Below are 113,961 nucleotides of genomic sequence, written 5' to 3'. Positions count from 1 at the left end.
GGCCTCGGTTTTCTCGAGATGGCGTGCGAGCTGCCGCAGCAGGGTGTCGAGGCGGCCGGCCGTTTCGCCCGCAGCCACCAGGCTGCAGTAAAGCGGACCGAATTGCCGAGGATGCCGTGCAAAAGCCGACGAGAGCGAGGCGCCGCCTTCGAGGTCGCTGCGCAGGGTATCGAGCAGCCGTGACAGGGCGGTGCCGGGATGGCTGCCCGCGATGATCGCGATGCTCTGGAGCAGCGGAATGCCGGCCTGCAGCATCGCGGCAAGCTGCCGGGTGAAGACTGCGATGGCCTGGGGCCGGATACGGCGGTGCCAGCGCCGGTCCTCGCGGCCGATGCGGATTCCGGTGATGCCCTGGCGCAGCAGCCGGGCCTCGACCTGTTCGGGCAGATCCGCACGCATCTGTCCGCACACCGGCCGGCCCGCGCGATCCTGGCCCTGCCAGTCATAGAGCCGCGCGACCGGCTTGCGGCCGTTCGGATCGTTGCGAAGAGAGGAGGTTGCCGTCATGTCGTGTCGGGAAGAGAGTGGGGCGGGGCGCGTTTCGGACCGTTTGGCCTCAGGCCCGTGTCAGCGCCAGGACTTCCTCGAGCGAGGTCAGCCCCTGGCGGACCTTGCGCAGTCCGGCGGCACGCAGCGTGGGGATGCCTTCGCGCGCGGCCTGCTCGGCGATGTCGAGCGCACTGCCGCCGCACAGCACGATGCGCTGCGTGGCTTCGCTCAGCGGCATCACCTGATGAAAGCCGATGCGGCCCTTGTAGCCCAGCGTGCAGGCCGCGCAGCCCAGGGGCCGGTACACCTGCCAGTCTTCTTCAAGCTCGGCGGCCGAAAAACCGGCGTCGAGCAGGGCCTGGTGTGGCACGTCGGCGGGTTGGCGGCAGTCCGGGCACAGCCGCCGGGCCAGCCGTTGAGCCGACACCAGCACGATGCTGGCGGCGATGTTGTGGGCCGCGATGCCCATGTTGAGCAGCCGCGTGACGGCGGCCGGCGCATCGTGCGTGTGCAGCGTGCTCAGCACGAGGTGGCCGGTCTGGGCTGCCTTGATCGCGATGTCCGCGGTCTCGGGGTCGCGGATCTCGCCGAGCATGATGACGTCGGGATCCTGGCGCAGGAAGGCCTTGAGCACGGTGGCGAAGTCCAGTCCCGCCTTGTCGTTCACCGAAACCTGGTTGATGCCCGGCACGCCGATTTCCGATGGATTCTCGACCGTGCAGATGTTGACGCCCGGTCGGTTGAGCAGCTCCAGGCAGGCGTAAAGCGAGACCGTCTTGCCCGAGCCGGTCGGGCCGGTCACCAGGATCATGCCGTGGGGATGGGCGATCGCGTCGAGCAGGCGGGCCTGGTCGGCCGGTTCGTAGCCCAGCGCGGCGATGCCGCGTCGGGTGCTGGCACCGTCGAGGATCCGGATGACGATTTTTTCGCCATGCAGCGTGGGCAGGGTGCTCACGCGCAGCTCCACCGTCTGCAGGGCATCGATGCGCAGCTTGAGCCGGCCGTCCTGCGGCAGCCGTTTTTCGGCGATGTCGAGCCGGGACATGACCTTGATGCGCGAAGCCAGCTTGTCCTTGATGAGCACGGGAGGGCTCAGCGCGTGACGCAGTTCGCCATCGATGCGCAGCCGCACCCGATAGTGGTGTTCGTAGGGCTCGAAATGCAGGTCGGAGGCGCCCAGCCGAACGGCCTCGAGCAGCACATGGTGCAGGAAGCGGGCGATCGGTGCGTCGCCGGCCCTGGCTTCGAGCAGCGGTACCTCGGGCGGCAGCTCGTGCAGGTTCTCGGCCTGCAAGGCGGCTTCACCGAAGGCGAACTGCAGGTCGAGCGAGGCGGGGTCGGCCGGCAGCCCGGGTTGGGGGGAAGAGGAAGGGGCTTCGGGCATGGCTGGCTTGCGGGCAAGCACGGCATGCTAGCGGCGGCTGTTTGCCACTTCCGGTAATTCTGGTGCGGACGCAAAAAAGCCCTGGCAAGGGCCAGGGCTCGAGCAGGGCGGGCCGGCGGCGGCCGGTGCCGCTTACAGGCCGGCAGCAGCGCGCAGCAATGCGGCCTTGTCGGTGCGTTCCCAGGTGAATTCGGGCTCTTCGCGGCCGAAGTGGCCGTAGGCCGCGGTCTTTTCGTAGATCGGGCGGCGCAGGTCCAGCATCTGGATGATGCCCTTGGGACGCAGGTCGAAGTGTTCGTTGACCAGCGCTGCAATGCGCTCGTCGGAGATCACGCCCGTGCCTTCGGTGTAGACCGTGATGTTGATGGGGCGTGCCACGCCGATGGCGTACGAGACCTGGATCTGGGCCTGGCGGGCCAGCCCGGCGGCCACGATGTTTTTGGCCACGTAGCGTGCCGCGTAGGCTGCGGAACGGTCGACCTTGGTCGGATCCTTGCCGCTGAATGCGCCGCCGCCATGGGGGCAGGCGCCGCCGTAGGTGTCGACGATGATCTTGCGGCCCGTCAGGCCGGCGTCGCCTTGCGGTCCGCCGATGACGAAGCGGCCCGTGGGGTTGATCAGGAAACGGGTTTCCTGCAGCCATTCGGCAGGCAGCACCGGCTTGATGATCTCCTCGATCACCGATTCGATGAAGCTGGCCTTCATCTTGGTCGGCGTTTCGGACTGGTCGGGGTGATGCTGGGTCGACAGCACCACGGTGTCGATGCTGTGCGGCTTGCCGTCGACGTAGCGCATCGTCACCTGGCTCTTGGCGTCGGGACGCAGGAAGGGCAGGCGGCCGTCCTTGCGCAGTTGGGCCTGGCGTTCGACGATGCGGTGTGCGTAGTAGATGGGCGCGGGCATCAGCTCGGGCGTCTCGTCGCAGGCATAACCGAACATCAGGCCCTGGTCGCCGGCGCCGGTGTTGAGTTCGTCGTCGCTGGCCGCGTCCACGCCCTGCTTGATATCCTGGCTCTGCTTGTCGTAGGCCACCAGCACCGCGCAGCCCTTGTAGTCGATGCCGTAGTCGGTGTTGTCGTAGCCGATGCGCTTGATGGTGTCTCGCGCCACCTGGATATAGTCCACGTTGGCGCCGGTCGTGATCTCGCCGGCGAGGACCACCAGGCCGGTATTGCACAGCGTTTCGGCTGCGACACGGCTGTTGGGATCCTGCTGGTAAATCGCGTCGAGAATAGCGTCGGAGATCTGATCTGCGACTTTGTCGGGATGTCCCTCGGAAACGGACTCCGAAGTGAAGAGGAAATCGCTCGCCATTTGAATAAACTCCTAGTCTTGCTGGCCTGGGCGTTGGCCGGCAGCACAAAGAGCTGACTGAGGCGAACGCTTTAGCGGTGTAGGTTTAACGTCGCCCCGCAAGTTGCTCAGGTTAACTCGGCGACACGGATATTCTAGCGCTGATCGTCAGCCGCGTTTTTTTGCCCATTTATGAATACCCTGTTTGAAGTGTTGTCGCGTTTGCCCCTGTGGGCCGTTCACGGCATGGGCTGGCTCTGTGGCTGGATCACCCTGGCCGCCTCGCCCAAATACCGTTACCAGTTCCTGAACAACGCCCGTCTGGCGGGTTATGGCTTCTGGCAGGTGGTCGCTGCCGTGGGGCAGTCCGGCAAGATGCTGCTGGAACTGCCCCGCCTGTGGCGTGGCCGGCCCGTGCGGGTGCGCTGGACGGGCGTGGAGCTCATCGAGCAGGCGCATCGCGACGGCGCGGGCATCCTGTTCCTCACGCCCCACCTGGGCTGTTTCGAGATCACGGCGCAGAATTTCGGCCGGGTCTACGCGGCCGAGCACGGCCCCATCACGGTGCTCTATCGCCCGTCGCGCAAGCAGTGGCTGCGCGATCTGGTGGACAACGCGCGTCAGCGGCCCGGCGAACTCGAGGCCGTGCCCACCACGCTGGCCGGCGTCAAGCAACTCATCAAGGCGCTGCGCAAGGGCGAAGCCGTGGGCCTGCTGCCGGATCAGGTTCCTCCCGAGGGCATGGGCGTGTGGCAGCCGTTTTTCGGCAAGCCGGCCTACACGATGACGCTGTCGGCCCGCCTGGCTCAGGTGCCCGGCACGCGTGTGCTGCTGGCCTGGGGCGAGCGTCTGTCGTGGGGCCGCGGCTTCTGCGTGCATGTGCATGCTTTCGAGCAGATGCTGGGCGGCGAACGGCTGGACGACGACATCGCCGTGGCCGCCGGCCAGATCAACCGCGCCATGGAAGCGCTGATCCGCCAGCGTCCGCAGCAGTACATGTGGGGCTACGAACGCTACAAGAAGCCGCGCCGGCTGTAGATCCATGAAAGGCGCCCAGGCACCGCGCCTGGGGGACAATAGCGTCGGTTTTTTCGAACGACACCTCCGTTTTTCGCTCCTATTTATTCTGTTTGCTGCATGGCCACACGTCTGCTGATCGTTTTTCTCCGTGCGCTGGGCTGTCTGCCCCTGTCGTGGATTCGTGGCTTCGGCTGGCTGGTGGGGCGGGTGCTGTTCCTGTTCCTGGCCAAGCGGCGGCACATCGTGCGCACCAATCTGCGCCTGTGTTTTCCCGAGAAAGGCGAAGCCGAGCGCGAAGCCCTGGCCAAAGACGTGTTCGTCAAGTTCTGCCAGTCGTCGCTGGATCGGGGCTGGCTGTGGCATGCCTCGCCGCGCACGCTCGAAAAGCGCCTCAAGTTCTCGGGTGACGTCGCAGCCCTCAAGCCCACCACGCCGCAGCAGCCGACCATCGCCTTCTGTCCGCACTTCTTCGGCCTGGATGCAGGCGCCGTGGCGTTGTCGCTTTGGATTCCGCGCGACTACATCACCATCTACGCACGCCAGCTCGATTCGGTCGCCGACGAGTGGATCAAGGCCGGGCGGCTGCGTTTCGGCAGCGTCAAGATGCTGGCGCGGGACGAGGGCGTCAAACCGGTGGTGAGCCTGTTGCGCAAGGGCGGTTTTCTGTATCTGCTGCCCGACATGGACTTTGGTCGCAGCGAGTCGCTGTTCGTGCCGTTCTTCGGCGTGCCGACGGCCACCGTGCCGTCCCTGCCGCGTTTTGCACGCCTGGGCAGGGCGCAGGTGGTGTCGCTCATCGCGCGGCTCACGCCCACCGGTTACGACATCCACATCTCGCCGGTCTGGAGCGACTATCCCACCGACGATGCCGAGGCGGACACGCGGCTGATGAACGAGCGGCTCGAGGCCGAGATCCGCAAGACACCGTCGCAGTACTACTGGGTGCACAAACGCTTCAAGACCCGCCCGGAGGGCGACGCCGGTTTCTATTGACCGGTGGACGGCCGTCCGGCCGACGGGCCGGCCGTCCGATCGCCGCGAAGCGCCCCGCCCGGGGGGCAGGCGCAGCGCGATGCGCGTGCGTTTCAGCTCGGGTCGGTGCGTTGCTCGGTGGTGTTGTCCGGTGCGGCGCTGTCGTCGGTGGCCGCGACATCCTGCCCGTCATCCGCATCCGCATCCGCATCCGCATCCGCAGCTTCGGCATCTTCCGGCTCCTGCCCGGCGGCATCGGCCGCGGCTTGGGCGGCCTCCTGGCTTTCCTGGGTCCACTCGTGGGTCCATTGCCACAGCAGCAGCGCGGCATCGTCGACGCCTTGCTTTTTCATGGCCGAGAACAGCTTGGCTTCGCCGCCACCGGCCTGCAGGCGGGCGATGGACAGGGCCTTGGTGGCCTCGGCGCGCGTGAGTTTGTCGGACTTGGTCAGCAGGATGAGGAACTTCAGGCCTTCCTCGACGCGAGGGCGTATCGCTTCGAGCAGCAGTTCGTCGAGCTCGGTCAGGCCCAGGCGCGGATCGCACATCAGCACCACGCCGCGCAGGTTCTCGCGCGTCATCAGGTAGTTGGCCATGACACGCTGCCAGCGGATCTTGGCTTCCTTGGGCACGGCTGCGTAGCCATAGCCGGGAAGATCGGCCAGCACGGCGTCGGTGATGCCCTGCTTGCCCAGCGAGAACAGGTTGATGTGCTGTGTGCGCCCGGGTTTCTTGGACGCGAAGGCCAGGCGATTCTGCTGGGTGAGCGTGTTGATCGCGGTCGATTTGCCGGCATTCGAGCGTCCGACGAAAGCGATCTCGGGGTACTCGTGCGGCGGCAGGAATTCGAGTTGCGGCGCCGTCGTCAGGAAACGGGCCGTGTGCATCCAGCCCATGGCCGCCACCTTCTCGGGATTGTGGGTGGACTTGGCGTAGAGATGCTGCTTGCCGTGGGCGGTGGAGGGAGTCTTGGTCATGAATGCCTTGTTTGGACCCTGTATTTTAGAAGAGGGGGCCCAGCCGTTGGTTTTTTGCGCCCGCCACATGCCTTCCGGTCCACGACGTGGCAGACTCGACGGCCTGGCATTCATCTTGCATCGATCGGTTTGCCCTGGGGCAGGCCGCCGTGCGACGCACCGGCCATACGGCTTGTGCCGGTCCCCGATCGCCGTTCCATTTTTTCTTTCATGTCCGTTCTTTCCCAGGGCCTGCAGCCGCGCCGGGGACCGCCCGCCTGGCGCGTGGCGGTCGAGCTGTGCTCGTCCATGCGTTTTGCCATTGCGCTGCTGACGCTCATCTGCATCGCCGCCGTGATCGGGACGGTGCTGCCCCAGGGGCAGTCCCCGGTCAGCTACATCGATCGCTTCGGTCCGTTCTGGGCCCCGCTTTTCGACGCTGCAGGGTTGTATGCGGTCTACAGCGCCTGGTGGTTTTTGGCGGTGCTGGCCTTGCTGGTCGCCAGCACCAGCCTGTGCATCTATCGCACTGCGCCGCGCCTGCTGGCGGACTGGCGTTCCTTCAAGCACGACATTCGCATCCAGAGTCTCCGGTCCTTTGGCCAGCAGACCACCGCAGAGTCCGGACAGCACCCGGGCGCTCAGGCGCAGGCGCTGGCCCAGGCCCTGAGCGCCCGGGGCTGGCGGGTCCGTACCCGGGAGCGAGACTTGCCGTCCGTGCAAACCGGTGCACCGGTGTCCGCCGGATCGGGTTCCGGCTGGCTGGTCGCTGCACAGAAGGGCGGCGCCCGCAAACTGGGTTATGTGGCCACGCACGGTGCCATCGTGCTGATTTGCGTGGGAGGTCTGTTCGACGGCGATCTGGCCGTGCGGGCCGCGATGGCGTTCAAGGGCGTTTCGGCCTATGGGGGCGGCGGTCTGGTCGCGGAGGTGCCTGCCACCCATCGCCTGTCCGAATCGACGCCCAGCTTCCGCGGCACGATCGCCGTGGCCGAGGGCACGCAGTCCAGCACGGCCCTGCTCAACCGGCCCGATGGCGTCGTGCTGCAGCCTTTGCCGTTTGCGATCGAACTGCGCCGATTCATCGTGGACTACTACCCCACCGGTATGCCGAAGCTGTTCGCCAGCGAGGTGGTTTTCCACGACCGCGCCACCGGTGAACAACGGGCCGAACGCATCGAGGTCAACCATCCGGCCGCCTGGCGCGGGGTGCAGGTCTTCCAGTCGAGTTTCGAGGACGGCGGATCGGCCCTGGCGTTGCGGGCCCAGCCGCTCGATCGCGCCCGTGACGGCTTCGATATCGCCGCGACCGTCGGCATCCAGCAGCCGTTTCCGCATGCGAAGCCGGATTCGAATACGGAGGCGGCCGGCGGCAACGGGGTTCCCGCTGCCCCGCCGCCGTGGACGCTCGAAGTCACCGGCTTGCGGGTCATGAACGTGGAGCCCGTCGTTCCCCAGCCGCAACCGCCCTCGGGCGGCAGAAACGACCCGGCCGGCCGGGCCGACGGCGATGGCCCGGTCGACGTGCGGGCCGTCGACACCTCGCGGCTGGGCGGCCTCGGCCTGCCGCTGGGTGCGGCCGCCCGGCCGGATGCGGCACAGCGCATGCGCAACATCGGTCCGAGCGTGGCCTACCGGCTGCGCGATGCGGAAGGCCAGGCCCGCGACTACATCAGCTACATGCAGCCGGTCGACCTGGGCGACGGCCAGCAGGTCTACCTGCAGGGCGTGCGTCCTCCCGACGGCAGCGACTTCGTCTACCTGCGCCTGCCGGCCGATGTGCTGCCGCCGGTGCCCCCGGGGGCCGTCGATGGACTGCGCGACCCCGGGCCCCGGCCTGAATGGCCCGATGGCCAGCAGGATTTCTGGCGGCTCTGGCAGGCCCTGGGCGATCCGGCATTGCGCCGGGCTGCCGTGTCGCGTTACGCACAGCAGGCCGCAGCGGAACGCGGCGGCGCGGCCGTGCATGAACTCGAGGCTTCGGCTGCCCGTGTCCTGGCGGTGTTCGCCGGCGAGCAGGGCAGGCCCGAGCCGTTCGCGCCGGCCTCCGGCATCGGGTCCGGTGGCGGCCTGCAGGCGGTCTCCGCGCTGATCGAGCGGCAGGTGCCCATGGCCCAGAGGGCCCAGGCCACCCCGTTGCTGGTGCGCATGCTGCAAGGCGTGCTCTACCAGTTGCTGCAGGTCGCCCGGCAGGCCGATGGCGCTGCGGCAGCCCCGCCGGGCGAAGGCGGCGCGGCGGGGCCGCAGGCCGTCGACACCTATCTGCGGCTCGCCGTGCTGGCCCTCAACGACGCCATGCTGTATCCCGCGCCCGCCGTGCTGACGCTGCAATCGTTCGAGCCGGTGCAGGCGAGCATCTTCCAGGTGACGCGCACGCCCGGCCGCGGCCTGGTCTACCTCGGTTGCCTGTTGCTGGTCGCCGGTATTTTTGCCATGCTGTACGTGCGAGATCGCAGGCTGTGGGCGTGGGTGGTGCCCGGAGCCGAAGGCGGCAGCCGGGTCACCCTGGCCTACGCGGCCAACCGGCGTTCGTTCGAATCCGACCGGGAGTTTGAGGCGCTGGTGCCCGAGCTTCTCGGACCGCCGCGCGGAGCCGTCCACCCTGCGACATGAAGGGCAGGCCCGCAGCCAGCCCCTTTTTCGACTTGATCCCCGACCCATGAGCACTCCTCGCACTTCGCCTCTGTCTTCTCTGCCTGCGGCCCGGCCGGGCCGGCGGGCGTGGCTGTCGCACCGCAATCCGGTCGACTGGCTGTACGCCGCCGGGCTGGCCGTGGGGGCGCTGGTGGCCCTGTGGCGTCAGGGGGCAGCCATGGACGGTTATGAAACCGCCATCCTGCTGGGCACCGTGCCTGCGCTGGTGGCGCTCGCCAGGCACTGGCGCCCGCTGCAGGCGTTGACGGCCGTGGCCGGCCTGCTGGCGCTGAGTGCCATCGCCTTGTATCAGGGCGATCTGGCACGCGGCGAGCAGGTGGCCTGGCTGCGGCTGGCGCTGTCCAGCCAGTCGGCCATTCTGTGGATGGCGCTGCTGTTCGGCCTGAGCACGGTCTGCTATTGGCTGGCCCTGTTCATGCGCGGCGGCGCGGCGCAGTCCACGGCGGTCTCGCTGGCCTGGGGCGGGGTGCTCATGGCGCTGACGGGCACCCTGGTGCGTTGGTATGAAAGCCATCTGCTCGGCCCCGACATCGGTCACATTCCGGTGAGCAATCTGTATGAAGTGTTTGTGCTGTTCGCGTGGGTGACCACGCTGATGCAGCTCTACTACGGGGCACGACACCATGCCGTGCGTGCGCTGGGCGCTTTTGTGATGCTGATCGTGTGCGCGGCCGTGGCTTTTCTGCTCTGGTATGCGGTGGCGCGCCAGGCCTACGAGATCCAGCCCCTGGTGCCGGCGCTCGACAGCTGGTGGATGAAGCTGCATGTGCCCGCGAACTTCGTGGGTTACGGCACCTTTGCGCTGGCGGCCATGGTGGCGCTGGCCTACCTGCTCAGCCAGCGCTGGCCCGCCAGTGCGCTGGCGCGTGCCTTGCCGCCATCGTCGGTGCTCGACGAGGTGATGTACAAGGCGATTTCGCTCGGCTTTGCGTTTTTCACCGTGGCCACCATCCTGGGTGCGCTGTGGGCCGCCGAAGCCTGGGGCGGCTACTGGAGCTGGGACCCCAAGGAGACCTGGGCCCTCATCGTCTGGCTCAACTACGCCGCCTGGCTGCACATGCGCCTGGTCAAGGGCCTGCGCGGCACGTTCGCCGCCTGGTGGGCGCTGGTGGGCCTGGCCGTCACCACCTTTGCTTTCATCGGCGTGAACCTGTTCCTGAGCGGGCTGCACAGCTACGGCGAACTCTAGGGCGAGAGAATGCCTGACACCCGGGCAGGCATCTTTTGGCTGGACAACGGAATTCCGGCGCGCAGAATGCATCTGAATGCCATCGGGATCCGTAACTGAAACCATGCCCGCGCGGTCGCAGCGCTGCCTTGCGGTCTTTCGGTGATCCGATCCTCATCCGATTCCAGGAGTCCCCCGCCATGATCATCCGTCCCGGTTCCTCGCCTCTGGTGCCCGTGCGTGAAAAAGAAGCCGATGTCACGCCGCAGGCCGTCTACGAAAGCCGGCGCCAGTGGCTGGCCTGGATGGCCACCGGGGCTGCCGGCGTGGCCATGGCCAGCTGGGCCGGCCGCGAGGCGATGGCCGCCGAGACCGCCGGGCTGGCGCCGCTCAAGGGGGCGCGGTCGGCGGTACCCGGTGCGCTGGCCATGGACAAGCCCACGGCCTACAAGGACGCCACCACCTACAACAACTTCTACGAATTCGGCACCGACAAGAGCGATCCGGCGGTCAATGCGCATACCCTGGTGACCAGTCCCTGGAAGGTCAAGGTCGAAGGGCTGGTCAACAAGCCCGGCGAATACGCGCTCGAAGACCTGCTCAAGCTCAGCCCGATGGAAGAGCGCATCTACCGCCTGCGTTGCGTCGAAGGCTGGTCCATGGTCATTCCCTGGGTGGGCTACTCCTTGTCCGCGCTCATCCGCAAGGTCGAACCGCAGGGCAGCGCCAAGTACATCGAGTTCCTGACCCTGGCCGATCCCAAGACCATGCCTTACATCCGCTCGCGGGTGTTGCAGTGGCCCTATGCCGAAGGCCTGCGCATGGATGAAGCCATGCATCCCCTGACTCTGCTGACGTTCGGTATGTACGGCGAAGTCCTGCCCAATCAGAACGGGGCGCCCGTGCGCCTGGTCGTGCCGTGGAAATACGGCTTCAAGAGCGCCAAGAGCATCGTGACCCTGCGCTTCACCGAGCAGCAGCCCGGCACCGCCTGGAACAAGGCCGCGGCCAACGAATACGGTTTCTATTCCAACGTGAATCCCGAAGTGCCTCATCCGCGCTGGAGCCAGGCCACCGAACGCCGGATCGGCGAGGACGGGCTGTTCGCGCGGCGCCGTCCCACTCTGCTGTTCAACGGCTATGCAGACCAGGTGAGCCAGCTCTACGCCGGCATGGATCTGCGCAAGAACTACTGAGCGCCGGACGCAGGCGGCCTGCGGCGTGCGGCGTGCGCTTGCGGGCCGGGCTGCATTGCCAGCGGACCGGCTGCCCCGCCCGGTGCTCCCTTCGCGTATCAGCAGGAGACGATACATGCCTTCTTCCACACCCGCCTCGCCGCCCTCGGACCGGCCGGGCGGCGTTCGCAGTCCCGTTGCCGGTCATGACGACCGAGGCGCAGCGGCCGGTTCCCGTGCGCCCGCGCGAGGCGGCTGGCGATCCCGGCTCAAGCATCCCGCTGCCAAGCCGCTGCTGTTCGCGTTGTGCCTGATTCCGTTCGCTCAACTGCTGCTCGGCGCCCTGACCCAGAACCTCGGGGCCAATCCGGCGGAAGCCCTGATCCGCGGCACGGGCGACTGGACCTTGCGTTTCATCTGCATCGGCCTGGCCATCACCCCGTTGCGGGTGACCGGCAAGACCCCCGAACTGGCGAGGTTCCGCCGCATGGTGGGCCTCTTCACTTTTTTCTATGCGGTGCTTCACCTGTCGGCCTATGCCTGGCTCGACGGCGGGCTCGATCTCGGTTTCATCGTCTCCGACATCGTGCAGCGCCCCTTCATCCTGGTGGGGTTCGCGGCCGTGGTGGGGCTGAGCCTGCTCGCCGCCACCTCGTTCAACCGCGCCATACGCTGGCTGGGCGGCCGCCGCTGGCAGGGGTTGCATCGGCTCGTCTATGCCATCGCCTTGTTGGGCCTGCTGCATTTTTTCTGGATGCGCGCCGGCAAGAACGACTTCAACGAGGTCGCCCTCTATGGCGCCATCATCGCGCTGCTGCTGGGTTGGCGTGCCGTTCGGGCATTGCGCGGCCGTGCTTGAGTGAATTGTCCCCGTCCTGGCTGGACAAGGTTGTGGACAACTTGGGGCAAGCCCCGTATGGCCGACGCATGTCTTTGATTTCAAAAGGAAATCGTTTCCGTGCCTGAAAAAGTGGCAGACATCTGCCGTCTGCCGGCGTGAGGCCGCCTCCTGCCGGGTTGGGCAAGGTCGGCCCGACGTGCGCCATGCCTCATGGATGCCGAGGGTCCGCCGCGATGGGGGATGTTGGTTTTTTGCATCGGAAAACCGGCGGCTCCACGTGTTTTGTAAATTTTTATGAATCTCCGTTTTGGTAGTCATTATCATTAACGAAAGAGATTGAGGTTCGTCCTCATTCTCGAAAAGCCAGCCAGATTCATCACAACTACAAGCTGTCATCCCGACGTTCGCCTCCGGTTTCCCTCGAGGACCGGTGTACGCGTGCGCCTTGCCGTGCCTGTTGTGTCCGCTTCCAGCCAGCGACGACACCCGTTTTCATCAACAGGCTCCTGGAGCATCGCATGGCGTACATCAAAAATCGCAAACATCCCATTGCGCGCAGCAACCCCGTCGCACAGACCTTGGCCACGGCCAAGGCAGCCACCGTCCTCACGGGATTGGCCCTGACGCTGCCGCTGCACGCACAGACCAGCACCTCGGGCGCTGCGCCCACGCTGCCCCAGGTCAATGTGCGGGGTGAAGCCTCGAGCGACTACAAGGCCGACAGCGCCGGTTCGCCCAAGTTCACCCAGCCCCTGGTCGACACCACCCAGTCGATTTCGGTCATCAAGGAACAGATCATGCGCGAGCAGGGCGCCACCACCCTGACCGAAGCGCTGCGCAACGTGCCCGGCGTCAGCACGTTCTTCGTCGGTGAAAACGGCAACTCGAACACCGGCGATGCCGTCTACATGCGCGGTTTCGACAGTTCCAGCAGCATCTTCGTGGACGGTGTGCGCGATCTCGGTTCGATCTCCCGCGATGTCTTCAATACCGAACAGATCGATGTGATCAAGGGCCCGTCGGGCAGCGATTTCGGCCGCAGCGCGCCCACCGGTTCGATCAACATGGTGACCAAACAACCCCGGCTGGACGACAGCTTCGATGCCAGCCTGGGCCTGGGCAGCGGCAGCTACAAACGTTCGACCGTGGACTGGAACAAGAAGCTCGAAGGCTTCGACGGCGCCGCTTTCCGCCTGAACGCCATGGTGCAGGACGCCGGCGTGCCCGGACGCGACCATGTCAAGAACGACCGCTGGGGCATCGCCCCCTCGCTGGCTTTGGGACTGGGCACCGACAACCGTGCCTTCATCGACCTGCTGCATGTGAAGCAGAAGAACACGCCCGACGGCGGTGTCTTCACCCTCGGCCTGCCCGGCTACACCTCACCCGATCCGGCCCGCCCCTACCTGGGCACGGCGCCTGCGGTCAACAGCAAGAACTACTACGGCACGGCCTCGGATCGCGACGATGTGACGGCGGACATGGCCACGCTGCGCCTGGAGCACGATTTCTCGGCCGACACCACGGTGCGCAACACCACCCGCTGGGGCCGCAGCAAGCAGGACTATCTGCTGACGGCACCTTTTGCCAGCAGCGCCTTCTTCATCGCGCCGGCCGGCAGCGATCCGTCGACCTGGCGCATCCGCCGCCTGCTCAACACGAAGGACGTGCGCAACGAGATCCTGACCAACCAGACCAACTTCACGACACGGCTCGAAACCGCAGGCCTGCGCCATGACCTGAGCACGGGCGTCGAGCTCACCCGTGAAAAGCAGACCAACTGGTTGTTCGCCACCCTGAACGCGCCCGAAGCCAACGTCTACAACCCCGACAGCAGCGTCACCATCGCGCCCTACGATCGTTCCGGCGCCTACAACGAAGGGCAGACCACCACCTATGCCATCTATGCCTTCGACACGCTGCACCTGAACTCGCAATGGCAGCTCAATGCCGGCTTGCGCTACGAGCACTACCGTACCGAGTACGACAGCTTCCCGGCCACCGGCGCGACCACGGCGCCCACGTTCCTCAAGAAGTCCGACAACCTGCTGAACTACAAGGTCGGCGTGCTTTACAAGCCCCTGCCCAACGGCAGCGTGTACGTCAACTACGCCCTGTCGCAACAGCCCCCGGGCGGCAACAACTTCCAGCTGGCCGCTGCCGGCTCGGGCACCAGCGCCAACCGCACCGATTTCAATCCGCAGAAGGCCAAGAGCACCGAACTGGGCACGAAGTGGGAGCTGATGGACAAGAAGCTGCTGCTGAGCGCCGCGCTGTTCCGCACCGAGATCGAAAACGAAGTGGTCAACGACACCGCCAACGGCGGCGGTATCAGTCAGGACGGCAAGAAGCGCGTACAGGGCCTGGAGCTCGGCGCCGTCGGCCAGATCACGCCGGCCTGGTCCGTCAGCGCAGGCTTCACGGTGCAGAATGCCAAGGTCGAAAAAGGCGCGAGCCTGGCGGCCGACGGTGGCAGCGAGCTGACCTACACCCCCAAGACGGCTGCCACGTTGTGGTCGACCTACCAGTTGCCTTACAACCTGACGCTGGGCGGCGGTGCCCGTTACTCGGGCGGCCTCAAGCGCGGCACCGACGGCGCCATCGGCACCCCGAGCTACACCGAGTCCTACTGGGTCTTCGATGCCATGGCGGGTTACAAGGTCAGCAAGAACGTCAACCTGCAGTTCAACGTGTACAACCTGTTCGACAAGGACTACGTGGCCGCGATCAACAAGAGCGGTTACCGTTACCTGCCGGGCGTCGAGCGTTCGTACCGCCTGGTGGCCAATGTCAGCTTCTAAGGCCTGAGGCCTGAGGCTTCACGCGAGGCGATGTCCCGGAGCCAGTTGGCATCCGGCACCTTCGGGTGCCGGGCCGGCTGGTTTTTTTCGCAGGTGAAAGGATGACCCCATCATGATGCTGCATCTCGAACAGGTCCTGCCGCCCGAGCAGGTCGCCGCGATGCGGGCGCAGCTCGATGCCGCCGACTGGACGGACGGCCGCGCGACGGTCGGCCCGCAGGGCGCGCGCGTCAAACGCAACGAGCAACTGCCCGAACACTCGCCGCTGGCGCGGCAACTGGGGGAGGGGGTGCTGGCGGCACTGTCGCGCCATCCACGGTACTTTTCCGCGGCACTGCCGCGTCGCACCGTGCCGCCGCTCTTCAACTGCTATCGCGGCGGCGGCGAATACGGCTTTCATGTCGACGGCGCCGTGCGCCAGATGCCCGGTGCCGCCGACTACCTGCGCACCGACCTGTCGGCCACGCTGTTCCTGTGCGAGCCCGAGGAATACGAGGGCGGTGAACTCATCGTCAGCGACACCTACGGCGAGCACGAGGTCAAGCTGCCGGCCGGCGACATGATCCTGTATCCGTCGAGCAGCCTGCATCGCGTCACGCCGGTGACCCGGGGTGCGCGGATCTGCTCCTTCTTCTGGATCCAGAGCCTGGTGCGCGACGACGCACGCCGCGCCACGCTGTACGAACTCGACCAGGTCATCATGCGCCTGCGTGCCCGCGGCGAAGACGCCGAGACGCTGGCCCTGGCCAATCACTATCACAACCTGCTGCGCATGTGGGCAGACGCCTGACCCAAGCCGGGCATGCCCGGTGCGCGGCCGGACTCAGGCGCGCAGGTGCAGGTCGCCTTCGCTGTAGGTCACGCCCAGCGGCTCGATCACGACCTGCTTGGGGCCGCTCTCGACCGTGCCCGCCACCCAGGCCTCGACACCGGCCTGCCGGGCGATGGCCGCCACTTGCTCGGCCTGCTCGGCCGCCACGAACAGCGCAAAGCCGGCGCCCATGTTGAGGCTGCCGTAGGCTTCGACATCGTCGATGGCGGCGTGCTGCTGAACGAACGCCAGCACCGGCGGCACCGGCGGCACCGTGTGGAAACGGTAGGTGAGGGCGGCCGGATGGCGCATGATCTTGCGCCAGCCGTGGCCGGTGATGTTGGCACAGTAGTGCGGCACGATGCCGGCGGCAAACAGGGCCTCGGTCACGGGCACGTACAGGATGGTCGGGTCGAGCAGGGCTTCGCCGTAGAGGCGGCCGTCGCCGATCGGTGTGGCATAGCCCTGGGGCAGGCGCTCCACCAGCTTGCGCGCCAGGCTCACGCCGTTGGCGTGGATGCCGCTCGAGGCCAGCAGCACGATGGCGTCGCCTGCCTGCAGCTTGTCGCCCAGCGTCAGCCGGTCGCGCGAGGGGATCACGCCCACGGACGAAGCGGCCAGGTCGATGCGGCCGGCTTCCACCACGCCTGCCAGCGCCGGCGTCTCGCCGCCGCCCCAGCTCACCTTGCACGTGTCGCAGGCCCGTTGCCAGCCTTGCACCAGATCGTGCATGCGGTCGGCATCGTCGAACCATTCGCTGCCGCCGGCAGACCAGTAGGCGTGCACGGACAGCGGCGTGGCGCCGACCGTGATCAGGTCGTTGACCGCCATGGCGATGGTGTCCTGGGCGATGCTGTCGTAGTGGGTCTTGCCGGTCAGGGGACGCACCGCATCGGCCAGCAGGGCCTTGGTTCCCAGGCATTCGGTGATCGATGCGATCAGCGTGCCGCCGATGTCCATCACATAGGCCGATTCGCCGCGGGTGGCTGCGATCTCGGAGACCTGGTGGTGCGCCAGATTGCCCGAAGTGTCGCGGGCCGCCTTCTGGGCCAGCAGTTTGAGCGGGTCGATCTTGCTGTAGTCCACGCCGGCGGCGGTGTAGTCAAGGGGAGTCGTTGTCATCAAAAGGCTCTGGGAGATCGCTAAACAGGAAAAACGGACGGCGCGCGCCCGATAGAATGCCCGGATTCTAGTGGAGTGGTCCTGGAGGACCGATCGCCCCGGCTTGTTCCTGGCCTGTTGTTTTCCTGCCCTGATGTTTTCCAACCGTGTTCCGACCATCAACGCACGTGTGTCCGCAGAGGCCGGGGCCTGCGCGGGCGCCTGGGCCGGCCGTGGCCGGCTGAGCGCATGACGAACTCGCCGTTCCCCCCCTCGTTGCCCGGCATGCGGCAACTGGCGCTCGACATCGGCCTGCATCCGGTGCCGACCCTCGACAACTTCTTTGCCGGCCCCAACACCGAGGCCCTGGACCACTTGCGCCGCGCCACCGGCAACATGCTGCGCTTGCCCGTTCCCACCTACCTGTGGGGCGAGGAGGCCAGCGGCAAGACCCATCTGCTCAAGGCCGTGCGCGTGGCCATCCAGGAACAGATGGGCAGCCCGGTGGGCGTGGGCTGGCTCGATGCCGACACCGTCGACATCCCCATCTACGACGAACGCTGGCGCGTGGTGCTGCTCGACGACACCCATCTCTACACCCCCGAGCAGCAGCAGACCGCTTTCAACTGGTTCATCAACGCCCAGACCTACCATTGCTGGGTACTGGCCTCGGGCCGCCTGCCGCCTGCCGATCTCAAGTCCAAGGTGCGCGAAGACCTGCGCACCCGGCTGGGCTGGGGGCACATCTTCCAGCTCCACGTGCTCAGCGAAGCCGAACGGCGCACCGTGCTGCGCCAGGAGGCGGGCGCCCGCGGCATCGTGCTGACCGAAGACGTGGTCGACTTCATGCTCACCCGCTTTTCGCGCGACCTGGGCTCGCTGTCCCAGTTTCTCGACCATCTCGACGGCTATTCGCTGGTCGAGAAACGCGCCATCACCATTCCGCTCATCAAGTCGATGCTGTCCTCGACTTGAGTCCTACCCTGCCTGAACCCGCCATGCGCCTCGCCCTTTTCGATCTCGACCACACGCTGATTCCGCTCGATTCCGACCATGCGTGGGGGCAATACACGGTTCGGATCGGCTGGCGCGATGCGGAAGTGTTTGCTGCACGCAACAACGATTTTTATCAGCAGTACAAGGACGGCACGCTCGACATCCATGCCTACGTGCGTTTTGCCACCGAGGCCGTCCGCGAGCGTGGCCGGCAAGCCGCCGAAGCCGCCCGCGAAGGCTTCATGCGCGACGTCATCGAGCCGGCACTGCTGCCGCAGGCCCGCGAACTGCTCCGGCACCACCAGGATGCGGGCGACCGCGTCGTCATCGTCACCGCCACCAACGAGTTCGTGACACGCCCCATCGCCACCGCCCTGGGCGTGGACGAACTCATCGGCATCCGCCTGGCCCGGGGCCCGGGTGCGGACGACTGGATCAGCGGCGAGATCGAGGGTGTGCCCTCGTTCCGCGAGGGCAAGATCGCCCGCGTGCAGGAGTGGCTGGCCCAGCAGAACCTGAGCTGGGAATCGGTCGAGCACAGCGTGTTCTATTCGGATTCCCTCAACGACCTGGCACTGCTCGAACGTGTGCACGAACCGGTCGCCACCAACCCCGATGACCGCCTGCGTGCACTGGCTTTGGCCAGAGGGTGGACAATACGGGACTTGTTTGCCTGAACCAGTGCTTTTGGTGCGCAGCGAAAAAAAGCTCGAATGACTCACTTTTTTGTATAGATGGGTCCCGGTTTTTTCTCACTGCGCACGAAAAATGGTCTGAAGTCCTACGTCTCGAACATCCCTGCGCACGCTCGCTCCGTGCCGCCGGGATGCGGGCCGATGGCTGTGTGACGGACCCGCTGGCCAGGCTTTTTTTAGCCTTTCCTGGATCAGCATGATCAAAAAATTCCTCAATCGCATCCTGGGCAAGGATGCCCAAGCCGGGCGTCCCGCCGTCGATACGCGTTTCGGCAAGCGCCGTGAAGTCGGCCCGGCCGAGCACGGCATCGATGCCAGCCTGGTCGACGAGCGAGCCGTGCGCGTGGTGCGCGACCTCAAGGCCGCCGGCTACGAGGCCTACATCGTGGGCGGTGCCGTGCGCGACTTGCTGCTGGGCCTGCGGCCCAAGGATTTCGACGTCGCCACCAACGCCACGCCCGAGCAGGTCAAGGCCTGTTCGCGCCGGGCCTTCATCATCGGCCGGCGTTTCCGCATCGTGCACGTCGTCTTCGGACGCGGCCGGCAAGACCGCGGCCTGAGCGAAGTCATCGAAGTCACGACCTTCCGAGCCTTCCTGGACAACACGGCGGCCGAGCAGGTCAGCGGCAACGAGAAGACCTCCAAGGCCGCGCTGGCCAACATGCAGCATGCGGTCGATGCCAGCGGGCGCGTGCTGCGCGACAACGTCTGGGGCAGCCAGCAGGAAGACGCGGCACGTCGCGACTTCACCATCAATGCCATGTACTACGACCCCGAGACGCAAGTCGTGGTCGACTACCACGGCGGCATCGAGGACGCGCGCAAGCGCCTGATCCGCATGATCGGCGATCCGGCCACCCGCTACCGCGAAGATCCGGTGCGCATCATCCGCGCCATCCGCTTTGCCGCCAAGCTGGCCAAGCTGGGTTTCACCTTCGAGCGCAAGACGCTCGAGCCCCTGCCGGCCATGAAGGCGCTGCTGGCCGACGTGCCGCAGTCCCGCCTGTTCGATGAAATGCTCAAGCTGTTGCAGACCGGCCACGCGCTGGCCAGCGTCGAGCAGTTGCAGAACCTGGGCATGGCCCGTGGCATCTACCCCCTGCTCGACGTGGTGGTGGAGCGTGCTGCCCAGCCCTTCGTGCAGGCCGCGCTGGCCGACACCGACCGTCGCGTCGGCGAGGGCAAGCCCGTGGCACCCAGTTTCCTGCTGGCCTGTGTGCTGTGGGCCGACGTGCGCGACGGCTGGGCGCGCCGGCAGGCTCAGCGGCAACCGTCGTTTCCCGCCTTGCAGGATGCCATCGACGATGCATTCGATTCACGCATCGGCGATGTCTCGGGCCGTGGCAAGCTGGGCACCGACATGCGCGAAATCTGGCTCATGCAGCCGCGCTTCGATCGCCGCACCGGGAACGCCCCGTTTTCGCTGGTGCAGCAACCGCGGTTCCGCGCGGGCTTCGACTTCCTGCGCCTGCGGGGTCACACCGGAGAGATCCCGGCCGAACTGGCCAACTGGTGGGAAGAATTCAGCCTGGCCTCCGACGATCGCCGCGAGGACATGATCCAGGGCGTGCGCCAGTCGCAGCAACAACCGGCCAAGAACGCCGCCAAGCCGCGTCGCGCCAAGGGCCCCAGCAAGACCTACACCGTGGCGCCGGGCGCGACCTCGGCCACCCAGGGCGCGCTGGTGCCTGCCGAGCAGGACCTCGATGCCGAGGCCGGTGCCTGGGATGACGACGGCGTCGACGACGGCCCGCTGATCGGCAAGGATGCGGCTTTCGGGATCACCGAAGGCGATGCGGCCGCGCCCAAGAAACGCCGCCGCCGCCGCAAGCCCGCCGCCAAACGGGTGTCCGAGGGCGGCGAGCCGTCCCAATCCCCGGCTCCCGCACCGGCTGCCCCCAGTCACGAAGGCGTCTGAGGAGACTTCGGGACATGGCCTCGCGTCAGCCCGTGCGGGCTTACATCGCCCTGGGCGCCAACCTGGGCGATGCCGCCGACACCCTGAGCGAGGCGCTCCACGCGCTGGCCGCCTGTGCCGGCGTCGACCGCGTGCGCGCATCGTCTTTCTATCGCACGGCACCGGTCGACTGCGTCGGACCCGATTACGTCAACGCCGTCGCCCACATCGACACCACGCTCGATGCCATGGCCTTGCTGGCGCTTCTGCAGGCCCTGGAACAGGCTGCGGGCCGGCAGCGGCCCTACCGCAACGCGCCGCGCACACTGGACCTCGACGTGCTGCTCTATGGCAGCGCGTGCATCGTTTCGCCCCACCTGACCGTGCCGCATCCGCGCATGGCGCAGCGCGCCTTCGTGCTGGTGCCGCTGGCCGAGCTGTCGCCCGGTCTGGTGCGCCCCGAGCAGCTCCTGGCCGTGGCCGATCAGCCCATCGAACGTCTGCCGCTGCCGCACCGATCCGACGGTTTGCCGCCGCCCTGAGGCTCGCGCGGCGACGGGCTTGCCTGGCCGCCGAATGGCCGTGCCGGCTCAGCCAAGCACAACTGCAGGCTCCTTGGCAACTGGCTTGTGCACTCCGGGTTCACCCGGAGTCCTTTTTGCGGCTTCAAACGCGTCAGGCTTACACTCGCGCCTGTCATCAAAAAGTCATAGAGCGGATGTAGGGGCTGGTGTGTCCGTCCAGCCCCGCATACGCCGCCATAGGAGCCCCCTCATGTTGTTTGGCAAACTGTTGCCGCGCGAAGGCAATTTCTTCGAACTGTTCAACCAGCACGCGAACCATCTGGTCGCCGCCGCCGAGGCGTTTGAACAACTGGTCGCCGGATACGGCGACGAAAACGACCGCGAACGTGCGGCCAAGGCCATCGACGATGCCGAGCATGCCGCCGACCGCGTCACGCACGAGGTCAACCGCCTGCTGCACCAGACCTTCATCACCCCGATCGACCGCGAGCAGATCCATGCGCTCATCAACACCATGGACGACGTCGCCGACCTGATCCAGGACGCCGCCGAAACGCTCTCGCTCTACGACGTGCGCAGCATGACGGACGACATCAAGCGCCTGAGCGATCTCAACCTCAAGTGCTGCGGCCGCGTGCGCCACGTGGTGTCCCTGCTGGGCAAGATCAGCGATTCCGCAACGTCGCAGGCCGCGCTCAAGACCTGCGAGGAAATCGACATCATCGAATCCGATGCCGACCGCATCATGCGCAACGCCATGAGCCGCCTGTTCCGCGAGGAAAAGGACGTGCGCGAGCTCATCAAGCTCAAGGCCATCTACGAACTGCTCGAATCCGTCTCGGACAGCTGCGAGGACGTGGCCAACGTCATCGAAGGCATCGTGCTGGAAAACGCGTAAGCGCCACTCAAGGACTCACGCGCCATGTCTGCTGTAGAAATCAGCCTCTGGGTGGTCGTCATGCTGGTGGCCATCGCCATCATCTTCGACTTCATGAACGGGTTTCATGATGCCGCCAACTCCATCGCCACCGTGGTCTCCACGGGGGTGCTCAAGCCGCAGCACGCCGTGCTGTTCGCGGCTTTCTTCAACTTCATCGCCATCTTCGTCTTCCACCTCAGTGTGGCGGCGATGATCGGCAAGGGGATCGTCGATCCCGGGGTGATCGATCACCACATCGTGTTCGGCGCACTCGTCGGCGCCGTGGTGTGGAACTTCATCACGTGGTACTACGGCATCCCCAGCAGCAGCTCGCATGCGCTGATCGGCGGCATCGTGGGGGCCACCATCGCCAAGGCCGGCGTCAGCGCGCTGATCGCGGGCGGCATCCTCAAGACCGTGTTGTTCATCTTCGTCTCGCCCCTGCTGGGTTACCTGCTGGGCTCGCTGATGATGGTGATCGTGGCCTGGATCTTCCGGCGCACCACGCCCGGATCGGTCGACAAGTGGTTCCGCCGGCTGCAACTGGTCTCGGCCGGTGCCTACAGCCTGGGCCACGGCGGCAACGATGCACAGAAGACCATCGGCATCATCTGGATGCTGCTGATCGCCTCGGGCCACGTCGCGGCCACCGCGGCCGAGCCGCCGCTCTGGGTCATCGTGATCTGCTACTCCGCCATCGCCGCCGGCACCATGTTCGGAGGCTGGCGCATCGTCAAGACCATGGGGCAGAAGATCACCAAGCTCAAGCCCGTCGGCGGTTTCTGCGCCGAAAGCGGCGGAGCGATGACCTTGTTCTTCGCCACCGCGCTGGGCATTCCGGTCTCGACGACCCACACCATCACCGGGGCCATCGTGGGTGTCGGATCCACGCAACGTGCTTCGGCCGTGCGTTGGGGCGTCGCCGGCAACATCGTCTGGGCCTGGATCCTGACCATTCCGGCTGCGGCCTTCGTGGCCGCCATCTCCTACTGGGTCAGCCTGCAACTGTTCGCCTGAGCACCTCGCGCGGCGGGCCGCGCGAGCGGCCACGCCGCCTGGAAACGCCCCGCGCCTGTCTTTCTTCGAAGACCGGTGCGGGGCGTTTCCGTTTTCGGCCTGCGTTCAGTCCGGGCGCGTGGTGCCGCCGGCGCCCAGCACCCGGTCCATCAGCACGGTGTCGAGCCAGCGCTCGAATTTCCAGCCCGAATGGCGGATCAGGCCGCAGTCCTGGAAGCCCAGCGCACGGTGCAGGTGGATGGAGGCCAGGTTGTCGGTGCCGCCGATGACGGCCACCATCTTGCGGATGCCGCGTTGCTCGCACTGGGTGATGAGTTCGGTCAGCAGCAGCCGTCCGATGCCGCGCCGTACCGTGTCCTGCGCCAGGTAGATCGAGTGTTCGGCCATGTAGCGGTAGGCCGGACGGGGCTTGAACCAGTTCGCATAGGCATAACCGAGGATCCGGTCGCCCTCGGTGCACACCAGGTAGGGCAGCCCCTTGCCGAGCACGTCTGCACGGCGTTGCGCCATGTCGGCGACGCCGGGCGGGTCGAGTTCGAAAGTGGCCGTGCCATGCAGCACGTGGTGTTCGTAGATCGAGGTGATGGCCGCGAGATCTTCGTCGCGGCTGGGGCGGATGAGGGGCATGGAAGAGGGCGCTCGAGAAAAAACTGGTCTTGGCCAGGGGTCACGCTATAATGTAGGGCTTTTCAGCGTGTCGCTGGCCGGGTGGCCATGTTGCGTGTCTCAACGCTGGAAGACATCCACCCCACCCGAAGGATTTTCACCATGGTCGTTATCCGACTTTCCCGTGGCGGCGCCAAGGCTCGCCCGTTCTACACCATCGTCGTTGCCGACAAGCGCGTGCGTCGCGATGGCGCGTTCATCGAACGCCTGGGCTTCTACAACCCGTCCGCCCGTGGCGCCGAAGAGTCCCTGCGCCTGGCGCAAGACCGCCTGGCCTACTGGCGCGGCGTGGGCGCCCAAGTGTCGCCCACCGTCGAACGCCTGGCCAAGCAAAACGCCAAGGCCGTCGTGGCCGCCTAAGCCCTCCGGCTTTTGACTTCGACCGTTCGCGTCACGATGTTGCCATGCCTCGAATCCACCGAATTGCCGGTGGATGCCATCGAGGTCGGGCGCATCGCCGACGCCTGGGGCATCAAGGGCTGGTTCAAGGTCCTGCCCCACAGCGCCGATCCCGAGGCGCTTTTTTCTGCCAGACGCTGGTTTCTCCAGCCGGCCACCCAGGGAGCGCGTACCTTCGAGGGTACGGGCCTGCTGCGCCTGCGCGAAATCAAGGAGCATGCCGACACGCTGGTCGCCTGCGCCCATGACGTCCCCGACCGCAATGCCGCCGAAGCGCTCAAGGGCGCCCGCATCTTTGTGCCCCGCACCAGTTTTCCGACTGCGGCCGAAGGTGAGTATTACTGGGTCGATCTCATGGGCATGTCGGTTGTCAACCGCGAAGGCCATGGTTTCGGCATCGTGCGCGAACTGCTGTCCACCGGTCCGCAGACCGTGCTGGTCATCGAGTCCGAACCGGCTGGCGCCGAAGCCAAGCCCGTCGAGACCCTGATTCCGTTTGTCTCCGCTTTCATCGACGATGTCGATTTGCCCAGCCGCCGCATCACGGTCGACTGGCAGCCCGATTACTGACCGCGCGCACGGCCCGCGCTGAGCCATCGCCATGCGCTTCGACATCATCACGCTGTTTCCCGACATGTTTGCTCCGCTGCTGCAGCAGGGCATCACACGCCGCGCCTACGAGTCCGGCCTGGTCGAAGTGGCGCTGTGGAACCCGCGCGACTATGCCGAAGGCAACTACCGCCGCGTCGACGACCGGCCTTTCGGGGGCGGTCCCGGCATGGTCATGATGGCGCAGCCGCTCGAGGACAGCCTGCAGGCCATCCTCGAGGCCCGCGCGCTGGCCGCCTGTCCCGCCGGCGCCCCGGTGGTGCTGTTCTCGCCCACCGGCGAGGTGCTCACCCACACGGCCGTTGCGCAGTGGTCGTCCAGCAGCGGTGCCGTGCTGGTCTGCGGCCGCTACGAGGGCATCGACCAGCGCTTCATCGACCGCTACGTGACCCACCAGATCAGCCTGGGCGACTTCGTGCTCTCCGGGGGCGAGATCGCCGCCATGGCCTTGGTCGATGCCGTGGCGCGGCTGCAGCCCGGCGTGCTCAACGATGCCGGCAGTCACCAGTTCGACAGCTTCAACCCGGCCATCGACGGTCTGCTCGATTGCCCGCACTACACGCGCCCCGAGGTCTGGCAAGGGCAGGGTGTACCGCCCGTCCTGCTCTCGGGCCACCATGGCCAGATCGAGCGCTGGCGGCGGGAGCGGCAACTGGCGCTGTCGGCGCGTCTGCGCCCCGAACTGGTCGACGCGGCCCGTTCGGCCGGCCGTCTGGCCCGTGCCGACGAGAAATTCCTGAGCCAACTGGGCGACGATCCGGTCCGCTGAGCGACCGACCCCTGCAGCGGCCGCCGCACGCCGGCGCTGCCGCGTTCAGCGGCAATGCTGCGGGGTGGCGAGCTGGCCCAGGCGTTCCGCATCGACGATGCGCACATGGCGGTGCTTGACCTCGATCAGGCCGTCTTCCACGAACTTCGAGAAGGTGCGGCTGACGGTCTCGAGCTTCAGGCCCAGGTAGCTGCCGATTTCCTCGCGTGTCATGCGCAGGATGACTTCGGTGCTCGAGAAACCCCGCGCATGCAGCCGCTGGGTCAGGTTGAGCATGAACGCAGCCAGCCGCTCTTCGGCCCGCATGCTGCCCAGCAGCAGCATCACGCCGTGCTCGCGCACGATCTCGCGGCTCAGCACCTTGTGCACGTGGCGCTGCAGGGCCGGCACTTCCATCGACAGGGCCTCGATGTGCTCGAAGGGCATGATGCAGACCTCGGCATCCTCGAGCGCGACCGCATTGCAGGTGTGGTGGTCGCCCACGATGCCGTCCAGCCCCATGATTTCGCCCGCCATCTGGAACCCGGTGACCTGTTCGTGGCCGTTCTCGGTCGACACCGTGGTCTTGAACGTGCCCGTGCGGATGGCGAAGAGCGACTGGAAGGGAGCCCCCAGGCCGAACAGCACGTCGCCCTTGGCCAGGCGTCTGCGACCCGCCACCAGCGTGTCGAGCTTGATCATTTCGTCACGGTCCATGCCCACGGGCATGCACAGCTCGCGCAGGTTGCAGTTCGAGCAGGCGACTTTGAAGGCTTCCGGTTTCATGGCAGTGTCGGTTCTTTGTTGAGTTTTCCGCCTGCGGGGGCACGACGTTCTGCGTTCATTGTAGGAGCGGTCCGTATGCCGTACCCGGCGACGTCGCCTGGGGGGGGCGGCACGCGGGGCAGGCCGACGCCGACCTGTGGCGTCCGGGATGCACGGAACTGGCCCGCGGGCCGCGGTCGTCCGGCTTGTTGACGCACATCAACGCAGCCGTTGCTCAGCGCCTGCACAGTAGGGCCGTGCGGCAGGTGCGCCATGCACCGGGCGTCTGCCCGCGATGCAGGCGCCTCGGGACACTGCGGCCCGCCATCCAGGAAAACCTCATGATGATGCTCAACCAGACTTCTCCCCGCTGCCCCGCCGCAGAGCCCGTTCGCGCCGCCCTGCTGCCGGCGGCGGTCATCGCCCGTCACGACACCAGCGGCCCCCGCTACACCTCCTACCCCACGGCCGACCGGTTTGTCGAAGCCTTTGGCTGGGCCGACTACACGCAGGCCCTGCGCGAACGCCGGCACGACGGCGCGGCCGCCGGTGCCGTCCTCGCCCGGCCCCTGTCGCTCTATGTGCACATCCCCTTTTGCGATTCGTTGTGCTACTACTGCGCCTGCAACAAGATCATCACCCGCCACCACGAGCGGGGCGACGAATACCTGGCGCTTCTGGCGCGTGAGATGGCGCTCGTCGCCGCCGAGATGGGGGCCGGGCAGACCGTCGGCCAACTGCACCTCGGCGGCGGCAGCCCCACGTTCCTCGACGACGACCAGTTGTCGACCTTGATGGCGACGGTGCGGCGCCATTTCAGCCTCGCGCCGGGCGCCGAGTGCGCCATCGAGGTCGATCCGCGCACCGTCGATGCCGGTCGCCTGGGCCATCTGCGTGCCCTCGGCTTCAACCGTCTGAGCCTGGGCGTTCAGGACTTCGACCCCGACGTGCAGCAGGCCGTGCACCGGCTCCAGTCCACCGAGCAGATCTTCGATCTGGTCGCCCATTCGCGCGAACTCGGCTTCGAGTCGCTCAATGTCGACCTGATCTACGGCCTGCCGCGCCAGACTGCGGCAAGCTTCGAACGAACCCTGGCCAGCCTGGGCCGGTTGGCGCCCGATCGCATCGCGCTGTACGCCTATGCCCACTTGCCCGAACGGTTCAAGCCGCAGCGCCGCATCGCGGCCGCCGAACTGCCCGACGCCCATGCCAAGCTGGCCATGCTGGCCCGTGCCCAGGCGGTGTTGGCCGAACAGGGTTATGTCGATATCGGCATGGACCACTTTGCCCTGCCGGCCGACAGCCTGGCCGTGGCCAAGCGTCAGGGGCGCCTGCACCGCAACTTCCAGGGCTACAGCACCCAGCCCGATTCCGACCTGATCGGTCTGGGGGTGTCGGCCATCGGCAAGGTGGGCGCGACCTACAGCCAGAATGCCAAGACGCTGGAAGCCTACGCCGACCTGCTCGGCCAGGGACGCCTGCCCGTGGTGCGCGGGCTGGCCCTGACGCGCGACGACCTGTTGCGGCGCGCCGTCATCATGGCCGTGATGTGTCAGGGCCGCGTGGATTTCGAAGCCATCGACAGCGCGTATCTGGTGGACTCGCGGCGTCTGCTGGCCGCCGAACTGGACGCCTTGGCCCCCTTCGTCGAGGAGGGCTCGCTGGTCCTCGGTGCCCAGGGGCTGGAAGTGACGCCGCAGGGCTGGGCGGTGGTGCGCGCGGTGGCCATGGTGTTCGACCGCTATCTCCAGGCCGATCGCAGCCGCGCACGGTTCTCCCGGATTCTCTAGCGGGAACACGTCACGGACCGGCCGGGGGAGCGGGGTCGCCGAAGCGGGGCCGGCGAGGCTCCCGCAAGACGAAAAGCCGAGGGCTTGCCGGTGCGCCGGGGCTCGATTTATAATGGCGGGCTTTCCGATCCTCTACCCGGCCGCTTTTGGGAGCGCCAGGCTTTTCAGCCTGCAATCACCGAGAGCCTTTTGTGCAGCGCGGGCATGATCGTTTTAGGAAAACCATGAGCAACCTGATCCAGATTCTCGAGCAAGAAGAAATTGCTCGCCTGAACAAGGAAATCCCCGCTTTTGCCCCTGGCGACACGGTCATCGTGAGCGTCAACGTGGTTGAAGGCACCCGCAAGCGCCTGCAGGCTTACGAAGGCGTGGTCATCGCGATCCGCAACCGTGGCCTGAACAGCAACTTCATCGTGCGCAAGATCTCGAGCGGCGAAGGCGTGGAACGTACGTTCCAAACCTACAGCCCCCTGATCGCCAAGATCGAAGTCAAGCGCCGTGGTGACGTCCGTCGTGCCAAGCTGTACTACCTGCGCGAGCGCAGCGGCAAGTCGGCTCGCATCAAGGAAAAGCTGCCCAACCGCGCCAAGGCTGCAGCAGCCACCGCCGCGTAAATCACGTGGACAGAGCAGTTCGCCTTCGGGATGGACTGCCGGTGACTGGAAAAAACCGTCGATCTTCGGGTCGGCGGTTTTTTTTTGCCCGATCGCCGTGGAGCGGGCAGGGCTCCCTGGCACCGCCTCCGGCGGCTTCTGCCCGCGCCGGTCTCTGAAGAATGGCAACAATTGGTGTACGCTGCAAAGCGCTGACATGACCACTCCCAACCACCCGGCTTCCGTTCTCTCTTTTGCAAACGGTGCCGCCAGCCGACCGGCTGCGGCGCCCGCGCTGTCGTCCTTCGATCCCCGCACCGTACCGGTCGTCGCGGCCGACGAGGGGCTGGGTGCCGTGATGCCCGGTCGTCTCACGCCCGAGGCCCTGCGCCATCGTTTTCGCCATCCGCCCGTCTGGCAACCCGACCGCCTGCGCGAGCCGCCCCTGCTGGCGCGCGGGCCCATCGCCGCCGCCGTGCTGATTCCGCTGATGCGGCGCGATCCGCTCACCGTGCTGCTGACCGAGCGTTCGGCCCAGCTCACCCACCATTCGGGCCAGATCGCCTTTCCGGGCGGGCGCGTCGACCCGGAAGATGCCGATGCCATTGCCGCCGCGCTGCGTGAAGCCCACGAGGAGGTGGGTCTGGCCCGTGCCCGAGTCGAGATCCTGGGGACCCTGCCTGCCTACGTGACAGGCACGTCCTATGTCGTCACGCCGGTCGTCGGTCTCGTCGATAGCGATGCGGTGCTGCAAGCCAATCCGGACGAGGTGGCCGATGTCTTCGAAGTACCGCTGGCCTACCTGATGGACCCTGCCCGCCACCGCCATCACCGCCTCGAGCCGGCCGTCCAGACGGACCTTTCCCAGGCCGCGCCGGGGCGGCGCGAATGGCTGTCCATGCCGTATCACGATCCGGCAACCGGTACCGAGCGCTTCATCTGGGGGGCGACCGCCGGCATGCTGCGCAATCTCTACCGCTTCCTGGCCGCCTGAACCGGCTGCATGGCGGCGCGATGGCGCTATCATCCGGACATGAGTTTCATCGCCATCCTGTTTGCCTTGTTGCTCGAGCAGGCACGCCCGCTCGCGCGCGGCAATCTGGTCCACGCCGGCTTGCGCCACTGGGCGTGGTGGTCCTGCCGCAACTTCGATGCCGGCCGCCCGGCCCATGCCTGGGCCGCCTGGCTCATTGCCGTGGGCGTGCCCTCGCTGGTCGCGCTGGGCGGGCATTGGCTGCTGTGGCATACGCTGGGTGCTTGGGCCGCGGTGTTCTGGCATATCGCCGTGCTCTACGTCACGCTGGGTTTCCGCCAGTTCAGCCACTATTTCACGGCCATCCGCGACGCCCTCGAGTCCGGCGACGAAGACACGGCGCGTGAACTCCTGGCCAAATGGCGCCAGGTCGATGCCCACGAACTGCCGCGCAGCGAAGTCGTGCGGCATGTCATCGAATTCTCGGTGCTGGCCGCGCATCGGCATGTCTTCGGCGTGCTGGCCTGGTACACCGTGCTCTCCGTCCTGGGGTTGGGACCGGCGGGCGCCGTGTTCTACCGCATGGCCGAACTCGTGCCGCGCTACTGGCCCTACAAGGGCCGGCGCCTGAGTCACCCCGTCAGCGTGGTGCTCATGGATGTCGCCCGCCGCATGTGGTTCGTGGTCGACTACGTGCCCGCCCGCATCACTGCGCTGTTCTTTGCCATCGTCGGCAGCTTCGAGGACGCCATCGACAGCTGGCGCAGCCATGCACGCCGTTTCCCCGATCCCAACGACGGCGTCATCCTGGCCGCCACGGCCGGGGCCTTGGGGGTCCGGCTGGGCGGTGCGTCTCTGCAACGCCTGGTGATCCCGGCCGATGCCGTGCATGACAGCACGGCGATCGACGGCGACAATCTGGCCGAGGACACCGAGCTCTACCAGCCCGACACCACCGACACGGCCGGCCGCACGCCGCAGATCGCCCATCTGCGCAGCGTCGTGGGCCTGGTGTGGCGAACCGTGGTGCTCTGGATGCTGCTGCTGGCGCTCCTCACCCTGGCCCGCCTGCTGGGCTGAGGCACGACGACGATTCCCTCTGGCAGCCGCCGGGCGCGTGCCGGCGCCGGCCGCCAGATTTTCTGTGATGAAACCCGAGGTCCCTGTGTCCACCAAGACGTCCTACTGGAGCCCTATCGTGGGCGAGCTCGATCCCTATGTGCCGGGCGAGCAGCCCAAGATCGACCGGCTGGTCAAGCTCAACACCAACGAGAACCCCTATCCGCCATCGCCCAAGGCCATCGCCGCCATTCAGGCCGCAGCCGCAGGCCGGCTGGAGCTGTATCCCGATCCGGATGCTTCTTTGGTGCGCGATGCCGTCGCCAAGTACCACGGCATCGGTGCCGAGCAGATTTTTGTCGGCAACGGCTCGGACGAGGTGCTGGCGCATGCGTTCTTTGCGTTCTTCCAGCATGCCGGCCGCAGCCTGGTCATGCCCGACATCACCTACAGCTTCTACACGGTCTACTGCGGTCTCTACGGCATTCCCTACAGCGTGGTGCCGCTGCGCGACGACATGCAGGTCGACATCGGCGCTCTGACCGATCCCGCACGGGTCGCCCAGGCCGCCGGCATCATCGTGGCCAATCCGAATGCCCCGACCGGCATCGAGTTGCCGCTGGCCGACATCGAGCGTCTGCTCCAGGCCTACCCCGAACAGGTCGTGCTGGTCGACGAGGCCTATGTCGATTTCGGTGGCACCTCGGCCATCGGCCTGGTGTCGCGTTACCCCAATCTGCTGGTCGTGCACACGCTCTCCAAGTCCCGGTCGCTGGCCGGCCTGCGCGTGGGCTTCGCCGTCGGCCAGCCTCACCTGATCGAGGGGCTGGAGCGCGTCAAGAACAGCTTCAACTCCTACCCGGTCGATCGCCTGGCCAGTGCCGGTGCGGCCGCTGCCTACGAGGACGTGGATTACTTCGAGCAGAGCCGGCAGGCCGTGATGCGGACCCGCGACGAACTCACCGTGTCGCTGCAGGCTCTGGGCTTCGAAGTCCTGCCGTCCAAGACCAACTTCGTGTTTGCGCGCCATCCCGGGCACGATGCCGCCGGGTTGCTGGCCGGGCTGCGCGCCGAGGGCGTGCTGGTGCGGCATTTCAAGAAACCGCGCATCAGCCAGTACCTGCGCATCAGCATCGGAACGCCCGAGCAGTGCACTCGCCTGGTCGATGTCTTGCGTGGCATCCTGGGCTGAGCGCCGAGGGCTCTGCTTTCAAGGTTAGAATCTTCGGTTCTGACCAATTGCAGACGGGCGGCCCCAGGCGCGCCCGTTTTACTTGAACACCGCGCGGGTGGCGAAATTGGTAGACGCACCAGGTTTAGGTCCTGACGCCAGCAATGGTGTGGGGGTTCGAGTCCCCCCCCGCGCACCACGGATCATCTCCGCCGGTATCTCGACGATGCCGCCGGGTCCCGTGCAAGGCTGTTCTCCCTCAAGGAGAACGGCCTTTTTTTATGCGCGCTGGCATGGGGCGCCATCGGCCCTGGACGGCCTCGGCAGGCGAGGGCGCATCGATAGCCCGGTTGTGCGTGTTGTTATTAAATGAGATTCATGCGCAATTGAGGTATGATCGCCTCATTGCAAGGGACCTGCGGGTTCCTGCACCGTTTCATCGTGGGGCGACCCGAAGCTTCAACAGCTTCCAAGGTCGTTTTTGCTAGCCATCGGTACGCCGGCCAGCCAAGCCTTTTTTCCACGTCTTCGCGCCGTCTGCGGCCATCCCGTTGATCGGGACGGTCCCGGTCCGTGCCTGTTTCATCCCCGATCCACACACTTTTCAAGTCTCGCCCGACCGGCGCAGAGGCCTGCATCGGCATGCGTGTTTTCCCAGGGAGGCGACGGGCAGTTGTGCTGATTTGCGGCCCGCATCCTGGCTCGGGCTACAATTGCCGGTTGATTTTCAGATGAGTGGTTTGCCAACAGGTCCATGCCCGGACCCGCCGGGGCCCCGGGCCTCGCCATTCAGTTTTATCCGTCCATCCCCAACAGGCCGCGCCGGTCCTGCCGACTGCTCGACAGTCTGCCGGCCGCGCGCCCCAGACCACCACAGGAAAGATCCTCATGGCTGTGAACGTAGAAACCCTCGAAAAACTCGAGCGCAAGATCACCCTGACGTTACCCGTCAGCACCATCCAGTCCGAAGTCGATGCCCGCCTGCGCAAGCTGGCTCGCCAAGTCAAGATCGACGGTTTCCGCCCCGGCAAGGTGCCGATGAACATCGTGGCCCAGCGCTACGGTTACTCGGTCCAGTACGAAGTGGTCAACGACAAGGTCGGTGAAGCCTTCTCGCAGGCTGCCAACGAAGCCAAGCTGCGTGTGGCCGGCCAGCCCACCATCAGCGAAAAAGACGGTGCGGCCGAAGGCGAGATCGCTTTCGACGCGGTCTTCGAGGTCTACCCCGAAGTCGTGATCAAGGACCTGTCCGAAGCCGAAGTCGAGAAGATCTCGGCCGAAGTCACCGACGAAGCCATCGAGCGCACCATCGAGATCCTGCGCAAGCAGCGTCGCACCTTCGCGCAGCGCGCCCAGGTCGATGCCGCGCAGGACGGCGACCGCGTCACCGTCGACTTCGAAGGCAAGATCGACGGCGAACCCTTCCAGGGCGGCAAGGCCGAAGACTTCCAGTTCCTGGTCGGCGAAGGCCAGATGCTCAAGGAATTCGAAGACGCCGTGCGTGGCATGAAGTCGGGCGAAAGCAAGACCTTCCCGCTGGCCTTCCCCGAGGACTACCACGGCAAGGACGTGGCCGGCAAGCAAGCCGACTTCCTGGTCACGGTCAAGAAGATCGAAGCCGCCAACCTGCCCGAAGTCAACGAAGCCTTCGCCAAGTCGCTGGGCATTGCCGACGGCACCGTCGAAGCCCTGCAGGCCGACATCCGCAAGAACCTCGAGCGCGAAATCAAGTTCCGCGTGCTGGCCCGCAACAAGAACGCGGTGATGGATGCGCTCATCAACAACGCCGAGCTCGACCTGCCCAAGGCCAGCGTGCAAGCCGAAGTCGGCCGCATGGTGGAAGGCGCCCGCGCCGACCTCAAGCAGCGTGGCATCAAGGACGCCGACAAGGCGCCGATCCCCGACGACGTGTTCCGTCCCCAAGCCGAGCGCCGCGTGCGTCTGGGCCTGGTGGTCGCCGAGCTGGTGCGCGCCAACGAACTGCACGCCAAGCCCGAGCAGATCAAGTCGCACATCGAAGAGCTGGCTGCCAGCTACGAAAAGCCCGAAGACGTGGTGCGCTGGTACTACGGCGACCGCAACCGCCTGGCCGAAGTCGAAGCCGTCGTGATCGAAAACAACGTCACCGATTTTGTCCTGGGCAAAGCCAAGGTCACTGAAAAATCCCTGGCGTTCGACGAACTGATGGGCCAGCAGGCCTAAGGCCGGACGGCGGCGGTCCTGCCGCCCGTCACCCGACATGGGGCCTGTGGCCGGGACTTGTGCTCCCGGACACAGGCCCCATGTTCATCTGTGCGCCCGGCTCTATGCCTTAAAGTCGGGGGCACCTAGTGGAGAACCTATGAGCGCACTTGATACCCAAGCCCTCGGCATGGTGCCGATGGTGATCGAACAGTCCGGCCGCGGCGAGCGGGCCTACGACATCTATTCGCGCCTGCTCAAGGAGCGTGTCGTCTTTCTGGTCGGCCCGGTCAATGACCAGAGCGCCAACCTGGTCGTGGCCCAGTTGCTGTTCCTGGAAAGCGAGAACCCCGAAAAGGACATCTCGTTCTACATCAACTCGCCTGGCGGCTCGGTCAGCGCCGGCATGTCGATCTACGACACGATGAATTTCATCAAGCCGGCCGTCTCGACCCTGTGCATGGGCATGGCGGCGAGCATGGGCGCGTTCCTGCTGGCGGCCGGCGAGAAGGGCAAGCGTTTCTCGCTGCCCAACTCGCGTGTGATGATCCATCAGCCCTTGGGCGGCGCCCAGGGCCAGGCCACCGACATCGAGATCCATGCCCGCGAGATCCTGCGCCTGCGCGGAGACCTCAACCGCATCCTGGCCGAACGCACCGGCCAGCCGCTCGAGAAGATCGAGCGCGACACCGAGCGCGATTACTTCATGTCCGCTGCCGAAGCACAGTCGTACGGCCTGGTCGATCAGGTCATCAACAAGCGTTCTTGAACTCCGCATGGCCGCCCGCGCCGGCCCGGCTCGACCGGGCGCCGCGGCAGGCCGTTTGGGCGACGGCGTTTTCCCCCACGGAAGGCGCCGTTTTCTTTTCGCTATCATAGACAGCAACACCAGATTTGTAGGCACCTCTCCATATGGCCGAGAAAAAAGGCTCCTCCAGCGAAAAAACCCTCTATTGCTCGTTCTGCGGCAAAAGTCAGCACGAAGTCAAGAAGCTGATCGCGGGCCCCTCCGTGTTCATTTGCGATGAGTGCATCGATCTGTGCAACGACATCATTCGCGATGAGTTGCCCGCATCGGGCCTGACCGAGCCCGGAAAGAGCGATCTCCCTTCGCCCGCCGAAGTCAAGGCCGGTCTGGATCACTACGTGATCGGACAGGACGTGGCCAAGCGAGCCCTGGCGGTGGCGGTCTACAACCACTACAAGCGTCTGCGGTACAAGGAAAAGGCCAACAAGGACGATGTCGAGCTCAGCAAGACCAACATTCTGCTGATCGGACCGACCGGCTCGGGCAAGACACTGCTCGCGCAGACCCTGGCTCGCATGCTCAACGTGCCCTTTGTCATGGCCGACGCCACCACGCTGACCGAAGCGGGTTATGTGGGCGAGGATGTCGAGAACATCATCCAGAAGCTGCTGCAGAACTGCAACTACGAAGTCGAACGGGCCCAGCGCGGCATCGTCTACATCGACGAGATCGACAAGATCTCGCGCAAGTCAGACAACCCGTCGATCACGCGCGATGTCTCGGGCGAAGGCGTGCAGCAGGCCCTGCTCAAGCTGATCGAAGGCACGATGGCCAGCGTCCCCCCTCAGGGTGGCCGCAAGCATCCCAACCAGGATTTCCTGCAGGTCGACACCACCAACATCCTGTTCATCTGCGGCGGTGCCTTCGCCGGTCTCGAGAAGGTCATCGAAAGCCGTACCGAAGCCTCGGGCATCGGCTTCGGCGCTGCGGTGCGCAGCAAGAAGCAGCGTGCCCTGACCGAGGTCTTCAAGGAAGTCGAACCCGAGGATCTGATCAAGTTCGGTCTGATTCCCGAGCTCATCGGCCGCATGCCCGTGATCGCCACCCTGGCCGAGCTCAGCGAGGAGGCCCTGGTGCAGATCCTCACCGAGCCCAAGAACGCGCTGGTCAAGCAGTACGCGCAGCTGTTGAACATGGAGGGTGTGGATCTCGAGATCCGTCCCGCCGCGCTCAAGGCCATCGCCCGCAAGGCGCTGGTGCGCAAGACAGGCGCCCGCGGCCTGCGTTCCATCCTCGAAAACACGCTCATCGACACCATGTTCGAGCTGCCCAGCGCCAGCAATGTCGAGAAGGTGGTGATCGACGAGTCCACGATCGAAGAAAACCAACCGCCCCTTCTGGTCTACCGCGAGGCAGCCAAGAAGGCCTGAGCCGTCGGGGGGGAACCCCCTGCGTGCCCCTGTCGTTTACTGTACAAGCCACGAAGCCCGACGCGGCTCTGTGGCTTTTTTTGTAGCAAGCCTCCATTCCTTGAGCAGGCCGACGTCGCGATTTCTCCCTTCTGCCTGCAGGCGCCACGCCGCATGGCTATGATGGATTGAAGTCGCACCGACCGCCCGCATATGATCATCTGATATACGAGAGGCCCAAATATGTCCGGACAGTCCGCCCCTACGCCCGACACGCTCGAGCTGCCGTTGCTGCCCCTGCGCGATGTCGTGGTGTTCCCCCATATGGTGATCCCCCTGTTCGTGGGGCGTCCCAAGAGCATCAAGGCGCTCGAAACCGCCATGGCCGCCGAACGCCGCATCATGCTGGTGGCCCAGAAGACCGCAGCCAAGGATGAACCGTCGATTTCCGACATGTTCTCGATGGGCTGCGTCGCCACCATCCTGCAGATGCTCAAGCTGCCCGACGGCACCGTCAAGGTGCTGGTCGAAGGGCAGGAGCGTGCGCTGGTCGAGAAGATCGAAGAGAACGAGCACCACTTCACGGTGGTGGCCCGCCCCGTGCCGGCCGCCGAGTCCGAGCAGCCCGAGGCCAGCGAGATCGAAGCCCTGCGCCGCGCGGTGATGCAGCAGTTCGACCAGTACGTCAAGCTCAACAAGAAGATTCCGCCCGAGATCCTGTCCTCCATCGCCGGCATCGACGACGCAGGACGGCTGGCCGACACCATTGCCGCCCATCTGCCGCTCAAGCTCGACAGCAAGCAGACGGTGCTGGACCTGGCCGACATCAAGTTGCGCCTCGAGAATCTGTTCGAGCAGCTCGAGCGCGAGGTCGACATCCTCAACGTCGACAAGCGCATCCGCGGCCGCGTCAAGCGGCAGATGGAGAAGAACCAGCGCGACTTCTACCTCAACGAACAGGTCAAGGCCATCCAGAAGGAATTGGGCGAAGGCGAAGAGGGCGCCGACATCGAGGAGATCGAGAAGAAGATCAAACTCGCCAAGATGCCCAAGGATGCGCTGAAGAAGGCCGAGGGCGAGCTCAAGAAGCTCAAGCTGATGTCGCCCATGTCGGCGGAAGCCTCGGTGGTGCGCAACTACATCGAAGTGCTCGCCGGCCTGCCGTGGGCCAAAAAGAACAAGGTCAAGCAGGATCTGCTGCACGCCGAGGAAGTGCTCAACGCCGACCATTACGGCCTCGACAAGGTCAAGGACCGTATCCTCGAGTACCTCGCGGTGCAGAGCCGTGTCGACAAGGTCAAGGCGCCCATCCTGTGCCTGGTCGGGCCGCCCGGCGTGGGCAAGACCTCGCTGGGTCAGTCCATCGCCAAGGCGACAGGCCGCAAGTATGTGCGCATGGCCCTGGGCGGCGTGCGTGACGAGGCCGAGATCCGCGGCCATCGCCGTACCTACATCGGCGCCATGCCGGGCAAGGTGATGCAGAACCTGAACAAGGTCGGCACCCGCAATCCGCTGTTCCTGCTCGACGAGATCGACAAGATGGGCTCGGATTTCCGTGGCGATCCGTCGAGCGCGCTGCTCGAGGTGCTCGATCCCGAGCAGAACCATACGTTTGCCGACCACTACGTCGAAGTCGACTTCGACCTGTCCGACGTGATGTTCGTGGCGACCTCGAACTCGATGAACATTCCGCCGGCGCTGCTCGACCGGATGGAAGTCATCCGCCTCTCCGGCTATACCGAAGACGAGAAGATCAACATCGCGCTCAAGTACCTGCTGCCCAAGCAGATCGAGAACAACGGCGTCAAGGCCGGCGAGCTCGAGGTCACCGAAAGCGCGGTGCGCGACATCGTGCGTTACTACACCCGCGAAGCCGGTGTTCGTTCGCTCGAACGCGAGCTGTCCAAGATCTGCCGCAAGGTCATCAAGGGCCTGCAGCTCAAGCAGTACACACCCAAGGTGGTGGTGACCAGCGAGAACCTCAACGACTTTCTGGGCGTGCGCAAGTTCAGTTATGGCCGTGCCGAGCAGCAGAACCAGATCGGGCAGGTCGTGGGACTGGCCTGGACCGAAGTGGGCGGCGATCTGCTGACCATCGAGGCCGCCACCATGCCGGGCAAGGGCCAGATCCAGCGCACGGGTTCCCTGGGCGATGTGATGAAGGAGTCGGTCGAGGCCGCGCGCACGGTGGTGCGCAGCCGGGCCCGCCTGCTGGGCATCCGCGACGACGCCTTCGAGAAGCGCGACATCCACATCCACGTGCCGGACGGTGCCACGCCCAAGGATGGCCCCAGTGCGGGTGCGGCCATGACCACGGCGCTGGTCTCTGCCCTGACCGGTATCCCGGTGCGCGCCGATGTCGCCATGACCGGCGAGATCACGCTGCGTGGCGAGGTGACGGCGATCGGTGGCCTCAAGGAGAAGCTGCTGGCTGCGCTGCGCGGCGGCGTCAAGACCGTGCTGATCCCCGAAGAAAACGTGAAGGATCTGCAGGACATCCCGGTCAACGTGAAGGATGAGCTCGAGATCGTTCCGGTGAAGTGGATCGACAAGGTTCTGGAGATCGCGCTCGAACGCGTGCCGCAGGCCTTGCTGGACAACGACGTGGTGCCGCCCGTGGAGCCGGCCACCACCGACAAGCCCGAAAAGGCGCCTTCAGTGAAGCATTGATGAAAAAAGTGCGCTGACTTGCCAAGGCCCAAATTTTTGGGCTACAATGCAAGTCTTGCAACGCGGGAATAGCTCAGTTGGTAGAGCGCAACCTTGCCAAGGTTGAGGTCGAGAGTTCGAGACTCTTTTCCCGCTCCAAATCCTAAAAGGAAGCATGCACTGGCTTCCTTTTTCATCAGGACGGTTGCGAGGCTGGTCACAGCCTCAAGACAGTGCTGGTAGAGGTGAGGCACGGCGCGGTAGCAAAGCGGTTATGCCCCGGATTGCAAATCCGGTTAGTCCGGTTCGACTCCGGACCGCGCCTCCAAAAAGTTAGTGCGGGAATAGCTCAGTTGGTAGAGCGCAACCTTGCCAAGGTTGAGGTCGAGAGTTCGAGACTCTTTTCCCGCTCCAATACAAGTCCCAGATATCGAAAGATGTCTGGGACTTTTTGGTTTCTGGCGCCGGATACCAGGGTTTGCCTGCAGCCTGGATGCCGACAGAACATCGGCCAGGAATATCGGCCAAAAGAAAAGGGACCCCGAGGGTCCCTTTTTTGTCTGTGCCGCGAAGCACTGCCGAGCGAGGTCGATCAGGGCAAAGCACATGCAGGTCCGCGTGCCGATCGATAGCCTGGATCCGGTCAGCGTGCTGCCGTTGCGACTGCCTGGTTTTCAGGGGCCATCAGGAAGTCGACCAGCGCGTCGAGCTCGTTCGATTTGTCGAACACCGCATCGGCCCCGAGCTCCTTGCAGCGGCGACGCATGTCGTTGGTGGCGTAGTTGCTCAGCACGATGAGTTTCTGGCTGCCGGGGCGTTCGCGGAACGCTTCGATGACACCCAGGCCGCTGCCCTGCTTGAGAAACAGGTCGACGATCGCGATGTGCCAGCGTTCGGGGTGGCGTTTGAGCCACTTGCAGGCATCTTCTTCGCTGTCGGCCGTTCCCACGATTTCCAGCGACGTGAGCTCTTCGAGTGCGCTGATCAGGTTATCCCGGATCGTCGCGTTGTCTTCAACAATAAAGGCGGGCACTTTCACAATAGAGGACTCGGTCGCTGGCAGTTTAGAGGAATGGATAGAGCATAGTCGCATCGGGTGCCCTCAACTGACGGGTAAGTGCAAGATGCATCGTGGGATGTCTCCTACGTCTCCCCGTAGCCGGGCTGCCGTCGACGTTCAAGCCTCCGGTTCGGTCCTGAGGAAACGCTCGCGGTAGAACGCCAGTTCCTCGATCGATTCGTGGACATCGGCCAGCGCGGTATGGGCCTGCCGTTTCTTGAACTGGCTGTAGATATCGGGTCTCCAGCGCTTGGCCAGCTCCTTGAGCGTACTCACATCGAGATTTCGATAGTGGAAGAACGCTTCCAGCTTGGGCATGTAGCGCACCAGGAAACGGCGATCCTGGCCGATGGTGTTGCCGCACATGGGGGCGGTGCCCTTGGGCACGTACTTCGAGAGGAACGCGATGATTTCGGCTTCGGCCTGGGCTTCGTTCACGGTCGAGGCCTTGACCTTGTCGATCAGTCCACTGCGCCCGTGGGTGCCCTTGTTCCAGGCATCCATGGCGTCGAGCAGGGCATCGTCCTGGTGGATCACGAACACCGGTCCTTCGATGCGCGGTTCGAGCTGCGGACCCGTGACGACGACCGCAATTTCGATGATGCGTTCTTTCTCGGGGTCGAGGCCGGACATTTCGCAGTCCAGCCACACCAGGTTCTGGTCGGATTTCTTGAGTTCGGCCGCGGCGGCGGCCTGGATGGGGTAATCAGGTGTTTCTGGCATGGGGCGCATTGTCGCTGAAAGCGCGGCGGGTGCGGAGGCGACTTCATGTCCCTGCGGACATCTGGCAACACCCGGCCCGCCTAGAATGGGGGATGTCTGAAACGTCGATATTTACAGGAATCGTGGCTGCCGCCATCGTGCTGCAGGTGCTGGTCAAAACGTGGCTGGCGCAGCGCCAGGTTCGCCACGTGGGCGCTCACCGCGGAGAAGTGCCCGAAGCCTTCCGGGGTGCCGTGAGCCTGCAGGCCCACCAGCGGGCGGCCGATTACACCCGCGCCAAGTCGCGGCTGGGCAGCTTGGAACTGCTGTACGGCACGCTGATGCTGCTGGCATGGACGCTGGGCGGAGGCCTGCATCTGGTCAACGAGATGCTGCTGGCGGTGATGGGCCCCGGCATGCTGCAGCAACTGGCTTTGCTGGGGGTGTTTGCCGGCCTCTCGGCACTGCTCGACCTGCCGTTCTCGCTTTACCAGACCTTCGTGATCGAGCAGCGCTTCGGTTTCAACCGCATGACCGTGTCGCTGTGGCTGGGCGATGCGCTCAAGGGACTCTTTTTGAGCGTGCTCATCGGTCTGCCCCTGGCGGCCCTCATGCTGTGGCTGATGGGCGCGGCCGGGCAGGCCTGGTGGCTGTGGGCGTGGGCCGTGTGGACGGGTTTCAGCCTGCTGCTGCTGGTGATCTATCCCATGTTCATCGCGCCACTGTTCAACAAGTTCAAGCCGCTGGACGACGAAGTGCTCAAGAGCCGGGTCACCGCACTCATGCAGCGCTGCGGGTTCTCGGCGCAGGGCTTCTACGTGATGGACGGCAGCCGGCGCAGTGCGCATGCCAACGCCTATTTCACGGGTTTCGGAGCGGCCAAGCGCGTGGTCTTCTACGACACGCTGCTGTCCAAGCTCAACGCGGCCGAGGTCGACGCCGTTCTGGCCCATGAACTGGGGCACTTCCGGCACAAACACATCGTCAAGCGCATGGTCACGATGTTCCTCATGAGCCTGGGCGGCTTCGCGCTGCTGGGCTGGCTGGCCGCGCAGACCTGGTTCTACACCGGCCTGGGCGTCCAGCCCACGCTGGGCGGTCCCAACGACGCGCTGGCGCTGCTGCTCTTCATGCTCGTGGTGCCGGTGTTCACGTTCTTCCTGTCGCCCGTGATGGCCGCATCGTCGCGCAAGCACGAGTTCGAGGCCGATCGTTATGCCATGGACCAGACCGATGGGCGTGACCTCACCAGCGCGCTGCTCAAGCTTTACGAGGACAATGCCTCGACACTGACACCCGACCCGCTGTTTGCGCGGTTCTACTATTCGCATCCGCCGGCGAGCGAGCGGCTGGCCCACCTGGCGGGTTGACCGCGGGCCGGCACGACGGCCCCGGCTGCAGGCGGCCATGTCGATGGCCGCAGAGGATTGAAAGGAATAGCCATGAGCAAGACTGCTTCCGCACTGAAGATCAAGGATCGCAGCGGTGCGCCGCTGCGCAAGGCGACGGCCACCGAGGTGGTGTCCCAACTGGCCCAGGTGCAGGGCTGGCAACTGCGCGGCGACGGTGCCGATGTGAATATCCACAAGTCGTTTGCGTTTGCCGACTACTATGAGACCATCGCCTTCGTGAATGCGGTGGCGCTGGTGGCGCATCGCATGGACCACCACCCCGATCTGGGCGTGCATTTCAACCGTTGCGACGTGCAGCTGTCCACGCATGACGTGGGAGGGCTGTCGCAAGCCGATTTCGAGGTCGCGGCGCTGATCGATGCGCTGCTGGCCTGACCCCTACTTTTTCCGATCTCCTGAATGACACAACAATCCGGCCTGGTTGTCGCCGCTTATGGACGCCACTGCCTGGTCGAGACTTCGACCGGCGAGCGCGTGATCTGCCATCCCCGCGGCAAGAAGAACCAGGTGGTGGTGGGCGACCGCGTGGCCTGGCTGCCCAGCACGGACGAAGGCACGGTCGAGAAGGTGCAGACACGGCGCAACCTGTTCTACCGGCAGGACGAGATCCGGACCAAGGCGTTTGCGGCCAATCTCGACCAGGTTCTGATCCTGATCGCAGCCGAACCGGAGTTTTCGGAAGGGCAGCTCACGCGTGCGCTGATCGCCTGCGAGGCCGCGCACATCGAGCCGCTGATCGCGCTGAACAAAAGCGATCTGGTCGAACCCTTTGCCAGGGCCTGGCAGCGCCTGCTGCCCTATCGCCACATGGGTTACGGCGTGCTGCCGCTGTCGTTGCGCGAGGCTGCCGATATCGACCGCGAGCATCTGCTGGACAAACATCTGCGGGGCCGTACCACGCTGGTGCTGGGGCCTTCGGGTTCGGGGAAAAGCACCCTGGTCAACTTGCTGGTGCCCAGTGCACAGGCGCAGACGGGGGAGATCTCGCAGGCGCTCAATTCGGGACGCCACACCACCACCAGCACCACCTGGTACTGGGTGGATGGCACCGAGCGCCGCACGGCCCTGATCGATTCACCGGGTTTCCAGGAGTTTGGCCTGCGCCATATCGATCCGGCCCAACTGGCGGCCTACATGCCGGATCTGCGGCCGCATGTGGAGCGCTGCCGCTTCTACAACTGCTCGCACATCCACGAGCCGGGCTGCGGCGTCATCGCCGCGGTGTCGGCCGAAGCCGGGCCGAGCGAGATTTCGGAAAACCGCTACCGGCTCTACACCCAGCTCTTCGAAGAGCTGTCGCAGACCCGCTATTGACGCGAAGCGGGCCGGGTCGGCGAGACGAAGGTCAGGCCGCCGTCAGCAATTGCTGGAGTTCGCCGCTTTCGTACATCTCCATCATGATGTCCGAGCCGCCGACGAACTCGCCCTTGACGTAGAGCTGCGGGATGGTCGGCCACTGGCTGTAGTCCTTGATGCCCTGGCGGATGGCGTCGTCCTCGAGCACGTTGACCGTGACGAGCTGGGTGCGGACATCCACGCCCAGAGCCTTCAGGATCTGGATGGCGCGTCCCGAAAAGCCGCACATGGGAAAGCTTGCGCTACCTTTCATGAACAGCACGATCTCGTTGGTTTTGACGAGGTCGTCGATGCGTTGCTGGGTATCGCTCATGGTCAATTCGCTCCTGTTGGTGTTGCTGTGCCCGGTTCATTCGTGGGCTGTCGAAAAATGGAGGGTCGGCGCTGCGGGACCGGGTCCCGGCAGCCTGACGAGATTATCTCGCGCCTGGGAATAACCCGCCGGAGCAGCGTTCGATGGACGCCAGGTCCCTGCGGCTTTCGATATCGGCATAACCCGCATCGGCCAGCAGGGCGCGCACCGCGGCTGCCTGGTCGTAGCCGTGCTCGAGCAGCAGCCAGCCGCCGGGCCGAAGCACGGCGCGGGCCTGTTCGACGATCTGCCGGATGTCGTCCAGGCCGTCGGTGCCGGCGGTCAGGGCCTGGCGGGGTTCGAAGGCCAGCGCGGGAAGGTGGCTGTCGTCCTCGGCGATATAGGGCGGGTTGGAGACGACGAGGTCATAGCCGCGCCCGGTGTGGCCGGCCAGCCAATGGCCTTGCCAGAAGGTCACCGGCAGGCCGAGCCGCCCGGCATTGGCCCGGGCCACCGCCAGGGCGTCCGCACTGGCATCGAGTGCGTGTACCTCGGCGTCGGGGCGCTGCTGGCGCAGGGCCAGGGCAATGGCGCCGCTGCCGGTGCCCAGGTCGATGAGGCGCGGTGCCGTGAACGGCCGGACCGCGTCGAGGGCCCACTCCACCAGGATCTCGGTGTCGGGCCGGGGAATCAGTACCCGGCCGTCGACCTGCAGATCGAGGCCGTAGAAGTCCTTGCGGCCCACCAGATAGGCCAGCGGCTCGCCCTGTGCCCGGCGCAGGCAGAGCCCGGCATAGGCCGCGCGGGCCGCTGCGGGCAAGATGTCTCGATCGTGGCTGATGAGCCAGGCGCGGTCGTGCATGCGCCCCAGCACCCACAGCAGCAGCAGTTGAGCGTCGAGCCGATCCAGTCCGGCCATCGCGGCCTCGCGCAGGGCCTGGGCCACCGTAGGGCCGCCCGCATCGTCCGGGGCGTGGAGGGGGGGGGATGCGTGCGTGTTCAAGCCCGCTGCTCCAGGTCGGCCAGTTGTTCGGCCTCGCGGGCCTGCTTGAGCGCCTCCAGCACTTCGTCGAGATCGCCTTCCATGATGAACGACAGCTTGTAGAGCGTGAGGTTGATGCGGTGGTCGGTGAGCCGGCCTTGCGGGAAGTTGTAGGTGCGGATCCGGTCGCTGCGGTCGCCGCTGCCGATGAGGCCCCGCCGCTGCTCGGCATCCTTGGCCGCCTGCTCGCTGCGTTCCTTCTCCTGGATGCGCGCCTGCAGCACCTGCAGCGCCTTGGCCTTGTTGCGGTGCTGGCTGCGGTCGTCCTGGCACTCGGCCACGATGCCCGTCGGGATGTGGGTGATGCGGACGGCCGAATCCGTCTTGTTGATGTGCTGGCCGCCTGCCCCGCTGGCCCGGTAGGTATCGATCCGCAGGTCGGCCGGATTGATCTGCACCGCCTGGGCCTCGTCGGGCTCGGGCAGCACGGCCACGGTGCAGGCGCTGGTGTGGATGCGCCCTTGCGTTTCGGTTGCGGGTACGCGTTGCACCCGGTGTCCGCCCGATTCGAAACGCAGCCGGCCGTAGACCTGCTCGCCGACCACACGGATCACGATTTCTTTGTAGCCGCCGATTTCACTGGGGCTTTCGCTCACGATTTCGGTTTTCCAGCCCTGGCGGTCGATGTAGCGTGTGTACATGCGCAGCAGGTCGCCGGCAAACAGTGCCGATTCGTCGCCGCCCGTGCCTGCACGGATTTCCAGGAAGGCATGGCGGCTGTCGTCCGGGTCCTTGGGCAGCAGCAGACGCTGCAGTTCCTGGTCGAGCGCGACGAGTTCGCTCTCGGCCTGGGCGATTTCCTCGCGGGCCATGTCCGCCATCTCGGCATCGCCCAGCAGTTCGTGCGCGGCGGCGAGGTCGGTTTCGCGCTGCTGGTAGCGGGCCCAGCGGTTGGCCAGCGGGGTGACCTCGGCATGTTCGCGCGACAGCAGCCGGTATTGCGCCATGTCTCCCATGATGTCTTCGCGGGAGAGCAGGAAGTCCAGTTCGCCCAGCCGATCGGCATAACGGGCGAGTTGCTGGCGGATGAAGTCTTTCATGGCGTTCTCGGGATCGACTGGACGGCGCAGCATACACGCGCCAGGCTGGCTGATGGGGGAAAGCGTCGAGGCATGGCGCCGGCAAGAAATCGCCGGCTACCCCCGGGCCGCAGGTCGGGAACGCCAGTGAAGGAGCCGGCGCAGAGGCCGCCTGCAAGGCTGCGCGGCGTCGAGGCGGCGCTAACGTTCCTTGCGCAGGAACAGCTTGCTGACGGTCTGTGCGGTGCGTTCGCGCTGGAGCGCATCGCCGGTGTGCAGCTCGGCCATGGTGCCGTGCAGCATCTTCTGGGTGATGCCGCGCGACAGGGCCTCGAGCACCTCGTCGACGGAGTCTCCGCGCGCCAGCATCTTGCGGGCCCGGGCGAGTTCCTGGGCACGCCAGGCGTCGGCCTGGCTGTGCAGTTGCTGGATGAGCGGCACCGTGCCGCGCTGGTTCATCCAGCTCATGAAACCCTGGACACCGGTGTCGATGATGGCTTCGGCCTGGGCCACGGCAGCCTGGCGGTTGGCCTGCGCGGTCTGCACGGCAGTCGCCAGATCGTCGACGGTGTAGAGGTAGACATCCTCGAGCGCCTGGACTTCGGGTTCGATGTCGCGGGGCACGGCCAGGTCGACCATGAAGATGGGGTGGTGACGGCGCGCCTTGAGCGCACGCTCGACAGCGCCGAGCCCGATGATGGGCAGGCTGCTGGCGGTGCAACTGATGATGATGTCGAACTCGTGCAGCCGCGCGGGAAGATCGGCCAGCTTGAGGGCTTCGGCGCCGAAGTGCGTGGCCAGCTTTTCGCCGCGCTCGAGCGTGCGGTTGGCAATGGCGATATGGGCCGGCTTCTTGGCCGCGAAATGGGTCGCGGCCAGTTCGATCATCTCGCCGGCGCCGATGAACAGCACCTTGGTGCGGGCCAGATCTTCGAACAACTGCGAGGCTAGGCGCACGGCCGCAGCGGCCATGCTGATGCTGTGGCTGCCGATCTCGGTCGAGGTCCGGACCTCTTTGGCGACCGCGAACGAACGCTGGAACAGCTGATGCAGGGTGGTGCCCAGGGCGCCGGCTTCTTCGGCCGCCCGCACGGCGCTCTTCATCTGGCCGAGGATCTGCGGTTCGCCCAGAACCATGGAGTCGAGACCGGAGGCCACGCGGAAGGCATGCCGAGCCGCGCCGTCGCCATGCAGGCTGTACGAGTGACTGCGCAGGAGGGACGGGCTGACCCCGCCCGTGCGGGCCATCCAGTCCAGCGTCATGTCGACATCGGGGGTGGCGCTGGAGAGGTAGATTTCCGTGCGGTTGCAGGTCGACAGCAACGTGGCTTCCGGCGCCTGGCTGGCAGAGGCCGACCGGTGCGACATGGCGTCGCGCAGGCTGAGCAAAGTCGGCTGCAGCTGATCGAGGGCAAATGCAAAACGGCCCCGCAAATCAAGCGGCGCCGTTGTATGGTTGATGCCCAATGCCCAGACTGTCATAGCTGATGATTATAAAATTTCCGCCGCAGGCACGCGACCCTGCGGAAATCTTGTCCATTTGGGTCGGATAAGTTTTTCAGTAATTATTGAAATTGAAAAAATAATTCGAAATCAACGGCTTGCGGCCGTTTTTTCCGGCCTTTCGGGCTGTCAAGTGTTGTTTGGGTAATGAACTGGTTTGAATTTATCAATCACATCGTCAACCTCGTGCTGCCGGCATGCGGGGTCGCCCTGCTGCTGGGGCTGGCTGCAGGGTTGGTGGGCCGCAAGGGGTCGCGTCCCGCCGCTTCTGTGTGGGCATGCCGGGTCGCGATCAATGCGGCCGTGGGCAGCGGGGTGCTGCTGGCCGGTCTGCTGATCATGGGGGGGGACGGCCACATGGCGACCTATGCGGCGCTGGTGATCGTGATGGGCGGCATGCAGGCCTGGCAGATGCGTGGGCGCTGAAGACACCCTCCAGGCCTTTTCCTGCGGTTCCGGCTCGCCGCGCCGTACCCGCGCCCCTGGTCCCGAAAGGCGTGCGAAACCTCTCAGATCGCCAGGGGATCGACGTCGACCAGCCAGCGGATCAGTCCCTTCGGCCGTGTCGTGTGCAGCACCGGTTGCCAGGCGGCCAGGAAACGCTGCAGGGCCATGCGCGTCGGGCTCTCGAGCAGCATCTGTGCCCGCTCCACGTTGGCCACGCGCTGGATCGTCATGGGGACGGCCGGATACAGCGTGACCTCCGTGGCCCCGGGCAGGCCCTGTGCGGCGGCCGCTGCATCGTTGAGAAAGGCCTGCGCCACCTCCTGGCTGCGGGCGTCGGCCCGGATCAGCGCCTGGAAAGCCACCGGGGGAAGCCCGGCCCGTTGCCTTTCGCGCAGTTCTTCGGTGGCGAACGACGCGAAGTCATGCCGTTTGAGGGCTTCGAACAGCGGATGGGCCGGGTAGGTGGTCTGAATCCAGAGTTCGGCGCGGCTGCCTTGGGCCCGTGTGTAGCTGGCATCCCGTCCGGCCCGCCCGCCGGCCTGCATGAGCAGGGCGAACAGCCGCTCCGGTGCCCGGAAGTCGCTGGAGAAGAGCGCGCCGTCGGGATTGATCGCCGCCACCAGCGTGACCCGCCGGAAATCGTGGCCCTTGGTCACCATCTGCGTGCCCACGAGCACATCGACGTCGCCCGCATGGACCTGGGCCAGTTGGCTCTCCAGCGTGCCTTTGTGTTTGGTCGTGTCGGCATCGATGCGCACGATGCGGGCCGGCTGGCCGTCGGCGCGGGTGGCCCCCGCCAGCAGTTCGGCCAGGTGTTCCTCGATGCGTTCGGTGCCTCGGCCCAGCGGCTGGATGTCCAGATTGCCGCACGCCGGGCAGGCATGCGGCACCCGTTCGGTGAAACCGCAATGGTGGCAGCGCAGCGTACGGTCGATCTTGTGAAACACCCGGAACGCACTGCAGTGCGGGCATTCGCTTTTCCAGCCGCAGTCCGCGCAGTGCAGGACGGGGGCGTACCCTCGCCGGTTCAGGAAGATGAGGCTCTGCTCGCCGTTGGCCAGCCGCTCTCGCAAGGCGGCCACCAGCGGCGGCGCAATGATGGCCCGCCGGGGCTGGTGGTTCATGTCGACACGGCGCACCGTCGGCAGGTCGCCCGCGCCGATCCGGCTGGGCATGTCGAGACGTCGGTAGCGCCCGCGTTCGCAGGCAGACCAGCTTTCGAGCGAGGGCGTGGCCGAACCCAGCAAGACACGGCAGGGCTGCAGGGCGCCGTCGGCATCCGGGTGGCGGCTTTCCTGGTGAGCCCGGTAGACCGCCATGTCGCGCGCCGAATAGCGTGCCCCCTCCTGCTGCTTGTAGCTGGGGTCGTGCTCTTCGTCGACGATGATCAGCCGCAGCCCCGGCATCGATGCGAACACCGCCATGCGGGTGCCCAGCACGATGCGGGCCGTGCCGGCGTGCGCCGCCAGCCAGCTCTTGAGGCGCTGAGGGGGTGTCATGCCGCTGTGCATCGACACCACGGCCTGTTCGCCATAGACCGGTGCAAAACGTTCGACGAAACGCTGTTCCAGTTGCGGTGTCAGGTTGATTTCGGGGACCATCACCAGAGCCTGATGGGACGGGTCGCGCAACAGCAGCTCTTCGACCAGGCGCAGGTACACCTCCGTCTTGCCGCTGCCCGTGGCGCCCCACAGCAGCGCAGGCCGCTCGTCCTCGGCAAAGTGCTGCAAGGCGGCAGCCTGTTCGGCCGTGAGGGTGACGGCAGAGTCGTTTTGCGCAGCGACGTCGGTCCCGGCATCGGCATCCGTATCCGTATCCGCCTCGGCGGGGCGAGTGGCCGGAACCTCGTCCGCAGGCCGGTTTTTTTTGGGCTTCCTGGGCGGAGGTTTGGGTTTGAGTCGGCGAGCCAGTTGTTCGGCGTTGAGCTCACGCAACTGTGGCGGCAGAGCGGCCAGGGCGACCTCGCCCAGCGAGCGCTGGTAATACTGCGCGGCAAAGGCCACCATCTGGCGCCAGGTGTCCGACAGCGGCGAGAGATCGCCCACCACCGCAACGATGTCGCGCAGCGGGCCGTGCCCGCCTTCGGCCTGTTGCCCGGGATCTTGTACCGACCAGACGATGCCCAATGTCTCGCGCTGTCCCAACGGGACCCTGACCAGGGTGCCGGGCGCCAATGCGGCGGGGGCCTGGTAGCTCAATGCATCGCCCAGGCCGCTGTGCGCGGGAGTGGGGACGACGATCTGCAGGACGGCGGGCATGGTCAGGCTGGGAACTTTCAGGCGATTTGGTGAAAAAGCCCGGTAAGTGGTTGATTTAAAAACGTTTGAAAGTCATTCACGCAAACTGTGGATAACTTTGTGGAAAGGAGTTGCCGATACCGGTCTGCGGCCCTGGCTTCACCCGATTGTCATGCCGTGGACGTTTGTGGGGATAAATATAAAAATGCAGTTAAATCAATGGATTGCATGTGTTTTTGATCATTCTCCCCAATGCCTGACCGCTCAGGTCGCTCCGCATGAACGGCCGTCGATTTTGTGCATAAGTTCGATCGCCAGGGGCCTCGAAGCCTCGGTGGCGCCTGGATTTATGCTAGGCAAGCCTGTTCAGCTGGCTTGCGCGGCCCTGGCCAGCTGTCGCTGCAGGCGGGAGTGGCGATGAACGGCCTCGACCAGCGCCGTCACATGTTCAGGCGGCGTGAACTGGCTGATGCCGTGTCCGAGGTTGAAGATGTGCGTCGGACCCCTGGTGGCGGGATCGGTGTGAGGGCGCCCGAACGAGTCGAGCAGACGGACGGCCTCGGCCTCGATGCGTTGTGGGGGGGCGAACAGCACGTTCGGGTCCAGATTGCCCTGCAGCGCCTTGCCGGGGCCGCCGGCATCTCCGCCCACGCGCTCTCGTGCGGCAGCCAGATCCACTGTCCAGTCCAGACCCAACACTTCGCAGTCGAGGGCGGCCATCTCGTGCAGCCACAGACCGCCGCCTTTGGTGAAGACGATGCGTGGAATCGCAACGCCTGCATGTTCCCGCTTGAGCTGGGAAAGCACGCGGGAGATATACGACAGGCTGTAGTTCTGGAAGGCGCCGTCGGCCAGCACGCCGCCCCAGCTGTCGAACAGCATGACGGCCTGTGCGCCGGCTTCGATCTGCGCATTGAGATAGGCGGCGACGGCATCGGCATTGACCGCCAGGATGCGATGCATGAGGTCGGGGCGCGAATAGAGCAGGGTCTTGATCTGCCGGTAGTCGCTGCTGCCGGCGCCTTCGACCATGTAGCAGGCGAGTGTCCAGGGGCTGCCCGAAAAGCCGATCAGCGGCACGCGCCCCTGGAGCGCATGGCGGATCGACGTGACGGCGTCGAAGACATAACGCAGCTTGTCCAGGTCGGGCACGGTCAACTGGGCAATCTCGGCTTCGCTGCGCAGCGGGCGTTCGAAACGGGGGCCCTCGCCGGCAGCGAAGGACAGGCCCAGGCCCATGGCATCCGGCACGGTCAGGATGTCGGAAAACAGGATGGCGGCATCGAGCGGGTAGCGCTCGAGGGGCTGCAGGGTGACTTCGGTGGCGTAGTCCCTGTTGGTCGCCAGTCCCATGAAGCTGCCGGCCCGTTCGCGGGTCGCGCGGTACTCGGGCAGGTAACGGCCGGCTTGCCGCATCAGCCAGATGGGCGTGTGATCGGTGGCTTGCCGCCAGCAGGCCCGCAGGAAAGTGTCGTTCTGCAGCGGGGCGAAGGGCGATGGGGCGGGGGCGGGGCGGGCTTGGACGGTCTCGATCATGGGTGCATTGTCGCAGGGCGAGAGGCTGCCAGGATTGATCCAGATCCAGATCAAGATCCAGTCGGCCGGCGCGGATCGAGAACGGGACTGGATTCTCGGCTGGAGTCCAAACGACAACAGCCGCGGCAAGCCGCGGCTGTTGTGATCCGGCTGGCGGGCCGGCCCGTTGTCACCGCAGCGTCGGGCTGCGGGCAGGGCCGTTCGCGATCAGCGGGGGGTCTTGCGGTCGGAGGCGGCCATGAGTTCGTTCATGACGCGGCCATCGCGCTGGGCCAGGGCCCACAGTTCCTCGTCGCTTTCGCGTTGTTCGAGGTACGTGATGTAGTTGTTCCAACCTTCGGGCAGGGCGCTCAGAACCTGCAGCGGGAAGCTGACCAGTGCGGCACCGATGTGACGCAGGGTCTGCAGCGCTTGTTCGGCGCGTTCGGCACCTTGGTGGTTGGTGAGAGCGGAGTTGACGAAGCTGGTCATGATGTGTCCTTCTGACTGAACGCGCAGTTACCGGCTGCGCTCGGGGTGTGTGTATCGACTCGGGTTAACCCTATGTTAGGGTAACTACTTATTCGATTCAAGTGGAACGTTAGAGAGGACACTCTAGGAACAGGGAGAAGCGTGAGATCCGTCGATGCGGTTCGAGGGCTTGCCTACTGATTTAAAAGGGAAATTTTCAAACGGAAAAACAAAAAAGCCTCCGCGCAAACAGAGGCTTTTCGTTGCTGCAGAGCAGCATCGACAGAATCGAACCGTCGGAAGACGGTCCAGGCCCACCCGTCGGGGCGGGCCTCGTTCGTCGATCAGGGGCGAACGATGATGTCGTTCTTGACCGACTTCACGCCCTTGACGGAGCCGGCCAGGCTGGCAGCGGTGCTGCGCTCGGCCGAGGTCTTGGCGAAACCGGAGAGCTGAACCGTGCCGTTGAGCGTTTCGACGCTGATGGCGTTGGCGCTCACGGACTTGTCTTCCACGAGCTTGGCTTTCACCTGGGTGGTGATGGCTGCGTCGTCGACGTAGGCGCCCACGGACTGCTGGTCGCGAGCGACGGCACAGGCGGTGGTACCCACCACGACAGCGCCAGTCATGGCTGCAAAGGCAATGGCACGGAGCGTATTGTTCAAGTTTTTCATGATGATCTCCAGAGTAAAGCTAACGAAGGACCCAACCGAAATCGATTGTTTGTGAAGGCCGAGACGGACTGCGATCAGTCGCCGCGGCGCGAAGAGATGCTGCCGACGAGCAGCGCGGCCAACGCTGCGCCGATACCGGCTGCCAGCAGGACCGATTTCACGGGCTGCCGACGGATATAAGTGGTGGTTTCCCGGGAATAACGATCGTAGGTTTCGCGAGCCTGATCGACCCCGTCGAACGTGGCGGAGATGCCCCAATCGGCAAATTCGTGCGCACGGTCCGCGGCTTGGTCGATGGCGGTCTGGACCCGGTTGCGGGCCCGGAGCTGCCGGACGTTGTCGGATGCGGCATCGCGGCCTGCGACCACGGTTTCTGCAATGTCGTCGGTGACTTCGCGCACGGCTTCACGCACGGTGTCGCTGGTTTCCTGAACCTTGTCCTTGGCCTTGTCGACCAATTCCTCGACGTTGTTCTTGGCGTTTGCGGTGGTTTGTGCCATGGAAATTCCTTTTGCTTGTCTTTAGCGGTATGAAGGAGGGTTCACCCTATTTCTTGATCATGCCGAACAGGAAACTGGCAACGGCCATGATGATGAACACAAAAAACAGTACCTTGGCGATGCCGACGGCACCGGCGGCAATACCGCCAAAACCAAAAACTGCTGCGATCAGTGCGATGACCAGAAAAACGACGGCGTAGTGCAACATGACGCGCTCCTTCGAGTGGGATGGAATCGATTGGAGGGAGCGCCGTTCGGCGGCTCGTCCCGCAACCCATGACTTCACTGTAGCGAGCAGGTCGTGCACGGCTTATAGGCGCCGTGCGGTGCAAGGCGTCAGGGGAGGCGCTTAGCGCCGTGTGGGTGGCTTCCTACGCGCAGGGCGGCTGTGGCTCGTGCGGGTCGTTGCAGCGCCGGGTCGAGACCCGGAGGCAATCGCGGCATCAGCCTGCCGGGTGATGCGGCGGCTGGTCGGCCGGGTCGCCTTCTGCCGCCTCGTCTTCGCGCTGACGGGGCATGCTGGCTTCGATGGTGGTCCCTGCGCCGGTGGCCGAGCGCACCACCAGCCGACCGCCGATGGCCTCGACCCGGTGTTTCATGCCGTCGAGTCCATGCGTGGATGGCTTGATGTCCTCGGGATTGAAACCCCGACCGTCGTCGCGCACCAGGATCTGGACTTCTTCGTCCTCGGTGCTCAGGCGCACTTCCACGTGACGTGCCTCGGCATACTTGCTGACGTTGGTCAGCGCTTCCTGGACCAGCCGGTAGATGGTCAGCTCGGCATTGGGCGTCAGGCGATCGACGGGCTCCATGCGCAGGTTGACCTCGATGCCGGAGCGGTCCTGGTATTCGCGGGTCAGGATCTCGAGCGCGGGTGCGAGGCCCAGATTGGAGAGCGACGAAGGCCGGAGGTCCTCGATGATGCGGCGCTTGAGGGCGATGCCCGAGTTGAGCATCTCGACCAGATGGCTGATGCGGGTGTTGGCATCCTCGTTGGCATTGCCGATGTAGTTGCGCAGGCGGGTGACGTCGAGCTTGGCCGCCGTCAGCAGGGCGCCGAGCTCGTCGTGCAGTTCGCGCGCCAGACGCGCCCGTTCGTCCTCGCGGACGTTCTGCAGGTAAGTCGCCAGCTGCGCGAGCCGGTGCGTGCGCCGCATGACCTGGATCTCGAGCTGATCGCGTTCCTTCTGCAGCAGGCGCTGCTGCCGCTCGTTGATGGTCTGCAGGCTTTCGCCCTGACGCAGATAGAAGTAGATCCCCAGCAAGCCCAGCAGGCTGACGATGGCGATGGCCCCGCGCGAAATCATGAGCGTGTTGCGGACCTGCTGCTGGGCCACCGCCGACGCGTCGACCAGGCTGGCGAGCATGGCGTCGGCGACTTCGCGGATGACGCGCATCTGCTCCAGTCCGACATTGGTGTCCATCACCGAGCGCAGGGCCACCTGATTGCCCGCGTTGTGCAGGCGCAGGCTGACTTCCATTTCGAGCTGCTTGCGGGTGATGCGCGAAAAGAATTCCGGCATGCGCGCGATGTCGTAGGGATGGGTGGAAACCCATTGCTGCAGCACGGCCCGTTCTTTCTCGATGTGCAGCGTGGCGGTCCGGTAGGGTTCGAGATAACGGCTGTCGCCGGTCAACAGATACCCCCGCTGACCGGTTTCCGCATCCAGAACATACCTCAGCATATCCTGTATGGATTGGCGTGCATCGACCAATTCGCTGACATCCGTCAGCGCCTGGCGTGAGCGCTGGTAGGACAATTCGCTGATCCCGATGAGGACGACAACCACAAGTACAGCCAAGGGGAAGCTGATGTAAAAACGGGGCAAGCGAATGAATTTCATGGCGACTTATCGTTCTACACTGGTAGCTGTTTTTAGGAGTTTGTCAGGTGGACTGATGGGCTCGCCGACTCAGATTCAACGACTTCAGGATACAAAATTATGATCAACGTAGCGATTGTGGATGATCACGCACTGGTTCGTACCGGTTTGCGCCAATTCCTGTCCGAGGAAACCGATCTGCGTGTCCTGGCCGAGGCCGCCAGCGGTCGCGAAGCCATCGATCTGGTCCGCCTTCAACCCGACCTCGATGTGCTGATCCTGGATCTTTCCATGCCCGGCCAGAGCGGTCTCGATGCGCTGGCCATGATCCGCGCCAAGGCGCCCGACCTCGCCATTCTGATCCTCAGCGGCTTCCCTGAAGAGCATTACGCCATGAACCTGATCCGTCAGGGTGCCAGTGGCTACCTGAACAAGGAATGCGACCCGGCGGAAATCGTCCGTGCCATCCGTACCGTGGCCCAGGGCCGCCGCTACATCACGCCTTCGGTCGCCGAACTGCTGGCCGAACAGCTCAACCGCAAGGACAGCGGGCCCCTGCACGAACAACTGTCCGAGCGCGAGTTCCAGGTCTTCCTGCGGTTGGCCCAGGGCGACACCGTGGGCCAGATCGCCGAGGCTCTCTCGCTGAGCGTGAAGACGGTGAGCACCTACCGGACCCGTCTGATGGAAAAGCTGGCGTTGCAGTCGAACAGCGACCTGACCTACTACGCGCTCAAGAATGGCCTGATCAGCTGACGACGGAACGGGGTCCGAGGACCCGTTCAGCACAGCGGACCCCGGGTCCGCTTTTTTGTTTTTATTTGTTGAGTGACGCCCCTCAACAACAGTTGCTGCGCGTCAGGCCGGCCGGCGCGAGCGCATGCGCCGGTGGCGCCGGGACCCGAGGCCGCTGCGGGCGCAGAAAACGGGGATCGCCGGACGACTGATAGCATGGATCCCTGTGGCGCTGCGACAGCAGTCCATGGCAGACGCGGGCGGGTCGATCGCTCGAACGTCTGCCATGCGGGAGCCGGATGGGCCCGTCCGCCTCGTTGTTTTTGAAGAATAGTGTCCGATGAAGATTGCCACCTGGAACGTCAACTCCCTTTCCGTCCGGCTGCCGCAGGTGCTGCAGTGGCTCGAGACCGAGCCCGTCGATGTGCTGTGCCTGCAGGAGCTCAAGCTCACGGACGACAAGTTTCCGCTGGAAGCCTTGGCGCAGGCGGGTTACCAGAGCGTGAGTTTTGGCCAGAAGACCTACAACGGCGTGGCCATTCTGAGCCGCCACCCCCTTCGGGATGTGGTGCGCAACATGTCCGCGTTCGAGGATCCCCAGTCACGGCTGATTGCGGCCACGATCGATACGCCGCTGGGGCCCCTACGGGTGCTCAACGGCTACTTCGTCAATGGCCAGGCGCCGGGCAGCGAAAAATTCGAATACAAGATGCGTTGGCTGGATGCGCTGCGTGCCTGGGTGGCCGCGGAGCTGGCTGCGCACGGCAACGTGGTGCTGCTGGGCGACTTCAACATCACGGTCGACGACCGCGACACCTACGATCCCGAGGGATTGAGGGAAACCATTCACCACACCACGGAGGAGCGCCAGCAGTTCCAGGCCCTGCTGGACCTGGGACTGGTCGACGCCTTCCGCCATTTCGAGCAGCCCGAGAAGAGCTATTCGTGGTGGGACTACCGCGAGCTGGCTTTCCGGCGCAACCGGGGTCTGCGCATCGATCACATCCTGGTGAGCGAAGCCCTGCGCCCGCGCCTGGCGGCCTGCACGATCGACAAGGCACCGCGCCGCTACGAGCGGCCCAGCGATCACGCGCCGGTGATCGTCACGCTGGCCTGAGCCAGAGAAACCGAAACGGCGAGGCGGCTACGCGGTTCCGACGCAGCCGGTCCTCTTTCGGTCAGTCTTCCAGTCCGAGTTCCTGGATCTTGCGGGTGATGGTGTTGCGGCCGATGCCCAGCTTCTGCGCGGCCTCGATGCGGCGTCCCCGGGTGTTGAGCAGCGCGACATGGATGAGGTGGGATTCGAAGCGACGGGTCAACTGATCCCAGACGTCGGGATGGCCGGCTTCGAGCAGTGCCTTGGCTTCTTGTTCCAGCCCGAGTTCCCATGATTCGGCACCGCTGGCCGGGGCGACGCCCGGTGCCGCGACGGGCGCGGTGCTGGCTGCATACGAACGCACGGCGTCCGGCGCCGTGCCGGGAAAGTCGGCCGACAGCGCGGTGCTCGATGCGGCGCCCGGCGCAAGGTCGCCCGTGTGCTCGCCGGATGCCGCCGGCGCGGCGAGGATCGCGGTCTCGGGGGCAGCGGGGGCCACCGCAGGGGCCGGCATGACTTCGGGCGGCAGATCCTTGAGCTCGATGACCTGGGCCGGCGCCATGACGGTCAGCCAGTGGCAGATGTTTTCGAGCTGGCGGACGTTGCCGGGAAAAGAGAAGGTGCTCAACAGGCCCAGCGCGGCCTCGGAGATGCGTTTGGGTTCGACGCCCAGTTGCTTGGCGCTCTGCTGCAGGAAGTGGCGTGTCAGGGCCGGCACGTCTTCCCGGCGTTCGCGCAGCGCGGGCAGGCGCAGCCGGATCACGTTGAGGCGGTGGAACAAGTCCTCGCGGAAGATGCCTTCCTTGACGCGTTGCTCGAGATGCTGGTGAGTCGCCGCGATCACACGCACATTGGCCTTGACCGCACTGTGGCCACCGACCCGGTAGAAGTGCCCGTCGGACAGCACCCGCAGCAGGCGGGTCTGCAGATCGAAGGGCATGTCGCCGATTTCATCGAGAAACAGGGTTCCGCCTTCGGCCTGCTCGAAGCGACCGCGGCGCATGGTCTGCGCGCCGGTGAAGGCCCCGCGCTCGTGGCCGAACAGTTCGGATTCGAGCAGGTCCTTCGGAATGGCCGCGGTGTTGATGGCCACGAAGGGACCGTTGCTGCGGGGCGAATGCTTGTGCAATGCCCGGGCGACGAGTTCCTTGCCGGCACCCGATTCGCCCGTGATGAGCACGGTCACATTGCTTTGCGACAGCCTGCCGATGGCGCGGAAGACGTCCTGCATGGCCGGAGCCTGGCCCAGCATCTCGGGGGTTTCGACGATGCGCTCTTCGATGACCTCTTCGCGCTGGCTTTCCTCGACGGCGCGGCGGATGAGCTCGACGGCCTTGGGCAGGTCGAAGGGCTTGGGCAGGTACTCGAAGGCACCGCCCTGAAAGGCCGAGACGGCCGAGTCCAGGTCGGAAAAGGCCGTCATGATGATCACCGGCAGGCCGGGGTGCTTGGCCTTGACCTTGTCGAGCAGTTCCAGGCCCGAGCCACCCGGCATGCGGATGTCGCTCACCAGGACCTGAGGCCCCTGGCCGTCGGCGTCGTCCTCCTCGAGGGCGGCGAGCACTTCACGGGGATTGGTGAAGCTGCGCGTGGGCAGGTCTTCACGCAACAAGGCCTTTTCCAGCACAAACCGGATCGACTGGTCGTCATCAACAATCCAGATGGGCTTCATGGGCGGTACTACCTCAGGTTGGGCCACCAAGCCCCAGGGGTCATGGCAGCGGGATCAGAATCTTGAAATCGGTCCGTCCGGGCACGCTCTCGCATTCGATCATGCCGTGATGCTGCTGGATGAAGGTCTGCGCCAGCGTCAGTCCAAGGCCGGAGCCGCCGTCGCGACCCGATACAAGCGGGTAGAAAATGCGGTCCCTGATCGACTCCGGTATGCCCGGTCCGTTGTCGATGACATGCAATTCCAATGCCAGCCGGTAACGTTGTTTGCCGAAGGTGATCTGGCGCGCGATCCGTGTCCTGAAAGTGATCATGGCATCGCCCACGGCAATGCGCTCGGCCAGCGCCTGCGCGGCGTTGTGCGTGATGTTGAGGATGGCCTGGATCAGCTGCTCGCGGTCGCCCCGGAACTCGGGGATGGAGGCGTCGAAGTCGCGTTCGATGACCAGTCCGCGCGGGAACTCGGCCTGGATCACGGCCCGGACCCGATCGAAGACTTCGTGGATGTTGACGTCGCTGACGACGTGCGGCTTGCGATGGGGGGCCAGCAGGCGGTCGACCAGGGTCTGCAGGCGGTCGGCTTCGTGGATGATCACCTGGGTGTACTCGATGAGCTCGCGCGAGTCGATCTCCATCTGCAGCAGTTGGGCTGCGCCGCGGATGCCGCCCAGCGGGTTCTTGATCTCGTGGGCCAGGTTGCGGATGAGCTCCTTGTTGGCCTTGGCCTGGTCGAGCAGCCGTTCCTCGCGTTCCTGGCGAACCTGGGCTTCCTGGGGCAGCATCTCGACGACAAAGGCCTCGGGCCCGTCGCCCTGGGTGACGATCACGTGCACGGCCACGGCGTCGTGGTTGGGACGCTGCAGCGTGCCGTCGTAGCGCAGGGCCGAGAACGCATGGCTGCCGGCGCCGACCAGGGCCTGCATGAGCAGATCGTCCTCACCCAGGAAATCGGGCAGGTAACGGCCCTCGATGGCGCGGCGCGAGATGCCCATGGCGTCCTCGAAGGCGGTATTGGCGAACACCACCGTCCCGTCGAGTTGAACCACGGCCACCAGGGTGGCGAGCAGGTCGAGGGATTGGAAATGCCGTGCGGCATTGTCGGAGGGCAGGTTGGACATGGCGTGGGATGCGTTGAGGGCGGGCGGCCAAGGGAAGTATGGGCGTTTCAGGGCTGGGCGGGAAGGCGGCCGATCTCGCGCCGCAAGCCTTCGATGTCGCTTTGGGTGCGGTCGATGTCGGCCTTGAGCTCGGCCACGCGGCCGGACTGCGGGTCGGTGCCCGCCGCAGCGCGGCTTGCGCCCAGCGTGCTGTCGTACTCGGATTGCAGTGTCTGCATGCGATTCATGCTCCTGTCGAGTTCCGCGGCCAGGATCTGCCGGGCCTGCAGGTCGCGGCTGCGCTGGATCCCGGTATCGATGCGGTTGGGGCCGGCGGCGGCCACCGACGTGGAACCGGCCGTTGCCGCCGGACCCGAGGCGCTGGCGGGCTGCTGCGCCCGCGCGCCCGGTGGCGGGCCGTTCTGGATGATCGTGACGTTGCCGCCCTCGACGAGGGTGCAGGGCCGCGTGAGGATCAGGCGGACGTCGTTGGTGTACTCGTTGCCGCAGCGGTAGACGCGGCTGTCCTGCGCCTGGGCGGTGGCGATGCCGCCTGCCAGGCAGGCGAGAACGACGGATAAGGGAAGAGTCCTCATGAGCGGAAGCGGTGTCTAGGCATGCGGGAGCCGCCAGTATGCGCCATCGTGTCCGGCCGGGGCCGCCCCATGAAAAAAGGACGCGGCGAGCGCGTCCTTTCGAAGCTTGTTTCCCGGTCCCGTCCCGGCCGAGGCTGGGAGAGGAACCGGGCAACCGGCTTACAGCGAGTAGTACATGTCGAATTCGATGGGGTGAGTGGCCTGGCGCAGGCGGGTCACTTCCGTCATCTTGAGTTCGATGTAGGCGTCGATGAAGCTGTCGGTGAACACGCCACCCTTGGTCAGGAATGCGCGGTCGCCGTCCAGGGCTTCCAGGGCTTGATCCAGGCTGTGGGCCACGGTCGGGATCAGCTTGTCTTCTTCAGGCGGCAGATGGTACAGATCCTTCGTGGCGGCTTCGCCCGGATGGATCTTGTTTTCCACGCCATCGAGACCGGCCATCATCAGTGCGGCGAAGCACAGGTAAGGGTTGGCCGAAGGATCGGGGAAGCGGGCTTCGATGCGGCGACCCTTGGGGTTGGCCACGTAGGGGATACGGATCGAGGCCGAGCGGTTCTTGGCCGAATAGGCCAGCTTCACCGGGGCTTCGAAGCCGGGAACCAGGCGCTTGTAGCTGTTGGTGCCGGGGTTGGTGATGGCGTTCAGGGCACGGGCGTGCTTGATGATGCCGCCGATGTAGAACAGAGCGAACTCGGACAGGCCGCCGTAGCCGTCGCCGGCGAACAGGTTCTTGCCGTCCTTCCAGATGGACTGGTGCACGTGCATGCCGGAACCGTTGTCGCCAACAATGGGCTTGGGCATGAAGGTGGCGGTCTTGCCGTAGGAGTGAGCCACGTTCCAGACCACGTACTTCAGCAGCTGCGTCCAGTCGGCGCGCTCGACGAGCGTGCTGAACTTGGTGCCGATTTCGTTCTGGCCTGCGCCTGCCACTTCGTGGTGGAACACTTCGACCGGGATGCCCAGCGATTCGAGGATCAGGACCATCTCGGCGCGCAGATCTTGCGTGCTGTCGACCGGGGGCACGGGGAAGTAGCCGCCCTTGGTGGTGGGACGGTGGCCCTTGTTGCCTTCTTCGAGCTTGGCGCCGCTGTTCCAGGGCGCTTCGTATTCTTCGATCTTGAAGAAGGCGCCCGAGGCGTCGGCGTTCCAGCTGACGTTGTCGAACACGAAGAATTCGGGTTCCGGTCCGAAGTAGGCGGTGTCGCCCAGTCCGGAAGACTTCAGGTAGGCTTCGGCGCGCTTGGCGATGGAGCGGGGATCGCGGTCATAGGCCTTGCCGTCGCTGGGTTCCAGCACGTCGCAGGTCAGGATCAGCGTGGTTTCCTGGAAGAAGGGGTCGATGTTGGCGGTGCTGGGGTCCGGCAGCAACAGCATGTCGGAGGCTTCGATGCCCTTCCAGCCAGCGATGGACGAACCGTCGAAGGCGTGACCCGACACGAACTTGTCTTCGTCGAAATGAGAAAGCGGCACGGTCACGTGCTGTTCTTTGCCACGGGTATCGGTGAAGCGGAAATCAACGAACTTGACTTCGTTTTCCTTCACCATCTTCATCACGTCGGCGACGGTCTTCGTCATCTAAATCTCTCCTGGTTGAAAAAACTTCGGCTCGGTCAATTCCATTCGAATGGCTTCTTTCGAGACGGGCCGACTCTAACATTGGCCCGCACCTAAATGCAGAATCTGTGCCAAGGAAATAAACAGAAACACGCACTGCAGATGCACTGATTTCCAGCAGTCCCCCTGGCGAGGTATGGATGGATGATCAGTTCCAGGCCAAGAAATGCACCAAAATGGGAATAACCGCTGTGTTATGCACTTCAATAGTGCATTCTGTTTTCTAGCGCACCAATTCGGTGATGATGGGATGGCCCAGCGTCTGCAGTTCGGCGCGCAGGCTGGCATAGGCCTGTGCCACCAGCGGGCCGCGCCCTTTGACCCCCAATTCGATGTGTACGCCATATTGCGGGTGGTCGACGCTGGGCAGGCTGAAGACCTTGATGCCGGGGTATTCGGCCTCGATACGCTCCATGAGCGGGACCAGTCGGCTCTCCATGGCGCCCTTGACGATGGCGGACTGCTCGACCCAGTTCTGCGCCTTGTGCAGATCGGCGTATTCGTAGTCGAGCACCCATTCCATCATCGGCCATGCCATCACGGGGAAGCCGGGCACAAAATGCACGCGCTCGACCGAGAAGCCGGGGATCTTGTTGTAGGGGTTGGGGATGATGCGGGCGCCTTCTGGGAACACGCCCATGTTGAGGCGGTGCATGTTGTCGGGGCGGTCGGGCTCGTAGGGCAGGCCCTGTTCGCGCGCGGTGTCCTGCATGCGCTCGCGGATGAGGTCTGCCGCTTGCGGGTGCAGGGCCAGCGGGCGCTGCAGGGCCTCGGCTGCGCATTGGCGGGTGTGGTCGTCGGGGGTGGCGCCGATGCCGCCGCACGAGAAGACGACATCGCCGCTGGCAAAGGCGCGCTGCAGCGCGGCAACGAGGCGCTGGCGGTCGTCGCCCAGATATTCGGCATACGACAGGTGCAGCCCGCGTGCCCCCAGCAGCTCGATGTACTTGGCGAGGTGCTTGTCGGCCCGTTTGCCCGAGAGGATCTCGTCACCGACGATGATGAGGCCGAAGGCGGGCGCGTTACCGGGTGAAATGGCAGGGACGGGAGCGGGAGGAATGGATGCAGCGGTCATGGCTAGACTCCAGGCGAATGCCCCTCGGACCGCCGGATTGCCGTGGAACGAAGGGGGATGGATAAATGCGGATGAGCGGACAAGGGCCGATGCGCCTCGGGTCGATCAGGGGGATTGGGGTGTGGCCAGATTTTCGGCGGGTGGCGGCGGCTCGGAAACCGGGTAGGCCGGCAGCCGCCGCTGTTCCAGGGCCGCGAGCGCGTAGTTGGCGAACCACAGCGCCGAGAATGCAAAGATGACGGTGTAGAGCCACATGGCCAACGGGATGATGATCACGAAGGCGACGGCCAGGAAAATGCCCGAGGCCCACAGCACGGCAGGCGCGGTGCCGAGCAGGCCGCACAGGATGCCCATGGCCAGCAGGGGCAGCCGATGCGCGCGCATGATGCCGGTTCTCTCTTCCTTGCTGGCGTGTTCGGCCAGCGCGTCGTAGGCCATGATGCGGTAGGTCAGCCAGCCCCAGATGAGCGGCGGCACGACGAGGATGAGCGGGGGGATGAACCACAGCGGCAGGCTCACGGCCAATGCCGCCAGGGCGATCAGGGACGACCAGGTCGCCCACAGCAGGCTGCCGGCCAGCGAGGCGCCGCGTTTGCGTTCGAGATGAGGGAAACGGCGGGCCGCGACCAGGCGCGAGAGCACGGGCGACATGATCAGCCCGACCACCAGCAGGCAGACGACCACGAGCACGGGCGTGACGAGCAGCAGGACCAGCACGGGCGCCAGCACCTGTCTGAAGCCTTCGCCCTGGCCGGCGCCCAGCCATGACAAGGTGGCGTCGATCCAGCCCCAATGGCCGAGCCAGGTCTGCACGGCCTGGACGGAGGCGTTCCAGTACACATAAGCCCAGGCGCTGGCGAGCACCGACAGCAGGGCCAGCGGCAGCAACGACATCCCGATCACGCGGGGCAGCAGGCATTGCCCGGTGGCCCGCCAGAAGGAAGACAGCAACAGGTTCATGGCGTCGAGCATACCGTGTTGCCGGACGGCCGGGGAGTGCCGGCGTCCGGCGAGCAGGCGGACGGGATCGGGTCCGGCGTCAGGGGCGCAGGTTTTCGAGGTCTTCGGCCGACAGCCAGCGCCATTGGCCCGGTGCGAGATCGGCGGGCAGTTCGAGCCGGCCGATGCGCGAGCGATGGAGCCCTTCGACACGATTGCCCACGGCGGCCAGCATGCGCTTGACCTGGTGGTATTTGCCCTGCGTGAGCGTGAGCTGCAGGTGATGGGTGTCGACGGCCGTGCATGCCGCGGCCGCAACCGGTTTGGGATCGTCGTCGAGGACCACGCCGGCCAGCAGCCGGTCTATCTGCTGGGCGTCGAGCGGATGCTTGGTGCGCACCTCGTAGACCTTGGGCAGGTGTTTTTTGGGTGAGCTCAGGCGGTGGATGAACTGGCCGTCGTCGCTGAGCAGCAGCAGGCCGGTGGTGTCCTGGTCGAGTCGGCCGACCGCCTGCACCCCCTGCACCGCACCCTTGACCGGCCGCTGGCGCAACGGGGCCGGCAGCAGGGTGTAGATGCTCGGGTAGGTGGAGGGCTTTTGCGAGCACTCGGTGCCGGCCGGCTTGTGCAGCATCACATAGGCCTTCGCCTGATAGAGCCATTCGGTCCCCTGGACGCGCAGGCGCAGGCCTGTGGGGTCGTCGATCTCCCGTGTCGAGTCGAGCACGCCGACAAAACCGGGCGCCGGTTCGTCCTGCCAGATCTCCACATGGCCTTGTTGGATCAGGCCGGAACACACGCGGCGGATGCCGAAACCCTGGGAATAGAGAATGTCCTGAAGCTGCATGGGCGACATTGTGGGTCAAAAAAAGATGCCCCGGTCACACGGGGTGCGTGACCGGGGCATGGACCGTTCCCCGTGCGCAGGGCGCCTCGGGGAACGGTGTCGAGGGCGTCGAAGCTCAGCGGACCGGCTTGCGAGCGCGCTTTTGCGCGTCATGCGGTGTGAAGACCTTGCCGGCGGGTTTGGCCGGACGGGCGCCGAAAGGCTTGTCGCCGAAACGGCGGTCGCCTTCTGCACGGGCCGGGCGGTGTTCGCCGCGGGCATCGCCGAAACGCGGATCGTGGTGATGTTGGGGGCGATCGCCGCGGTCGCTGAAACCGTGGCCTGCGCCGCCACCGCTGCGCTGGTTGAAGCCGCTGCGGTTGGCGTAGGGGTTGCGTTCGCTGCGTTCTCCGCCGCCGAAACCACCACCGCCGCCGCCACGGTTTTCGCTGAAGCCGCCACGGTTGCCGAAATCGCGCGGTGCGCCGAAGCCGCCTTCGCCGCCGCTCGAGCGGTTGTAGCCGCCACCGCCGCCGCCGAACTTGCCGCCGCCGCCGCTGCGACGTGCCGGGCCGCCGAACTTGCTGCCGCCGCCGCGCTGCTCTTCAGGGAAACGCTGCTGGGGTTCCAGGCCGGGGATCTTGTCGGCCTTGAACTGCTGCTTGCTGAAGTTCTCGATCTCGAAGATCTTGCGGCGATCGCGGAACTCGGCGAAGGTCACGGCCAGGCCGTCGCGACCGGCACGGCCGGTACGGCCGATGCGGTGGGTGTAGTCCTCGGCCTTCATCGGCAGGCCGAAGTTGAAGACGTGCGTGATGGTGGGCACGTCGATGCCGCGTGCGGCCACGTCGGTCGCCACCAGGATCTGGACCTGGCCGTTGCGCAGTGCCATCAGGCGGCGGTTGCGCAGACCCTGGCTCAGGGCGCCGTGCAGCGCGACGGCCGAGAAGCCTTCCTGCTGCAGATCGTTGGCCAGGCCGTCGCACTCGACTTGGGTGCTGGCGAAGACGATGGCCTGGTCGATGGACGTATCGCGCAGCCAGTGGTCCAGCATCTTGCGCTTGTGTGCGGCGTTGTCGGCCCAGAACAGCGCTTGCTTGATGTTGGCGTGCTTTTCCTGCGGGCTGTCGATGGTGACGCGCTGGGGTTCGCGCATCACGCGGGCGGCCAGTTGCTGGATGCGGGGCGCGAAGGTGGCGCTGAACATCATGGTCTGCTGGCGTTCGGCGGTCAGCTCGTTGATCTCGGCGAGGTCGTCCGAGAAGCCCAGGTCGAGCATGCGGTCGGCTTCGTCGACGACCAGGAACTTGACCTGGTCGAGCTTGAGTTGCTGCGAACGTTGCAGGTCGAGCAGACGGCCGGGCGTGGCCACCACCAGGTTGGCGTTCTGCAGCTTGGCGATCTGGACCTGGTAAGGAATGCCGCCCACCACATTGGCGACACGGATGCCGCGGCAATGCTTGACCAGCTCGATGGCGTCGTGGGCCACTTGCTGGGCCAGTTCACGGGTGGGGCACAGCACCAGCGCACCGGGCACGGCGGCCGAGAAGCTGCGGGTGTTGAGCGGGTTCTTGCGCTTGGGTTTCTTGGGCGGTGCTTCGCCACGCGCGGCGGCTTCTTCGGCCAGGCGCTGGTATTCGGCACGGGCCTGGGCTTCGGCTTCGTCCTGCAGCTTGATCAGCGTGTGCAGAACGGGCAGCAGGAAGGCTGCGGTCTTGCCGCTGCCGGTCTGGCTCGACACCATCAGGTCGATGTAGTTGCGGCTGCCTTCTTCGTCGTCGGCCGACATGGCCTTCGGAATGACCTGCTCCTGCACGGCGGTCGGCTGGGTGTAGCCCAGGTCGGCGACGGCTTGCACGAGTTCGGGTGCGAGACCCAGCTTGATGAAGCCTTCGGGCAGAGCGGGAGGCTGGGGGGCTGCTTGCTCGGGCGCAGCGGCGAAGGTTTCCTCGGCCGTTTGCGGAGCTTGTGCTTCGGCGGGGGCCGAGTGCGAGATTTGTGTGGTTTGTTCGTCGGCCACGATCGAGGTCAGGCCGTCCAGCGTCGATTCGACGCCATGGTTCAGGGTATCAGTCATTCATCACTTCCACGAGCGCAGCTGCACACGCGCTTGGGGCGTGCGATGCGTCACTCTTCGTTTGTGGTCAGAAAAAACATCCACCATCAAACGACACCCGTCTGCTTGCTGCCAGGACTCGTCGCGGGCATGGGAGCCGGACGGTGGACCTGTCGAGAATCGGGGGCTTCTTTCGCGAAGCCAAGTGAGTGAAGGAGATGCAAGGAACCTGCCGGATATGCCCTCTGCTTGCCCGTTGCGTTCATCGAGAACGCATCTACAAACAAAGTGACGCCGACAGAACCTCGAATTATGGCATGAGTTCAGGGTTTTGCCTAGTCCCCTTTATCCGGCAGTGTGCACTGCCGTGTTCTTGCACAATGGCCGGCCGGCCCTCGGCGTTTTTTGAGACAACGGGGGCGAGCAAGATCAGACCGCGAGGACAAACGACTTGAACAAGGCTTTCACCAAAGAGTCCGATGGCGACGAGGACGACGACGAGCTGTCGCTGCCGGACCTGCCCGCGTCGAGCCAGGGCAAGAACTACATCACGCCCGCCGGCGAGGCCCGGTTGCGCGAGGAACTGATGTCGCTGATCGACCACGAAAGGCCGAAGGTCGTCGACATCGTGCACTGGGCGGCGAGCAACGGCGACCGGTCGGAGAACGGCGATTACCTGTACGGCAAGAAACGCTTGCGCGAGATCGATCGCCGCATCCGTTTTCTGACCAAGCGGCTGGAGATGGCGGTGATCGCCGATCCACGGGTGCACCATGGCAACGACCGGATCTTCTTCGGTGCGACGGTGCGTTACGTCGACGAAGCCGGCGTCGAGCGCGAGATCACGATCATGGGCATCGACGAGGCCGACAGCGCGAAGGGCGAGGTGTCCTGGGTCTCGCCGATCGCCCGCACGCTGCTGGGTGCGCGCGAAGGCGATGTGATGACCTTGCTCACGCCCAGCGGGCCCCAGGAGATCGAGGTGCTGTCGGTGAGTTATCCGGCCTGAGCCGTCAGGGGCTGGTGGCGTGGAAGATGCGCCAGGCGATGACGCCCATCGAGCCGACGATGCCCAGCATCATCAGGGCGGGGCCGATACGCGATTCGCGTGCGGAGAAACCGACCAGCAGCAGCACGCAACTGGCGCCCAGGATGAGGAAGGTGGACTGAAGCAGGGTCATGGGCGAGATCTCGAACCGGACAAAACAAGCATTGTCGCGGAAGTGATCTCGTCATGTCCTGTATAGGATAAATCGCAGGCGGCAGCCGTGGGCCGGGCTCCTTCGGCGAGGCTCAGTGCAGCGACCGGATGGTCCGCGAGCCGCCGCTCGAGACCAGCAGGTACTGTCCGCCCACCTGCACCCATTGCTGGCCGGCGGGGGGGCGAGTGAGCCCGTAGGCACGCCAGTCCTCGATCACGAACTGCCGGTCCCTGAAGGCGGGCGGCAAGGGGGCGCCAGGGCGCAGATCGGCCGGTTGCCAGTTGGGATCGGGACGCGGCACGCTGCTGGCGTTCGGTGTATTGCGAACTTCGGGTGGTGCGGGCTCGACCGGCATGGGGTGTCCACGCGGACCCGGACGGGGCTTGACGACGGGTTGCTGGGTGACATAGACCGGGGCGGTGCGGGGCTCGGCCTGACCGACCGGGGCGGGCCGTGGCGACTGCGCCCAGAGAGCGCCGCTGGCCAGCCAGGAAAGCAGGCCGAGTGCGACGAGACGAGGGGCCTGGCGGCGAATCCGGGGAGGGCGGGATAGGGACATGGCGGGAACTCCGTGAGACGCCTGCAGCGGGGCCACGGCGGTCCTGCGCGTGAACGTCTGGTGACGGTTGTACGTCACAGCCTGCCGTGCGAGATGTAGGCCATGTGCTCTATCTTGAGGCAGCGGTTCTGCACGGCCGTGAACCCGGCCTGGCGGGCCCGGGCGATGGCGCTGTCGTTGCGTACGCCGAGGGGCAGCCAGATGAATCGTGCACCGATGGCCATGGCTTCGTCGATGGGGTCGTCGGTCTCGCTGCTGCGCCGGAAGATGTCGACCAGGTCGATGTTGTGTTCGGCGGCGGCCTGGGTCAGGGTGGGGTAGGCTTTTTCGCCCAGCACTTCGCCGGCGTCGGGGTGGACGGGGACGATCCGGTACCCGTGCGACTGCAGGTAGGTGGCGACCCCGTAGCTCGCGCGGTCGGTCCGGGGCCCGAGGCCGATGACGGCGATGGTGGTCGAACGGGTGAGCGAGTCGATCACGTCCTGTTCGGGCGCGTCGTCGAAAGGAGAAGGACGCTGAGTCATGGCGGGCATCATACGGCGACATCCCTGCTTCGGTGCATGGGCCTATGGCTAACCCTAGGGCCGCTGCGCCGCGTTCGATGCCTTGTCCTACGCCCGGCCCGGAAGGTGCCATGCAGCGCCGTGCAGCCCGGTGTTTTCAGTCGGCCGCGAGGGCTTGGGAAATGGTGTTGGTGCTGAGGATTTCGGGCAGCAGGTGCGGCGGCCGGCCCGGCTTGTGCAGCACATAGACCGGCACGCCGTTGCGGCCCAGGGACGCCAGGGCCGCCGTGATGGCTGCATCGCGCCGTGTCCAGTCGGCGCGCAGCAGGGCCACGTTCCGGCGCTGGAAGATCGCCTGCACCTCGGCATCGTCGAGCACGGTCTTCTTGTTGAACTGGCAGGTGATGCACCAGGCCGCGGTGTAGTCGACAAAGACGGTGCGGCCCTGGTCGAGCAGGGCCTGCTCTTGGGCGGGACTCCAGGGCGCCCAGCCGCCGGCAGGCACCTGGGTGCTGGCGGTGGCGGGCGCCTCCTCGCGCACGACAGTCGGGCCGACCAGCCATGCCAGGGCGAGCAGCACGGCCAGGGAAAAGGCGGCCAGAGGGAGGCGCAACCGCCCGGGCCGGCCGAGGCTCCACAGCAGCATGGCCAGTGCAACCAGCAGGGCCAGCAGCGCGGCGACGCTGTCGCCGCCGCCGAGCTGGCCCAGAACCCACACCAGCCAGACCACGGTGCCGAACAAGGGAAACGCCATGAGCTGGCGCAGGTTTTCCATCCAGGGGCCGGGCCGGGGCAGCCAGCCGGCGGCCCTGGGAACCCAGGACAGGATCAGGAACGGCAGCGCAAGGCCCAGCCCCATCGTGGCGAAGAGCAGCAGGGTCTGCCCGGCGGGCAGGGTCAGGGTGTAGCCCAGCGAGGCGCCCATGAACGGAGCCGTGCAGGGCGAGGCGACGGCCACGGCCAGTACACCCGAAAGGCCCGCATTGAGGGTGGGATGGCGCAACTGCCGCGTGGCCAGCGACGACGGCAGCACGCTGCCGGTCTGGAACAGCCCGGCCATCTGCAATCCCAGCACGGTGAACAGCGCGGCCAGGCCGGCCACGACGCCGGGCGACTGCAACTGGAAACCCCAGCCGACGGCCTGGCCTGCGGCCCGCAGGCTCAGCAGCAGGGCGGCCAGGGCTGTCAGCGACAGGATCACGCCGGCCGCATAGGCCAGTCCGGCGCGTCGCTGGGCCGGGCGGTCGCCGGCATGCGCCGCCATGCCCATGGCCTTGATGGCCAGAACGGGAAAGACGCAGGGCATGACGTTGAGCAGCAGGCCGCCGAGCAAGGCGCCGACCAGCGCCGCCAGGTAGGCGGGCCAGGATGCCGGCGACGCGGGGCCGGCCGGCAGCGGGTCTTGCGCCGCATCGGGACGGGGCCAGGGGGACGCGGTGGCCGGGGCGGCGGCGACCGGGGCCACGGCGGCGGGCCAGGCGCCCTGGATCGGCAGTTCGGCGCGCCAGCCTTGCAGACCGCCGTCGGCAGCCGTCAACGTCACGACGAGGGGGAGTGTGTCGGGGCTGGCCTGACGATAGGCCGAGAGCGGAACACGTGCCAGCCACTGGTCGCCCTGCCAATGCTGCTGCCACTCGGCGCCGGTCTCGATGAGCTCGGGCGTTTCGGTCAGGAATTCGAGGCGTTGGCCTTGCCAGGCAGGGGGCAGGCCGGCGAGCGCGATGTCCAGCGTGCCGGCTGGCGCGGCGGGATCGATCGCGACACGCTGGCCGGGGTGTGCAGGCAGATCGCGGGGCTGGCTGGCCAGGGCGGCCTCGAATGCCGCGCCATGGATGGCCGTGCTGCTGCGGGCATTGAGGCGAAGCGAGAAGTCGCCCTCTTCGGGAATGCATTCGACTCGGCAGACCAGCCAGCGTGCGTGCAGGCGGATATCGACCGTACCCAGCGGCGAGGGCTGGAAGCCGGCGTCCACGGTCAGGGGGACGGGCAACAGCACGGTGTCTTCGTAACCGTAGTTGGCGAGAGGGCCGACCGGGATCTTGCGCGGGACGGGCCAGGCAATGGGGCCGGCGGAGAGCCCGGCGGGCAAACGCCATTCGAATTCCGTGGGCAGGCCCGAGTCGCCGGCGTTTTTCCAGTAGGTGTGCCAGCCGGGCTGGTGTTCGATCCTCAGGCCCAGCCACAGGGGGGCTTGCGGCTGCAGGCCCTGCGGGGCGTAGGCCTGCAGCTCGGCGGTGACATGGGGGGTGGTCACCGTCGCAGTGCCGGGCAACTGGGCGTACGCGCCGGGCGTCTGGACGGCCCACAGCGCGAGCAGGGCGGCGAGGCCGGTCAGCCCTCGGCGCAGGCCGGGCATGCGTGTACGGGCGGTCTGTGCACAGGCGGCAGGGGTCGGGGGCTGCAGGGCGGTCAGGGCGTCGAGAAGCAGGTGCAACAACATGGGCACGGCGATCCGGCGTGTGGCGCGCCGGCACGCATCTGGCAGGGCAAAGGGCTGGAACCATCGCCGGGCGGGCCCGGCGATCGGATCGAGATGGAGCGTGTGATTATGACCAGATCGCCGGGCTTGCACCGATGCCGGCCTGCCGGGCGATCGTGGCGCTCAGACCGGCCTGGAGGCTGCGGGGGCCATCGGGGCGGCCGCGCCGGGCTGGCCCGGGCCGCCGGGCGGCAGCGAGGGGGGCGGCGCGATGCGCATGGCCCAGGCCCAAAGCGCCATGCCCAGCAGCAGGAACAGCAGGTGGCCGATGGCGATCAGCTGTGCGGAGTGGAACACCAGCGGCGCAATGAAGCCGGAGACCAGCGAGAAGGTCATCATCTGCACAAAGCTCTGCATGGATGCGGCCAGGCCGCGCATGTGCGGGAACATGCCCAGGGCACGCAACACCATGGCGGGCATCACCAGCCCCAGTCCGAAGGTATAGAACATGAGGGGCAGGACGGCATAGGGAATGCGCACGGGCCAGATGCTGGCGTAGAGGGCACCGGCGACCGCGGAGGCCAGCATCACGGCCATGCCCGCCCGCAGCATCTTGGCGGGGGCGACCTGGCGGGCGAGGCGCCGCGCGAGTGCCGCGCCGGCCACCGTGCCGGCCACCAGCGGGATGAAGAGCCAACCGAAGGCGGTCTCGGGCAGGCCCAGGATGTCCATCACGAAGGATGCGGCCGAGCCGATGTAGAGCGGCAGTCCGCCGAAGATCATGGCGATGGCCAGGATCATGAGCACAAAGGCCGGCTGGCGCAGCGACTCGAGGTAGCGCGCGGCGATCTGCCTCAGGTGGAAGGGCGAACGCTGCGCGGGCGGCAGGGTCTCGGGCAGGCCGCGCTGGCAGATCACCCAGAGCACCGCGCTGTAGAGGGCCATGAAGACAAAGATCGAGCGCCAGCCGGCCAGGCTTTGCAGCACGCCGCCCAGGATGGGGGCGATGGCGGGAGCCAGGCTGAACACCATGGTGATGGTGGCCATGACGCGCTGGGCCTCGGCGCCCTTGAAGAGATCCTGGACCATCGCGCGGCCGACCACCAGGCCGGCACCGGCGCTCAGGCCCTGCAGCGCACGCACCAGGATCAGCGCCTGGGCATTGGGCGCGAGCGCGGCGGCAAGAGAGGTCAGGGTGTAGCCGATGACCGAGACCAGCAGCACGCGGCGGCGGCCGAACGAGTCGGAGAGCGTGCCGGAGAACAGCATGGTGAAGGCCATGCAGGCGACGTAGACGCTGAGGGTCTGCTGGACCACCAGCGGGCCGACCTGCAGATCGGCGCCGATGGCGTGAAAGGCCGGCAGGTAGGTATCGATGCCCAGCGCCCCGACCATGGTGAGCATGGCGAGGACGATGGTAAGGGAGGCGTGAGTCATGACTGCGAGAGTAAACCGGGGTGAAAAGTGCCGCGAACGGCGGCGAGGAAGCGGCAAGGGGCCGGCCAGGCCGGGTGCGAAGGCCCGTAGCCGTCGATCCGGGCGCCAGGGCGCCGAGGCAGGGCATCGCGTCGCCGGCCGGTGAGGCTTCGGGTCGCCCAACCCGGCATTGTCGCCGGTTTGGCGTCGCGACGCATGGGGGGCTGGGCGTGCCGGACCGGCGGCAGCGGTAACATCGCAGTCCATGGCGTCTCCCGATCAAACCGCTCCTTCCGCTCGCACTCACGCAGGGCCCCGCAAATGGTCCGAGATGACGACCCGCGACTTCGAACGCCTCGATCCGGCGCGCACGGTGGCGGTGTTGCCTGTGGGGGCCACCGAGCAGCACGGGCCTCATCTGCCCCTGGGGGTCGATACGGTGCTGGCCGACGCCATGCTGGATTCGGCGCTGGGCCGGCTCGCCGCCGACCTGCCCGTGCTGGTCCTGCCCACCCAGCCGATCGGCTACAGCCCGGAGCACCTGGCTTTTGCCGGCACGCTGAGCCTGTCGATCGAGACCGTGGTGCGGCTGTGGACCGAGATCGGCGAAGGCGTGGCGCGAGCCGGCGTGCGCAAGCTGCTGCTCTTCAATGCCCATGGCGGGCATGTCGCCGTGATGGACATCGTCGCGCGCGAACTGCGAACGCGCTGCGGCCTGATCGTGTACGGCTGCAGCTGGTACAACCTGCCGCTCGATGCCCAGGCGACCGGCGCGTTCAGCGCGGGCGAGCACCGCTTCGGCGTGCATGCGGGCGACATCGAGACCAGTCTGATGCGCGCCATACGGCCGCAGGACGTGCGGATGGAGCAGGCCCGCGATTTCGATTCGGCCTCGCGTGTGCGCAGCGAACGGTTCGACATCCTGGGCAACGGGCGAAGCGCCAAGCTGGGCTGGCAGATGCAGGACTACAACGCAGACGGTGCCGCAGGCGATGCGGCCGCGGCGACCGCCGCCAAGGGGGAGGCGCTGCTGGCATCGGTCGGCGAGCAACTCGCGCTGCTGCTGGGCGAGTTGTGCGATCTGCCGCTCGATACCGTGGCGCCCCGGCAGCCCTGAGCCGCGGGGCCGTAGACCGGCCGTTGCGCCGTCGGCTGCTTGCGCGCTACAGGGTCACGTGCCCGTCGATGCAGGTCACGGCATGGCCGCCGACCCAGACTTGGCCGTCCGCATCGCGTTCGATGAAGATCTGGCCGTCGCGTTCCAGGCACTGGCCCTGGTAGGCGCAATAACGCTCGGGCATGACGCCATCCTCGATCAGCCATTGGGCCAGGCTGGCGTTGAGGCTGCCGGTGACCGGGTCTTCGTGCACGCCGATCGGGGCTGCGAATGCCCGCACCTCGAGCGTGGGGGCGTTCGCCTGCGCGGCGTCCACCGGGGCAACCGCCGGGACCGGCCGTGCAAAGGCCCGTGCCTCCCGGCTGGAGCGGGCGATCAGGCGGCTGTCGAACGGATCGGGCTTGATGGCGCACACGCCGACCTTGTGGCCGAGCTTGCGCAGCGCTTCGTGATCGGGCTGCAGTGCCAACACGGCCGATTCGTCGGCCAGCAGCAGGCCCAGCCAGACCGGGCCGTTGTCGAGGATCTGGGCGGCTTCGATGTGCTGGCTGCGGATGTCCAGCGCGGCGGCGATCTGGGCGAGCAATGTGGCACTGATCGGGCGGCGGCGCAGGGGCGGTGCGGCAAACGACAGACGACCCTGATCGTGGCGCAATTCGACCAGGCCGACCGCGCATTCCTGCACGATGCGGCCCGGACGCCGGGGCTGGCCGCCGGCTTCCAGCCATGCATGGCAACTGCCGAGCGTCGGGTGGCCGGCGAAGGGGAGTTCGCCGCCCGGCGTGAAGATCCTCACGCGGTAGTCGGCTTGCGGGTGCGTCGGCGGCAGCAGGAATGTCGTTTCGGACAGGTTGGTCCAGCGGGCCAGCCGCTGCATGGCCTCGTCGTCCAGATCCTGGCCATTCAGGACCACCGCCAGGGCGTTGCCGAAATACGGACGGTCGGTGAACACATCCACTTGTTTGAAGAGGCGTTGCTGGGACATGGGAAGGCCTTCTGTCGTTTACGGCCCCGGGGGCCGAGCATGCCGCGGCGAATGCTTCGGCGCGGACTTCGCGGAAGCGGGCGACCCCTGCCGGAGGCGGGCGGTCTGCCGAGGGTCAGGTGGGGATGAGGTCGAGCACGCCCAGGGCGCCCGGACGGGCCTTGATGGCTTGCCACCAGCGCATGAGGGCGGGCCGGTCGGCATCTTGCTGCAGCGGCAGTGCCAGCCAGCGGTGCACCTCGCAGGCCACGGGGATGTCGGCCATGGTGAAGGCGTCGCCGGCGAGGAAGGCCTGACGTGCCAGGTGGCGGTCGAGCAGGTCGAGCAGCGGTGCCGTGGCGGCCACAGAGGCTGCCAGCAACGCGGGCTGGCGCTGGGCCTCGGGTGTGCGAACCAGTTGCAGGAACGCATCGCGCCCTGCCGGGTTCAGCGTGGTCTGCTGCCAGTCCATCCAGCGTTCGGCATCGAAGCGGTCTTGGAGGTCTTCCGGATAGAGCGTACCGGCGGCATGCCGCGCACACAGGTAACGCACGATCACGTTCGACTCCCACAGCGTGTAGGGCTGCTGGCCATCGCCGTACTCGATCACGGGCACCATGGCGTTGGGATTGAGCGCCAGGTACTCGGGTGTGTTCACCAGGCCAAAGGCGCCGCCCGCTTCGGTGCGCTGGAACGACAGGCCGAGTTCCTGTGCGCACCAGACGACCTTGCGGACGTTGATGGACGACAGACGTCCCCAGATGTGCAGCATGGCGAGGGCTTTCCTGTGATGCGCGACGGCGGGATGGCGGCGGGCGTGGCTCAGGCCACGGTGTCGAGCTCGGCGGCCGAGGCGGCCTGGAGCGGCTTGGGCTGGGCGGCGATTTCCGCGCGCAGCACTTCGGCCAGGGCCGTGATCGCGATGTTGATCTGCTCGGCGCTGGCGGTCACGAAAGACAGGCGCAGCGTGTTTCGTGCCGGTGTGCCGGCATAGAACGCCGCACCCGGGACGAACGCCACGTTGCGCTCGACCGCCTTGGCCAGCAGGGGCAGGGTATCGATGTGCTCGGGCACGCGAACCCACAGGAACATGCCGCCTTCGGGCTTGCTCCAGCGCACGTCCAGGCCGGCCATCTCGCGCTCGAGCACGGCCAGCATGGTGTCGCGCTGCTGCTTGTAAAGCGCCCGGATGGTCGGCACGTGGCGGTCGATGAAGTTGTCCTTCAGGACTTCGGCCACCAGACGCTGATTGAAGATCGGGGTGTGCAGATCGGCGGCTTGCTTGGCCTGCAGCAGCTTGGGGTAGAGCGCCTTGGGGGCGATCACGTAACCCAGGCGCAGGCCGGGTGCCAGGATCTTCGAGAACGAGCCCATGTAGATGCTGCCCTCGGGGTTGTAGGAGCTCAGGGCTGCCGGCGGCGCTTGCTCGAACCACAGCTCGCCGTAGGGGTTGTCCTCGACGATCGGCAGGCCCAGGCGGGCGGCTTCGGCCATGAGCGCGGCGCGGCGCTCGGCGCTCATGGTGCGGCCCGTGGGGTTCTGGAAGTTGGGCAGCAGGTACATGAAGCGCGCACGGTCGGCGCCTTCGCCGATCTTGACGGCCAGGTCTTCGGGCAGCGGGCCCTGCTCGTCGCAGTCCACGCTCACCACGTTGGGTTCCATGGGCGAGAAGGCCTGCAGCGCGCCCAGGTAGGTGGGCGTTTCGACCAGGATGCGGCTGCCGGTGTCGATGAGCACCTTGCCGATCAGGTCGAGAGCCTGCTGCGAGCCGGTCGTGATGAGGACCTGGTCGGGATCGACCGTCATGCCCTGGTTGGCCGCAAGCTGCTCCGTGATCCAGATGCGCAGGGGCTCGTAGCCTTCGCTGGCGGCGTACTGCAGGGCGGCAGGGCCGGACTTGGAGAGGACTTCCTGGCAGGCCGCGGCCATGGCTTCGATGGGGAAGGTCTTGGCCGAGGGCAGACCGCCGGCCAGCGAGATGATGCCGGGCTTTTCGGCGACCTTGAGGATTTCGCGCAGGACGGATGGGTTCATGCCTTCGGCACGGCGCGAGAGAGTCCAGTTCATGTGATGTGCTCCGTTGGAGTCAGGTGAAAATCGTTAGCGATGCGGGGAGCTTGCCAATTTGTAGGGTGTACTTTAATCTTCATACCAGTACAAGACCAGTACAGTTTTCGCGAATTAACCACAATCTGTATCGGTTCTGCCACCAGAACATGACGATGAGTGCCGTGCCATGCTGACCCGTTCCCGAACCCTGAGTCTGACCGAACAGCTCGTGAGCCACTATGCCGGGCAGATTCGCGCCAGCCTGCTGGCGGCCGGAACCCGGCTGCCCTCGGTTCGCGACTGTGCGCGGCGCCATGGCGTCAGTCCCCATACGGTGGTGGCCGCCTACGACCAGTTGCTGGCCCAGGGCCTGATCGAGGCACGCCAGAAGCAGGGTTTCTATGTGCGGGCCCTGTTGCCGCCTGCCACGGCGCTGGTGAGGCATGTGCGCGATGCGACGCCGCCGTACCTCGACGCCGCGGCGCTGCTGCGCGGGATGATGCAGCCGCTGGGGCACCGGCCCATGCCCGGGGCGGGTGTGCTGCCGGCCGATTGGTTGCGCAACTCCTTTTTGAGCTCGGCCGTGCGCCGGGTGGTCAACAGTCCTGCTTTCGAGGAGCTGTCGCTGCATTACGGCGAACCCATGGGCGATCCGGTGCTGCGCGAGGCGCTGGCGCGACGCTTGCAGGACGTGTCGATCGCCGTGCAACCGGAGCAGATCGTCACCACGCTGGGGGCCACGCAGGGCCTGGACCTGGTTGCGCGCACGCTGCTCAGGCCCGGCGATGCGGTTCTGGTCGACGAACCGGGCTGGGCGCTGGAGTTTGCGCGCCTGGCGGCGATGGGCGTGCAGGTCTTGCCGGTGCCGCGCGGCCCCGAGGGGCCCGACCTGGCGGCCATGGCGCGTTATTGCGAGAGCCATCAGCCGCGCTTCTACGTGTGTGTGAGCGTGCTGCACAACCCGACGGGCTACAGCCTGACCCCCGCCGTGGCGCACCGCGTGCTGCAACTGGCCCAGCAGCACGACTTCTATGTGGTCGAGGACGATACCTATGCCCATTTCGCCCCGGCTCACGCGACCCGGCTGACGGCGCTCGACGGGCTGGTGCGTTCGGTCTACATCAGCGGTTTCGCCAAGCAACTGGTGCCGAACTGGCGCATCGGTTATGTCGCCGCGCCGCCTGCGCTGGCCGAGCGGCTGACCCAGACCAAGCTGCTCAACAACCTGACCACGCCGGCCTTGCTGGAACGCGCGCTGGCCGTCTGTCTGGAGCAGGGCCAGGTGCGCCGCCATGCCGAGCGTCTGCGTGTGCATCTGGAAGCGGCGCGCAGCCGCAGCGCGAAGCTCGCCCGCGCGGCCGGCTGCCGGTTCGTCTCCGAGCCGGCAGGCATGTTCGGCTGGGTCGATACGGGTGTGGATGCCGATGTGCTGGCCCAGCGCATGCTCGATGCCGGTTGGATGCTGGCCCCGGGTTCGCTGTTCTATGCCCAACGCAAGCCCAGCACGTACATGCGCATCAATTTCGCCACCACGCAGGATGCGGAATTCTGGCGCACGTACGCCCAGCATGTGAGGGCCTTGCGCGCCTAGGCTCAGGCCTGGGAAAGATCCTGTTCCGCGCGCAACTGGTCTTCGATGGTCTCGCGGCGGCGGACGACCCGGGCGGCGTTGCCGCTGACCAGGATCTCGGCTGCACGCGGGCGGCTGTTGTAGTTGCTGGCCATGCTCATGCAGTAGGCGCCAGCCGAAAGCACGGCCAGCACGTCGCCTGGCTCGACGTCGAGCAGGCGGTCGCGGCCCAGCCAGTCGCCGCTCTCGCAGACCGGACCGACCACGTCGTAGGTGGCAGCCGTGCGGCCGTCGCGCGCTTCGAGCGGCACGATCTGGTGGAAAGCCTCGTACATGGCCGGGCGCGGCAGGTCGTTCATGGCCGCGTCGACGATGGCGAAATTCTTGGCTTCGCCGGGCTTGAGGTAGAGCACCTCGGTCAGGCAGACCCCGGCATTGCCGACCAGCGAGCGGCCGGGTTCGATGACGATGCGGCGATCGCCGTAACCGCGGGCATCGAGCTTGGCGAAGAGCTGCTGCCAGAGCGTGGCGGCCTCGGGCGGCGTGTCGCCCTTGTAGTCGATGCCCAGTCCGCCGCCGAAATCGATGTGGTGCAGGGGGATGCCTGCATCCTCGATGGCGTTGACCAGATCGAGCACACGGTCCATGGCATCGAGGTAAGGCGAGAGCTGGGTGATCTGCGAACCGATGTGGCAGTCGATGCCGACGACCTTGAGTCCGGGCAGGCTGGCCGCGTGGCGATACACGTCGAGCGCGCGGTCGTGGGCGATGCCGAACTTGTTGCCCTTGAGTCCGGTGGAGATGTAGGGGTGGGTCTGGGCGTCGACGTCCGGGTTGACGCGGATGCTGACCGAGGCGGTGCGGCCGAGGCCGGTGGCCACGGTGCTGAGCACGTCGAGTTCGGCTTCGCTTTCGACGTTGAAGCAGCCGATGCCGATTTCCAGCGCCCGCGTCATCTCGGCGCGGGTCTTGCCCACGCCCGAGAAGATGATGCGCTCGGGGGGGGCGCCCGCAGCCAGGGCACGCTCGAGTTCGCCGCCAGAAACGATGTCCAGGCCGCAGCCCGCGTTCACGAACAGCTTGAGGATGGCGAGGTTGGCGTTGGCCTTCATGGCATAGCAGATGAGGGCATCGCGGCCCTCGAATCCGCGCTGGTAGGAGGCCAGGGCGGCGAGCATGGCGCCTTCCGAGTAGACGAACAGGGGCGTGCCGTGTTCACGGGCCAGCGGCGCGAGGGGAACGTCTTCGAGGTAGAGCGACTGGTCGCGCAGGTGGAGCTGGGGTTGGCCGGGCAGGGTCATGATGGTCGGGATGGGTCTGGGACGCCGCGCCGTGCGACGCACGCGGTCTGCACAGGGCGGGTGCAGGGGCGGCGCTGGGGCGCGAACAGGGTTAGCGGGTGGTGCCCGGGGTGACGGTGGCAGGCGAGGTGCCGCCGGACGGCGTCACGGCCGTCGACGGCCCAGGCACCTGGGCTGCCGCGCCGCTGCGCTGGGCACGCGGTTTCTGGCTTTCCGGCGGGTTGTCCGGCAGGTACAACGGGCCGGACTGGCCGCAGCCGGCCAGGGCCGAGACCAGTACCATGAAAAAGGCAAGGGCAAAGCCCCTGAATAGAATTGGGCGTGAATAAGAACACATGATCGAAATTGTATGACCGACCTCGAATACCAAGACCACGCTGAATCTCTTTTGCACACGATCGAGACCGCGTGCGACCGCATCAACGACGAAACCGATGCCGACATCGACAACCAGCGGGTGGGCGGCATGATCACGCTGCTGTTCGCCAACCGGAGCCAGATCGTCATCAACCTGCAGCCCCCCTTGCACGAGGTCTGGCTGGCGGCCAAGGCGGGCGGTTTCCATTACAAGTTCGATGGCGCGCATTGGCGCGACACCAAGGCACGCACCGAATTCCTGGCCGATCTGAGCCGCTACGCGTCCGAGCAATCCGGGCTTACGCTGGTGTTCGCCTGAGCGAACGGTCTCTCGGGGCCGGGCTTGCCCGGCCTCGATCCGATCCAGCCGGCCGTGACCGGCTTCAAGGGACCGGCTGCCGCGTCGAGCGGTGTCCGGTCCCTTTCGACGTCGACGATCAGTTGCGGAACAGGTCCAGAATGCGGTTGCGTTCGTCGCCCGAGGGCATGGGCTGGATGAACTCGTTGCCCGTGGTGCCGGTGTTGTCGGGAATGAGCTGACCGTCCGTCATGCCCAGCGTCTTGACGCCCTGGTCGTAGGCGTACTCGTCGTAAGCCCAGTCGCCGTTGACGTTGGTGACCCCCGAAGGCACCGCGTATTCACGCACCGGCACGCCCTTGAGGGCCGTCTGCATGAAGGAGATCCAGACCGGCATGGACAGGCCGCCGCCGGTCTCGCGCGAGCCGAGCTTGCGGGGATTGTCGTAGCCGATCCAGGTCGCTGCCACCAGGCTGGGCTGGAAACCGACGAACCAGGCGTCGTGCGAGTCGTTGGTGGTGCCCGTCTTGCCGTAGACGTCCGGGCGGCGCAGCGTGGAGGACGCCCGTGCGGCCGTGCCGCTGCGGGTGACTTCCTGAAGCATGCTCTGCATGATGAAGGCGTTGCGCGCGCTGATCACCCGCATGGATTCGTCCAGCGGCTTGGGCTGGGTCTCTGCCAGCACCTGGCCGCGCTGGTCGGTGACCTTGGTGATGATGTAGGGATTGACGCGGTAGCCGCCGTTGGCGAAGACCGCGTAGCCCACGGCCATCTGCATCGGGGTCACCGAACCGGCGCCGAGCGCCATGGTCAGGTAGGCCGGGTGCTTGGCGGCTTCGAAGCCGAACCGCGTGATCCACTGCTGCGCGTATTGCGGCGTGATGTTCTGCAGCGTCAGCACCGTGGGGATGTTGAGCGACTTGGCCAGCGCCCGGCGGGCCGAGATGGGGCCGTTGAAGGTGCCTTCGTAGTTCTTGGGCGCCCAGGCCTGGCCGCCGGTCACCGACGAGCCGAAGAACAGCGGCGCGTCGTTGAGCACCGTCATGGGCGTGATGCCTTTTTCGAGGGCGGCCGAGTAGATGAAGGGCTTGAAGCTCGAGCCGGGCTGGCGCCAGGCCTGCGTGACGTGGTTGAACTTGTTCTTGTTGAAGTCGAAACCGCCGACCATCGAGACGATGGCCCCGGTGTTGGGGTCGAGCGCCACGAAAGCGCCTTCGACTTCGGGCAACTGGGTCAGGTCCCAGCCGTCCTTGCTGTTGGGCGAGATGCGGACGACGGCGCCGGGCCGGATCTTGATCTTGGGCGGGGCATTGGCGGCCAGGCCGGATTGCACTGGCTTGAGGCCGTCGCCGGTGATGGTGACCTGATCGCCGTTGCTGCGTTCGACCACCACCTTGCGGGGCTCGACCGACAGCACCACGGCAGCCAGCACGTCGCCGTTGTCGCGATGGTCGTCGAGGACCTGGTCGATCGCATCCTCGCGCGCGGCGGGATCGGACGGCAGTTCGATGAAGGCTTCGGGACCGCGGTAGAACTGGCGTTTCTCGTAATCCTGGATGCCTTCGCGCAAGGCGGTGTAGGCGGCGTTCTGGTCGGCCGACTTGAGCGTGGTGTAGACGTTGAGGCCGCGTGTGTAGGTTTCCGCACCGTAGCGGGCGTAGATCAGCTGGCGCACGGTCTCGGTCACGAACTCGGCGTGCACGCTCTGGCTGTTGCCCGAGTCGTCGACGTTGCCCGTCGATGTGATCACCGAGTTGGCGCCCCGGCGCAGCACGATCTTTTCTTCCTTGGCGGCCTTGCCCTGTTCGGCCGTGATGAAGCCGGCATCGACCATGCGGTCGACGATGTAGAGCTGCCGCTGCTGGGCGCGCTTGAAGTTGTTGAACGGGTTGTTGGCCGAAGGGGCCTTGGGCAGGCCGGCCAGCATGGCGGCTTCGGCGATGGTGATGTCCTTGAGCGGCTTGCCGAAGTAGGTCTCGCTGGCGGCTGCGAAACCGTAGGCGCGGTGGCCCAGGAAGATCTGGTTCATGTAGATCTCGAGGATCTGGTCCTTCGAGAGCAGGTGCTCGAGCTTGAAGGTCAGCAGGATTTCGTAGATCTTGCGGGTGTAGGTGCGCTCGGACGACAGGTACACGTTGCGTGCGACCTGCATGGTGATGGTCGAGGCACCCTGGTTGATGGAGCCCCCCAGGTTGGAGACGGCCGCGCGGACCACGCCGATGTAGTCGACGCCGCCGTGCGAGTAGAAACGGGCGTCCTCGATGGCGAGCACGGCGTCCTTCATGACCTCGGGGATCTCGGCGATGGGCACCAGGCGGCGACGCTCCTCGCCGAACTCGCCCAGCAGGTTGCCTTCGGCCGAATAGACACGCAGCGGCAGCTTGGGTTTGTAGTCGGAGAGCTCGGAGATGTCGGGCAGGTTGGGATAGGCCATGGCCATGGCCACGCCGATCACGCAGGCGGCCGTGAGCAGGCCGGCGGCGAGCAGTCCGCCGCCCCAGGCCAGGCCGCGCATGGCCCAGGTCCAGGTGGTGGCCGGCTTGGCTGGCTTCTTGGCTTTCCTGGGCGCGGCGCGCTCAGCGCCGCTGCGGCCGTTGGCCTTGTTGCCGCTCGAACGGCGCGAGGGGTCGCGGTCGTCGGGCGAAGCATGGAAATCGTCTTGGGGATCTTTGGGATTCATGGCTGGGAGCCCTCAGGCAGGGAAGCAGCATTGTAGGAAGTGTCTGGCAGCGGCCTTGTAGGGCAGATGCCCGCGTCGTCCGTTTGATGCACGGCTGCGACACCGCCCGCACCCGCCGGGAACGTGCTGGGCGGCAGGCATGGGAGGATGGATCGACAGGCTTCGACACCAAAACCGGGCCGAGGTTCGCAAAAAACGCAGCGTGCTGCGCAAGACGGCGGAGCCGGCCTCGTTCAGGGCCGGCTCCGCCGTCGAGGCAATCCCGCCGGATCGCTGCGAGATCAGCCCAGGCGTGCAAGCTGATGCTGCACTTTTTCTAGCGTTTGCGTGAAATCGGCCAGGCGCTTGTGCTCTTGCTCGATGACGGCGGGCGGGGCCTTGGCGACAAACGCCTGGTTGCCGAGCTTGCCGTTGACCTTGGCGAGTTCGCCGGTCAGGCGCGCGACTTCCTTGGCCAGGCGGGCCTTTTCGGCCGCCACGTCGATTTCCATGAACAGGCACAGGCGTTCGGTGCCGACCACGGCGACCGGCGCGGCCTGGGCGGCGGCGGCCCATGCCGATTCGTCGGCAAAGGTCTTGACCTCGCCGAGCTTGGCCAGGGCCTGGAGCACCGGGGCCACGCCGTCGATGAAGGCGGTGTCGCCGGTGACCAGCAGCGGCAGGCGCTGTGCCGGCGAGACGCCGAGTTCACCGCGCAGGGTGCGGCAGGCATCGACCAGCGACTTGAGGCGCTGCATGTCGGCGATCGCCGACTCGTCGATGCGTTCGAGGTTGGGCTGCGGATAGTCGGCGACGCTGATCGAGGCGCCTGCACGACCGGCCACGGGAGCCACCTTCTGCCACAGCTCTTCGGTGATGAAGGGAATGACGGGGTGGGCCAGGCGCAGCACGGTCTCGAGCGTGCGGATCAGGGTGCGGCGGGTGCCGCGCTTCTGGGCCTCGTTGCCGGTCTGGATCTGGACCTTCGCGATTTCCAGGTACCAGTCGCAGAACTCGTTCCAGACGAAGTCGTAGAGGCTGTTGGCGACGTGATCGAGGCGGTAGTCCGTGAAGCCCTTGGCGATGTCGGCCTCGGTCTTCTGGAGTTGCGAGACGATCCAGCGGTCGGCGGAGCTGAACTGCAGGTAGCCGCCGGACGCGCACTGCTCGGCGCTGTGTTCCTCGAGACCGCAATCCTGGCCTTCGCATTGCATCAGCGCAAAACGCGTGGCGTTCCAGAGCTTGTTGCAGAAGTTGCGATAGCCCTCGCAGCGCTTGCTGTCGAAGTTGATGCTGCGGCCCAGCGAGGCCAGCGCCGCGAAGGTGAACCGCAGGGCGTCGGCGCCATAGGCGGGAATGCCTTCGGGGAATTCCTTCTCGGTGTTCTTGCGCACGGCCGGTGCCGTTTCGGGCTTGCGCAGACCGGTGGTGCGTTTGTCGAGCAGGGGGGCGAGCTCGATGCCGTCGATCAGATCGACCGGGTCGAGCACGTTGCCTTCGGACTTGCTCATCTTCTTGCCCTGCGCGTCGCGCACCAGGCCGTGGATGTACACGTGGCGGAACGGCACGCGGCCGGTGAAGTGCGTGGTCATCATGATCATCCGGGCGACCCAGAAGAAGATGATGTCGTAGCCGGTGACCAGCACCGAGGAGGGCAGGTAGAGGTTGTAGTCGTCGGTGGCCGCTTCGGTCTGCGCGGGCCAGCCGAGCGACGAGAAGGGCACGAGTGCCGACGAGTACCAGGTGTCGAGCACGTCGTCGTCGCGGCGCAGGGTCTTGCCCGGGGCCTGCAACTGGGCTTCTTCCGCATTGCGCGCAACGTAGACCCGGCCGTCCTCGTCGTACCAGGCCGGAATCTGATGACCCCACCAGAGCTGGCGGCTGATACACCAGTCCTGGATGTTGTTCATCCACTGGTTGTAGGTGTTGACCCAGTTCTCGGGCACGAAGGTGACTTCGCCGGTGGCGACCGCGTCGATGGCCTTCTGCGCGATGGACTTGCCGGTGGGATCCTGTTCGCTGACCTTGCTCATGGCCACGAACCACTGGTCGGTGAGCATGGGTTCGACCACCTGGCCGGTGCGTGCGCAGATCGGCAGCATCAGCTTGTGCGGCTTGACTTCGAGCAGCAGGCCTTGCGCCTCGAGATCGCGCAGCACGGCCTTGCGGGCTTCGAAGCGGTCCAGGCCCTGGTAGGCCAGCGGTCCGTTTTCGTTGATGCGGGCGTCGAGGGTGAAGATCGTGATCAGCGGCAGGCCATGGCGTTGTGCGCAGGCGTAGTCGTTGAAGTCGTGTGCGCCGGTGATCTTCACGCAGCCCGAGCCGAACTCGCGGTCGACGAAGTCGTCGGCGATGATGGGGATGCGGCGGTCGCACAGGGGCAGGTCGACGAACTTGCCCACCAGATGGGCGTAGCGTGCGTCTTCGGGGTGCACGGCCAGGGCACCGTCGGCCATCATGGTTTCGGGCCGCGTGGTGGCGATGGTCATGCCCTTCTGCTCGACGCCGTCGATGGTCTGCGGACCGTCCGAGAACGGGTAGCAGATGTAGTGCATCTTGCCCTCGGACTCGGTGCTCTCGACCTCGAGATCCGACACGGCGGTCTTGAGCACGGGATCCCAGTTGACCAGGCGCTTGCCGCGGTAGATCAGGCCCTGCTCGTAGAGCTTGACGAAGGTGTCGGTGACCACGGTCGACAGCTTGTCGTCCATGGTGAAGTACTCATGGCTCCAGTCCACGCTGGCGCCCATGCGCCGCATCTGACCGGTGATGGTATTGCCGGATTGCTCTTTCCATTCCCACACACGCGAGACGAAGTTCTTGCGTGCCTCGGCAGGGGTGGGACCCATGTCGTGACGGCTGATGCCCTGGGCCTGCAACTGGCGCTCGACCACGATCTGCGTGGCGATGCCCGCGTGGTCGGTGCCCGGCACCCACAGCGTGTTGTAGCCGCGCATGCGATGGTAACGCGTGAGGCTGTCCATGATGGTCTGGTTGAACGCGTGCCCCATGTGCAGCGTGCCGGTCACATTGGGCGGCGGCAGCTGGATGGCGAAGGCCGGCTCGTCGGCACGCGGCTGGCCGGTGCCGCGGTAACCGGCACGCGCGTACTCGCGCGTTTCCCAGGCCGGTCCCCACTGGGCCTCGATGGCTGCGGGTTCGAAGGATTTGGACAGGCTTTCCAGCCCGGGTTGGGTCGTGTTGGTGCTCATGGCTCGGCAAGTATCGAAAACGGCAGCCCGGGCCGGGGCCGGAAGGCGGCGTGTGGGGCGGCTATTATTCCGCTTCTGGACAGTCACGCCTCGCCGGCAGGCAAGTGTCGGGGCGAACCCGTCATTTTATCGGCAGCGGCGCCAGACTGTCGCGAGCCGGGTCTGTACAGGTCCGGCGGCCCTGCGGGCTGCCGAACTTTCTGTCGATCGCCGGCTCCATCTCGGGAGTCCCCGGCGGCTCGCTTCCATGAATTTCCGATGTGCAAGTCGATGTCATTTAAATCACATTCACACTGGGCAGACCGGTCTTTTGTTGCCCGTGCCCTGCGCCTGCTGGCCCTGTCGGCGGCCATGGCCGTGATGACGGGTTGTGCCACGGCGCCGGGCAGCGACCTGGCGCCACCGGGCGATCTGCCGGCCGACGGCGTGTCCACTTCGCCGCCGGCTCCGTCTGCGCCGCAGGGCGGGCCATTGCCGGGAGCCGATCGGGCGCCGCAGGCCGTGCCCGTCCCCCCGCAGCCGGGTGCGCAGCCGAGCCGGCCGGCCCCGCCGGTGGTGGTCGATCCGGCACTGCTCAAGCAGGTCGAAGCGGCCCGGCTGGTGCGGCGCTGCTGGCAGGCCGCGCAGAACAAGGCCAACGGTCTGGCAAGCAACAAGTACATCGTGAGCTCGTGCCAGAAGCTCGAGGCCGATTTCAAGGCGCAGTACGGCGTCGACGCCTGGTAGCTGGGGCTGTGGCCGGCGACAGGCGGGGCCGGCGTCCCGATCGTCGGCCGGCCTCGTGCGATCGACCTGCCGCCGGTGTGTGCCGTCCGGTCCGGATCCCGCCGGGATCAGGTGGCCGGACCATCGCGACGGCGGGCATGCCCGCTGACCTGACCGCCGGCATCGGCCGGCAGGCGCAAGGCGTCGGCCAGGGCCAGCACGGTGAGGGCGGCCGACAGCAGCAGCGCCCAGCGGAACGTGGCCAGCGTGACGATGGAGCCGGCCGGGCCGCCGCCCGGATCGCCCAGCGCGTGGCCGGCCAGGCTGAGTGCCAGCGCACCGAAGGCGATGCCCATGCCGGCATTGAACTGCTGGAACATGCTCGAGAGAGTGGACGCATCGCTCATGCGCGCGGGCGGGATGTCGGCGAAGGCCAGCGTGTTGAGCGCGGTGAACTGCATCGACCGGTTCATGCCGCTGATGAAAAGCACGACGGCAATCCACGGCAAGGGGGTCTGCGGGGTGAACGCGGCGCAGACGGCAAAACCCGCGGCGACCATCAGTCCGTTGACCAGGATCACGCGCTTGAAGCCCCAGCGCCTGAGGATGCCGGTGGTGGCGGGCTTGACCAGCAGGTTGCCGGCGAACAGCGCCAGCATCAGCAGACCGGCATCGACGGCCGACAGGCCGAGGGCCAACTGGAACATGAGGGGCAGCAGAAACGGCGCGCTGCCGATGGCGACGCGGAACAGCGAACCGCCGCCCACGGTGACGGCGAACGTCTGGATGCGGAAGGGGGCGAGGTTGACCAGTGGCGCTGTGCTGCGCAGCAGATGCCGGCAGGCCCACGCCAGCACCCCCACGCCGATGGCCAGCGCGGCGAACACCTGCACGGCCTCGAAAGGGGTATGGCTGGCCCATTCCATGCCCAGCATGAGGGCGGTGAACCCGATGGCGCTGAGGACGAAGCCGGGGATGTCCAGGCGGCGCGACTGCTCGGATGCGCCGTCGCGGATGAGAAGCCAGGCCGCAGCCAGGGCGATCAGGCCCAGCGGGATGTTGATGAAGAAGATCCAGTGCCAGCCCCAGTGCGTGGCGATGAAGCCGCCCAGCGGCGGCCCCAGCACAGGTGCGGCCAGACCCGGCCAGGTGATGGTGGCGATGGCCCGGATGAGGTCGGCCTTGCGGGTGCCGCGCAGCACCACCAGCCGGCCCACCGGCACCATCATCGCGCCGCCCAGACCCTGGGCGACGCGGGCCGCCGTGAAGCCGCCCAGGCTGTCCGAGAGCCCGCACCAGACCGAACTGAGGGTGAAGATGGCAATGGCCGCCGCAAAGACGTGGCGCGGGCCATAACGGTCGGCCAGCCAGCCGCTGGCCGGAATGCCCACGGCCAGCGCCAGCATGTAGGCGCTCATGCCGATGGACATGCGCGACGGCTCGACGCCGAAGCTCTGTGCCATGGCGGGCAGGGCCGTGGTGATGATGGTGGCGTCGAGGTTCTCCATGAAGAACGTGGCTGCGACGAGCCAGGCAATCCAGGGCGAGGGCACGGCCGAGGGCCGCGAGGGAGCGGAAATTGACATGGTCGGAGGCGTGCCGGACGCCGGCGGGCCTTGCCTGGCTTCGGCAGGTGTGCCCGGCGCAGAGGGGCGGAGCGACCTGGAGAGCACGGGCTGCGGACGGCGCCCGGCTGGGACTGGGCAAGGGCAGGGAGAGTAGGCGCACATTATGGAGAGATTCGGCCGAACGTGCCGGGCATGCGGCAACGGGGCGCGTGACGTGCGGGTCGGGGGTGTGCACCGGGCTCTGGCGCGGCCCATAATCAGCGCAGTTGCAGAATGTAGGAAAGCTTGTCATGTTGTTTGTGTTGTCCCCGGCCAAGGCGCTGGATTACGAAAGCCCGATCCCGCCCGCGCTGGCCGACCTGGGCCACACGCAGCCCCAGTTCCAGGCCCGGACCCGCGAACTGATCGCCGTGCTCAAGGAAAAATCACCCCAGCAGATCGCCGAGCTCATGAGCCTGAGCGATGCGCTGTCGGCCCTGAACGTGGCGCGCTACCAGGCCTTCGCCCCCAAGTTCACGGCTCGCAATGCCCGGCCGGCCGTGCTGGCTTTCAACGGCGACGTCTACGAGGGACTGGATGCGCGCACGCTGCCGGCCGACGATCTGAAGTGGGCGCAGCAGCACGTGGCCGTGCTCAGCGGGCTGTACGGCGTGCTGCGGCCGCTCGACCTGATGCAGCCCTACCGCCTGGAAATGGGCACTCGCCTGGAGACCGGGCGGGGGAGCAATCTCTACAAGTTCTGGGGGTCGGAGCTGGCCGAGTATTTCAATACCTGCCTGCAGGCCGACGCCACGCCGGTGCTGGTCAATCTGGCCTCGCAGGAGTACTTCAAGTCCGTCGACCGCAAGGCGCTCAAGGCCCGTGTGATCGACTGCGTGTTCGAGGACTGGAAGGGCGACCGCTACAAGATCATCAGTTTCCTGGCCAAGCGGGCGCGCGGACTGATGGCGCGCTACGCCGCCACGCACCGCATTGCCACGCCCCGCAAGCTCGAGGGCTTCGACCTCGAAGGTTACGCGTTTGCGCCCGAAGTCTCGCAGCCGGACCGGCTGGTGTTTCGCCGGCGGCAGGCCGCTTGAATCCAGTGGACGCGGTGCACGCAGGAACTCGCGAGGACTTCCGGGACTCGCATGGCGCTTGGATTGTCGTTTTGTGTTGCCGAGGAGATCGCAGGACATGAGCCAGATCGTCACACCTGAACTGCAGGACTGGATTCGCGAACAGACCGCCGCCGGGCAGCCGCCGACCGCGCTGCTGGCCAGCATGCTGGCTGCGGGCTGGAGCGACGAGGCGGCGCAGCAGGCGCTGAACGCCGTGCGGCTGCCTGTCGCGGCGGTGCAGGCCCCCGGGGGCGCTGCGTTTGCACCGGCCGAGGGGCTGCCGGAACCCGACCTTTCGGCGTCGCCGCTGTACGTGGATGCCGGCGACCGCCAGGTGCACGTGCTGGCCAGCCTGACCCATCCTCGTGTGGTGGTGTTCGGCAATCTGCTCGACGACGCCGAATGCCAGATGCTCATCGATGCAGCCGCGCCGCGCATGGCGCGCTCGCTGACGGTGGCCAGCAAGACCGGGGGCGAGGAAGTGAACGACGACCGCACCAGCAGCGGCATGTTCTTTTCCCGGGGTGAAAACGAGGCCGTGGCCCGGCTGGAGCGGCGCATCGCGCGTCTGCTGCGCTGGCCCGAGGAAAACGGCGAAGGCCTGCAGGTGCTGCGGTACGGCGTGGGCGCCGAGTACAAGCCCCACTACGATTATTTCGATCCGGCCGAACCGGGTACGCCCCGCATCCTGGCTCGCGGCGGACAGCGTGTGGCGACGCTGGTGATCTATCTCAACGAGCCCGAGCAGGGCGGCGGCACCACCTTCCCCGACATCGGCCTGGAGGTCGCACCCAAACGCGGCAACGCCGTGTTCTTTGCCTACGGCCAACCCGACCCATCGAGCCGGACGCTGCATGGCGGTGCGCCGGTGCAGCGCGGCGAGAAATGGATCGCGACCAAATGGCTCAGGCAGGGGCGTTTTGCATGAGGGTGCAGGCCAACGGCGTTTCGATCGAGGTCGAGGACAGCGCCCCTGGCGACACACGGCGGCCGGTGGTGCTGCTGATCATGGGCCTGGGCATGCAGCTCATTGCCTGGTCGGACGAACTGGTCGGGGCCCTGCACGCCGCGGGTTTCCGGGTGGTGCGTTTCGACAACCGCGACGCCGGCCTCAGCCAGGACATGGCCGAGCTGGGGGTCCGCACGCCCAACGTGCTGTGGTTCGGTGCGCGCAGCAAGCTGGGCCTGCCTGCCCATCCGCCTTACACCCTCGAGGACATGGCGCACGACGCGCTCGGCGTGCTGGACGCCCTGGGTGTCGAACAGGCCCATGTGGTGGGCGCGTCGATGGGCGGCATGATCGCGCAGCGGGTGGCGCTGGCTGCACCGCACCGGGTGATCAGCCTGGTGAGCATGATCAGCACCAGTGGCGCACCGACTTTGCCCGGACCGGAGCCCGAGGTCGTCCGGGCTTTCCTGCGCCCGGCGACCCGGGCCGAACGCCAGGGCGACGAACAGGCGCTGGTGGCGCGTGCCATGGGGGCGTTCACGCTCATCGGCAGTCCTGCCTATCCCTTCGAGCATGAGGCGCTGCAGGCCTCGACCCGGCGTGCGGTGCAGCGCAGCGTGAGACCGCAGGGCACCTTGCGGCAACTGATGGCCGTGGTGTCCGACACCACCCGTTTCGAACGCCTGCACGAGATCCGCTGCCCGGTTCTGGTGCTGCATGGCGATGCCGATGCCATGCTGCCGCTGGCCTGCGGCGAGGATACGGCCCGGCGCATTCCCGGTGCCCGCTTGGTGGTGCTGCCGGGCATGGGCCACATGTGGCCGCAGTCCCAATACATGCAGTGGGGCGCACAGGTGCTCGCGTTCCTGCAGGCGCTGACCGACCGGGAACGCATGCCGGAGCCTGCGGTGCCGGCCGGGTCGGCCGAGACTTCCTAGAATACGGTCTTTGTCCGCGTCTCCGCAGCGGCCCGTCCGGGCGGCCCCGGGGCCGCTCCTCCTGCTTCGACCATCATGTCCGATTCCCAGCCCGCTGCCGCCCCGAACACCGCCGAGAACTCGCAGCTCGGCAAGACCTCGGCCTATGTCGATCAGTACGATGCCGGCCTGCTGTTTCCCATTCCGCGGCTGGGCAAGCGCCAGGAGATCGGCCTGCCGGGTGCGATTCCGTTCATGGGGGCCGATCTGTGGACGGCCTACGAACTGAGCTGGCTCAATCCCAAGGGCAAGCCGCAGGTGGCGCTGGCGCAGTTCACCGTGCCCTGCGATTCGCCCTGCATCGTGGAGAGCAAGTCGCTCAAGCTTTATCTCAACAGCTTCAACAACACCCGGCTGGCCGATGCCGACGAAGTGCGCGTGCGCCTGCAGCAGGACCTGAGCGCGGCGGCCGGAGCCGGCGTGGCCGTCGCCCTGGTGTTGCCCGAGGCCTTCGATGCGCAGCCCATCCACGAGCTCGACGGCCTGAACCTCGATCGACTCGATGTCGAGTGCAGCCACTACACACCCGAACCCGCGCTGCTGCAAGCCACCCGCAACGAGTTGCCGGTCAGCGAGGTGCTGGTCTCGCATCTGCTGAAAAGCAATTGCCTGGTGACCGGCCAGCCGGACTGGGGCAGCGTGCAGATCAGCTACACCGGTCCGCAGATCGACCAGGCCGGGCTGCTGCAGTACCTGGTGAGTTTCCGCAACCACAACGAGTTCCATGAGCAGTGCGTCGAGCGCATCTACATGGACATCTGGCGCCAATGCAAACCGGTGAAGCTGGCGGTCTATGCCCGCTACACCCGCCGGGGCGGCCTCGACATCAACCCCTGGCGCAGCAGTTATCCGCAGGCCCTGCCGCGCGCCGTGCGCACGGCGCGACAGTAAGGCCGCGCGCTTGCGGCCAGGGGCTGTAGGACACAGCGCCTTGCAGGGCCTGCCACCCATCCACATAATCGAAGACAACCCGATGCAGGCTGGAAACAGCCTGCTTTCGTTTGTCATGGTTTGCTGCGTATGGATTGAAAGGACTGGTTTTGCAAGATTGGATGGATCGCATCGAGGGCTATACGGTCATGGGATTGCCGCTGATCAGTTGGTTGGTGGCGGGGGCGGCGGTGGTGCTGGCCTATGTGCTGATCGGCGGTGGCCTGGGGCTGCTGCGCAGCCGGCTCGAGTCGATAGCCCGCAGCCGTGGCAGCCGCGGCGCTCATATCGCAGCCGAGGTCTTGCGCGGCACCAGTCAATTGCTCATCGCCCTGGTGGCCCTGCTGATCGGCGTCGGCCTGCTGGATGTGCCCGAGCGCTGGCAGAGTCGCCTCGGCCAACTGTGGTTTGTCGCCGTGGCGGTGCAGATCGGCCTGTGGGGCACACGTGCCATCATGCTCAGCGTGCAGGCCTATGTCGATCGCCATGCGGGCAACGAGGGCACTGCCACGACGGCCCAGTTGAGCGCCTCGGCCATGCTGGTGACCTGGGGCCTGCGGACCTTGCTGTGGGCCACGGTCCTGCTGGCGATGCTGGCCAATCTGGGCGTGAACATCACGGCCTTCGTGGCCAGCCTGGGCATCGGCGGCATCGCGATCGCCCTGGCCGTGCAGAACGTGCTGGCCGACCTGCTGGCCTCGCTGGCGATTGCCGTCGACAAGCCGTTTCAGGTGGGTGACTTCATCGTGGCCGGCAGCGCCGTGGGGACGGTGCAGCACGTCGGGCTGAAGACCACACGCCTGAGAAGCCTGAGCGGTGAACAGGTCGTGATGTCGAATACCGATCTGCTCAAGCAGACCATCAACAACTTCAAGCTCATGGCCGAGCGGCGCATCGTCTTCGGATTCGGCGTGAGTTACGGCACGCCCGTCGAGCAGGTCGAACAGATCCCGGGCATCGTGCGGGGACTGATCGAGGCCGAGCCTCAACTGCGCTACGACCGGGCGCATTTCAAGGGCTTCGGCGAGAGCTCGCTGGATTTCGAAGTCGTCTACATCGTGCTCGATCCGGGCTACAACCTCTACATGGATCTGCAGCAGAAGGTCAACCTGGGCCTGATGCGCGAGTTGCAGGCGCGTGGCGTTTCTTTTGCACTGCCGACCCGTACGCTGCATGTGAGCACGCCCACCAGCGCAGCGCGCGACGAGCCGCAAGGGACCGGACTTCGGCCGGCGCAATCCTGATCGGTACACGGTCGTTCGGGGCTGAACGGGTGCCGTCCGGCCCGCTTCTTGCGTGAGTCGATCGTGCGTGCGCCGCCTGTCTGCGCGGCGTCCGCTTCATCCCGATCATTCTCGATAGACCTGTTCCATGAGTGCTTTTGCCGAACCCACTGCCGCGCTTGCTGCCGAGCGTGCTGCCCCTGCCAGCGTTGCCGAACCGGCTTTCGACGCGCAGGATCTCTACCGCTCGGCGGTCACCACCCAGTTGCGGCACGACTTGGCGCTGGCATTGCGAGCGGCCGCGCTGCATGGGCTGGGAGAAGGGGTGTGCAACCATTTCAGCGTGATGTTGCCGGGCGATTCGGGCTGCTTCCTGATCAACCCGCGGGGTCTGCTGTGGAGCGAGGTGAAAGCCGATGACATCGTGCTCACCGATGCGTCCGGGCAGCGGCTGGCGGGCCGGCACGAAGTGGAGCCGACGGCGATGTTCATCCATGCCGCCATCCACCGCGTGGCGGGCAAGGCCTGTGTGCTGCACACGCACATGCCCTACGCGACGGCCCTGACGCTGGTGGCGCCACGGGCGCTCGACACCACGCTGTCGCAGAATGCCATGCGTTTTCATGGGCGCGTGATGATCGACCCCGACTACAACGGCCTGGCGCTCGACGATTCGGAGGGCCTGCGCATCGCGCACGCCATGGACGGCGCCGATGTGGTGTTCCTGGCCAACCACGGCGTGGTGGTCTGCGGCACCGATGTGGCCTATGCCTACGACGACCTCTACTACCTCGAGCGTGCCTGCCAGGCCGAGGTGCTGGCGCGCTCGACGGGCCTGCCGCTCAAGCCCGCCGCGCCCGCCCTGGCGGCGCATGTGGGTGCGCAAGTGGAGAGCGAGCGGCTGCAGTCCACCTTGTTCTTCGAAGCCTTGCGCCGGCAATTGCCGGACTGAGGCGCAACCGGCACGGTCGTCAGCGGCCGGTGCTGGCGGCGTCCACGCAACTGGGCTGCCGTTCAGTGCGGCAGCGATTCCGAAATGGCGCGGGCACACGCGGCCACCAGCGGCCCCAGTTTCTGCCGTGCCGATTCGGCTGTCCAGTGGCTGCTGGGCGGCGCCAGGTGGACGGCGCCCAGCGGCGTGCCCCGGCTGTCGACGATGGGGGCCCCGACGCCCATGTCGCCCAGGAAAAGCTCCTCGACATTCATGGCAAAGCCCACGCGGCGGCACTCGTCGATCGTGGCCATCACGTCGTCCACCTCGACCCGCGTGTGCGGCGTTCGGGCGACCCGGTTGGACTGTTCGATCATCTGCCGCACCGATTCGTCGGGCAGGCGGCTGAGGTAGGCCCGGCCCGAGCTGGTGCAATACATGGGCACCCGCATGCCGATGGGGGTGAGCATCGGGATGAAGGCCGACGTGCCCGATTGCGATACGTACATCATGTCCAGGCCGATCGGCTCGGTGAGGCAGGCCGTTTCGCCGCTGGTGTGCGCCAGCTGCGACAGGTAGGGATGCGCTGCACGCAGCGTCGAGTTGGCGATGACGTAGCTGAAGCCCAGCTCCATGACCTTGGGCAGCAGGCGGAAACGCCGCGTCTGCGGGTGCTTTCCGATGTAGCCCAGAACCTGCAGCGTGTGCACCGTGCGCTGCGCCGATGCCTTGTTCATGCCGGCGGCGACAGCGATGTCGGCCAGCGTCATGGTGCGATGGGTGGCGTCGAAGGCACGGAGCACCGCCAGCCCTTTTTCGAGCGACTGGTTGAAGAGCGGATCGGCCTCGACGGCCTCGGCAGTGTCGGAGCGCATGAAAGGAAAGGCGTCGGCCGGGAGAAATCGATAGACGATTCTACCGACGCGGTGTGCCTTTCGATTCGGATCAGTCGTGATTCGTCAGGAAACCGCCGCTCTGGTGGGCCCAAAGCCGGGCGTAGATGCCGCCGCGGGCGAGCAGGTCGGCATGGGTGCCTTCTTCCACGACACGGCCCCGATCGAGCACGATCAGCCTGTCCATGGCGGCGATGGTCGAGAGCCGGTGCGCGATGGCGATCACGGTCTTGCCCTGCATCAGCGTGTCGAGGCTGCCCTGGATGGCGGACTCGACCTCGGAGTCGAGCGCACTGGTGGCTTCGTCGAGCAGCAGGATGGGGGCATCCTTGAGCATCACGCGCGCGATCGCGATGCGCTGGCGCTGCCCGCCCGAAAGCTTCACGCCGCGTTCGCCCACGTGCACGTCGTAGCCGCTGTGGCCTTGCATGTCCCTGAGCGCCGTGATGAACTCGTGTGCGTGGGCCTGCCGCGCGGCACGTTCCATGTCCTCGTCGCCGGCCTGGGGTTTGCCGTAGAGGATGTTCTCGCGCACCGAGCGGTGCAGCAGCGCCGTGTCCTGCGTGACCATGCCGATCTGCGCCCGCAGGCTTTCCTGCGTGACGGTCGAGATGTCCTGGCCGTCGATGAGCAGGCGGCCGCTGTCGATGTCGTAGAAGCGCAGCAGGAGATTGACGATGGTCGACTTGCCCGCACCCGAACGGCCGACCAGGCCGATTTTTTCGCCGGGCCGGATGGTCAGGTCGAGGCGGTCGATGACGGGTTTGTCCTGTCCGTAGCCGAACGAGACGTTCTCGAACTTGACCTCGCCCCGGCTGACCTTCAGTGCGGGCGCACCGGGCTGGTCGCGGATGGTCTGGCCGCGGGCGATGGAGTTCAGGCCGTCCTGGACGGTACCCAGGTGTTCGAACAGGGCGGCCGCTTCCCACAGGATCCAGTGCGACAGGCCGATCAGCCGCAGCGTCATGGCCGTGGCGGCGGCCACCGCGCCCGGGCCCACCTGGCCTTGCACCCAGAGGTAGATCGCCACGCCCGCGGTGGAGAGGATGAGCAGGACCATCAGCGCATGGTTGACGATCTCGAAGGCGCTGACCAGACGCATCTGGCGGTACACGGTGGACAGGAACTCGCGCATCGCGCTGCGGGCGTAGTCGGCCTCGCGTCCGGCGTGCGAGAACAGCTTGACGGTGGCGATGTTGGTGTAGGCATCGGTGATCCGCCCCGTCATCAGCGACCGTGCGCTGGCCTGCGCCTTGGCACTGGCCCCCAGGCGCGGCACAAAAAAGACGATGGTCAGGATGTACAGCGTGAACCACGCCGCGAACGGCAGCAGCAGCACGCTGTCGAAGGAGCCCACCACCACGACCATGGCGGTGAAGGTGATGCCCATGAAGACCAGCACGTCGCCCACGATGATGCAGATGTCGCGCACGGACAGGGCCGTCTGCATGACTTTGGCCGAGATGCGGCCGGCGAATTCGTCCTGGAAAAAGCCCATGCTCTGGTTGAGCAGCCAGCGGTGGAAGCGCCAGCGCAGCATCATGGGGAAGTTGCCGGCCAGCGCCTGGTGCTTGAACACCGTCTGAAGAGCGATCAGCACGATGCTGCCCAGCAGGATCGCGATCGCCCAGGCGATGCTGGCCTTCTCGGTCTGCAGCAACTGGTCGGCCGGCGTGGCGCTGAGCCGGTCGACGACCTGGCCGAGCATGGCGTACAGCCAGGCTTCGAAAGCCCCGGCCAGCGCGGTGAAGAACATCATCGCCAGCAGCCACGGGCGAGCCCCTTGGGTGGCGGCCCAGATGAAGGGGACCAGCCGCTGAGGCATCGGTTCGGCCTCGGCGGCCAACGTGTCCTGTCCGTCCCGGCCGAAGGGCGGGAGCAATTTTTCGAACCACTGAAACAAAATCCGTGTCTCCTCGTCTGGATGCGCCGGCTCGGTGAAAGTCCGGCGGCGTGCCATGATGCCCGGCCCGCTTGTAGATCGCATGACAGGACGCGGCTGTCCCTGTCGTCTGTGGTGTCAGCGCAGAATCTCGAGCAGGCGGTCGAGGCCGCCCTGGTTGATGGCCACCTTGGCGACCGCCCGCACGCGCGGTTTGGCGTGGTAGGCCACCGACAGGCCTGCGGCCTCCATCATCGGAATGTCGTTCGAGCCATCGCCCACGGCAATGGTCTGGGCCGGACTGATGCCGATCAGCGAGGCGATGCCCAGCAGCGTGCGCCGCTTGATGTCGCCGTCGCACACGTCGCCCCAGTCCTGGCGGACGACCTGCCCGGTCAGCACGCCGTTGTCCTGCTCGAGCTGGTTGGCGCGCACGAAATCCAGGCCCAGGCGGTGCCGCAGTTTTTCGGAGAAGAAAGTGAAGCCGCCCGAAACCAGCAAGGTCTTGAGTCCGGCTTCCTGGCAGGCACGCACCAGCGTCTCGGCCCCGGGACTGAGCTGCAGGCGCTGGTCGTAGACCTCTTGCAGGGCGCCCACGGGCACGCCCTTGAGCAGGGCCACGCGCTGGCGCAGGCTGTCGCGGAAGCTGGTGATCTCGCCGCGCATGGTGGCTTCGGTGATGGCGGCGACTTCGGCCTTCTTGCCCACCGCATCGGCGATCTCGTCGATGCACTCGATGGTGATGAGCGTGGAGTCCATGTCGAAGCCGATGAGTCTGTAGTCGGCCAATGCCAGGGGGGCTGCGATGCCCTGCAGGGTCAGGCCGGGCGCGAATTCGTGTGTGTTGCTCATGATGAGGGAAGGAAAGGATCAGGAATAGGGCTGGACGACTTGCCTGCGCACCAGGTTGATGACCATGGCTGCAGCGGAAAAACTCATGGCGGCCACCAGAGCCAGCGTGGCCCCCTGGGCCGTGGTCAGGGCAAAGCATAAACCCGCCAGGGCCGCGCCCCAGGTCTGCCCGTTGACACGGGCCGTGGCCTGCATGCCGCCGGCCGCGCCGCTGCGCGAACGCGGCGGTGCGGACAGCATGTCGCGGTTGTTGGGGGCCTGGAAAAATCCGAAGCCGATGCCGGCGACCAGCAGGCCGACGACCAGCCAGGTGTCGGGCGCGGCCGCAGGCAGCAGGGCCGCGCCGCCCAGGCCGGCGATCAGCAGTCCGGCACCGATCACGCACAGCGTGGCGGCCTGGACCCGGTCGACGAAATGCGACACCGCCAGGTTGGTGAGCGACGAGCCGATCGGCCAGGCCGTCATCAGCAGCCCGGTCTGCACGGCGCTGCGGCCCAGCGTGTGCTGCAGATAGAAGGGCAGGGCGACGAACGCACACATCTGTGCCGCGAACATGCAGAACGAGGCCGAGATCGCCCAGCGAAAGCGCTGGATGGCAAAGAGGTCGAGCGGCAGCAGGGGCGCCGCCTGACTGCGGCTGCGCCGCACCAGCAGCCACACGCAGACGGCGGCCAGGGCGATCAGCGGCAGCGCGACCCGGGGGGCGCGCGCCAGCAGGTCCAGCCCGACCACGCCCAGGCACATGCCCAGGGCGTTGAGCACGATGCTGGACACGTCGAACGTGCGCTGCTGGCGCTGCGTGTGGGGCAGCGTCCGGCTGGCGGCATAGGCGGCCAGGCCCAGCGGGACGTTGAGCACGAACAGCCAGGGCCAGTCGGCCACCGACAGCACCGCCGCGCAGACGCTGGGGCCGGCAGCCGAGGCGATGGTCACCACAAAGGCGTTGCGGCCGATGCCGCGGCCGAACTCCGCCGCCGGATAGGTGTAGCGCAGCAGGGCCGACGAGCAGCACATGATGGCGCTGGCCCCCAGCCCCTGCAGCACGCGCAGGGCAACCAAGGCATGGATGGAGCCCGCCAGCGCGCAGCCCAGCGAGGCCAGCGTGAACAGCACCACCCCCGCACGGAAGATGTTGCGATAGCCCAGGTGTTCGCCCAGTGCGGCCAGCGGCAGCAGCGTGGCGATGATGGCGAGCTGGTAGGCGTTGACGATCCACACCGCATCCGAGGGGCTGGCGCCCAGGTCGCGTGCAATGGTGGGCAGTGCCACGTTGGCCAGCGTGCCGTCGAGCACGCTGAGGATGATGGCCAGCGAGATCGCCATCACCGCCCAGATCCGTCGCGGCATGGGCAGGCCGTCTTCGGTGCCAGGCGACGGCGCGGTCCCTCGGGGCGATGCGGCACTGCTCATGCGGTGGCCTTTTCGCGAGTGCCGTCGGCAGCGGCCATGGGCTGGCCGAGGTTGCGCAGCACGTCGCGCACCATCTGCGCGCGGTCCTTGGGATCGGGCAGGGGTTTCTCGATGCGCAGCTTGTCGTTGCCGGCGAGCTTGATGTGCTTGTTCTTCTGGATCAGCCCGATGATGGCCATCGGGTCGACCGGCGGATTGGGCTTGAACGTGATGCTGATCACGCCCGGCGCGGCATCGACCTTGAGCACGCCGTAGGGCGCGCTCAGGCAGCGCAGGCGGTGCACGTCTACCAGCGTCTGGGCCTGCGGCGGCAGCTTGCCGAAACGGTCGACGATCTCCTCGAGCAACAGGTCGATCTCGTCGTTGCGGCGCGCGGTGGCGAAGCGTTTGTAGAAGGACAGGCGCAATTGCACGTCGCCGCAGTAGTCGTCCGGCAGCAGGGCGGGCGCGTGCAGGTTGATGTCGGTGGTGGCGGCCAGGGGCGCCAGCAGATCGGGTTCCTTGCCTTCCTTGAGGCAGCGGACGGCTTCGGCCAGCATCTCGTTGTAGAGCTGGAAACCGACCTCGAGCATGTTGCCGCTCTGGTTCTCGCCCAGCACTTCGCCGGCGCCGCGGATCTCCAGATCGTGCATCGCCAGGTAGAAACCGCTGCCCAGTTCCTCCATCTGCTGGATGGCCTCGAGGCGCTGGGCGGCCTGCTTCGTCAGGCTCTCGATGTCGGGCACCATGAGGTAGGCATAGGCCTGGTGGTGACTGCGTCCGACGCGTCCGCGCAACTGGTGCAACTGCGCCAGGCCGAAGCGGTCGGCACGCGCCATGACGATGGTGTTGGCCGTCGGCACGTCGATGCCGGTCTCGATGATGGTCGAGCACAGCAGCAGATTGTGGCGCTGGGCCACGAAGTCGCGCATGACTTTTTCCAGCTCGCGCTCGGGCATCTGGCCGTGGGCGACGGCGATGCGGGCCTCGGGCAGCAGTTCCTGCAGGCGCTCGCGCCGGTTCTCGATGGTCTCGACCTCGTTGTGCAGGAAGTAGACCTGGCCGCCGCGCTTGAGCTCGCGCAGCACCGCTTCGCGGATGACGCCGTTGTTCTCGTTGCGCACGAAGGTCTTGATGGCCAGCCGGCGCTGCGGTGCCGTGGCGATGACGGACAGGTCGCGCAGGCCTTCGAGCGCCATGCCCAGCGTGCGCGGAATGGGGGTGGCGGTGAGCGTCAGCACGTCGACCTCGGCGCGCATGGCCTTCATCGCCTCTTTGTGACGCACGCCGAAGCGGTGTTCCTCGTCGATGATGAGCAGGCCCAGGCGGTCGAACTGCACGTCCTTGGACAGCAGCTTGTGGGTGCCGACGACGATGTCGACGGTGCCGTCGCCCAGGCCCTTGATGGCGGCGTTGACTTCCTTGGTGGTGCGGAAGCGGCTCATCTCGGCGACCTTGACCGGCCACTTGGCAAAGCGGTCGACCAGCGTCTGGTAATGCTGCTCGGCCAGCAGCGTGGTGGGCGCGAGGAAGGCGACCTGCCTGCCGCCCATGACGGCGATGAACGCGGCACGCAGGGCCACTTCGGTCTTGCCGAAGCCGACGTCGCCGCAGACCAGGCGGTCCATGGGCTGGGGCGAGATCATGTCCTGGATGACGGCGTGGATGGCGGCGTTCTGGTCGGCCGTTTCCGCGAAGCCGAAATCGGTGGCGAAGGTCTCGTAATCCTGGGCGCTGTAGCGGAATGCGTGGCCCTCGCGTGCGGCCCGGCGGGCATAGATGTTGAGCAGTTCGGCGGCGGCATCGCGCACCTGTTCGGCGGCGCGGCGCTTGGCCTTGTCCCACTGGCCGCTGCCCAGGCGGTGCAGCGGCGCTTCGTCGGGCGAGACGCCGCTGTAGCGGCTGATCTGGTGCAACTGGCTGACGGGCACGTAGAGCGTGGCCTTGTCGGCGTACTCGAGGTGCAGGAACTCCTGCAGCGCCGGGCTGCCGTCGGGGTTGCTCTGGCCGATGTCCATGTTGACCAGGCCGTGGTAGCGGCCGATGCCGTGCTGCGCGTGCACGACGGGGTCGCCGACCTTGAGTTCGCTGAGGTCCTTGATGAGGGACTCGACGTCGCTGACCTGTTCCTGGCGGCGCCGGCGGCGGGCGCCCGTGCTGGTGGCGAAGAGCTCGGTCTCGGTGACCAGGGCGATGCCGGTCTCGGCCCAGTCGAAGCCGTTGACCAGGGTCGACGTCGCCATGCCCAGGGCCTCGTCGCTGCCCTGGAATTCGGCCAGGGAATCGAATAGAACCGGTTGCAACTGGCTGGCGCGCAGAAAGTCGAGCAGGCTTTCGCGCCGGCCGTCGCTCTCGGCCAGCACCAGCACGCGACGTGCCGGCTGGCGCAGGAAAGCCTGGAGCTGCTGCAGCGGTTCTTCGCCGCCCTTGCTCACCACCAGCGACGGCAGGGCGAGGGCAAAGGCGCTGTCGGCGATATCGTCGGCGCCGCCTTCCCTGGCGCTGCGCAAGGCCAACTGGGCGTGGCCCTTGGCGAGTTCATAGAACTGCTCGGCGCGCAGGAACAGGCTTTCGGGCGGCAGGGCCGGGCGTTCGGGGTCGGTGCGGGCCAGGCGGTAACGGTCGGCCGTGTCCTGCCAGAAGGCGTGGAAGGCCGATTCCAGATCGCCATGGAGCACCAGCGTCGCGCCGTCGCCGGTCGCGGCCTGGGCGAAATAGTCGAACACCGTGGCCGTGCTCTCGAAGAACAGCGGCAGGTAGTACTCGATGCCGGCGGTCGCCACGCCGTTGCCCATGTCCTTGTAGATGCGGCTCTTGGTGGGGTCGCCTTCCAGAAGTTCGCGCCAGCGGTTGCGGAAGCGCGCGCGCGCTTCGTCGTCCATGGGGAACTCCCTGCCCGGCAGCAGCCGCACTTCGGGCACCGGGTAGAGGCTGCGCTGGCTGTCGGGATCGAAGGTGCGGATCGAGTCGATCTCGTCGTCGAACAGATCGACCCGGTAGGGCTGCAGCGAGCCCATGGGGAACAGGTCGATGAGGCTGCCGCGCACGGCGTACTCGCCCGGGCTCACCACCTGGGTCACATGGGTGTAGCCGGCCAGCGTGAGCTGGGCCTTGAGCTTGGCCTCGTCGAGCTTCTGGCCGCTCGTGAAGTGGAAGGTGTAGCCGGCCAGGAAGGCGGGCGGCGCCAGGCGGTAGAGCGCGGTGGTCGCCGGGATCAGCACCACGTCGGCTTCGCCCTGCGAGATGCGCCACAGCGTGGCCAGGCGCTCGGAGATCAGATCCTGGTGCGGCGAGAAACCGTCGTAGGGCAGGGTCTCCCAGTCGGGAAACAGCGTGCAGCGCAGTTCGGGTGCAAAGAACGGCAGCTCGCCCATCAGGCGCTGGGCATCCTGCGCGCTGGCCGTGACGATGGCGGTCAGCCGCCCCGCTCGGCGCTCGCGGTCGGCGAGCCGCGCGAGCAGCAGCGAATCGGCCGAACCGACCGGACGGGGCAGGGCAAAACGTTTGCCGACGGAGAGTTTGGGCAGTTCCATGGGTCTTGAGCTGAGCCGGAGGGCGCCGCGAGCCGGCAGCCGCCAGGGCGACACGGGGGCACGGCAACGACAAAACCCCTCGCCGGGCTGGAGAGGGGGTCGTGACAGCCTTCGATTTTAGTGGCGAGCGGCGCACGGCGCTTGCGGCCTGCCGGATTGCCCATGCAGAAACGGGGGGAGACAGGCCCTGGCCGGTTCGCCGGGCGCGGCGTCTGGCCGTGCGTTCAGCCGCCGGCGTCGACCTGGCGGCGCAGGAAACGCATGAGGGTGGGATCGTTGGCGTAGCAGACGTTGAAGCGCAGCCAGGGGATGGGCCGCTGGTCCGGGTAGAACAGCAGGCCGGGCGCCAGCAGCAGGCCCTCCGAGACGGCCTCCTGGGCCACTTTCTGCACGTCGATGTCGCGCGGGAATCCGGCCCACAGGAAGGGACCGCCGGCCGGACGCGTGAAGAGTGTCATGCCTGCCGCCTCGAGGCCGTCGCACACGTCGTTCTGCGCCTGGGCCAGGCGCTGGGCCAGCCGGTGGATGTGGGAGCGGTAGTTGCCGTCGACCAGCACGCTGTGCAGCAGCTTTTCGCTGAGTTCGGAGCTGGTCAGGCTGCCGACCATCTTCTGGTAGACCATCTTTTCGGTGACGTCCTCGCTGGCGGCGACAAAACCGACGCGCAGGCTGGGCGAGACGGTCTTGGCGAAGCTGCCCACATAGATCACCCGCTTGAGCTGGTCCAGACTGGCGAGGTTGGGCAGTCCGGGGGGCTCCAGCCCGGCCATCACGTCGTTCTCGACGATGCGGAAATCGTACTGCTCGGCCAGCCGCAGGATCTGGTAGGCCACGGTGGGCGAACAGGAACTGCCGGTGGGGTTGTGCAGGTGCATGGTGGTGAAGAACACCTTGGGCCGGTGGCGCTGCACCAGGGCCTCGAGCGCCTGCACGTCGGGTCCGTCGACGCGCCGCTCGACGCCAGCCAGCCGCAGGTCGAGCGAGCGCAGCGTGGCAAAGAAATTGGTCGATCCCGGCGCATCGACCAGGGCCACGTCGCGCGGCTGCAGCAGCGCCCGCCCGGCCATGGCCAGGGCCTGCGAAGCACCGTGCGTGAGCACGATCTGGTGGGCCGGCGCCTGGATCGAGCGCTGGGCCAGCAGCGTCTCGATGTGCTGGCGCAGCGGCAGGTAACCCTGCGGCGTGCCGTAGCTCGCCAGTCCCGCCGATTTCTTGCGGGCCAGGCTGGCCAGGGCCTGTCTCACACCGTCTATATGCAGCCAGTCGGGGCGTATCCAGCCGCAGCCGGCATTGAGCAAGGTGCTGTCGTCTTCGTAGACCCGTTGCAGCAGCCACAACGAATCGACCGAGGTACGGCCCACGAACGGCTTGCGCCGCTGCAGTGCGGGCGGCGGTGCGCTGGTCACGTAATAGCCGCTTCCCGCGCGGGCCTCGATGTAGTTCTCGGCCACCAGTCGGCCATAGGCATTGGTCACCGTCATGGTGCTCACGCCGGCCTCGCGGGCCTGCTGGCGCACCGAGGGCAGCTTGCTGCCGGGCTTGAGCTGGCCCTTGTCGATCTGCGCGGCCAGGGCTTCGTAGAACTGGCGGACCAGCGGCATGCCCAGGTTCGGGTCGGGAATGAAGGTCGGCATGGCGAAAGGCTCCAGGGCGGTGGCCGGTGATGTTCCGAAGTGGTGCGGCGCATGCACCGTGCAGGGGCGTGTCGGGGGCGCGGCGACCTCGCAGCCAGGGTCCGGCGCCAACTGTATTGGTAATGCTATGAGCAACTGTCTATATCCACAAGCGCTTTGTGAACCTACATTCGCCATCAGCAGGACAGCGGTTCATTTCACCGCTGACCTGCGCCAGATCAGCCCGCGGGCCCGAACGGCTCGAACCCATCACAGGAAACCGGTCCATGCATCCCACCCAAGTCTTGAAAGCCTGGCGCACAGGCCTCAACCGCCGCCAGATCGCCTGGGGCGCCGCGGCAGCCCTTCTGGGCGCGTCCACGCTGGGCATGGCCCAGGGTGCAGCCGCCGAGACGCTGCGCATCGTGCCGTCGACCACCATCACCGTGCTCGATCCGATCTGGACCACGGCGTATGTCACCCGCAACTTCGGCTACATGGTGTTCGACACCCTGTTCGGCACCGATGCCCAGGGCAAGATCCAGCCGCAGATGGTGGGCAAGTGGACGACTTCGGCCGACAACAAGACCTGGACCTTCACGCTGCGCGACGGCCTGGCCTTCAGCGATGGCGCCGCAGTGACGAGCGAGGACGTGATCGCTTCGCTCAAGCGCTGGTCCAGCCGCGATACGCTGGGCGGGCTGATGGCGCAGTCGCTCGACCGCTACGAGGCCGTCGATGCCAAGACCTTCCAGATCGTGCTCAAGCAGCCTTTCGGGCTGGTGCTCGAAGCCCTGGGCAAGCCGTCCTCGAACGTGCCCTTCATCATGCCCCGGCGCATCGCCGAGACCCCCGGCGACACGCAGATCAAGGAGATCGTGGGTTCGGGACCCTATCTCTTCAAGGCCGACGAGTTCCGTCCGGGCCAGGTCGCGGTGTTCGACAAGAACCCTGCCTACAAGCCGCGCGCCGAGCCGCCTTCGGGGACTGCCGGAGGCAAGGTGGTGTATGTCGACAAGGTCGAATGGCGCTTCATCCGCGACCCGCAGACCCAGATGAACGCGCTGCTGACCGGCGAGATCGACATCATCGAGCAGCCGGCATTCGAGCAGTACGCCACGTTCCGCGACAACCCCGATATCCGGATCGTCGACGCACAGCCCAACGGCTTCCAGTTCAGCCTGCGTTTCAACTTCCTGCATGCGCCGTTCGACAACGAGAAGATCCGCCACGCCGCCCTGCTGGCGCTGGGCCAGGAGGCGATGCTGCGCACGCAGGTGAGCGACAAGCAGCTCTACAAGACCTGCCGCAGCATGTACCCGTGCGGTACGCCCTTCGCGTCCGACAGCACGGGCGACTACACCGGCGTGCCGCAGATCCAGAAGGCCAAGGCACTGCTGGCCGAGGCGGGCTACAAGGGCGAACCGATCGTGCTGATGCGTCCGACCGACCAGACCACCATCGGCAAGCTGCCCCTGGTGGCCAAGCAGCAGCTCGAGCAGGCCGGCTTCAAGGTCGATCTGCAGAACATGGACTGGCAGAGCCTGGTCTCGCGCCGCGCCCGCAAGGACGCGCCGCAGGCCGGCGGCTGGAATGCCTTCATCACTTCGTGGGTGGCCGAGGACATTCAGAACCCGCTGACCATGGCCATGATGAACGCCCGCGGCGACAAGGGATGGTTCGGCTGGATGGACGACGCCAAGCTCGAGGAGATCAAGTCCCGCTTTGCGCAGGCCACGACGGACGCCGACAAGAAGCGCATTGCCGAGGAGGCCCAGCTGTACGCCTTCCAGGTCGGCACCCACGTGCCCTTGGGCCAGTACACCGTTCCTGCCGCCGTGCGCAAGAACATCAGCGGCATCGTGCCCGCCGGTGCCCAGGTGTACTGGAACATCAAGAAGCAATAAACAAGACCCGGGAAGGGCGGGGACGCGAGCCGTCCTTGCCCCGCCGCATGCCACGCATCACGAGGAGCTAGACAAGATGCTGACCTTCCTGGCCAAACGTTTGGCCGCCACCCTTCCGGTCCTGCTGGTGGTTGCCGTCGCGGTCTTCATGATCGTCCGGTTGACCCCCGGCGACCCGGCCGCCGTCATCGGCGGCAATGGCGCGACCAGCGAAGACATCGACCGCATCCGCGAGCAACTGGGACTGACCCAGCCGCTGTGGCAGCAGTTCACGCTGTGGGCCGGGCACGTGGTGCGCGGCGACCTCGGGCATTCGTTTTTCCTCAACGAATCGGTGCTCAAGCTCATCGGCCAGCGCATGGAACCCACCTTGTCTCTGGCCGGCGGCACGCTGTTGCTGGCCGTGCTGATCGCGCTGCCGCTGGGCACGCTGGCGGCCTGGCGCATGGGCGGCTGGCTCGACCGTGCCGTGATGGCGTTCTCGGTGGCGGGTTTCTCGATTCCGGTTTTTGTGATCGGTTACGTGCTGATCTATTTCCTGGCCCTCAAGGTCCAGATCTTCCCGGTGCAGGGTTACCGTCCGTTGTCGGGCGGTCTGGGGCCCTGGGCCTATCAGCTCGTGCTGCCCTGCCTGACGCTGGCCGTGACCTACGTGGCGCTGCTGGCCCGCGTGACCCGCGTGGCCGTGAGCGAGGCCCTGACCGAGGACTACATCCGCACCGCGCGCGCCAAGGGCATTGCAGAACGCACCGTGCTCATGCACCACGCGCTGCGCAATGCCGCCGTGCCCGTCGCCACCGTGGTCGGCGTCAGTGCCGCGCTGCTGCTCGGCGGCGTGGTGGTGACCGAGACCGTCTATGCCATTCCGGGCCTCGGCCAGCTCACGGTCGATGCCGTGCTCAACCGCGACTTTCCCGTGCTGCAGGGCGTGGTGATGTTTTTTGCCGTGGCCTACGTACTCGTCAACCTGCTGGTCGACCTGAGCTACCTGGTGCTCGACCCTCGCATCCGCTATTGATGCCCCCCACGACTGCTGACGACAAGGATCATTGCTGATGAACACCCTGCACAAACTCTGGCGCAACGGCTCGGTGCGCGGCGGCTGCATCGTGCTGCTGCTGTTGCTGGCCCTGGGCCTGATGGCCCCCTGGTTGGGCACCTTCGACCCCTCGGCCATGGATGCCTCCTTCATTTCGGTGGCTGCCGGCACGCGCGGCGACGTGCTGCTGCCCGACGGCAGCGAACTGGCCCACACCTTCTGGATGGGCAGCGACAGCATGGGACGCGACGTCTGGAGCCGTGTGCTCTACGGCACCCGCATCTCGCTGCTGGTCGGTATCGTCACCGCCATCGCGGCCGTGCTGCTCGGCTGCGTGCTGGGCATGCTGGCCGGCTACTTCCGGGCCGTCGATGCGGTGCTGATGCGTGTCATGGACGGCATCATGGCCATTCCCGCCGTGCTGCTGGCGATCACGCTGGTGGCGATGTTCGGCGCCAGTCTGCCCACGGTGATCCTGGCCATCGCCGTGCCCGAGATCCCGCGGGTCACCCGCCTGGTGCGTGCCCTGGTGATGAGCCTGCGCGACGAGCCGTTCGTGGAAGCCGCACGAGCCCTGGCCACCCCCGACGCCATCATCCTGTGGCGCGACATCCTGCCGAACTCGCTGGCGCCGCTGATCGTGCAGGGCACCTTCATCGCCGCCTCGGCCATCCTCACCGAAGCCATCCTGAGCTTCCTGGGACTGGGCCTGCCGGCCGACGTGCCGACCTGGGGCAACATCATGGCCGAAGGCCGGATCCAGTTCTCGCAGAACCCCGGCAACGTGCTGTTCCCGGCGCTGTTCCTGGTGCCCACGGTCCTGGCCATCAACTTGCTGGGCGATGGCCTGCGCGATGTGCTCGATCCCAAGTTCTCCAAGCGCGCATGAGCGGCGCGATCTACGACAAGGACCTCGACGTGAGCGATCTTTCCGATGTGAGACATGCCCAGGCTGCGAGCCTGAACGCCCCTGCCGGGCAGACGGATCAGCCGGTGCTGGCGGTGGACGGCCTGCAGGTCGCGCTGCCTCGCGGGGCCGACCGCCCGCATGCCATCGAGAACCTGAGCGTGCGGATCCACGCCGGCCGCACCCTGTGCATCGTGGGCGAGTCGGGCTCCGGCAAGTCGGTGCTCGCGACCACCATCATGGGTCTGCTGGCCAAGGAGCTGAACGTCACGCAGGGCAGCATCCGCCTGGGCGGCGAAGCCCTGATCGATGACGGCCGCGCATGCAGCGACCGGCGCCTGCGCGAACTGCGCGGGACCGGCATGGGCATGGTGTTCCAGGAGCCCATGACCGCGCTCAACCCCGTGCATACCTGCGGCGAGCAGGTCGACGAACTGCTGCGCACCCACACCCGGTGGAGCGCGGCCGAGCGCCGGGCCCACATCCTGTCCATCTTCGAGCGGGTGCGCCTGCCCGATCCGCAGCGCATCTACGGCAGTTATCCCCACCAGCTTTCGGGCGGCCAGCGCCAGCGCATCGTGATCGCCATGGCCATCGTGCTCAAGCCGCGCCTGCTGATCTGCGACGAGCCGACCACCGCGCTGGATGTGACCACCCAGGCCGAGATTCTCAAGCTGGTGGCCGAGCTGCAGGCCGAGCAGGGCAGCGCAGTGCTGTTCATCACCCACGACATGGGGGTGGTGGCCGAGATCGCCGACGACGTGATGGTGATGCATCTGGGACGCGTGGTGGAGCAGGGCCCGCGCGAACAGGTGCTGCGCCAGCCGCGCGAGCCGTACACGCGCATGCTGCTCGATGCCGTGCCCAGCATGACGCCGCCGCTGCCCCGCACGCTGCCTGGCGGTCCGCCGCTGATGGCCGCGCAGGGCGTGGGCAAGACCTATGTGCGGCGCGACTGGCTGGGCCGCGGCAAGAGCAACGTCGCCCTGCGCGACGCCGCCGTGGCCGTGCACCGGGGCGAGACGGTCGGCGTGGTCGGCGAGTCGGGCTCGGGCAAGTCCACCTTCGCCCGCTGCATGATCCGCCTGATCGATCCGACCGAAGGCACCATACACTGGGGGGGCGACGAAGTGCAGGCGTTGCCCGAGCGCCAGCTGCGTGCGCTGCGCTCGCGTGTGCAGGTCGTTTTCCAGGATCCCAACCGGTCGCTCAACCCGCGCCGCACCGTCGGTTCCTCCATCATCGAAGGGGCCATGAATTTTGGTCTGGACCGCAACGCCGCGCTCAAGCTGGCCGGCGAGCTGATGGATCGCATCCGGCTGCCCCGCACCGCGCTCGAGCGTTATCCACACCAGTTCTCGGGCGGACAGCGCCAGCGCCTGGCCATTGCCCGTGCCGTGGCTTGCCAGCCGCAGGTGCTCGTGGCCGACGAAGCCGTGTCGGCACTCGACGTTTCCGTGCAGGCCCAGATCCTCGAACTCCTGCGCGAGATCCAGCGCGACCTCGGGCTGGGACTGCTTTTCATCACCCACGACCTGCGTGTGGCTGCACAGCTCTGCGACCGGGTGATCGTCATGAGCCGCGGTGAGATCGTCGAGCAGGGCCTCACGGCCGATGTCTTTCTGCGGCCCCGCGACGACTACACGCGACGCCTTCTGGCTGCCGCACCGCGTGCAGAACTGGGCACGCAGCCGTCGACCGATGCGGTGCACGAAGCCGTATAACGTCGGTGACAGGCACTCTATTTTTTCACAGACCTACCGTCAGCAGGAATCGAAATGACACTCGCCATGAGTTGGGATGAATGGGCCGCACACGATGCCCTGGGTTTGGCCGAACGCGTGCGCCAGGGCGACGTGAGCCCGGCCGAACTGGCCGCGCAGGCCGCGGCCGGCGTGGCCAAGACCAATGCGGCCATCAGCGCCGTGGTCGAGGTGTTCGACGACGTGGTGGCCGATCCGCTCAAGGACGGCATGAACCCCGACGGCGTGTTCGCCGGCGTGCCCTACCTGATGAAGGACCTGGGCCCCACGCTCAAGGGCCGGCTGCAGGAAATGGGCTCGCTCCTCATGAAGGGCAACCGCGCCACCGAAGACAGCTATCTGGCGAGCCGCATCCGGCAGGCCGGGCTCAACGTGATCGGCCGCACCACCACGCCCGAATTCGGGGTGTGCAGCTCGGCCGAGAACCCGGCGGTCTACGTCACGCGCAACCCCTGGGACGTGAACTACACCACCTGCGGCTCGTCGGCCGGCACGGCGGCCGCCGTGGCTGCAGGCGTGCTGCCCATCTCGCATGCCACCGACGGCGGCGGCTCCATCCGCATCCCGGCCGGCTTCAACGGCAACATCGGGCTCAAACCCTCGCGCGGCGTGTTCTCGATCGCCCCCAAGGCGTCGGACCTGACCGGCCTGGTCTCCATCCAGGGTTGCCACACCCGCACGGTGCGCGATACCGCGGCCTTCGTCGATGCGTGCCGGGGCGGTGCACCCGGCGAATTCATGCCCTACTGGAGCCCGGCCGAAACCTACAGCGAGCTGATCAAGCGCGATCCGCGCCCGCTGCGCATCGCCCTGTCGCACGAGTGGGGCGACTACCGCGCCACGCCGCATTTCGTGGCCGAACTCGAGCGCGCCGGACGCCTGCTCGAGAGCCTGGGCCACCAGGTCGAATGGGCCTTGCCCGACGTGGATTTCCGCGCGGCCTTCGAAGCCCAGACCACCTGCTACATCAGCAACTTCGCGCAGACCATCTCGAACATGCTGCCGCAGTTCGGCCTGGACAAGCCGCCCGCCGACCTGATCGAACCCATCAACATCAAGATCTGGGAAGCCGGCATCGACACCTCGTTCTCCGAACGAGCCCGCATGCAGGCGGTGTTCAACACCACCGCGCGCGGCTTCGGCCAGTTCTTCGAGTCGTGGGACATCATCCTCACCCCCATCACGGCCCTGCCCACGCCCAAGGTCGGCACCACCGAATACCTGACGATCAGCGACAACCCGTCGGTGCACGACTGGTTTGCCAATCTGTGGCGCTTTTTCTCGTACACGCCGCTGTCCAACCTGTGCGGCATTCCGGCCGTCTCGCTGCCGCTGGGCATCCAGGAAAGCGGCCTGCCGCTGGGCATCCAGGCCCAGGCCGCGCAGGCCCATGACGGCCTGCTGCTGCAACTGGCGGCGCAGATCGAACGCGCCATCGGCGGCCAGTGGAACGGCGGACGCCGGCCCGCCGTGCATGTGACCCAGCCCTGAGGTCGCAGCCGATCCGGTCCCGTCCGTCCGTTCGTGCGGCACGGCGGACCGTTGCCTCGTGTCGATCTTCCTTTCACGTTTCTCATCCATGGCAGCCCCACCCCCATCCGAATCCCGCCGCGCGCAGGCCGGCCACGCCGGCCGTCCCGCCGTGCGCGAGTTTCTGCTGGGCGTGCGCGATATCAGCGGGCCGGCCCTGGGCACGCTGGCCGTGGGATTGGTCACCGGAGTGGCCATGGCCAAGAGCGGCCTGCCGCTGGCCGTGGTGCTCGCCGCCGGCCTGCTGGTCTTCGCCAGCGCCTCGCAACTGGCCTGCTTGCCTCTGGTCGCGGCCGGTGCGCCGCTGTGGCTCGTCGTGACCACCGCGTGTGTGCTCAACCTGCGTTTTGTGGTGTTCAGCGCCTATTGGCGCCCCTATTTCGCCCACCAGCCGCGCGGACGGCGCCTGTTGCTGGGCTATATCTCGGGCGATCCCATCTTCGCGGCAATGAACCAGCGGTTTCCCCTGCCTGCGCCCGGACAGCTGCCTTATTTCCTGGGGCTGGCGCTGTTCAACTGGCTGGTCTGGCAAGTGGGGTCGCTGATCGGCCTTTTCATGTCCGACGACATCCCCATGGATCTGGGCTTGAGGTTCCTGGGCATGCTGGCGCTGTTCGCGCTGGCTTTGCCCATGCTGGTCGATCGCGCGACTTGGACCTCCGCCGCCGTGGCCTGCGCCGTGGCGATGCTGGCCAGCGGCCTGCCTTACGGTCTCAATGTGGTGCTGGCCCTGATGGCGGCCGTCGCCACAGGGGTCTGGCTCGACCGCCGGCGCCCGGGCGCCGCCACCGCATGATGGGGAGCTGGCACGAATGGCTGGCGGTGAGCGCGCTGGTGATGGTGACCGTGCTCACGCGCGGCATCTTCCTGGTCTCGCGGGCCGAGTGGCGCATGCCGCCCTGGCTGCGGCGTGGCCTGCGGCATGCTCCGCTGGCCGCCCTCATGGCCATCGTGGCACCCGAGATCTGGCTGACGCCCGGCCTGGGCTACACCGGGCCGGATGCCCGCTGGCTGGCCGTGGCCGCGTGCGGCGTGTGGTTCTTCTGGGTGCGCCGCAGCGTCACCGGCGCGCTGCTGGCCGGCAGCGCGGCTTACCTGGCCTTCACCTTGTTCTAGATCGCCCGGCTGCGCCCGGCCCACCGGCGGCGCGGGGCCATTGCGCCTTAAAATTCGCGGCTCGTTCCTCTCGACTGCCTGCCGTGCCTGCCGCCCTTTCTTCTTCCGCCTCTCCGTCGATCTGGGTTCTCGTGCCCTGCGCCGGCGTGGGCAGCCGCGCCACCCGGCACGACGCCGAGGCCCAGCCCCTGCCCAAGCAGTATCGGCGCCTGGGCCACGACACCCTGGTCGGCCATACCCTGCGTGCGCTGCAGCAGGTGAGCCGGATCCGCGCCACGCTGCTGGTCGTCGCGCCCGGCGACACCCAGGCCGCATCGCTGCTGGCCGGGCGACCGGTGCAGATCGTCGCGCGTGGCGGCGAGACCCGCGCAGCCACGGTCGCGCAGGGGCTGCAGTGTCTGGCCGAGCTCGGCGCCCGCGAACACGACTGGGTGCTGGTGCACGACGCGGCACGCTGCCTGGTCACGCCCGCGCAGATCGACCGGCTGCTCGATGCCTGCCTCGACGATGCGGTGGGCGGACTGCTGGCCTTGCCCCTGCCCGATACCCTCAAGGAAGAAGGCGATGGACGGGTCGCCCGGACCCTGCCGCGCAGCGGAAAATGGCTGGCCCAGACGCCGCAGATGTTCCGGTTGGGATTGCTGCGCGATGCGCTGTCCGGAGCTGCCGCGCAGGGCGTCGAGGTCACCGACGAATCGAGTGCCATCGAGGCGCTGGGCCTGGCTCCCCGGCTGATCGAAGGCAGCGCGCAGAACTTCAAGGTCACCTACGCCAGCGACTTCGAGCTGGCCGAGGCCGTGCTGCTGGCGCGCGCGGCCGCACCGTCGCCATCCGTTCCGCCACAGCCCTTCACCGCACCATGAACACACCCGTCAGTCTTTCATCCCTCCTCGGCGGCCTGCGCATCGGCGAAGGCTGGGACACGCACATCCTGGTCGAGGGCCGTCCCCTCATCCTCGGCGGCGTGACCGTGCCGCACGAGCGCGGCCTCTACGGCCACTCCGACGCCGACGTGCTGCTGCACGCCATCACCGATGCCATCGTGGGTGCCGCCGGCATGGGCGATATCGGAACGCTCTTTCCCGACACCGATCCGCAATTCAAGGGCGCGGATTCGATGGTGCTGCTGGCCGAGGCCATGCGGCGCGTGGCCGCGCAGGGCTGGCAAGTCGTCAACGTCGACAGCACCATCGTCGCACAGGCGCCCAAGCTCGCACCCTACAAGGCCGAGATGGCCGCCAATGTCGCACGCGCGCTGGGCATCTTGCCCGCGCAGGTCAACGTCAAGGCCAAGAC

Annotated in this window: 99 protein-coding genes, 4 tRNA genes and 1 pseudogene (2 of these 104 only partly in view); 57 read left to right on the top strand and 47 right to left on the bottom strand. The window is 66.4% G+C overall.

Features of this window, described 5'->3' with window-relative positions:
* The 3 genes and pseudogenes from EC845_RS16050 to metK form a co-directional block, all read right to left on the bottom strand.
* Positions 1 to 507, bottom strand: the beginning of a protein-coding gene (locus tag EC845_RS16050) for a type II secretion system F family protein (protein WP_123299123.1). 735 nt of this gene lie to the left of the window's left edge; 507 of the gene's 1,242 nt are visible here — the first part of the coding sequence; its start codon is at positions 505 to 507; its stop codon lies beyond the left edge, outside the window.
* Between the two features lie 49 nt (positions 508 to 556).
* Positions 557 to 1,804 (bottom strand): annotated as a pseudogene (locus EC845_RS16045) (ATPase, T2SS/T4P/T4SS family); the annotation flags it as partial.
* 201 nt (positions 1,805 to 2,005) lie between these two features.
* Entirely contained in the window at positions 2,006 to 3,187 is a 1,182-nt protein-coding gene (metK, locus tag EC845_RS16040) for a methionine adenosyltransferase (protein WP_123299121.1), read from the bottom strand.
* Between the two features lie 171 nt (positions 3,188 to 3,358).
* Between metK and EC845_RS16035 the strand changes: the two genes are divergently transcribed.
* Entirely contained in the window at positions 3,359 to 4,204 is an 846-nt protein-coding gene (locus EC845_RS16035; protein ID WP_123299120.1) for a lysophospholipid acyltransferase family protein, read from the top strand.
* 99 nt (positions 4,205 to 4,303) lie between these two features.
* Positions 4,304 to 5,179 (top strand): lysophospholipid acyltransferase family protein, encoded by an 876-nt coding sequence (locus EC845_RS16030; RefSeq protein ID WP_123299119.1) that lies wholly within the window; start codon positions 4,304 to 4,306, stop codon positions 5,177 to 5,179.
* A 92-nt stretch (positions 5,180 to 5,271) separates the two neighbouring features.
* Here the strand turns inward: EC845_RS16030 and yihA are convergent, their stop codons facing one another.
* Positions 5,272 to 6,054, bottom strand: coding sequence for a ribosome biogenesis GTP-binding protein YihA/YsxC (yihA, locus tag EC845_RS16025; protein ID WP_199739826.1), 783 nt, complete (start codon positions 6,052 to 6,054; stop codon positions 5,272 to 5,274).
* Positions 6,055 to 6,345: 291 nt separating this feature from the next.
* Between yihA and EC845_RS16020 the strand changes: the two genes are divergently transcribed.
* The 6 genes from EC845_RS16020 (at position 6,346) to EC845_RS15995 (ending at position 15,544) form a co-directional block, all read left to right on the top strand.
* Positions 6,346 to 8,727: a cytochrome c biogenesis protein ResB gene (locus tag EC845_RS16020; protein ID WP_123299211.1), complete on the top strand. Its 2,382-nt coding sequence runs from the start codon at positions 6,346 to 6,348 to the stop codon at positions 8,725 to 8,727.
* Between the two features lie 46 nt (positions 8,728 to 8,773).
* On the top strand, positions 8,774 to 9,958 hold the full coding sequence (ccsB, locus tag EC845_RS16015) for a c-type cytochrome biogenesis protein CcsB (protein ID WP_123299117.1): 1,185 nt from the start codon (positions 8,774 to 8,776) through the stop codon (positions 9,956 to 9,958).
* Positions 9,959 to 10,137: 179 nt separating this feature from the next.
* Positions 10,138 to 11,133 carry a protein-methionine-sulfoxide reductase catalytic subunit MsrP gene (gene msrP, locus EC845_RS16010; protein ID WP_123299116.1) on the top strand — a complete coding sequence of 332 codons (996 nt, stop codon included), beginning with the start codon at positions 10,138 to 10,140 and terminating at the stop codon, positions 11,131 to 11,133.
* A 115-nt stretch (positions 11,134 to 11,248) separates the two neighbouring features.
* The gene (locus EC845_RS16005; protein WP_123299115.1) at positions 11,249 to 11,971 is read left to right on the top strand and encodes a sulfite oxidase heme-binding subunit YedZ; all 723 of its coding nucleotides are present in this window, start codon (positions 11,249 to 11,251) and stop codon (positions 11,969 to 11,971) included.
* Positions 11,972 to 12,471: 500 nt separating this feature from the next.
* The gene (locus tag EC845_RS16000) at positions 12,472 to 14,754 is read left to right on the top strand and encodes a catecholate siderophore receptor Fiu (RefSeq protein ID WP_123299114.1); all 2,283 of its coding nucleotides are present in this window, start codon (positions 12,472 to 12,474) and stop codon (positions 14,752 to 14,754) included.
* A gap of 112 nt (positions 14,755 to 14,866) precedes the next feature.
* Entirely contained in the window at positions 14,867 to 15,544 is a 678-nt protein-coding gene (locus tag EC845_RS15995) for a Fe2+-dependent dioxygenase (protein ID WP_123299113.1), read from the top strand.
* 33 nt (positions 15,545 to 15,577) lie between these two features.
* Here EC845_RS15995 and EC845_RS15990 read toward each other — a convergent pair whose 3' ends face one another.
* A complete protein-coding gene (locus EC845_RS15990; protein WP_123299112.1) occupies positions 15,578 to 16,687 on the bottom strand; it encodes an AIR synthase-related protein in 1,110 nt (369 codons plus the stop codon).
* Positions 16,688 to 16,951: 264 nt separating this feature from the next.
* On the opposite strand from EC845_RS15990, the gene hda reads away from it, so the two are divergent.
* The 6 genes from hda (at position 16,952) to EC845_RS15960 (ending at position 22,714) form a co-directional block, all read left to right on the top strand.
* On the top strand, positions 16,952 to 17,641 hold the full coding sequence (hda, locus tag EC845_RS15985; protein ID WP_123299111.1) for a DnaA regulatory inactivator Hda: 690 nt from the start codon (positions 16,952 to 16,954) through the stop codon (positions 17,639 to 17,641).
* Positions 17,642 to 17,664: 23 nt separating this feature from the next.
* On the top strand, positions 17,665 to 18,339 hold the full coding sequence (locus EC845_RS15980; RefSeq protein ID WP_123299110.1) for an HAD family phosphatase: 675 nt from the start codon (positions 17,665 to 17,667) through the stop codon (positions 18,337 to 18,339).
* A gap of 214 nt (positions 18,340 to 18,553) precedes the next feature.
* Positions 18,554 to 20,275 carry a polynucleotide adenylyltransferase PcnB gene (gene pcnB / locus EC845_RS15975; RefSeq protein ID WP_123299109.1) on the top strand — a complete coding sequence of 574 codons (1,722 nt, stop codon included), beginning with the start codon at positions 18,554 to 18,556 and terminating at the stop codon, positions 20,273 to 20,275.
* Positions 20,276 to 20,289: 14 nt separating this feature from the next.
* Positions 20,290 to 20,796 carry a 2-amino-4-hydroxy-6-hydroxymethyldihydropteridine diphosphokinase gene (gene folK / locus EC845_RS15970; RefSeq protein ID WP_123299108.1) on the top strand — a complete coding sequence of 169 codons (507 nt, stop codon included), beginning with the start codon at positions 20,290 to 20,292 and terminating at the stop codon, positions 20,794 to 20,796.
* A 232-nt stretch (positions 20,797 to 21,028) separates the two neighbouring features.
* Complete coding sequence (locus EC845_RS15965) at positions 21,029 to 21,676, top strand: DUF47 domain-containing protein (protein WP_123299107.1); 648 nt, start codon at positions 21,029 to 21,031, stop codon at positions 21,674 to 21,676.
* 24 nt (positions 21,677 to 21,700) lie between these two features.
* Positions 21,701 to 22,714 (top strand): inorganic phosphate transporter, encoded by a 1,014-nt coding sequence (locus tag EC845_RS15960; protein WP_123299106.1) that lies wholly within the window; start codon positions 21,701 to 21,703, stop codon positions 22,712 to 22,714.
* Positions 22,715 to 22,819: 105 nt separating this feature from the next.
* Here the strand turns inward: EC845_RS15960 and EC845_RS15955 are convergent, their stop codons facing one another.
* A complete protein-coding gene (locus EC845_RS15955; protein WP_123299105.1) occupies positions 22,820 to 23,341 on the bottom strand; it encodes a GNAT family N-acetyltransferase in 522 nt (173 codons plus the stop codon).
* Positions 23,342 to 23,482: 141 nt separating this feature from the next.
* Here EC845_RS15955 and rpsP point away from each other — a divergent pair, with 141 nt between their 5' ends.
* The 3 genes from rpsP to trmD are packed head-to-tail and all read left to right on the top strand — an operon-like array spanning position 23,483 to position 25,157.
* Positions 23,483 to 23,740, top strand: coding sequence for a 30S ribosomal protein S16 (rpsP, locus tag EC845_RS15950; RefSeq protein WP_123299104.1), 258 nt, complete (start codon positions 23,483 to 23,485; stop codon positions 23,738 to 23,740).
* A gap of 36 nt (positions 23,741 to 23,776) precedes the next feature.
* Entirely contained in the window at positions 23,777 to 24,349 is a 573-nt protein-coding gene (gene rimM, locus EC845_RS15945; protein ID WP_123299103.1) for a ribosome maturation factor RimM, read from the top strand.
* 31 nt (positions 24,350 to 24,380) lie between these two features.
* Positions 24,381 to 25,157, top strand: a complete 777-nt coding sequence (gene trmD, locus EC845_RS15940) for a tRNA (guanosine(37)-N1)-methyltransferase TrmD (RefSeq protein ID WP_123299102.1) — start codon at positions 24,381 to 24,383, stop codon at positions 25,155 to 25,157.
* 45 nt (positions 25,158 to 25,202) lie between these two features.
* Here the strand turns inward: trmD and fnr are convergent, their stop codons facing one another.
* Positions 25,203 to 25,922 carry a fumarate/nitrate reduction transcriptional regulator Fnr gene (gene fnr / locus EC845_RS15935; protein ID WP_123299101.1) on the bottom strand — a complete coding sequence of 240 codons (720 nt, stop codon included), beginning with the start codon at positions 25,920 to 25,922 and terminating at the stop codon, positions 25,203 to 25,205.
* A 326-nt stretch (positions 25,923 to 26,248) separates the two neighbouring features.
* On the opposite strand from fnr, the gene hemN reads away from it, so the two are divergent.
* The 13 genes from hemN (at position 26,249) to EC845_RS15870 (ending at position 38,888) form a co-directional block, all read left to right on the top strand.
* Complete coding sequence (hemN, locus tag EC845_RS15930) at positions 26,249 to 27,691, top strand: oxygen-independent coproporphyrinogen III oxidase (protein WP_123299210.1); 1,443 nt, start codon at positions 26,249 to 26,251, stop codon at positions 27,689 to 27,691.
* Positions 27,692 to 27,915: 224 nt separating this feature from the next.
* Positions 27,916 to 28,305 (top strand): 50S ribosomal protein L19, encoded by a 390-nt coding sequence (rplS, locus tag EC845_RS15925; RefSeq protein ID WP_123299100.1) that lies wholly within the window; start codon positions 27,916 to 27,918, stop codon positions 28,303 to 28,305.
* Positions 28,306 to 28,501: 196 nt separating this feature from the next.
* Positions 28,502 to 29,278, top strand: coding sequence for a CoA pyrophosphatase (locus EC845_RS15920; protein ID WP_123299099.1), 777 nt, complete (start codon positions 28,502 to 28,504; stop codon positions 29,276 to 29,278).
* 39 nt (positions 29,279 to 29,317) lie between these two features.
* Positions 29,318 to 30,337: a CobD/CbiB family protein gene (locus tag EC845_RS15915; RefSeq protein ID WP_123299209.1), complete on the top strand. Its 1,020-nt coding sequence runs from the start codon at positions 29,318 to 29,320 to the stop codon at positions 30,335 to 30,337.
* 85 nt (positions 30,338 to 30,422) lie between these two features.
* Positions 30,423 to 31,508, top strand: a complete 1,086-nt coding sequence (gene hisC, locus EC845_RS15910) for a histidinol-phosphate transaminase (protein ID WP_233598108.1) — start codon at positions 30,423 to 30,425, stop codon at positions 31,506 to 31,508.
* A gap of 91 nt (positions 31,509 to 31,599) precedes the next feature.
* Positions 31,600 to 31,686, top strand: a tRNA-Leu gene (locus tag EC845_RS15905).
* Positions 31,687 to 32,375: 689 nt separating this feature from the next.
* Positions 32,376 to 33,689 carry a trigger factor gene (gene tig, locus EC845_RS15900; RefSeq protein ID WP_123299097.1) on the top strand — a complete coding sequence of 438 codons (1,314 nt, stop codon included), beginning with the start codon at positions 32,376 to 32,378 and terminating at the stop codon, positions 33,687 to 33,689.
* Between the two features lie 139 nt (positions 33,690 to 33,828).
* Positions 33,829 to 34,437 carry an ATP-dependent Clp endopeptidase proteolytic subunit ClpP gene (gene clpP / locus EC845_RS15895; protein ID WP_123299096.1) on the top strand — a complete coding sequence of 203 codons (609 nt, stop codon included), beginning with the start codon at positions 33,829 to 33,831 and terminating at the stop codon, positions 34,435 to 34,437.
* 143 nt (positions 34,438 to 34,580) lie between these two features.
* The gene (gene clpX / locus EC845_RS15890; protein ID WP_123299095.1) at positions 34,581 to 35,846 is read left to right on the top strand and encodes an ATP-dependent Clp protease ATP-binding subunit ClpX; all 1,266 of its coding nucleotides are present in this window, start codon (positions 34,581 to 34,583) and stop codon (positions 35,844 to 35,846) included.
* A gap of 222 nt (positions 35,847 to 36,068) precedes the next feature.
* Positions 36,069 to 38,495 (top strand): endopeptidase La, encoded by a 2,427-nt coding sequence (gene lon, locus EC845_RS15885; RefSeq protein ID WP_123299094.1) that lies wholly within the window; start codon positions 36,069 to 36,071, stop codon positions 38,493 to 38,495.
* Between the two features lie 62 nt (positions 38,496 to 38,557).
* A tRNA-Gly gene (locus EC845_RS15880) sits at positions 38,558 to 38,633 on the top strand.
* A gap of 95 nt (positions 38,634 to 38,728) precedes the next feature.
* Positions 38,729 to 38,802, top strand: a tRNA-Cys gene (locus EC845_RS15875).
* 10 nt (positions 38,803 to 38,812) lie between these two features.
* Positions 38,813 to 38,888 (top strand) — tRNA-Gly (locus tag EC845_RS15870).
* 229 nt (positions 38,889 to 39,117) lie between these two features.
* Here the strand turns inward: EC845_RS15870 and EC845_RS15865 are convergent.
* The gene (locus EC845_RS15865) at positions 39,118 to 39,513 is read right to left on the bottom strand and encodes a response regulator transcription factor (RefSeq protein ID WP_123299093.1); all 396 of its coding nucleotides are present in this window, start codon (positions 39,511 to 39,513) and stop codon (positions 39,118 to 39,120) included.
* 138 nt (positions 39,514 to 39,651) lie between these two features.
* A complete protein-coding gene (gene orn, locus EC845_RS15860) occupies positions 39,652 to 40,257 on the bottom strand; it encodes an oligoribonuclease (protein ID WP_123299208.1) in 606 nt (201 codons plus the stop codon).
* Positions 40,258 to 40,349: 92 nt separating this feature from the next.
* Here orn and EC845_RS15855 point away from each other — a divergent pair, with 92 nt between their 5' ends.
* The 3 genes from EC845_RS15855 (at position 40,350) to rsgA (ending at position 42,962) form a co-directional block, all read left to right on the top strand.
* On the top strand, positions 40,350 to 41,606 hold the full coding sequence (locus tag EC845_RS15855) for a M48 family metallopeptidase (protein ID WP_123299092.1): 1,257 nt from the start codon (positions 40,350 to 40,352) through the stop codon (positions 41,604 to 41,606).
* Positions 41,607 to 41,678: 72 nt separating this feature from the next.
* A complete protein-coding gene (locus tag EC845_RS15850; protein WP_123299091.1) occupies positions 41,679 to 42,023 on the top strand; it encodes a 4a-hydroxytetrahydrobiopterin dehydratase in 345 nt (114 codons plus the stop codon).
* A gap of 24 nt (positions 42,024 to 42,047) precedes the next feature.
* On the top strand, positions 42,048 to 42,962 hold the full coding sequence (rsgA, locus tag EC845_RS15845) for a ribosome small subunit-dependent GTPase A (protein WP_123299090.1): 915 nt from the start codon (positions 42,048 to 42,050) through the stop codon (positions 42,960 to 42,962).
* A gap of 31 nt (positions 42,963 to 42,993) precedes the next feature.
* Here the strand turns inward: rsgA and grxD are convergent, their stop codons facing one another.
* The 4 genes from grxD to hemA form a co-directional block, all read right to left on the bottom strand.
* A complete protein-coding gene (gene grxD, locus EC845_RS15840; protein ID WP_123299089.1) occupies positions 42,994 to 43,317 on the bottom strand; it encodes a Grx4 family monothiol glutaredoxin in 324 nt (107 codons plus the stop codon).
* 103 nt (positions 43,318 to 43,420) lie between these two features.
* Positions 43,421 to 44,299, bottom strand: a complete 879-nt coding sequence (gene prmC, locus EC845_RS15835; RefSeq protein WP_255416911.1) for a peptide chain release factor N(5)-glutamine methyltransferase — start codon at positions 44,297 to 44,299, stop codon at positions 43,421 to 43,423.
* A complete protein-coding gene (prfA, locus tag EC845_RS15830) occupies positions 44,296 to 45,378 on the bottom strand; it encodes a peptide chain release factor 1 (RefSeq protein ID WP_123299088.1) in 1,083 nt (360 codons plus the stop codon). Before prfA ends, prmC begins: the two co-directional genes overlap by 4 nt.
* A gap of 180 nt (positions 45,379 to 45,558) precedes the next feature.
* A complete protein-coding gene (gene hemA / locus EC845_RS15825; protein ID WP_123299087.1) occupies positions 45,559 to 46,839 on the bottom strand; it encodes a glutamyl-tRNA reductase in 1,281 nt (426 codons plus the stop codon).
* Positions 46,840 to 47,007: 168 nt separating this feature from the next.
* Between hemA and EC845_RS15820 the strand changes: the two genes are divergently transcribed.
* A complete protein-coding gene (locus EC845_RS15820; RefSeq protein ID WP_123299086.1) occupies positions 47,008 to 47,286 on the top strand; it encodes a hypothetical protein in 279 nt (92 codons plus the stop codon).
* An 83-nt stretch (positions 47,287 to 47,369) separates the two neighbouring features.
* Here EC845_RS15820 and priA read toward each other — a convergent pair whose 3' ends face one another.
* Positions 47,370 to 49,565, bottom strand: coding sequence for a primosomal protein N' (gene priA, locus EC845_RS15815; RefSeq protein WP_123299085.1), 2,196 nt, complete (start codon positions 49,563 to 49,565; stop codon positions 47,370 to 47,372).
* Between the two features lie 345 nt (positions 49,566 to 49,910).
* On the bottom strand, positions 49,911 to 51,080 hold the full coding sequence (hemE, locus tag EC845_RS15810) for a uroporphyrinogen decarboxylase (RefSeq protein ID WP_123299206.1): 1,170 nt from the start codon (positions 51,078 to 51,080) through the stop codon (positions 49,911 to 49,913).
* Between hemE and EC845_RS22380 the strand changes: the two genes are divergently transcribed.
* Positions 51,079 to 51,225, top strand: a complete 147-nt coding sequence (locus tag EC845_RS22380) for a hypothetical protein (RefSeq protein ID WP_158615707.1) — start codon at positions 51,079 to 51,081, stop codon at positions 51,223 to 51,225. The genes hemE and EC845_RS22380 overlap by 2 nt on opposite strands.
* A 62-nt stretch (positions 51,226 to 51,287) precedes the next feature.
* On the opposite strand, the gene EC845_RS15805 is transcribed toward EC845_RS22380, so the two are convergent.
* From EC845_RS15805 to EC845_RS15785, 5 genes are all read right to left on the bottom strand, one after another.
* Positions 51,288 to 51,551 (bottom strand): hypothetical protein, encoded by a 264-nt coding sequence (locus tag EC845_RS15805; protein WP_123299084.1) that lies wholly within the window; start codon positions 51,549 to 51,551, stop codon positions 51,288 to 51,290.
* A gap of 323 nt (positions 51,552 to 51,874) precedes the next feature.
* Positions 51,875 to 52,204: a BON domain-containing protein gene (locus EC845_RS15800; RefSeq protein WP_123299083.1), complete on the bottom strand. Its 330-nt coding sequence runs from the start codon at positions 52,202 to 52,204 to the stop codon at positions 51,875 to 51,877.
* Positions 52,205 to 52,278: 74 nt separating this feature from the next.
* Positions 52,279 to 52,704: a hypothetical protein gene (locus tag EC845_RS15795; RefSeq protein WP_123299082.1), complete on the bottom strand. Its 426-nt coding sequence runs from the start codon at positions 52,702 to 52,704 to the stop codon at positions 52,279 to 52,281.
* A gap of 46 nt (positions 52,705 to 52,750) precedes the next feature.
* Positions 52,751 to 52,912 (bottom strand): DUF1328 domain-containing protein, encoded by a 162-nt coding sequence (locus EC845_RS15790; RefSeq protein ID WP_123299081.1) that lies wholly within the window; start codon positions 52,910 to 52,912, stop codon positions 52,751 to 52,753.
* Between the two features lie 235 nt (positions 52,913 to 53,147).
* On the bottom strand, positions 53,148 to 54,548 hold the full coding sequence (locus EC845_RS15785; protein WP_123299080.1) for a CHASE3 domain-containing protein: 1,401 nt from the start codon (positions 54,546 to 54,548) through the stop codon (positions 53,148 to 53,150).
* A gap of 99 nt (positions 54,549 to 54,647) precedes the next feature.
* Here EC845_RS15785 and EC845_RS15780 point away from each other — a divergent pair, with 99 nt between their 5' ends.
* A complete protein-coding gene (locus tag EC845_RS15780; RefSeq protein WP_123299079.1) occupies positions 54,648 to 55,283 on the top strand; it encodes a response regulator transcription factor in 636 nt (211 codons plus the stop codon).
* Positions 55,284 to 55,602: 319 nt separating this feature from the next.
* On the top strand, positions 55,603 to 56,379 hold the full coding sequence (gene xth / locus EC845_RS15775) for an exodeoxyribonuclease III (RefSeq protein WP_123299078.1): 777 nt from the start codon (positions 55,603 to 55,605) through the stop codon (positions 56,377 to 56,379).
* Positions 56,380 to 56,440: 61 nt separating this feature from the next.
* Here the strand turns inward: xth and ntrC are convergent, their stop codons facing one another.
* The 8 genes from ntrC to EC845_RS15735 form a co-directional block, all read right to left on the bottom strand.
* Positions 56,441 to 58,030, bottom strand: coding sequence for a nitrogen regulation protein NR(I) (gene ntrC, locus EC845_RS15770; protein ID WP_123299077.1), 1,590 nt, complete (start codon positions 58,028 to 58,030; stop codon positions 56,441 to 56,443).
* Positions 58,031 to 58,070: 40 nt separating this feature from the next.
* On the bottom strand, positions 58,071 to 59,147 hold the full coding sequence (gene glnL / locus EC845_RS15765) for a nitrogen regulation protein NR(II) (protein WP_123299076.1): 1,077 nt from the start codon (positions 59,145 to 59,147) through the stop codon (positions 58,071 to 58,073).
* 47 nt (positions 59,148 to 59,194) lie between these two features.
* Positions 59,195 to 59,722 (bottom strand): hypothetical protein, encoded by a 528-nt coding sequence (locus EC845_RS15760; RefSeq protein ID WP_123299075.1) that lies wholly within the window; start codon positions 59,720 to 59,722, stop codon positions 59,195 to 59,197.
* A gap of 159 nt (positions 59,723 to 59,881) precedes the next feature.
* Positions 59,882 to 61,297 (bottom strand): type I glutamate--ammonia ligase, encoded by a 1,416-nt coding sequence (glnA, locus tag EC845_RS15755; protein WP_123299074.1) that lies wholly within the window; start codon positions 61,295 to 61,297, stop codon positions 59,882 to 59,884.
* 262 nt (positions 61,298 to 61,559) lie between these two features.
* Positions 61,560 to 62,411 (bottom strand): molybdopterin-binding protein, encoded by an 852-nt coding sequence (locus EC845_RS15750; RefSeq protein WP_123299073.1) that lies wholly within the window; start codon positions 62,409 to 62,411, stop codon positions 61,560 to 61,562.
* A gap of 105 nt (positions 62,412 to 62,516) precedes the next feature.
* Positions 62,517 to 63,371: an EI24 domain-containing protein gene (locus tag EC845_RS15745; protein WP_123299205.1), complete on the bottom strand. Its 855-nt coding sequence runs from the start codon at positions 63,369 to 63,371 to the stop codon at positions 62,517 to 62,519.
* 79 nt (positions 63,372 to 63,450) lie between these two features.
* Complete coding sequence (locus EC845_RS15740; RefSeq protein WP_123299204.1) at positions 63,451 to 64,197, bottom strand: 16S rRNA pseudouridine(516) synthase; 747 nt, start codon at positions 64,195 to 64,197, stop codon at positions 63,451 to 63,453.
* A 115-nt stretch (positions 64,198 to 64,312) separates the two neighbouring features.
* Entirely contained in the window at positions 64,313 to 66,253 is a 1,941-nt protein-coding gene (locus EC845_RS15735) for a DEAD/DEAH box helicase (protein ID WP_123299072.1), read from the bottom strand.
* A 430-nt stretch (positions 66,254 to 66,683) separates the two neighbouring features.
* Between EC845_RS15735 and greB the strand changes: the two genes are divergently transcribed.
* On the top strand, positions 66,684 to 67,241 hold the full coding sequence (gene greB / locus EC845_RS15730; protein WP_123299071.1) for a transcription elongation factor GreB: 558 nt from the start codon (positions 66,684 to 66,686) through the stop codon (positions 67,239 to 67,241).
* Positions 67,242 to 67,245: 4 nt separating this feature from the next.
* Here greB and EC845_RS22510 read toward each other — a convergent pair whose 3' ends face one another.
* The 5 genes from EC845_RS22510 to EC845_RS15710 all read right to left on the bottom strand — a co-directional run bounded on the left by EC845_RS22510 (position 67,246) and on the right by EC845_RS15710 (position 72,352).
* Entirely contained in the window at positions 67,246 to 67,413 is a 168-nt protein-coding gene (locus tag EC845_RS22510; protein ID WP_199739822.1) for a hypothetical protein, read from the bottom strand.
* A 112-nt stretch (positions 67,414 to 67,525) separates the two neighbouring features.
* Positions 67,526 to 67,993, bottom strand: a complete 468-nt coding sequence (locus tag EC845_RS22665) for an RcnB family protein (RefSeq protein WP_233598107.1) — start codon at positions 67,991 to 67,993, stop codon at positions 67,526 to 67,528.
* 74 nt (positions 67,994 to 68,067) lie between these two features.
* Positions 68,068 to 68,517, bottom strand: a complete 450-nt coding sequence (locus tag EC845_RS15720; RefSeq protein WP_123299203.1) for a CoA-binding protein — start codon at positions 68,515 to 68,517, stop codon at positions 68,068 to 68,070.
* Between the two features lie 136 nt (positions 68,518 to 68,653).
* On the bottom strand, positions 68,654 to 70,852 hold the full coding sequence (locus EC845_RS15715; RefSeq protein WP_123299202.1) for a thioredoxin family protein: 2,199 nt from the start codon (positions 70,850 to 70,852) through the stop codon (positions 68,654 to 68,656).
* Positions 70,853 to 71,098: 246 nt separating this feature from the next.
* Positions 71,099 to 72,352, bottom strand: a complete 1,254-nt coding sequence (locus EC845_RS15710; protein WP_123299069.1) for a multidrug effflux MFS transporter — start codon at positions 72,350 to 72,352, stop codon at positions 71,099 to 71,101.
* A gap of 310 nt (positions 72,353 to 72,662) precedes the next feature.
* Here EC845_RS15710 and EC845_RS15705 point away from each other — a divergent pair, with 310 nt between their 5' ends.
* On the top strand, positions 72,663 to 73,448 hold the full coding sequence (locus EC845_RS15705) for a creatininase family protein (RefSeq protein ID WP_233598105.1): 786 nt from the start codon (positions 72,663 to 72,665) through the stop codon (positions 73,446 to 73,448).
* A 46-nt stretch (positions 73,449 to 73,494) separates the two neighbouring features.
* Here the strand turns inward: EC845_RS15705 and EC845_RS15700 are convergent, their stop codons facing one another.
* The 3 genes from EC845_RS15700 to EC845_RS15690 all read right to left on the bottom strand — a co-directional run bounded on the left by EC845_RS15700 (position 73,495) and on the right by EC845_RS15690 (position 76,479).
* Positions 73,495 to 74,433 carry a PhzF family phenazine biosynthesis protein gene (locus EC845_RS15700; protein ID WP_123299067.1) on the bottom strand — a complete coding sequence of 313 codons (939 nt, stop codon included), beginning with the start codon at positions 74,431 to 74,433 and terminating at the stop codon, positions 73,495 to 73,497.
* Positions 74,434 to 74,548: 115 nt separating this feature from the next.
* Positions 74,549 to 75,184, bottom strand: coding sequence for a glutathione S-transferase family protein (locus EC845_RS15695; RefSeq protein WP_123299066.1), 636 nt, complete (start codon positions 75,182 to 75,184; stop codon positions 74,549 to 74,551).
* A 50-nt stretch (positions 75,185 to 75,234) separates the two neighbouring features.
* Entirely contained in the window at positions 75,235 to 76,479 is a 1,245-nt protein-coding gene (locus tag EC845_RS15690) for a PLP-dependent aminotransferase family protein (protein ID WP_123299065.1), read from the bottom strand.
* Between the two features lie 169 nt (positions 76,480 to 76,648).
* Between EC845_RS15690 and EC845_RS15685 the strand changes: the two genes are divergently transcribed.
* On the top strand, positions 76,649 to 78,052 hold the full coding sequence (locus EC845_RS15685) for a PLP-dependent aminotransferase family protein (RefSeq protein WP_123299064.1): 1,404 nt from the start codon (positions 76,649 to 76,651) through the stop codon (positions 78,050 to 78,052).
* A 2-nt stretch (positions 78,053 to 78,054) separates the two neighbouring features.
* On the opposite strand, the gene lysA is transcribed toward EC845_RS15685, so the two are convergent.
* Both lysA and EC845_RS15675 read right to left on the bottom strand, forming a co-directional pair.
* The gene (gene lysA / locus EC845_RS15680; protein ID WP_123299063.1) at positions 78,055 to 79,332 is read right to left on the bottom strand and encodes a diaminopimelate decarboxylase; all 1,278 of its coding nucleotides are present in this window, start codon (positions 79,330 to 79,332) and stop codon (positions 78,055 to 78,057) included.
* Between the two features lie 91 nt (positions 79,333 to 79,423).
* Positions 79,424 to 79,615 carry a lipoprotein gene (locus tag EC845_RS15675; RefSeq protein ID WP_123299062.1) on the bottom strand — a complete coding sequence of 64 codons (192 nt, stop codon included), beginning with the start codon at positions 79,613 to 79,615 and terminating at the stop codon, positions 79,424 to 79,426.
* 66 nt (positions 79,616 to 79,681) lie between these two features.
* Between EC845_RS15675 and cyaY the strand changes: the two genes are divergently transcribed.
* Positions 79,682 to 80,008: an iron donor protein CyaY gene (gene cyaY, locus EC845_RS15670; protein WP_123299061.1), complete on the top strand. Its 327-nt coding sequence runs from the start codon at positions 79,682 to 79,684 to the stop codon at positions 80,006 to 80,008.
* A gap of 118 nt (positions 80,009 to 80,126) precedes the next feature.
* On the opposite strand, the gene EC845_RS15665 is transcribed toward cyaY, so the two are convergent.
* Positions 80,127 to 82,502, bottom strand: coding sequence for a penicillin-binding protein 1A (locus EC845_RS15665; protein ID WP_233598114.1), 2,376 nt, complete (start codon positions 82,500 to 82,502; stop codon positions 80,127 to 80,129).
* Positions 82,503 to 82,948: 446 nt separating this feature from the next.
* Positions 82,949 to 85,858, bottom strand: coding sequence for a valine--tRNA ligase (locus tag EC845_RS15660; protein ID WP_123299059.1), 2,910 nt, complete (start codon positions 85,856 to 85,858; stop codon positions 82,949 to 82,951).
* A gap of 270 nt (positions 85,859 to 86,128) precedes the next feature.
* On the opposite strand from EC845_RS15660, the gene EC845_RS15655 reads away from it, so the two are divergent.
* Complete coding sequence (locus tag EC845_RS15655) at positions 86,129 to 86,584, top strand: hypothetical protein (RefSeq protein ID WP_148077320.1); 456 nt, start codon at positions 86,129 to 86,131, stop codon at positions 86,582 to 86,584.
* Between the two features lie 107 nt (positions 86,585 to 86,691).
* On the opposite strand, the gene EC845_RS15650 is transcribed toward EC845_RS15655, so the two are convergent.
* Positions 86,692 to 88,149, bottom strand: coding sequence for an MFS transporter (locus tag EC845_RS15650; protein WP_123299057.1), 1,458 nt, complete (start codon positions 88,147 to 88,149; stop codon positions 86,692 to 86,694).
* A 272-nt stretch (positions 88,150 to 88,421) separates the two neighbouring features.
* On the opposite strand from EC845_RS15650, the gene yaaA reads away from it, so the two are divergent.
* From yaaA to EC845_RS15620, 6 genes are all read left to right on the top strand, one after another.
* Complete coding sequence (yaaA, locus tag EC845_RS15645) at positions 88,422 to 89,210, top strand: peroxide stress protein YaaA (RefSeq protein WP_123299056.1); 789 nt, start codon at positions 88,422 to 88,424, stop codon at positions 89,208 to 89,210.
* A 97-nt stretch (positions 89,211 to 89,307) separates the two neighbouring features.
* The gene (locus tag EC845_RS15640) at positions 89,308 to 90,159 is read left to right on the top strand and encodes a 2OG-Fe(II) oxygenase (RefSeq protein ID WP_123299055.1); all 852 of its coding nucleotides are present in this window, start codon (positions 89,308 to 89,310) and stop codon (positions 90,157 to 90,159) included.
* Positions 90,156 to 91,118, top strand: coding sequence for an alpha/beta fold hydrolase (locus tag EC845_RS15635; protein ID WP_158615706.1), 963 nt, complete (start codon positions 90,156 to 90,158; stop codon positions 91,116 to 91,118). The genes EC845_RS15640 and EC845_RS15635 overlap by 4 nt, the downstream gene beginning before the upstream one ends.
* A gap of 75 nt (positions 91,119 to 91,193) precedes the next feature.
* Positions 91,194 to 92,048: an NADPH-dependent 7-cyano-7-deazaguanine reductase QueF gene (gene queF, locus EC845_RS15630; RefSeq protein ID WP_123299053.1), complete on the top strand. Its 855-nt coding sequence runs from the start codon at positions 91,194 to 91,196 to the stop codon at positions 92,046 to 92,048.
* A 161-nt stretch (positions 92,049 to 92,209) separates the two neighbouring features.
* The gene (locus EC845_RS15625; protein ID WP_123299052.1) at positions 92,210 to 93,331 is read left to right on the top strand and encodes a mechanosensitive ion channel family protein; all 1,122 of its coding nucleotides are present in this window, start codon (positions 92,210 to 92,212) and stop codon (positions 93,329 to 93,331) included.
* 127 nt (positions 93,332 to 93,458) lie between these two features.
* Positions 93,459 to 94,262: an aldolase gene (locus EC845_RS15620; RefSeq protein ID WP_123299051.1), complete on the top strand. Its 804-nt coding sequence runs from the start codon at positions 93,459 to 93,461 to the stop codon at positions 94,260 to 94,262.
* Positions 94,263 to 94,324: 62 nt separating this feature from the next.
* Here EC845_RS15620 and EC845_RS15615 read toward each other — a convergent pair whose 3' ends face one another.
* The 6 genes from EC845_RS15615 to EC845_RS15590 form a co-directional block, all read right to left on the bottom strand.
* On the bottom strand, positions 94,325 to 95,116 hold the full coding sequence (locus tag EC845_RS15615) for an IclR family transcriptional regulator (RefSeq protein ID WP_123299050.1): 792 nt from the start codon (positions 95,114 to 95,116) through the stop codon (positions 94,325 to 94,327).
* A gap of 70 nt (positions 95,117 to 95,186) precedes the next feature.
* Positions 95,187 to 97,037 carry an ABC transporter ATP-binding protein gene (locus EC845_RS15610; RefSeq protein WP_370451336.1) on the bottom strand — a complete coding sequence of 617 codons (1,851 nt, stop codon included), beginning with the start codon at positions 97,035 to 97,037 and terminating at the stop codon, positions 95,187 to 95,189.
* A 117-nt stretch (positions 97,038 to 97,154) separates the two neighbouring features.
* Positions 97,155 to 97,868: a phosphoserine phosphatase SerB gene (gene serB / locus EC845_RS15605; protein WP_123299048.1), complete on the bottom strand. Its 714-nt coding sequence runs from the start codon at positions 97,866 to 97,868 to the stop codon at positions 97,155 to 97,157.
* A gap of 18 nt (positions 97,869 to 97,886) precedes the next feature.
* Positions 97,887 to 99,278 (bottom strand): MFS transporter, encoded by a 1,392-nt coding sequence (locus tag EC845_RS15600; protein WP_123299047.1) that lies wholly within the window; start codon positions 99,276 to 99,278, stop codon positions 97,887 to 97,889.
* Positions 99,275 to 102,790: a transcription-repair coupling factor gene (mfd, locus tag EC845_RS15595; RefSeq protein ID WP_123299046.1), complete on the bottom strand. Its 3,516-nt coding sequence runs from the start codon at positions 102,788 to 102,790 to the stop codon at positions 99,275 to 99,277. The genes EC845_RS15600 and mfd overlap by 4 nt, the downstream gene beginning before the upstream one ends.
* A gap of 224 nt (positions 102,791 to 103,014) precedes the next feature.
* Complete coding sequence (locus EC845_RS15590) at positions 103,015 to 104,424, bottom strand: PLP-dependent aminotransferase family protein (RefSeq protein WP_123299045.1); 1,410 nt, start codon at positions 104,422 to 104,424, stop codon at positions 103,015 to 103,017.
* Positions 104,425 to 104,690: 266 nt separating this feature from the next.
* Between EC845_RS15590 and EC845_RS15585 the strand changes: the two genes are divergently transcribed.
* From EC845_RS15585 to ispF, 9 genes are all read left to right on the top strand, one after another.
* On the top strand, positions 104,691 to 106,310 hold the full coding sequence (locus EC845_RS15585; protein ID WP_123299044.1) for an ABC transporter substrate-binding protein: 1,620 nt from the start codon (positions 104,691 to 104,693) through the stop codon (positions 106,308 to 106,310).
* Positions 106,311 to 106,386: 76 nt separating this feature from the next.
* Positions 106,387 to 107,328 (top strand): ABC transporter permease, encoded by a 942-nt coding sequence (locus EC845_RS15580; protein ID WP_123299043.1) that lies wholly within the window; start codon positions 106,387 to 106,389, stop codon positions 107,326 to 107,328.
* Positions 107,329 to 107,365: 37 nt separating this feature from the next.
* Complete coding sequence (locus EC845_RS15575) at positions 107,366 to 108,238, top strand: ABC transporter permease (RefSeq protein ID WP_123299042.1); 873 nt, start codon at positions 107,366 to 107,368, stop codon at positions 108,236 to 108,238.
* Entirely contained in the window at positions 108,235 to 109,980 is a 1,746-nt protein-coding gene (locus EC845_RS15570) for an ABC transporter ATP-binding protein (RefSeq protein WP_123299041.1), read from the top strand. Before EC845_RS15575 ends, EC845_RS15570 begins: the two co-directional genes overlap by 4 nt.
* Positions 109,981 to 110,034: 54 nt before the next feature.
* Positions 110,035 to 111,510, top strand: coding sequence for an amidase (locus EC845_RS15565; protein ID WP_123299040.1), 1,476 nt, complete (start codon positions 110,035 to 110,037; stop codon positions 111,508 to 111,510).
* Between the two features lie 88 nt (positions 111,511 to 111,598).
* Positions 111,599 to 112,345: an AzlC family ABC transporter permease gene (locus EC845_RS15560; RefSeq protein WP_123299039.1), complete on the top strand. Its 747-nt coding sequence runs from the start codon at positions 111,599 to 111,601 to the stop codon at positions 112,343 to 112,345.
* Positions 112,342 to 112,665 carry an AzlD domain-containing protein gene (locus EC845_RS15555; protein ID WP_123299038.1) on the top strand — a complete coding sequence of 108 codons (324 nt, stop codon included), beginning with the start codon at positions 112,342 to 112,344 and terminating at the stop codon, positions 112,663 to 112,665. Before EC845_RS15560 ends, EC845_RS15555 begins: the two co-directional genes overlap by 4 nt.
* A gap of 83 nt (positions 112,666 to 112,748) precedes the next feature.
* On the top strand, positions 112,749 to 113,528 hold the full coding sequence (gene ispD / locus EC845_RS15550) for a 2-C-methyl-D-erythritol 4-phosphate cytidylyltransferase (RefSeq protein WP_199739820.1): 780 nt from the start codon (positions 112,749 to 112,751) through the stop codon (positions 113,526 to 113,528).
* Positions 113,525 to 113,961, top strand: the 5' portion of a protein-coding gene (ispF, locus tag EC845_RS15545; protein WP_123299037.1) for a 2-C-methyl-D-erythritol 2,4-cyclodiphosphate synthase. 76 nt of this gene lie beyond the right edge of the window; the window shows 437 of its 513 coding nt (coding positions 1-437); its start codon is at positions 113,525 to 113,527; the stop codon falls past the right edge of the window. The genes ispD and ispF overlap by 4 nt, the downstream gene beginning before the upstream one ends.

The organism is Comamonas sp. BIGb0124 (assembly GCF_003752175.1).
In the GTDB taxonomy this organism is placed as follows: domain Bacteria; phylum Pseudomonadota; class Gammaproteobacteria; order Burkholderiales; family Burkholderiaceae_C; genus Comamonas_F.
Note: the sequence above shows the minus strand (reverse complement) of the source record. Positions and strands in the feature narration are given on the sequence as shown.

Coding starts and splice junctions, on each gene's coding strand:
- EC845_RS15955 (WP_123299105.1), bottom strand. CDS start 23,341: ATGCCCCTCATCCGCCCCAGCCGCGACGAAGATCTCGCGGCCATCACC.
- EC845_RS15615 (WP_123299050.1), bottom strand. CDS start 95,116: ATGCGCTCCGACACTGCCGAGGCCGTCGAGGCCGATCCGCTCTTCAAC.
- EC845_RS15980 (WP_123299110.1), top strand. CDS start 17,665: ATGCGCCTCGCCCTTTTCGATCTCGACCACACGCTGATTCCGCTCGAT.
- msrP (WP_123299116.1), top strand. CDS start 10,138: ATGATCATCCGTCCCGGTTCCTCGCCTCTGGTGCCCGTGCGTGAAAAA.
- EC845_RS16030 (WP_123299119.1), top strand. CDS start 4,304: ATGGCCACACGTCTGCTGATCGTTTTTCTCCGTGCGCTGGGCTGTCTG.
- EC845_RS15995 (WP_123299113.1), top strand. CDS start 14,867: ATGATGCTGCATCTCGAACAGGTCCTGCCGCCCGAGCAGGTCGCCGCG.
- EC845_RS15570 (WP_123299041.1), top strand. CDS start 108,235: ATGAGCGGCGCGATCTACGACAAGGACCTCGACGTGAGCGATCTTTCC.
- EC845_RS15575 (WP_123299042.1), top strand. CDS start 107,366: ATGAACACCCTGCACAAACTCTGGCGCAACGGCTCGGTGCGCGGCGGC.
- EC845_RS15740 (WP_123299204.1), bottom strand. CDS start 64,197: ATGCAGCTTCAGGACATTCTCTATTCCCAGGGTTTCGGCATCCGCCGC.
- EC845_RS15675 (WP_123299062.1), bottom strand. CDS start 79,615: ATGGTACTGGTCTCGGCCCTGGCCGGCTGCGGCCAGTCCGGCCCGTTG.
- EC845_RS15660 (WP_123299059.1), bottom strand. CDS start 85,858: ATGAGCACCAACACGACCCAACCCGGGCTGGAAAGCCTGTCCAAATCC.
- EC845_RS22380 (WP_158615707.1), top strand. CDS start 51,079: ATGGGTGCATTGTCGCAGGGCGAGAGGCTGCCAGGATTGATCCAGATC.
- clpP (WP_123299096.1), top strand. CDS start 33,829: ATGAGCGCACTTGATACCCAAGCCCTCGGCATGGTGCCGATGGTGATC.
- EC845_RS15625 (WP_123299052.1), top strand. CDS start 92,210: ATGGATCGCATCGAGGGCTATACGGTCATGGGATTGCCGCTGATCAGT.
- EC845_RS15750 (WP_123299073.1), bottom strand. CDS start 62,411: ATGACCGCTGCATCCATTCCTCCCGCTCCCGTCCCTGCCATTTCACCC.
- hda (WP_123299111.1), top strand. CDS start 16,952: ATGCGGCAACTGGCGCTCGACATCGGCCTGCATCCGGTGCCGACCCTC.
- EC845_RS16000 (WP_123299114.1), top strand. CDS start 12,472: ATGGCGTACATCAAAAATCGCAAACATCCCATTGCGCGCAGCAACCCC.
- orn (WP_123299208.1), bottom strand. CDS start 40,257: ATGCCAGAAACACCTGATTACCCCATCCAGGCCGCCGCCGCGGCCGAA.
- rimM (WP_123299103.1), top strand. CDS start 23,777: ATGTTGCCATGCCTCGAATCCACCGAATTGCCGGTGGATGCCATCGAG.
- EC845_RS15565 (WP_123299040.1), top strand. CDS start 110,035: ATGACACTCGCCATGAGTTGGGATGAATGGGCCGCACACGATGCCCTG.
- EC845_RS15655 (WP_148077320.1), top strand. CDS start 86,129: ATGTCATTTAAATCACATTCACACTGGGCAGACCGGTCTTTTGTTGCC.
- EC845_RS15635 (WP_158615706.1), top strand. CDS start 90,156: ATGAGGGTGCAGGCCAACGGCGTTTCGATCGAGGTCGAGGACAGCGCC.
- EC845_RS15720 (WP_123299203.1), bottom strand. CDS start 68,517: ATGACTCAGCGTCCTTCTCCTTTCGACGACGCGCCCGAACAGGACGTG.
- EC845_RS15800 (WP_123299083.1), bottom strand. CDS start 52,204: ATGAAAAACTTGAACAATACGCTCCGTGCCATTGCCTTTGCAGCCATG.
- EC845_RS15965 (WP_123299107.1), top strand. CDS start 21,029: ATGTTGTTTGGCAAACTGTTGCCGCGCGAAGGCAATTTCTTCGAACTG.
- EC845_RS15650 (WP_123299057.1), bottom strand. CDS start 88,149: ATGTCAATTTCCGCTCCCTCGCGGCCCTCGGCCGTGCCCTCGCCCTGG.
- EC845_RS15760 (WP_123299075.1), bottom strand. CDS start 59,722: ATGAGGACTCTTCCCTTATCCGTCGTTCTCGCCTGCCTGGCAGGCGGC.
- EC845_RS15710 (WP_123299069.1), bottom strand. CDS start 72,352: ATGACTCACGCCTCCCTTACCATCGTCCTCGCCATGCTCACCATGGTC.
- EC845_RS15700 (WP_123299067.1), bottom strand. CDS start 74,433: ATGTCCCAGCAACGCCTCTTCAAACAAGTGGATGTGTTCACCGACCGT.
- EC845_RS15785 (WP_123299080.1), bottom strand. CDS start 54,548: ATGAAATTCATTCGCTTGCCCCGTTTTTACATCAGCTTCCCCTTGGCT.
- EC845_RS16035 (WP_123299120.1), top strand. CDS start 3,359: ATGAATACCCTGTTTGAAGTGTTGTCGCGTTTGCCCCTGTGGGCCGTT.
- hemE (WP_123299206.1), bottom strand. CDS start 51,080: ATGATCGAGACCGTCCAAGCCCGCCCCGCCCCCGCCCCATCGCCCTTC.
- tig (WP_123299097.1), top strand. CDS start 32,376: ATGGCTGTGAACGTAGAAACCCTCGAAAAACTCGAGCGCAAGATCACC.
- yihA (WP_199739826.1), bottom strand. CDS start 6,054: ATGGGCTGGATGCACACGGCCCGTTTCCTGACGACGGCGCCGCAACTC.
- glnL (WP_123299076.1), bottom strand. CDS start 59,147: ATGTCCAACCTGCCCTCCGACAATGCCGCACGGCATTTCCAATCCCTC.
- EC845_RS15600 (WP_123299047.1), bottom strand. CDS start 99,278: ATGAGCAGTGCCGCATCGCCCCGAGGGACCGCGCCGTCGCCTGGCACC.
- lon (WP_123299094.1), top strand. CDS start 36,069: ATGTCCGGACAGTCCGCCCCTACGCCCGACACGCTCGAGCTGCCGTTG.
- xth (WP_123299078.1), top strand. CDS start 55,603: ATGAAGATTGCCACCTGGAACGTCAACTCCCTTTCCGTCCGGCTGCCG.
- EC845_RS15805 (WP_123299084.1), bottom strand. CDS start 51,551: ATGACCAGCTTCGTCAACTCCGCTCTCACCAACCACCAAGGTGCCGAA.
- rpsP (WP_123299104.1), top strand. CDS start 23,483: ATGGTCGTTATCCGACTTTCCCGTGGCGGCGCCAAGGCTCGCCCGTTC.
- EC845_RS15795 (WP_123299082.1), bottom strand. CDS start 52,704: ATGGCACAAACCACCGCAAACGCCAAGAACAACGTCGAGGAATTGGTC.
- grxD (WP_123299089.1), bottom strand. CDS start 43,317: ATGAGCGATACCCAGCAACGCATCGACGACCTCGTCAAAACCAACGAG.
- EC845_RS15690 (WP_123299065.1), bottom strand. CDS start 76,479: ATGAACTGGACTCTCTCGCGCCGTGCCGAAGGCATGAACCCATCCGTC.
- folK (WP_123299108.1), top strand. CDS start 20,290: ATGGCCTCGCGTCAGCCCGTGCGGGCTTACATCGCCCTGGGCGCCAAC.
- EC845_RS15665 (WP_233598114.1), bottom strand. CDS start 82,502: ATGCGCGGCCTGGCCTGGGGCGGCGGACTGCTCGCCGCCGGCCTGCTC.
- EC845_RS15820 (WP_123299086.1), top strand. CDS start 47,008: ATGAACTGGTTTGAATTTATCAATCACATCGTCAACCTCGTGCTGCCG.
- EC845_RS15790 (WP_123299081.1), bottom strand. CDS start 52,912: ATGTTGCACTACGCCGTCGTTTTTCTGGTCATCGCACTGATCGCAGCA.
- priA (WP_123299085.1), bottom strand. CDS start 49,565: ATGCCCGCCGTCCTGCAGATCGTCGTCCCCACTCCCGCGCACAGCGGC.
- hemA (WP_123299087.1), bottom strand. CDS start 46,839: ATGACAGTCTGGGCATTGGGCATCAACCATACAACGGCGCCGCTTGAT.
- EC845_RS15590 (WP_123299045.1), bottom strand. CDS start 104,424: ATGCCGACCTTCATTCCCGACCCGAACCTGGGCATGCCGCTGGTCCGC.
- EC845_RS15705 (WP_233598105.1), top strand. CDS start 72,663: ATGACGACCCGCGACTTCGAACGCCTCGATCCGGCGCGCACGGTGGCG.
- serB (WP_123299048.1), bottom strand. CDS start 97,868: ATGAGCAACACACACGAATTCGCGCCCGGCCTGACCCTGCAGGGCATC.
- EC845_RS16020 (WP_123299211.1), top strand. CDS start 6,346: ATGTCCGTTCTTTCCCAGGGCCTGCAGCCGCGCCGGGGACCGCCCGCC.
- clpX (WP_123299095.1), top strand. CDS start 34,581: ATGGCCGAGAAAAAAGGCTCCTCCAGCGAAAAAACCCTCTATTGCTCG.
- glnA (WP_123299074.1), bottom strand. CDS start 61,297: ATGACGAAGACCGTCGCCGACGTGATGAAGATGGTGAAGGAAAACGAA.
- EC845_RS15640 (WP_123299055.1), top strand. CDS start 89,308: ATGAGCCAGATCGTCACACCTGAACTGCAGGACTGGATTCGCGAACAG.
- hemN (WP_123299210.1), top strand. CDS start 26,249: ATGCTCAACCAGACTTCTCCCCGCTGCCCCGCCGCAGAGCCCGTTCGC.
- EC845_RS15620 (WP_123299051.1), top strand. CDS start 93,459: ATGAGTGCTTTTGCCGAACCCACTGCCGCGCTTGCTGCCGAGCGTGCT.
- fnr (WP_123299101.1), bottom strand. CDS start 25,922: ATGAAACCGGAAGCCTTCAAAGTCGCCTGCTCGAACTGCAACCTGCGC.
- EC845_RS15555 (WP_123299038.1), top strand. CDS start 112,342: ATGATGGGGAGCTGGCACGAATGGCTGGCGGTGAGCGCGCTGGTGATG.
- EC845_RS16005 (WP_123299115.1), top strand. CDS start 11,249: ATGCCTTCTTCCACACCCGCCTCGCCGCCCTCGGACCGGCCGGGCGGC.
- cyaY (WP_123299061.1), top strand. CDS start 79,682: ATGACCGACCTCGAATACCAAGACCACGCTGAATCTCTTTTGCACACG.
- EC845_RS15560 (WP_123299039.1), top strand. CDS start 111,599: ATGGCAGCCCCACCCCCATCCGAATCCCGCCGCGCGCAGGCCGGCCAC.
- EC845_RS15685 (WP_123299064.1), top strand. CDS start 76,649: ATGCTGACCCGTTCCCGAACCCTGAGTCTGACCGAACAGCTCGTGAGC.
- EC845_RS15850 (WP_123299091.1), top strand. CDS start 41,679: ATGAGCAAGACTGCTTCCGCACTGAAGATCAAGGATCGCAGCGGTGCG.
- ntrC (WP_123299077.1), bottom strand. CDS start 58,030: ATGAAGCCCATCTGGATTGTTGATGACGACCAGTCGATCCGGTTTGTG.
- EC845_RS15920 (WP_123299099.1), top strand. CDS start 28,502: ATGACCACTCCCAACCACCCGGCTTCCGTTCTCTCTTTTGCAAACGGT.
- trmD (WP_123299102.1), top strand. CDS start 24,381: ATGCGCTTCGACATCATCACGCTGTTTCCCGACATGTTTGCTCCGCTG.
- EC845_RS15745 (WP_123299205.1), bottom strand. CDS start 63,371: ATGAACCTGTTGCTGTCTTCCTTCTGGCGGGCCACCGGGCAATGCCTG.
- yaaA (WP_123299056.1), top strand. CDS start 88,422: ATGTTGTTTGTGTTGTCCCCGGCCAAGGCGCTGGATTACGAAAGCCCG.
- prfA (WP_123299088.1), bottom strand. CDS start 45,378: ATGAAAGACTTCATCCGCCAGCAACTCGCCCGTTATGCCGATCGGCTG.
- EC845_RS15585 (WP_123299044.1), top strand. CDS start 104,691: ATGCATCCCACCCAAGTCTTGAAAGCCTGGCGCACAGGCCTCAACCGC.
- EC845_RS15915 (WP_123299209.1), top strand. CDS start 29,318: ATGAGTTTCATCGCCATCCTGTTTGCCTTGTTGCTCGAGCAGGCACGC.
- EC845_RS15715 (WP_123299202.1), bottom strand. CDS start 70,852: ATGCCCGGCCTGCGCCGAGGGCTGACCGGCCTCGCCGCCCTGCTCGCG.
- lysA (WP_123299063.1), bottom strand. CDS start 79,332: ATGACCCTGCCCGGCCAACCCCAGCTCCACCTGCGCGACCAGTCGCTC.
- EC845_RS15695 (WP_123299066.1), bottom strand. CDS start 75,184: ATGCTGCACATCTGGGGACGTCTGTCGTCCATCAACGTCCGCAAGGTC.
- rplS (WP_123299100.1), top strand. CDS start 27,916: ATGAGCAACCTGATCCAGATTCTCGAGCAAGAAGAAATTGCTCGCCTG.
- EC845_RS15780 (WP_123299079.1), top strand. CDS start 54,648: ATGATCAACGTAGCGATTGTGGATGATCACGCACTGGTTCGTACCGGT.
- queF (WP_123299053.1), top strand. CDS start 91,194: ATGTCCGATTCCCAGCCCGCTGCCGCCCCGAACACCGCCGAGAACTCG.
- rsgA (WP_123299090.1), top strand. CDS start 42,048: ATGACACAACAATCCGGCCTGGTTGTCGCCGCTTATGGACGCCACTGC.
- mfd (WP_123299046.1), bottom strand. CDS start 102,790: ATGGAACTGCCCAAACTCTCCGTCGGCAAACGTTTTGCCCTGCCCCGT.
- ccsB (WP_123299117.1), top strand. CDS start 8,774: ATGAGCACTCCTCGCACTTCGCCTCTGTCTTCTCTGCCTGCGGCCCGG.
- EC845_RS15855 (WP_123299092.1), top strand. CDS start 40,350: ATGTCTGAAACGTCGATATTTACAGGAATCGTGGCTGCCGCCATCGTG.
- EC845_RS15580 (WP_123299043.1), top strand. CDS start 106,387: ATGCTGACCTTCCTGGCCAAACGTTTGGCCGCCACCCTTCCGGTCCTG.
- EC845_RS22665 (WP_233598107.1), bottom strand. CDS start 67,993: ATGTCCCTATCCCGCCCTCCCCGGATTCGCCGCCAGGCCCCTCGTCTC.
- pcnB (WP_123299109.1), top strand. CDS start 18,554: ATGATCAAAAAATTCCTCAATCGCATCCTGGGCAAGGATGCCCAAGCC.
- EC845_RS15990 (WP_123299112.1), bottom strand. CDS start 16,687: ATGACAACGACTCCCCTTGACTACACCGCCGCCGGCGTGGACTACAGC.
- metK (WP_123299121.1), bottom strand. CDS start 3,187: ATGGCGAGCGATTTCCTCTTCACTTCGGAGTCCGTTTCCGAGGGACAT.
- EC845_RS15735 (WP_123299072.1), bottom strand. CDS start 66,253: ATGACTGATACCCTGAACCATGGCGTCGAATCGACGCTGGACGGCCTG.
- EC845_RS22510 (WP_199739822.1), bottom strand. CDS start 67,413: ATGACCCTGCTTCAGTCCACCTTCCTCATCCTGGGCGCCAGTTGCGTG.
- EC845_RS15960 (WP_123299106.1), top strand. CDS start 21,701: ATGTCTGCTGTAGAAATCAGCCTCTGGGTGGTCGTCATGCTGGTGGCC.